The organism is Burkholderia sp. BCC1644, assembly GCF_902833225.1.
GTDB lineage: Bacteria > Pseudomonadota > Gammaproteobacteria > Burkholderiales > Burkholderiaceae > Burkholderia.
On the sequence record NZ_CADFEI010000002.1, the window covers coordinates 57672 to 173014 of the forward strand.

The following is a 115343-nucleotide window of genomic DNA, read 5'->3' on the forward strand; positions in this document are numbered from 1 at the left end:
TCGCCGAGCGCGAGGAACACGCGATCCGCGCGGCGCGCCAGCTGCGCGTGACGTGGCGCCCGCATCCCGCGCTGCCGCCGCTCGACGAACCGGCCGCCGCGATCGCCGCCGCGCCGGCCAGGCGCCGCGTACTGCTCGACGAAGGCGACGTCGACGCCACACGCAAGCAGCCCGACACCATCACGCTGTCGCGCACCTACGCGTGGCCGTTCCAGATGCACGGCTCGATCGGCCCGTCCTGCGCGCTCGCCGACTACCGCGCGCCGGGCGACGGGCGAATCACCGTGTGGTCCGGCACGCAGAACCCCGTGTCGCTGCGCTGCGACCTCGCGACGCTCGTCGCGCGCGACGAAGCCGATGTCGACGTCGTGCGGATGGAAGCGGCCGGCTGCTACGGCCGCAACGGCGCGGACGACGTGTGCGGCGACGCGCTGCTGCTGTCGCGCGCGGTCGGCCGCCCGGTGCGCGTGCAGTTGTCGCGCGCGGACGAGCATCTGTGGGAACCGAAAGGCACGGGCCAGCTGATGCAGGTAACCGGCACCGTCACGCGCGACGGCCGCCTGCTCGGCTATGACTTCACGACGCGTTATCCGTCGAACGATGCGCCGCTGCTCGCGGCGCTGCTGACCGGCGCGATCGCGCCCGAGCCGCGCGTGTTCGAGATGGGCGACCGCACAGCCGTGTCGCCTTATGTGAGCCCGCATCGCCGCTTCGTCTGCGAGGATCTTGCTCCGCTCGTGCGCGCGTCCTGGCTGCGCGGCGTGTCGGCGTTGCCGAATTCGTTCGCGCACGACGCGTTCGCCGACGAATGCGCGGCGCTGACGGGCGTCGATCCGCTCGCGTTCCGGCTGCGCCATCTGCAGGACACGCGCGCGGCGGAACTGCTGCAGGCCGTGGCCGACCGCGCGGGCTGGACGCCGCGCGCACAACGTCCGCCTCGCGAACACGACGGATCGCGGCTCGTGCGCGGCCGCGGCATTGCCTATGCACGCTACGTGCACAGCCGCTTCCCCGGATTCGGCGCGGCGTGGTCGGCGTGGATCGTCGACCTGAGCGTCGACCGCGTATCGGGCGAAATCCGCATCGAACGCGTGACGGTCGGCCAGGACACGGGCACGATGATCAACCCGGATGGCGTGCGCCACCAGATCCACGGCAACGTGATCCAGGTATTGAGCCGTACGCTGAAGGAGCGCGTGCGGTTCGCGGACGGCAAGGTCGCGTCGCGCGAATGGGCCAGCTATCCGATCCTGACGTTCGCGGAGGTCCCGGACGTCGATGTGGTCTTGATGCCGAGGCAAGGCGAACCGCCGCTCGGTGCCGGCGAATCGGCCTCGGTGCCGGGCCCGGCCGCGGTTGCGAACGCGCTGTTCGATGCCACCGGCGTGCGGTTCTACGCGCCGCCGTTTACGCCCGAAACGGTGCGCGCCGCGTTACGCGAGGCCGGCCGGCTGATGCACGCCGACGAGGCCGGCGCATCCGTCACGGCGGGCGCGGCGTAAGCCGGGCCCGCGCCGCCGGCGCGTCACGCGTCGCCGTCTTCTTCCATCATCTTGCGCAGCAGGAACTGCAGCGCGACGCGCTCGCCCGGATTGAGCGCACCATACGTGCGCTCCGTCACCTGCCGCGCGAACGGCACCGTGCGGTCGATCAGCGCAAGGCCGGGCGCGGTTGCGCGCACGATCAGCTTGCGGCCGTCGTTCGGGTCGGGCAGCACCTCGATCAGCGCGCGCGCCTTCAGGCGCTCGACAACACCGCGGATCGTCGCCTGGTCGATCGCGGTCGCCTTGACGATGTCGTTCAGCGAGCACGCCTGCCGCTCCTTGACCGCGCACAGCGTCACGAACTGCGCAGCCGTGAGGTCCGAATCGGGGATCGCTTCCTGAAAGATCGACACGTGCCGCTGATACGCGCGGCGCAGCAGGTGCCCGACCTGGTCGTGAAAGTCGTAGGAATCCTTGGAAGACGCCATGAAAGTGCGGCTCCGCGCCGCGTGTAAATGAAAGACAAGCAGTGTACACCCTCAAATCGGCGCGATCGGCGGGCGAATGGCTGCGTCATTGCGGTGCATCAGGATCCGCGGTATCGCGTGCCAGTCACATCCGACGATCATCCGACGATTGCGGATCGCCTGATGACGGCGCTCGCGCAACGGCCAGCCGCGGGCGTTTGCAACGGCTGCCGCGTGCGCATGCGCGCACTGCGGCGGGCTTTCGTGCATACACTTCTTTTTTGAGCGCATACGCACGAATTTCGTGCACGCATCCGTACCGGACCGATCTTTTCAACGTTCACTCCACATCGTCAAAAACCCCTTCATAAGCGCGGCTTTTGTCGCGCAAACGCTTGCCTGAAGACGGCTGGTTTCATGCCTGTGAGATTCGGTATTTTCTAGTGTGTACGCTATTTAATTGCCGTGATATACAGACTCCAGTGCGCAGCGGAACCTCCGCTCGCGTCGATCGAGCTACCCATTCATCCGTCACACTCGAACAGGGGCAGTCCCATGTCTACCGCACACCCGAGCGCCGCCGTTTCCCCCGACGACGCGTTGCACGGCACTCTCTATCGCAAGGTCACGCTGCGCCTCATCACCCTCTTCTGCCTGTGCTACTTCGCGGCCTATCTCGACCGCATCAACATCGGTCTCGCGAAACTCCAGATGCTCGACGCGCTGAAGTTCAGCGATACCGTGTACGGCCTCGGCGCCGGCCTGTTCTTCGGCGGTTACATCCTGTTCGAAGTCCCGAGCAACCTGGTGCTGCAACGCGTCGGCGCGAAGCTGTGGATCGCGCGGATCATGATCACGTGGGGCCTGCTGTCGGGTGCGACGATGTTCGTGCATACGCCGATGCAGTTCTACGTCGTGCGCTTCCTGCTCGGCGCCGCCGAGGCCGGCTTCCTGCCGGGCGTGCTGCTGTACCTGACGCAGTGGTATCCCGATGCGCGCCGCGCGCGGATCGTCGCGCTGTTCATGGTCGGGCTGCCGCTGTCGAGCATGATCGGCAGCCCGATCTCCGGCTGGATCATGCGCGCGTTCGACGGCGCGCACGGGCTCGGCGGCTGGCAGTGGCTGTTCCTGCTCGAAGCGCTGCCGTCGGTGCTGCTCGGCTTCGCCGTGCTGCGCTGGCTGCCCAACAGCATCGAATCCGCGCAATGGCTGAACGCCGACGAGAAGCGTGCGCTGCGCGCGAATCTCGACGCCGATCCGTCCGGCAACAAGAGCCACGCGCTCGGCAAGGCGTTCACCGATCCGAAGGTGTGGGCGCTCGGCCTGATCGACCTGTGCGTGCTGCTCGGCCTGTATGCGGTGAGTTTCTGGCTGCCGACGATCCTGCGCGACACCGGCGTGAAGGACGCGTATCACATCGGCTGGCTGATGGTGATCCCGAATGCCGCCGCCGTCCTCGCCACGCTGTACTGCGGCGCAAGTTCCGATCGCGCGCGTGAGCGCCGCTGGCATATCGTCGTACCGTTCATGGTGTCGGCCGTCGCGCTGGCAGTCGCGGCTTCGTCGTCGCACGGCACGCTCGGGACGATATTGCTGTTCTCGCTGATCAATGCAGGCGCGGCCGCCGCGATGCCGGTCGTCTGGGCACTGCCTTCGACGTTCCTGAAGGGCTCGGCCGCCGCCGGCGGGATCGCGTTCGCGTGCTCGATCGCCAACCTCGGCGGGTTCGGCAGCACCTACTTCATCGGCTGGCTGCGCGACACGTTCCATTCGCAAAGCGCGGGACTGTATGGCTTTGCCGCGTGCATGGTGGTCGGCTGCGCACTCGCGCTCGCGTATCCGGCCAGGCTCGTGAACCGCTGACCCATCGCGGCGCACGCGCGACGCTGTCTTTTTTACAACCGCGCCTGCCCCGCGACTCGTCCCGCTCCCCCGCTTCGCTTCCCTTCGCACCGCTTCATCCCGCGCACGCCGCCACGCCGGCGTGCGCCCCCGCCGTCACGCATCGTCGTTCGCCGCACAGGCATATCGCTTGCGTTGTCCCCTCACCCGCCTCCCCGGCGGTCGGCATCCTTCCCGCAACCGGCGCTGCGCCCCGCGCGACCCATCGCGCGGCGGTCCCGCATCGTCAGCAGGTTCCCTGAACGAGAGGACAACATGAAATCAATACGAACGCTGGTGGCCCTGTGCTCGGTCGTTTCCGTGCTCGCGGCGTGTGGCGGCGACGGCAACGACGTCGGTACCGAACTCGGCATCTCGAAGCCGCAGGCGCGCTTCATCAACGCGGTACCGGCCGGGCCGAACCTCGACTACTACCTGAATGCGAAGATCGACCAGGCGGGCGTCGCATACAAGGGCGTGACGCGCTATCACGACGTCGACTCGGGCACGCAGAACGCCAGCTACGACGTGTCGGGCACGACGACGACCGTCGCCGCGCAATCGTTCAGCGCGGCGAACGGCCACCACTACACGACGATCGCACTGCCGAGCACGACGTCGCTGATCTCCGTGATCGACGATCCGTACGACAAGGGCCTGCTGTCGGACAAGGCACGCGTGCGCAGTTTCAACGCGTCGCCGAACGCGCAGAACGTCGACGTGTACGTCGTCCCGCCGGGCACCGACATCACGACGCAAAGCCCGACGATGGCGGGCGCGGCCTACCAGAACGCGGTGCCGGCCACGACGCAGGATTCGATCTACCTGAACGGCGGCAGCTACCAGGTGATCGTCACGACGGCCGGCAGCAAGTCGCCGATCCTCAAGACCGCGCCGGTCACCATCAACAACAACGCCGACTGGCTGCTGCTGACGATTCCGTCGGGCGGGGTCGGCGACGTGACGCCGAACGACATTCACGTGCTCGTCGCGCAGGGCAACGACGCCGATACGTCCGCGCAGGAACTCGGTCCGCAGTAGAGAGCGCCAACGGTCGCGGCGGCCGCCGCGACCTCGCCGGGCCCTCGCCGCCGGGCCGTGAATCGCTACAACGGTCCTTGCAAATCTTTCATCCGCACGGTCGCGTGCACGCGCGCCACCCGGCGCGCATGCCTGCCCGGTACGACACGCGCATAAAACGGACGGCACACCCGCACGCAGCCGGCACGCCGCCCGTCCGGTAAAGCGCCCGTCAGCCGCCGCTGGCGCCGCCCGGCGCGGAGGCCGCGCCCGGCATGCTCGCGCCGCTGTCGCCGCTGCTGCCGGCCGCGCTGCTGCTCGACGTGCCCGATGGCGCGGCCGACATGCCGCCCGTCGCGCTCGAATCGGAACTCGCCGCGCCGGCGCTGTCGTCGCTCTTCTTCTGGCAGCCTGCGCCTGCCGCCAGCCCCGCAATCAGGAGGCCGGCGAAGACGGCTCGCAATACATGACGAAAGGAAGATCGCTGCATGACACCTCCGCTGATGTCGATGTGGATAGAGCCCGCTTGCGAGCAATTTGCGTGCCGCGCCCGGTCGCTGCTGGCGGGCGTCTTCCATTCATTTTTCAAATGACGCCCAGCCGAATATTTAATTTCCCATCGCCGCGACCGCCGCCCATACTCGCGAACAAATCCGAGACATAACGTCCACGGCGGCCGGGCCGGCGTTGCGTACACACGCTGCCGGTTGCGCGCCCCGCACATGGAAGGAGACAACGGCGTGCAACTGGAAGCCACCCATCGCGCGAGCATCGTGCTCGGCGCGAACGACGCATCGCATCGAACCGATTCGGCCACGCGCGACCCCGCGCTGAGCCCGCGGCTGCACAATCCCGACCTCGCGCCGACCAAGGCCGAGGGCCGGACCTGGGGCCGCTACAGCATCTTTGCGCTGTGGACCAACGACGTGCACAACATCGCGAACTACTCGTTCGCGATCGGGCTGTTCGCGCTCGGCCTGTCGGGCTGGCAGATGCTCGCATCGCTCGCGATCGGCGCGGTGCTCGTGTACTGCTTCATGAACCTCACCGGCTACATGGGCCAGAAGACCGGCGTGCCGTTCCCGGTGATCAGCCGGATGAGCTTCGGCATCTACGGCGCGCTGCTGCCCGCGATGATCCGCGCGGTGATCGCGATCGCATGGTTCGGCATCCAGACCTATCTCGCCTCCGTCGTGCTGCGCGTGCTGCTCACGGCGATCTGGCCGGGCCTCGCCGCGTTCGACCAGAATGCGATCTTCGGGCTGTCGACGCTCGGCTGGATCACGTTCATCGCGATCTGGCTCGTGCAGATCGGCATCCTCACGTACGGGATGGAGATGGTCCGCAAGTATGAGGGGCTTGCCGGCCCGGTGATCCTCGTCACCACGCTGTCGCTCGCCGCGTGGATGTTCAGCCGCACGGGCGGCCATCTCGCGATGTCGGTCGGCAAGCCGATGACGGGCCTGAAGATGTGGACGGAGATCTTCGCGGGCGGCTCGCTGTGGCTCGCGATCTACGGCACGCTGGTGCTCAACTTCTGCGATTTCGCCCGTTCGTCGCCGAGCGCGAAGACGGTGCGCGTCGGCAACTTCTGGGGCCTGCCGGTCAACATCCTCGTGTTCGCGACGATCAGCTTCGTGCTCGCGGGCGCGCAGTTCAAGCTGAACGGCCACATCATCCACAGCCCGACGGAAATCATCGCGACGGTGCCGAACAAGCTGTTCCTCGTGCTCGGCTGCCTCGCCTTCCTGATCGTGACGGTCGCCGTGAACATCATGGCGAACTTCGTCGCACCGGCCTTCGTGCTGACGAGCCTCGCGCCGCAGCGCCTGTCGTTCCGCCGTGCGGGCCTGATCAGCGCGACGATCGCCGTGCTGATCCTGCCGTGGAACCTGTACAACAGCCCGATCGTGATCGTCTACTTCCTGTCCGGTCTCGGCGCGCTGCTCGGCCCGCTGTACGGGATCATCACGGTCGACTACTGGCTCGTGCGCAAGCAGCGCGTGAACGTGCCCGACCTCTATACCGAAGCGCCGACCGGCGCCTACTTCTACACGCGCGGCGTGAACCGCAAGGCGCTCGCGGCGCTCGTGCCGTCCGCGCTGATCTCGATCACGCTCGCCGTCGTGCCGGCCTTCAGCGCGATGACGCCGTTCTCCTGGCTGCTCGGCGCGGCCATCGCGGGCAGCGTGTACTGGTTGCTGGCCGATCGCAAACGGCACTACGAAGAACGCTCGGGCGAACACATCGCGGTCGCCTGCGCGCAACACTGAACACACGCATACGGAGTCATCGATGAGGATCCTGGTAGTCAACGTCAACACGACCGAGTCGATCACCGACGCGATCGCCGCGCAGGCGCAGGCCGCCGCGTCGCCCGGCACGGAGATCGTCGGGCTGACGCCGCGCTTCGGTGCGGAGTCGGTCGAAGGCAACTTCGAGAGCTATCTCGCGGCGATCGCCGTGATGGATCGCGTGCTGAGCTACGACGAACCGTACGACGCGGTGATCCAGGCCGGCTACGGCGAACACGGCCGCGAAGGGCTGCAGGAACTGCTGACGGTGCCCGTCGTCGACATCACCGAAGCAGCCGCGAGCATCGCGATGCTGCTCGGCCATCGCTACTCGGTCGTCACGACGCTCGACCGCACGGTGCCGCTGATCGAGGATCGCCTGAAGCTCGCCGGGCTCGATGCGCGCTGCGCGTCGGTGCGTGCCAGCGGCCTCGCGGTGCTCGAGCTCGAAGAGAACCCGGCCCGCGCGATCGAATCGATCGTCGGCCAGGCGCAGCGCGCGGTGAAGGACGATCACGCGGAAGTGATCTGTCTCGGCTGCGGCGGGATGGCCGGCCTCGACCGGCAGATCGAGGAATGCACGGGCGTCCCGGTCGTCGACGGCGTGTCGGCCGCAGTCGCGCTCGCCGAGTCGCTGGTGCGGCTGAAGCTGAAGACGTCGAAGGTCCGCACGTACGCCCCGCCGCGCCCGAAGCGGATCGTCGGCTGGCCGGGAACCTTCGCAAAATGATGACGGGCCGCCGGCCGGCAGTCGCGTTGCGCACGGCCACGGTGCCGCCGGGAGGCGTATCGGCATGCGGGACCCGCTAGACCCGACCGACCTGCCGCGCGACGCGGCCGACGCCACGGGCGCGCTCGACGTGCTCGATGCGCGGCTGATGCGCATCCTGCTCGTGCTGCTGACCGAGCGCACCGTGTCGCGTGCGGCCGTGCGCCTGAACATGTCGCAGCCGGCGACGAGCGCCGCGCTCAAGCGGCTGCGCACGCTGCTCGGCGATCCGCTGCTGGTGCGCAGCCGCTACGGGATGGTGCCGACCGAGTTCGGCGCGCGGCTGATCGAACCGCTGCGCAACGCGCTGCGCGTGATCGACTTCATCCGCATGCAGCAGCCGACGTTCGACGCGCGCACGTCGGTACGCACTTACCGGATCGGCTGCCCCGACTACCTGAACGTGCTGTTCGTGCCGAAGCTCGTCGCGCTGTTCCGCGAACGCGCGCCGAACGCCCAGCTCGTCTTCCATCCGCTCGGCGACGGTTTCGACGACGAGCGCGCGCTGGCCGACGGCGAGCTCGACGTCGTGATCGACAACCGCCCCGCACGCCAGTCGCGCTTCCGGCAGGACGACCTGTTCGACGACCGCGTCGTGTGCCTGATGCGCGCGACGCATCCGCTCGCGCGACGCGGCGCGATGACGGCCGCCGATTTCGCGGCGGTGCCGCAGCTGTGCCCGACGCCGTCGTGGCTCGAAGCGTCCGGCGCGATCGACCGGCAGCTCGAACGCGTGGGCCTGCAGCGGCAGATCGTCGTCACGCTGCCGCACTTCGAACTCGCCGCGCATGCGCTCGTGCGCACCGACATGATCCTCACGACCACGTACCGGCTCGCGCGGCACTATGCGAAGCTGCTGCCGCTCGCCGCGATCGCGCTGCCGACCGAACCGCCGGATATCGTGTACCGGATGACGTGGAACGAATCGGGAGCGTGTGTCGATGGCGTGCGCTGGCTGCGCGGCTTGATCGCGGAAGCGACACGTGCGTGGCTCGATGCCGAGGCGATGCTGCCGGCGGTTGCTGCGGTTGCCGCGGTCGCTGTCGGCACGGATGCGGACGCGCTGACGACCGCGCCGGCCGTCTCGGATACGCCTGAACCCACCCGCCGCACGCGCCGCAAGCAGGCGACGCATTGCCGCGCATCGCACCCTGCTCGTGTCGCGCATGCGGCTCGCATTCACCGTATCGCGACAAAGCCGCATTGACCGGTTCCAAGCCGGGCCGGCACGATGTGCGCGACTGCCGCAGATCGGACCGATCCTGCCTACCTGCCCTGCACCGCACCGTGGGAATGACGTCTCGAACCGTTGCCGACGCGCATCGCCGATGCCCGTAGCTGCGTTATCGAGGAAAACCGCATGAAGAAGGCACTCATCGCGCCGGCCGTTCCGGTCGCGCTGCTCGCGAGCAGCGGCGCATTCGCCTGCAATCAGGACTGCGCAACGCGCGGTTCACGACGCACCGATCGATCGCGACGCGCTGAAGGGATGAAAGTAAAGCACCGACGCGGCTTGCCGCATCAGACATGCCGCGCGAGCGCGAGCAGCACCGACAACGACACGATCGAGCCGAGCGTCGACAGCAGGATCGTGCGCGACGTCACCTGCGCTTCGCGTCCGTAGAATTCCGCCAGCATGTACGGCCCGGTGCCGGTCGGCAACGCGGCGAGCACGACCGCGATCTGCGCGAGCACAGGCGGCATCGCGAACACGCGCACGCCGAGCCACCACGCGAGCGCCGGCTGCACGAACAGCTTGACCGCCGTCAGCGCGACGCTGCCGCGCGGTGCCGGACCGTTCGTGTCGCGCTTCTCGGCGAGAAACAGCCCGAGGCTGACGAGCGCACACGGGCTCGCGGCCGCGCCGAGCAGCTTCAGGAACGTTTCGACCGGCGCGGCGAGCGTCACCTGCGCAGCCGACACGCAGACCCCGGCCAGCGGCGCGACGATCAGCGGGTTGCGCAGCAGTGCGCCGGCCACCTTCCACATCAGCTTCAGCGGCGCGCGGTCGCGCTGCAGCCCGATCTCGATCAGCACGATCGCACCGGCGAACAGCACGCATGCGACGAGGATGGTCGCGATCGTGGTCGGCGTGAGGCTGTCGGTGCCGAACGCGAGCAGGCATAGCGGAAAGCCGAGATAGCCGGTGTTCGGATACGACGCGGCGATCGCGTCGATACTCGCATCGGCGAGCCCGCGCCCGGAGAACAGGCGCCACGCAAGCACGCCGGCGAACACGAGCGCGCAGGTCAGCGCGAACGTCGCCACGAAGGCAGGCTGGTATAGCTGGTGCCACGATGCATGCGCCATGATCTGGAACAGCAGCGCGGGCAGCGCGAGCCACACGACGAAGCGGTTGAGTTCCGACGCGGCCGCCGGCCCGAGTACGCCGCGCCGGCGGCACAGGAACCCTGCCGCGATCAGCCCGAACACGGGCAACAGAATCTCGATCGTCGATGACATCTTGAATACGCTGCATGAAACCGGAACGCGCAAGCTTAATGGTTCCGTGTGCGCGCGTCCAACACGCGGCACATGTGCCCCCATTCGTCACACGCCGTCCCGCATCGGTTGCGTAAGCAACTTGTATGCAACGACGGCCGCGCCGAGCGCCAGCACGCCGCTCACCGTCAGTGCGTCGGCGAACCCGCTCGCGAATGCGACGGGCGCCGCCCGTGCGAGTACGCCGGCGGCCGACGGCGGCACGCGGCCGAGCGCCTGCGCCAGATCGCCGGCCAGCAGGCTCGACATGAACGGCGCATCGGCGAACGCGCGCAGGCCGGGCGCGGCGGACAACAGCGCGTCGAGCCGCGCGTGCGTGCTCGCCGCCAGCACCGCGCCGAGCACGCCGACGGCCGTCACGATCGCCGAGAAGCGCGTCGTCGTGCTGATGCCCGACGCCATGCCCGTGCGGTCCGGCGGGACGCACGCCATGATCGCCTTCTGCGTGTCGCCGTTCATGATGCCGGCGCCGCAACCCGTCACGAACATGCCGATCGCAACGAGCCGGTAATCGCCGCTGGCCGTCAGCGCCGCGGTGACGAGATTGCCCGCGCCGATCAACACGAGCCCGCCCGCCAGCACGCCGCCCGACGACACGCGCGCCGCGAGCGCCGCGCCGAGCGACGGGCCGGCGACCATCGCGAACGCGAACGGCAGCATCCCGAGCCCCGCGTCGACCGCCGACATCCCGAACGCGTTCTGCAGGTACAGCGGCAGGAACGTCATCATCACCTGCGCGCACGCCGCATAGCCGAACATCGCGAGCACCGCGCCGACGAAGCGCGGCCTGCGGAACAGCGCGAGATCGATCATCGGCCGCGCCTGCCAGCGCTCCGCGCCGATGAACGCGGCCAGCAGCGCAACGGCAAGCGCGAGCCGGCCAAGCGTCGCGACCGACAGCCAGCCATGCGCCGGCGCGCCGATCAGCGCCGCGATCGCACACGCGAGCGCCGCGCCGAACAGCAGGCTGCCGGCCGCATCCACGCGTTTCGCATGCGGATCCCTCGACTCGTCGATCGCGACGCGCGCGCCGGCCGCCAGCAGCACGCACACCGGCAGGTTCAGCAGGAACACCCAGCGCCACCCGATCCATTGCGTGATCGCGCCGCCGACGAGTGGCGCGATCGCCGTCGCGACGCCCATGCACATGCCCCAGATCGCCCATGCGCGCGCCCGGTCGCGCCCTTCCGGAAAACGGTTCGCGATCACCGCGAGCGCAGCCGTCAACAGCAGTGCGGCGCCACCGCCCTTCACAGCGCGCGCGGTGATCAGCCAGCCGGCGGACGGCGCGACGCCGCAGCCGAGCGACGCGAGAAAGAAGAGCGCGAGCCCCGCGAAGAGCATCCGCTTGCGCCCGAAGCGATCGGCGAGCCCGCCGGCCGGCAGCAGGCACGCGGCGAACGCGGTCATGTATGCGCTCACGACCCATTCGATGTCGGCGAAACTCGCATGAAAACTGCGCGCGATGCTCGGCAGCGATACGGCGACGACGTTCGTGTCGAGCACGATCAGCGAACAGGTCGCGGACGCGACCGCAAGCGTCGCGGCGGCCGGCAGGCGCGCCCCCGCACGCGAGGCGGCGGCCGCGGCCGGCCGCGACGCCGGTGAAGACTGGGACATCGGCAACTCCGGAACAGGATGGACAAGCCGTATGCTAGGCTTGCCCGGTATTGCCTGTCATTGATACTCCTGCGCTGTTTCATTAACGAAAATTGCAATCATGGACCGGCTCGAATTCCGTCATGTGCGCGCGTTCCTGAGCGTCGCGCAGCACCTGCATTTCGCCCGCGCGGCCGAAGCGCTCGACATGGCGCCGCCTGCGCTCACGCGGCAGATCCAGGAAGCCGAACGCGTGCTCGGCGTGCGGCTCTTTCACCGGTCGCGCCGCGCGGTCGCGCTGAGCGCGGCTGGCGAGGCCTATCTCGCCGAAGCAAGCGCCGCGTTCGAACACCTGCAGCGCGGCCGCGAACTCGCCGCGCTGGCCGAGCGCGGCGAACTCGGCCGGATCGAGATCGGCTACGTATCGTCCGCCGTCTATTCGGGCACGCTGCAGCGCACGGTCGGCGCGTTCCGTGCCGCGCACCCGCGCATCGAGCTGAACCTGCGCGAAGTGCCGATGGACGACGTCGCGAACCAGCTCGACGCGGGCCGGCTCGACCTCGCGTACGTGCGCCCGCCGCTGCCGCTGCCCGGCGGCCTGCGGGTCGTCACGCTGCAGCGCGACGTGTTCGTCGCGGCCGTGCCGGCCGATTCGCGCTATGCGGAAACGGCAACCCTGCGCGCGGCCGACCTCGCCGACGCGCGCTTCGCGGTGCCGGAACAGGAGCGCGGCACGCTCGAAGTCGCGCGCCGCGGCCGTTTTGCGCCGCTGATCGCCGCGCGGCCGGGCGGCTTGCTCGCGGTGCTCGCCTGCGTGTCCGTGAACGGCTGGGTCGCGGTGATTCCCGATGCGCTCGCCGGTTGCGTGTCGCTGCCGGGCGTCGTCTACCGGCCGCTCGCCGGCAAGCCGATCGTGTCGGAACTGGCGCTCGCGCACCGGCGCTTCGAAAAGGCGCCGGCCGTACGCGCGTTCCTGCGTACGGTCGTGCCGGCCGCGGCCAACACCGCCTGAGAACGGCACCCGCGCGCGTCGACGCCGGCTCGCCCGGCCGTCTTCGCGCGAATATGCATTGCACGATTCGATGTTTGTCGGCCGGAAACCGATTCCGTAACCTGCCCGGCAGCCGCGCCGCACGGGTGCGGGTCACCCGGGACATACCGCCGATGAATCCTTCTTCCACCGCAGCGCGCCGCCGCGTGCTGCAGCGCCTTGCCGCCCTCGCCGCCGCCCCGCTCGCCGGCGCCGCCGCACTGCCCGCCCAAGCGGCCGGATCCGACCTGTCAGGCGTCACGCTCGTGCTCGGCGACCAGGCCGGCGGCCTGCGCGCGCTGGCCGAAGCCGCGCGCGTGCTCGACGGCACACCCTACCGGTTCCGCTGGGCCAATTTCCAGGGCGCCGCGCCGCTGTTCGAGGCCCAGCGCGCGGGCGCGATCGATCTCGCGCCGGCCGGCGACCTGCCCGTGCTGACGGCCGCGCTCGGCGATCCGTCGCTGCGGATCGTCGCGACGCGCGTCGGCTCGCCGGCGTCGCTCGGCATCGTCGTGCAGCCCGATTCGCCGGTCCGTACCGTCGCCGACCTGAAAGGGCAAACCGTCGTCGTGTCGTCCGCGCGCGGCAGCATCTCGCAATACCAGCTGTACGGCGCGCTGCGCGAGCACGGCCTTGCGCCGCGCGACGTCGACGTGCGCTTCGTGCTGCCCGTCGACGCGTTCGCCGCGTTCGAAGCGAAACGGATCGCCATCTGGGCGACGTTCGACCCGTACTACGGGCATGCGGTGCGACGCGGCGCGCGCATCGTCCGGGACGGCAGCGGGATCAATTCCGGGCTCGCGTTCCTCACGTCGCCGATCGAGACGCTGAACGACGGCGCGAAACGCGCGGCGCTCGCGGACGTCCTTGCGCGGCTCGCCCGCGCGGGACAATGGGCGCTGGCGCACCCGGCCGACTACGCGAACGTCTATGCGTCGCTCACGCGCCTGCCGCCCGACGCGGCGACCGACATCGCGCACCGGGCCGCGCTCGCGCAGCGCAGCCTCAGCGGCGCCGACATCGACGTGCTGCAGCGCGTGGCCGACCGCGCGGCGGCGGACGCGATCCTGCCGCGCCGCGTCGACGTCGCGTCGATCGCGATCCGGAACGTGTCTGCCTGAGCGATGACGCGCGTGGCTGCGTTCAGCGTGGCCGCGACATGTCGAGATCCGGCACGTCGTCACCGAACGTCGATGCCACGAGCGTGCGCATCGCGGCAATCAGCAGCGTCGGCCCCGACTGGTTGAACGTGCAACGCTCACCCGCAGCCGGCACGGCCCGGTGCAGCACCGCGCGCCATTCGCAGCGCCCGCCGTCGCGCTCGAACGCGGCGAACGGCAGCCGCTCGACGATCGGGCCGCCGTCCGTCCACGATGTCGACGGCGCGAACGGAACCGGCACACCGCCCGCCGCACGAATCGACGTACACCCGGACGCATCGGCACGCGGGGCGTCGTGGCCCTCCGCGACCGCGACCCAGTAATCCAGCGGCGCACCTGTCAGATCCTGGACTTGCATGACCCTCTCCGTCACCGTCGTCGTTGAATCGATATGCTAACTGTTGCGCGCGCGGCCGTTGCAGTTCGCGATGGCGCCGCAGCGGCCGGGTAGATCACGGGAATTTCTCCCGCGAGCACCCCCGCGCACGCTGTCACCGCCGCGCCATTCGCGTGTTCAGCGATCTGCCCGCTTGCCGGTCGCGACGCACGTTCCTCCAACGCCCCCCCGAGCCGATAGCCGCGCACCGGGTCGCGCTCGCACAGCGCGACATCGCCGGCACCGCCGCATCCGCATCAATTCATGCTACGAATCCCCGATTCCTGCCTACAATGATCAGAACGCCCGTCGTCCGGCCTGCAGCGGACGACAACCTGATCCATACGGTGCAGCACCGGCCGGATCTCTCGGGGGACGTATGTCCGCGCACGCCAGAAAGCCACTGGTATCGCTCGTCGTGCCGTTCCACGACGAGGACGAAGCAATCGACGCATTCTTTGCAGCAACGCTGCCCATCCTCGAATCGGTCGATACGGTGCGCTTCGAGATCGTCTGCATCAACGACGGCAGCCGCGACGACACGCTGGGCAGGCTGATCGACATCGCGGCCGGCGACCCGCGCATACGCATCGTCGATCTCACCCGGCGCTTCGGCAAGGAAGCCGCACTCACCGCCGGCATCGACGAGGCCGCCGGCACCGCCGTGATCCTGATCGACGCCGACCTGCAGGACCCGCCCGCGCTGATCCCCGCAATGATCGAACGCTGGCTCGCCGGCGCCGAGGTCGTCGCCGCGAAGCGCACCGACCGCAGGTGCGATCCGCTGATGCAGCGCATGGCCGCCGCGCTCTACTACCGCGTGCACAACCGCCTCTCCGAAGTCGCAATGCCCGAGAACGTCGGCGATTTCCGGCTGATGGACCGCCAGGTCGTCGACGCGCTGCGTGCGCTGCCCGAGCGGCGGCGCTTCATGAAGGGCCTGTTCGCGTGGGTCGGTTTTCGCACCGAGATCATCGAATACACGCGGGCTGCGCGCAGCGGCGGCCGCTCGAAATTCTCCGGATGGCGGCGCTGGAACTTCGCACTCGAAGGCATCACGAGCTTCAGCACCGTGCCCTTGCGCGTATGGACCTACATCGGCCTCGCGTTCGCCGCCCTCTCGTTCATCTACGGCGCCTTCATCGTCTTGCGCACGCTGCTGTTCGGCAACCCCGTGCACGGCTACGCGTCGCTCATCTCCGTGATGCTGTTCGTCGGCGGCATCCAGCTGATCGGCATCGGCGTGATCGGCGAATACCTCGGCCGCATCTATCACGAGTCGAAGCAGCGCCCGGTCTATCTCGTGCGGCGCCGGTACCGCGCCCAGCGGGACGAAGCCGCGCATCCGGTGTCGACGCTGCTGCAGTTCCCGCTCAAGCGCACGCACGCGGCCCGCCGCCGGACGCCACTACCCGCGGCGGCCGCCGGCCACGGTGCGCGAAAAGCCTCCGTCAAGTAACCGGGCACCCGCCGCATGGATATCCCCCGGCAATCGGTGCGATCGGCAGCCCCGCCCGTCCGCGCATGGCTGACACCCCGGCGCGTCGTTGCATACAGCGCGGTCGCGCTTGCGTGCTACGTGCTGTTCCTCGCGATCTGGGTATCCGTCGTACGTCATGCGCCCGCCACCGCCCCGTCGCGCCCGGGCGCCGACTACGCGGTGTTCTGGTCGGCGTCGTACGTGATGCTGCACGGCTCGCCGTGGCAAGCGTACGATGTGCCGACCTTCTCGCGGCTGGCGACGGACCTGTTCCCGCAGTTCCGCCACACCGACTTCATCGCGTGGCTGTACCCGCCCACCAACCTGCTGCTCGTGACGCCCCTCGCGCTGCTGCCCTTTGCGATCGGCTATCCGTTGTTCGTCGTGTTCGGTGCCGTCGTGTTCGGATGCGCCGCGTCGCGCGTATCGGGCCTCGGCGCGATCCCCGGCGCAGCGCGCGCCGGCGGATTCGCGCTGGTCGCCGCCCCGTGCGTGTTCGTCACCGGAATGTTCGGGCAAAACGCGTTCCTCACAGCGTCGTGCGCGGCGCTGGCCGTCTGCTGGGCGGACCGGCGGCCGATGTGGGCCGGCCTCTGCATCGGCCTGTTGTCGGCCAAGCCCCAGATGGCGCTGCTGTTCCCGTTCGTGCTGGTCGCCACGCGCGCATGGCGCACGATCGCGTGGGCCGCGCTCGCCACCACTGCGTTCGCCGCGTTGAGCGTCCTGATCTGCGGCGTCGAGTCTCTGCATCGGTTCGTCGCCGGCACGGCGCTCGCGCGCGCGCTCCTCCTCGAGCAAGGCGTCGTGTTCTGGCTTGCGTCGCCGGCGCCGTTCGCCGCCTTCCGCCTCGCGGGCCTGCCGCCCGGCATCGCGTATGCCGCGCAAGCGTGCATCGCGGCGCTGGCGATCGCAGCCGCCTGCATCGCATGGACGCGCTCGCGCGACATCCGCCTGCGCGCGGCCGTGCTGGCAGTCGCGACGCTCGCGGCAAACCCGTACGTGTGGCACTACGAGCTCGCCTGGCTCGGCATCGCGATCGCGTGCATGCTGGCGACCGGCTGGCAGGACGGCTGGCAGGACGGCTGGCTGCGCGGCGAGCAGGCCGCCATCGCGCTCATGTGGCTGCTGCCGATCGTCGAATACCTGAACCCGTGGCTGCAATGGCCGCAGATCGGCCCGGCCGTGACGCTGTTCGCACTCCTCGTGCTGCTGCGGCGCGCCGGCCCGCGCGCTCACAACGCGAGCCGCGGCGGCACGTAGATGCCGTAGTAGGGCCCAACGCCGGTCCCGACGCCCGTCATCTTCACGCCGGCGACAAAGTGGCCCTGGATGTACTTGTACGTGCCGCCGAGGGACACGTCGATATGGAACGGCGCGAACGCGACGATCGGCACGGTGGTGCTGGTCGCGGTCTGCGTGACGACCGGCAGCACTACCGTCGTGCCGGCCGGCACCGACGTATAGAGCGTTGCCTTCACGCCGGTCGCGAGATTGATGCTGTCGCCGATGTTGAGCGCCGTCGGGTTGCCGGTCACCATCAGGTTGCCCATCGTCGTCGTGTCGGTCGCAGTCGACTGGAACGACGTCCACTGCCCGCCCATGCAGAGCAGGCCGTAGACCTGGCCGTTCGTGATCGAGAACTCGAACGGCTGGCCGGTCAGCGGATTGATCAGCGGCTGGTTGGTCGCAGCGTTCCAGTACAGGTTGTACACGCACTGGTCGATCGCGACCGGAAACAGCGCGCCGGGCGCCACCCCGCCCGGCGCCGCCAGCACCGCCACCGCGGTCGCACTGCCGGATGCGCCGGGAATCCCCAGCAGCCCGCCGAGCAGCAGCGGAATCGAGCCGCCGTTCACGCCGGGGGCGCGCGACACGGTGACCTGCACCGCCGGCACGTCGTACGTGCCGGGCGTGATGGTCGTCGGCTGCATGGACGCGGGGCTGCGCGTGACGTTCCAGTATCCGGTGGTCACCGTACCGGTCGACAGCGTCGCGCCGGCGGCCGAGTTCTGCGCGACCACGCCGTTCGCCGCCGGCGCGGCCTGCGACCAGTTCACCGCGCCGCCGCTCGACGACATCATCGCATCGGCCCCCGCGATCGCGGCCGCGTCGGCCGCGTTCTGCAACTGGTTGTTCACCGTGACCACCCACGCGATGTCGATCGCCAGCGCGCCGAACGACAGCAGCGGAATCAGGAACAGCAGGAAGAACAGCGCGACCGAACCGCGCTGCGGCGCGGGGCCGGCGGAGTGCGGGGCGGCCATGTCATTCATAGAGCATCACCGACGTCGCCGAGACCGTCACCGGGCCCGTGAGCGCGCTGAACGCGGACCCCAGCACCAGCCCCGAATACGTGTAGGTCACGGTCACCGTCAGCGCGGTGCCCGACGTCGTGCCGTTCGCCTGCGTCACGGTCACCGCCGGGGTCGTCGCGGTGCCGCCGGTGATCAGGCTGTTCTGCATGGCGTTCTGCGCGATGCCGGCGATCTGCGTCGTGGTCAGCATCGGCACGCGCAGCACGATGCCGGCCCGCGCCGCCTCGCGGCTCGCATTCGTGATGACGGCCTTGTCGCACAGGATCAGGCTCGTGTCGATGATGCCGATCAGCACCATCAGCAGGAACGGCAGCATCAGCACGAATTCGAGGGACACGACGCCGCGCGCGTGGCGGGCGCCCGTCGCCCCGCGTGTCATTTTGCAGCCCCCGCGCCCGTCGGGGCGACGCCCGGCTCCAGCGCCGCGCCGGACAGCGGCGCCGCGCCGCCGGCGCCTCCGCGCGACGCAAGCCGCGCGCGCACTGCCTGGTAGAAGCGCAGGTTGTCGGCCACCGCCGACGCGGGCAAATCCGCGGACAGCAGCTTCTTCGCCGAATCGGTGTTGCCGAGCACGCCGTACGCGAACGCGAGATTCTGGCGCGCCTGCCACGGCGCGGACGGCAGCCCGGCGACGTCGAGCAGCACGTTCACGCCCTCGCGCGGCCGGTTGCTCAGCACGAGCGACAGCCCGAGATCGACGCGCAGCCCCTGCGCGTCCGGGTGCGCACGCAGCGCGTCGCGATACACGACCTGCGCATCGGCATGCCGCCCCTGCAGGTCGAGCACGGTGCCGAGCCCTTCCGCCGCGAGCGGATGATTCGGCTGCGCGGCCAGCAGGTCGCGATAGCGCTGCGCGGCTTCGTCGAGACGCCGCTGCCGCAACGCGACGCGCGCGAGCCCGAGCTGCGGGCCGAGCTCCGCGGGCGCCTGCCGATGCGCTTCGTCGTAGAGGATCCGCGCGCGCTCGAGGTCGCCCGCGCGGTAGTTGACGTCGCCGAGCCCCAGGCGCGCCGCGAGCGAATCGGGATGCTTCGCGAGCACCTTCTCGTACAGCGTCGACGCGAGTTCGACGTTGCCGCCGGCCAGCGCGCTGTCCGCGATGCGCAACTCGGCTTGCGGATCGTCGCTCTTGTGCGACAGCACCGGCCGCGTCTGGATGCCCGGCGCGCCGCAGCCGCCGGCCAGCACCGGCAGCACGGCCGCGAGCGCGAGCGCACGTACGACGGATCGTGTCATCTGAATACCTCGAGCAGGCGAATCGCCGCCGGGCCTGCCGCGATCAGGCACACCGTCGGCAGGATGAACAGCATCATCGGCAGCGTGATCTTCGGCGCAAGCTTCGCGGCCCGCTCCTCGAGCGCGACGATCTGCTCGGTGCGCTCGGTGCGCGACAGGGTTCGCAGCGCCTGCGTGATCGGCGTGCCGAACCGCTGCGACTGCGTGAGCGTCGTCGCGAGCGAGCGCGCCGACGTGAAATCGACGCGCGCCGCGAAATGCGCGAGCGTCGCGGACACGTCGCCGCTCAGCGTGAGCTCGTCCGCGCACACCGTCAGTTCGTCGGCGAGCGGCGGGCAGATGCGCGACAGTTCGTGCGCGACGCGCCGGATGCCCGACGCGAGGCTGTTGCCGGCCATCGTGCAGATCACCAGCAGATCGAGCGCGTCCGGAAAGCACGCGGCGATGATCCGCCGCCGCCGCCGGACGATCGCGCCGAGCACGTATTCAGGCACGATCACGCCGACCACGAACGCGGCGACCATCGCCAGCGCCCGGATCACGAAGTATTCGCCGAAGCGCGGAATCAGCGGGCTGAACGCGATCGCGCCGCACGCGAACAGCACGCCGCAGCTCAGCTTGATCCCGATCATCGACGACACCGCGCGACGCTCGCGAAAGCCCGCGCGCGACAGCTGCAGGCCGAGCTTCACGCGCTGCATCGGGTCGAGTACCGGCAGCCGTTCGCCCAGTTGCGCGAGCCGGCGCGTGAGGTCCACGCGGACGCCGCCCGGCTGCAGCCACCGCGCGACCGGCGCCGGCGGATGCTGCCCGGCAGCCTGCCGCACGCGCGCGGCGATCCGCTGGCGGGTGCCGCCGCCGGGCGTGGCGAGCGCCACCGCGACACAGGCGAGCAACAACAGCAGTTCGAAGCCGCGGGCGGCCAGTATCGACATCGTCATCGCGCGGTATCCAGTTTCGAGATCTTGCGGATCACCAACAGGCCGACCGTCAGCAACCCGGCCGCGATCGTCAGCATCGTGTGCCCCGCGTGCGTCGTGAACAGCAGCATCACGTAGTCGCGGTTCACGAGGAACAGCGCGCCGAGCATCACGAACGGCACCGCCGAAATGATGTTCGTCGTGATGCGCCCTTCGGCGGTCAGCGCGCGGGTCTTCAGGCGGATGTCGCGGCGCGTGCGGATGATGCTCGACAGCTCGTCGAGCGTCTCGCCGAGGCTGCCGCCGGTCTCGCGCTGCAGCAGCAGGTAGACGGTGAAGAACGAGAAGTCCGCGATCATCAGCCGGTCCGCCGACTGCGTCAGCACGTCCTTGAGATCCGCGCCGACGCGCAGGCTGTCGCCCATCGAGCGGAACGTCGCACGCACCGGCTCGGCCGCGCCGTCGCCGACCATGCTGATCGCCTGCGTGACCGGAATGCCCGCGCGCACGGCCCGCACGATCACGTCGATCGCGTCGGGGAACGCTTCGAGAAACCGGATCCGGAAGCGTTCGATCAGCGCGCGGTAGCTGGCGCGCATCGCGACCAGCGGCAAGCCGGCATAGATCAGCGGACGCAGGAAGCCCGGCGGCCCGATCAGCTTCACCGCGACGATCGCCACGATCGCGCCGGCGATCGTGCTCGCGACGACGAGCCTCACCCCGCCCTTGCCGCCGACCGCGCGCACCCGCGTCACGCGGCGTTGCAGCCATGCGCGCAGGCGGCCTTGCCGGCGCTCGAGGTTGAACAGCGCGACGCCGGGCGTGGCGGACGCGTGAGCGTCGCGCCCCGCGAGCGACGGCGACAGCCGGCGCATCCGGGCGCGAATGCGCTGGGCCGGGGTATGGCTCGCGCGATCGAACAGCGACGACAGCACGAGCCCGAGCGCGAGGATCATCACGAACGCGCCCGCGGCGAACAGGTCGGCGGCCCTCATTGCCGGAAGACCTCGGCGAGCGCATCCTCGACGCCGTAATACGCGGCGCGGGCCGCGAATCCCGGCCGCAATGGCGATGCGTCGAACACCCCCTTCACCGAGTCGCGCGTCGTGTCGCCTTCCTGGCGGAACACGAACAGGTCCTGCGTGATGACGACCTCGCCTTCCATCCCGACGATCTCGGTGATCCGCGTGACGCGCCGCACGCCGTCGCGCATCCGCTCGATCTGCACGAACAGGTGCACGGCGCTCGCGATCTGGCGCCGGATCGACAGGAGCTGCAGGTTTGCGTTCGCCATCATGACCATGCTTTCGAGCCGGCTGATCGCATCGCGCGGCGAATTCGCGTGAATCGTCGTCATCGAGCCGTCGTGCCCCGTGTTCATTGCCTGCAGCACGTCGAACGCCTCGGGGCCGCGGATCTCGCCGAGGATGATGCGGTCGGGCCGCATCCGCAATGCGTTGCGCACGAGATCGCGCTGCGAGATCCCGCCGAGCCCCTCGGTATTCTCCGGCCGCGTTTCGAGGCTGACGACGTGCGGCTGCAGCAACTGCAGCTCGGCCGCATCCTCGATCGTCACGATCCGTTCATGCTGCTCGATGTGCTGCGACAGCGCGTTGAGCAGCGTCGTCTTGCCCGAGCCGGTGCCGCCCGAGATCACGATGTTCAGCCGGCACGCGCACGCAACCTTCAGCACCTGCAGCATCGGATGCGAGATGTTGCCCTGCTGCGCCATCCGCGCGAGCGTGATGTCGCGCTTCGCGAACTTGCGGATCGAGATCGACGGGCCGCGCATCGCGATCGGCGGCAGCACGACGTTCACGCGGCTGCCGTCGGCGAGTCGCGCATCGACCATCGGGCTGCTCTCGTCGACGCGCCGCCCCACCGCCGCCGCGATCCGCTGCGCGACGCTCGCCACGTGCGCGTCGTCGCGGAACTTCAGCGACGTCAGCTCGAGCCGGCCCGCGCGTTCGACGTAGACCTGATCGGGCCCGTTGACGAGGATGTCGGTGACCGTGTCGTCTGCAAGCAGCGGCTCGATCGGCCCGACGCCGAACATGTCGTTCAGGATCGCGTCGACGATCAGCACCTGCTCGCCGGCCGTGATCTTCAGGCGCTCGCGCTCGACCGTGTGCGCGGCCACTTGCTCGATGCCCGCGCGCACCTCGTCGCGCGTCTTCATCAGCGCCGCCGACATGTTCATCGACGCGAACACCGCGCCGCGGATCGCGTCGAATTTGCTCGACCGGATCAGCGCCTCGTGGGTATCGGCGGCCACGGGCGCACGGGCCGGCGCGGGCGCCGGTGCCGGCGTGGACACGGGCGCCTGCGCATCCGCCGGATCCCGTGCGGGCTCGCGCGCCACGGCGGGCGTCGCGGCCGGTAAGGGATCCGCCGGCGGCCGGTTGCGGGTACCGAACGTCACGATCGCTTCCTCCACTTGGCGAGCCGCGCATACCAAGGCTCGGCGACGACCGTCGGCTCGCCGGTGATGCCGTTCGCGAGCTGCCGGATCTGGTCCACGAAGCCATGCCGCTTCGCGCCTTCGATCGGCTCGCCGAGGTTCTCGGCGACGGCGAGCGTCTGCGGCTCGTGCGGCAGTTCGTGCAGCGGCGCGCCGCCGAACACCTCCTCGAAATCGACCGGCTCGACGCGGCCCGCGACGGGCGCGAGCGGGTTGTTCAGCACCATCGACAGCAGTCGCTCGCCGGGCAGTTCCCGCACGAAGCGCACGAGCCGAGCGGCCTCGTACGCGGCGTGCACCGAGCGGTCGACCACGACATGGACGAGATCGGACGCCACCAGCGCATCCTCGAACAGCCTGCCGGCGCCGCTCCCGACGTCGAACAGCACGTAGTGGAAACGGTCCTTCAGCATGTCGACCAGCCGGGCGACGGCCTCGTCGCCCAGCGGGGCGTCGGCGCCGTACGCCAGCTCGGCGGACAGGACGTGCAACCGGTCGCCCTTCGTGACGAACATGCGCTCGAACAGCGCGTCGTCGGGACGCTGCCCCATGTTCAGCAATTCGATCAGCCCGTTGTTGCTGGTCAGCCCGAACATCGAGTTCGCGCCGCCGCCATGCAGGTTCAGGTCGACGTAGGCCACGCGGCGGCGCTTCTCGCCCGCCAGGAAGCGCGCGAGGCTCACCGTGATCGTGGTCGCGCCGACGCCGCCGCGAGCGCCGACGAAGCTGACGACCTTGCCGGTGCGCGCCTGGACGACCGATTCCGTCGCCGTCAGCGCACGCCGCATCAACTCGACGGTCAACGGCTTGACGATGTAGTCCTGCACACCGATGCCGAGCAGGTTGCGAAACAGCCCGACGTCGTTCTGCGTACCGATCGCGATGACGCGCACCGACGGATCGCACACGTCGGCGAGCCGCATCAGGTCCGACACCGGCAGCACCGAATCCGACACGTCGATGACGAGCTGGCGCGGCGAACGCTCGTACTGCTGCAGCAGCCGGATCGCATCGTCGCACGTGCCCGGCTGCAGGTGGGTGCGCGTGATCGACAGCTCCTGCGTGACGCGGCGTATCACGTCCTCGCTGCCCGCATCGGCTACGACCGCGACGAGATCGGCCGCTCCGGCGGACGCGGTGCGCCTGGCGTTCTGGCGGTCGAGGAGGTTCATGGGCGGCATCGTGATGGCATCCGGGTCTTCAATGGCCGGGCGAGCCGGTCGTCTGCGTCTTGCCGGGCGTCGGCTGCTTCACGCGATCCTCGACGTAGCGGCGCACCGCGTCGGCCGCCGTCTGCGCGTCCGCGCCGCCGTACGGCACGGGCGCGACGAGATCCTCCGGCCGCGCGAGCATCGCCGCGAGGTTCGAGTAGGTCGCGCAGCCGAACGGCACGCCGGGCCGCGCGAACCCCGCGTCGACGAGATGCGACGGCTGCATCAACGTCGCGCAATCGGGCGGCACCGCGCGCGTGCCGTCGAAGCCGATCGTCCGCGCATCGGGCAGGTTGACCGGCGGCGGCGCCGACAGGCAGCCCGCGAGCATCAGCGGCAGCAGTGCGGCAACGGTCGATCGGGTTCGCATGCGCGCGCCTCCGGTTCAGTAGACGAAGCCCGCGGCGCCGACGAGGCGCGGCGTATCGCCCGACAGCAGGTCGAGCCCCAGGTTGCGCTGCACCGCGAACTCCAGGTCGCTGCTCGGCTTCGCGACCGTGTCGATCGCCTGCTCGAGCTGGCCGGGCCCCGTCGGCTGCACGATGTACGGCGTGACGATGACGACCACTTCGGTCTTGCTGTCCTGGAAGTTCTTCGACGAGAACAGCCGGCCGATGATCGGCAACCGGCCGAGCCCCGGAATCTGCGACACGGTGTCAGCCGTCTGGCTCTGCAACAGCCCGCCGATCGCGAAACTCTGCCCGCTCGACAGCTCGACCGTCGTCTCGACGCGCCGCACCGTGAGCCCCGGCACCTTGACGCCACCGGTCGTCACGCTGTTGTTCGCATCGACCTCGCTCACTTCCGGCCGCACCTTCAGGCTGATCCGGTTGTCGGCAAGCACGGTCGGCGTGAAATCGAGCGACACGCCGAACGGCTTGAACTCGACCGTGATCGCGCCGGTCGAGGAACCGGCCTGCGCGACCGGGATCGGAATCTCGCCGCCCGCGAGGAAACTCGCGGTCTCGCCGGACATCGCGGTGAGGTTCGGTTCGGCGAGCATCGTGATCAGGCCCTCCTGGTCGAGCGCGTCGAGCACCACGTCGATCGACCAGCGCCCCGCGCGGAATCCGCCGAGCACCGAGAACGCGCCCGTCGGCGACAGGTTGAACAGGCTTGTCGTCGGGTCGAACAGCGTGCGGCCGTTGAACAGCCCGCCGACGAAGTTGCCGGCGCCGCCCAGCGAGCTCCAGTTGATGCCGAGCTGCTGCGTGATGTTGCGGCTCACCTCGGTCACCCGCACGCGCAGGTTCACCTGGATCGGGCGCGACAGCGTGAGGCGGTTGACGATCTTTTCCTTGTCGTGCAGGTACGGCGTGAGCGACTGCATCACGGCGTCCGCATCGGCCGCGCTCGGCACCTTGCCCGACACCATCAGCGAGCCCGGCGCGCCGGACACCGCCAGCTTCAGTTGCGGAAAGCGGCTGTCGAGCACACCCTGCAGCGACGCGGTGTCGACCTGCACGATCACCGTCTTGCGCAGGATCGGGCGATGGTTGGCGCCGAGCGCGATCAGCGTGGTCGTGCCCGCCTTCTTGCCGAACACGAACACGGTACGCGGCGACGGCACCTGGATGTCCGCGATGGCCGGATCGGCGACGAACATCGCGGTCGCGGGCTCGGGCAGCGACAGCAGTTCCCCCTTGCCGGTCGCGATCGACAGCGCCGCGCCCGCGTCCGGCGCCCGCGCGACCTGTGCGGGTACGCCCCCGGACGCGACGCCGCAGGCCAGGCCCAGGAAAGCGATCCAACGAACCATGCGCACCATGCGTGTTCCCGTCAAATGCCGGCCGCCGGGCGGCCGGCCCGAATCGTCAATCCGTCACTGCGCCACCGCTCCCGGCGGCGCAATCGCCTCCGCCGCGACATTGGCGCCGCCCGGTGTCGCGGGCATCGCCGGCCACGCCGGCAGCCCGGACGGCAGCGGCGGCAGGCCCGGCGTGCCGGTCCCGCCGCCACGCGATCCGTCGTCGACCGACGAACCGCGATAGATCACGACCGCATTGTTCCGCCACGTCGGCCGCGCGCCCGTATCCGGCCCGGCGGACGGCCCGCGTGCGGCCTCGCGAGCCGCGCGCGACACGTCGCCGGCCCACACGGGCTGCGTATCGGGCTCGGAATCGGGCTCGTGTGCGTCGCCGCCTGCCGGCTGCCGCCGGTCGCTCGTCGCGAAACTGCGCAGCGCGAGCGACAGCGAGCCGAGGCGTGTCGCCACCAGCACGACCTGCGCGGTGCGCGGCGCGACCTCGAGCGTGACCGTGCGCGCCCGCGCCGGCGCGTCCGGTGCGCTCGCGGGCCCCTTCGCGCGCTGGAATTCGGAACCGACCGCGAGCACGCGCGCACGCCGCACGACCGTCTCCGCTTCGAACGTGCCGGGCGACGTTGCCGAGCCGCCGATCTGCTGCGTCAGCAGCACGTCGACGAAGTCGCCCGGCTGGATCAACCCCGCATTGCCCGACACGTCGTCGACCGGCACCGAGATCGCGCGCATGCCGGGTTGCAGCGCGGCCGCGAGAAAATCCGGCGCGCCGGCCGGAATCACGTTCTCGACGCGAATCGGCGCGCCCGCGCCGACGGGGTTGCGCAGCAGCGCGCCCTTCAGGTCCGCGCCCGGCTGCGACTCGACGAACGCGCCGGCCGGCACCTGCGTGCGCGGCATGCGTTTCCACGCCAGATCGTTGTCGCGCAGCAGCAGCCCTTCCGGCAGGTCGGCGGCGGCGACCCGCACGCTCGCCTGGTCCGTCTCGGCGTGTGCCGACGGCGTCGACGCGGCGACGTACAGTTCGCGCAGGATGAACGCACCGATGCCGGCGGCAACGACGAGCACGGCCAGTCTCAGCGGTTTGGGCATGGCGGCGTGCGTCCCCCCGGCTAGGTCAGTGAAACCGTGTGTGGAAACGACGCCCAAACGGCCAGCGTGCCGCCGAGCGCGAGCGCGACGCCGTACGGCACGCCGCGCGCGCCGACCGCGCGAACCGGCGCGGCGCGCCACGGCCGCGACGCCAGCCACGCGACGCCACACAGGACACCGCCCGCGCCGACACTCGTCAGCACCGGAAACACCCATGCCGGGCCGGCCCACAGGCATACCGCCGCCGCCAGCTTCACGTCGCCTCCGCCGATCCAGCCCGCATGGCGCATGCCGCCGAACAGCAGCAGCATCGCCGCGCCGGTCGCGACATGCCCGGCCAACGGCGCGAGCCCGTCGCGCGCGAGCGCCGCCGCGACGAAATACAGCGCCGAGAACGCCAGCACCGCGCGATTGGACAAGCGCCGGTCGCGCAGATCCTGCGCGGCGAGCGAGGCCAGCAAGAGCGTGGCCACCGACTGCACGAGAATGAGCATGGGAGAGCCGTCCGTCGACACGCCCCGGCCGGATACGTTCTACCGCTGCGGATCCCTGTGTTCGTCGGCGGCGCGCGGGTTCAGGGGATCAGATCAGGCTCGTCACCTTGTTGATCAGCGTCGTGAACACGCTCGGCAAGCCGCCGGTAGTGCTGCTGAGGATCACGCCGACCGCCGCCAGCGCGACCACGACGATGCCGGCCAGCACTGCATATTCGAGCGAGCTGACGCCGCGCTCGTCACGCAGCAGGGACTTGACGTATTGCAGCATGGCAACCTCCGTGTAACGGGGTCGGTGACCGACCGTTGAACGCAAAGACGCTCCGTTGCTCCGGTGTTTGCGCAGGACATTCGCCCATTGCGCTGCATGCGGACGCCCCTGGCACTGGGTCGTTCGCATCCCCCGGAATTCTCTCGATCCCCACTACGCACGGCGTGCAACGCTGACTTCGATCGTTGCCTGCCTGCATCGCCGGTGCGGTCGTCCCCGCACGATGCAACTGCGCTGATTTGTCTAGGGTATAGACAATTTTTCAGGCGAATTCAAATTATTTGGCGTCGGAATGCATTTATGGATTTCACCCTGCACCCGTGAAACCCATACCGTTTATTTGCAGTCGTTTTTTCTCGCGGCATTGCGTATCGTTCTCGTATCGGAACGGGCATGACGACTGTTTCGGCGCATGATTTACCGACCTGCAGCCGAACCGTTTCCATTCGATTTATCGGCATGCGGGAACGATCCGCATGCGTGCGTCCCGCCACGCCCGGCGTGCCATCCCGGCAAAAATGACGGGCTCGTCTCACATTCCACCCGCTTGCCCGCCGCCGTCTTTCGCGCCGATTCGGCAAGCGCTCGCCGCGCGAATCCATGCGCGTCGCCCTCGCTTTTTTCCAATCCGGAATTGACTGATTCAGCATTCGTCTTCAATCGAAATGATTGGAATCCTGAATGACTTTCCAATGCATGTGAATGCGGTTCTCGTCCGCAAAGAACGGAACGCCCGGTGCGGCAACCCGCAAAGCGGCGATAAGCATAGTTCAAATCGTTTCTTGTCCACCCCCATCGCCTCATCGAGAATGATTCGACGGACCGACACCCGTCGCCGCCCCTCCACCGTACTCCTGACCGATCGATTCATGCTTCCACTGCGCCTGCTGCGATCGCTGCTGATCGCGTCCCTCATTACGTTGCCGGCCGCCGCCGCGCATGCCGACAAGCCTGCCACCATCCGCATCGGCGTCGCCCAGCAAGGTGCCGGCGATCCGCCGACCTTCGGCGGATCGAGCGCCGCCACCGTGCAGTTGCAGCAGCTGGTCGAAAAGGAATTCGCCGCCGACGGCATCAAGGTGCAGTGGCTGTTCTTCAAGGGTGCGGGGCCGGCCGTCAACGAGGCGATCGCCAACAAGGCGCTCGACTTCGCGTACCAGGGCGACCTGCCTGCCGTGCTCGCCCGTTCGAACGGGATCAAGACGCGCCTGCTGCTCGCCGCCAGCGTGCGCTCGGGGATCAAGATCGCGGTGCCGCCCGACTCGACGATCCGTTCGATCAAGGACCTGAAAGAGCGCCGCGTGTCGATCTTCCGCGGGACCAACCTGCAACTCGTCGCCGACAACGCGCTCGCGAAGAACGGCCTCGGCGAACGCGACCTGCGCGTGATCAACCTCGACTCCGCCAGCTCGCTCGCCGCGCTCGCGTCGAAAGGCATCGATGCGTCGGTCGGCGACTACCAGTTGTACAAGCTGCGCGATGCGGGGCTCGCCAGGATCATCTACGAATCGCAGAACGACGGCCCGCAGTTGACGCGGCAGACCCACCTGCTCGTACTCGACGATTTCGAGCGCGCGCACCCGGACATCGTGCAGCGCGTCGTCACCGCGTACGTGAAAGGCGCGCAATGGTCGTCCGACGAGGCGAACCGCGATGCGCTGTTCAAGCTGTGGGCGAAGAGCGGCGTGCCGTATGCATCGTGGCAGGCCGACTATGCGAACCAGCGCCTGAAGGACCGGCTGTCCCCGCTGATCGACCCGTTCGTCGTCGCACGCTACAAGGCCGTCGCGCAGGACGCGCTGAACCTGAAGCTGATCCGGCAGCCGGTCGACGTTGACGGCTGGTTCGAGCCGAAGTATCTCGACAACGCGCTGCGCACGCTGAAGCTCGAACACTACTGGCAGCGTTACGACGCGGCCGGCAAGCCCCTCTCCTGACCCGGACCTGCGCCGATGAGCGACACCGCGTTTTCGATTCCGTCGTCCGAGCGTCATGCGCTCGCCACGCCGACACGCCGCGCGGCAGTCGTGACGCGGCTCGCGTGGCAGCTCGCACCATGGGCGCTGCCCGCACTGCTGTTCGCGCTGTGGACGGTCGGCAGCGCGCGCGGCTGGATCGCGCCGCAGATCCTGCCGCCGCCCGAACGCGTGTACGAATCGCTCGCGGACCTCGCGACGAGCGGCGATCTCGTGCGCCACACGCTGATCAGCCTGCAACGCGTGATGGTCGGCTTTGCGGCCGGCACGCTGCTAGGATTTTCAATCGGCGTCGCGCTCGGCCTGTCGCGCACGCTGGAAGCCTATGTCCTGCCGAGCTTCAACGCGCTCGTGCAGATTCCGGTGCTCGGCTGGCTGCCGTTCCTGCTGCTGCTCGTCGGCGTCGGCGAACCGCTGAAATACCTGCTGATCGCGCATGCGGCACTCGTCCCCGTCACGCTGAGCACGTTGCAGGGATTCCGCCAGACGCCGCCCGCGCTCGACGAAGTCGCACGCGTGTTCGGCTATACGCGCCGGCAACGCATCGTCCATGTCGTGCTGCCGGCCGCGATCCCGACGCTCGCGACCGGCGTACGGCTCGCCTTCACGAAATCGTGGCTCGCGCTCGTCGTCGTCGAGCTGGTCGCGTCGTCCGAAGGGCTCGGCTACCTGATCGTGTACGGGCGGCAACTGTTCCAGCTCGACCTCGTGATGGCGGCCGTGGTCGTGGTCGGCGCGGTCGGCCTGCTGATCAACCGGCTGCTCGACGCGCTCGAGGCACGCCTGCGCCGCGGCGTACCGTCCGCGTTTCGCGGCTGAGCCGGTCCGCCCAATCGAAGGAGATTCACCCGTGCCGGATTCCGCCCCGCCCGCACTCACGCCGGAAGCCCCGCCGCCGCCCGCCCGCCGCCTGCACGTACCCGACTGGCGCGGCTTCGTGCTTCCGGTCGTTGCGTTCGCACTCTGGTGGGCGATCGCGTCCGCGCATCTCGTGAAAAGCGGGTTGCTCGTCGGCCCGTCCGACGTGCTGCGCACCGCATGGGCGCAGGCCACGAGCGGCGCGCTCGGCCGCGCGTTGTCCGCGTCGCTCGCGCGCGAAGCGTGCGGCTTCGCGATCGGCGCGACGGGCGGCCTGCTGCTCGGCGCCGCGCTCGGGCTGTCGCGCGTCGCCGCGCGAATGGTCGGTCCGAGCTTCGACACGTTCAAGCAGATCTCGCTGTTTGCATGGATTCCGCTGATTTCCGTGTGGTTCGGCCTCGGCGACGCCGCCAAGGTCGTATTCCTGTCGCTCGCCGCGCTGCTGCCCGTCGCCGCGCACACCTGCGACGGCATTCACGCGGTGCCGCGGACGTATGTCGACGTCGCCCGCGCGCTGCGCTACTCGCGACTCCAGCTCATTCGCCACGTGATCCTGCCGGCCGCGCTGCCGTCGATCTTCACCGGCCTGTATCTCGGCCTGATCTATTCGTGGCTTGCAACGCTCGGCGCCGAATACCTGCTGGTCGCAGGCAGCGGCATCGGCAACACGCTGATCGACGGCAGCGAGCAGTTCCGGATGGATCTCGTGCTGTTCGGGATCATCGTCGTCGGCGTGACCGGCTGGGCACTGAACGCGATCGCACGTGCGATCGAGCGCAAGGTGCTGGCCCGTCGCGGCGACCTGCCGCGCTGATCGTCCGTCCCTCATCCACTGCACCCTTCATCGCCCCGCCATGACGACGCTCGCCTCCGATTCGCTCGACATCCTCCATGTGAGCAAGCACTACGCGCAACGCGGCGCGACGCTCGCCGTGCTCGACGACGTATCGCTTCACGTACGCGCCGGCGAATTCGTCACGATCGTCGGCGCGAGCGGCTGCGGCAAATCGACCCTGCTGCGGCTGGTTGCCGGGCTCGACACCGACTATGCCGGCGAGATCCGTGCCGGCGGCGAACGCGTACGCGATACGTCGCTGCAACGCGGGATCGTCTTCCAGGATCACCGGCTGTTCCCGTGGCTGACCGTCGAACAGAACATCGCCGCCGCGCTGCGCAACGCGCCGCTCGACACCGCCGCGAAGCGGCGCGCGGTCGCGGATCACATCGCGCTCGTCGGGTTGAACGGCTTCGAGCATGCCTTTCCGAACCAGTTGTCGGGCGGGATGGCCCAGCGCGTCGCGATCGCACGTGGCCTCGTGAACCGCCCGCGCGTACTGCTGCTCGACGAGCCGTTCGGCGCGCTCGACGCGCAGACGCGTGCGCGGATGCAGAACGAACTGCTGCGCATCTGGGAACAGGAGCGCATCACGATGATGCTCGTCACGCACGACGTCGACGAAGCCGTCTATCTCGGCGACCGCGTCGTCACGATGGCGCCGCGCCCGGGCCGCATCGAGCGCATCGTCGATGTCGCGCTGCCGCGGCCGCGCCGGCGCGATTCGCCGGAATTCGCGCGGTTGCGCAACACGGTGCTCGCCGATTTCGACGACAGCGAACCACCGCGCAACGGCGGCACGGACGGCAAGCGCGTCGATACGCCGCGCCCGCACCCGATCGGCGAATGGCGGCTCGCATGGTAGCGGCGTCGCGCGGCCGGATTGCTCTGCATCACGTATCGTTCATCGCAGCGGGAACGCTAAGGTTGTGACGATTCATCGGTTCCGGTTCAGCGCAGTCCCTGCTTGAATGGAGACTCGACCGATCCGACTCCAGGAGATTCACGATGTCCGAAGTCCAGCACGCCGCACAACCGTCTTCGCATGCTTCGCACGCCGCGCCGCGCACGGCCGCCGTTCCGCTTCAGCTTCGCCAGGTCGCCGGCCGGATCGGCGCCGAAATCGCCGGTGTCAGGCTGACGGCCACGCTCGACGACGCGACGTTCGACGCGGTCCATGCCGCGCTGCTGCGCCACAAGGTGCTGTTCTTCCGTGGCCAGCACCATCTCGACGACACCGCACAAGAAGCGTTCGCACGCCGCTTCGGCGAGACGGTCGCCCACCCGACCGTGCCGTCCGTCGACGGCAGCGCCCATCTGCTCGAACTCGATTCCGCGCACGGCGCGCGCGCCAATTCGTGGCACACCGACGTGACGTTCGTCGATGCATACCCGAAGATCTCGATCCTGCGCGCGCTCGTGATTCCGCCGTTCGGCGGCGATACCGTGTGGGCCAATACGGCCGCCGCCTACGCGCATCTCCCCGATCCGCTGCGCGCACTCGCCGACACGCTGTGGGCGCTGCACACCAACGCCTACGACTACGCGTCGACGCATGTGCATGCCGACGACACGCAACTGAAGCGCTACCGCGAAGTGTTCACGTCGACCGTCTATGAAACCGAGCATCCGGTCGTGCGCGTGCATCCGGAAACCGGCGAGCGTACGCTCGTGCTCGGCCACTTCGTGCAGCGGCTCAAGGGGCTGTCGTCGCAGGATTCCGCGCACCTGCTGCAGGTCTTCCACGAGCATGTGACGCGTCTCGAGAACACCGTGCGCTGGAACTGGCAGGAAGGCGACGTCGCGATCTGGGACAACCGCGCGACGCAGCACTACGCGATCAACGACTACGGCGATGCGCGCCGCGTCGTGCGCCGCGCGACCGTTCACGGCGACGTGCCGGTCGGCATCGACGGCCGCCAGAGCGTCGTGCTGAAAGGGCCGGGCGCAACGCTGCAGTAACGCCCGTATCACGCGGCGGCGTCATGTCCTGCGCGCCGCCGCGCCACCCCTTGCCAAAGATTCGATCATGAGCGTCCCGTCACCGCACCGACACTTGCACGCGCAACGATGTCGGCCCTCCGCCCCGTTCACTTCCGCCAGGAGCGTCGCATGAGCGCCCTACTCGAACCCGCCGCCCAGCCGGTCGACGTGATTCCGCTGTCCGCCCATATCGGTGCGGAAATCCGCGGCGTCGACCTCACGCAACCGTTGACCACGCCGCAGATCGCGGCGATCCGCGCCGCGCTGCTGAGATGGCGCGTCATCTTCTTCCGCGAACAGTTCCTCACGCACGAGCAGCATGTCGCGTTCTCCGCGCAGTTCGGCGAACCGACGGTCGGCCACCCGGTGTTCGGGCATGTCGACGGCCATCCGGCCGTCTACTCGATCGCGAAGCACCGCAAGGCGACCCGCTTCGAAGGGGAACCGGTGCGCCGGCCGTGGACCGGCTGGCACACCGACGTGACGGCCGCCGTGAATCCGCCGTGGGCGTCGATCCTGCGCGGCGTGACGATCCCGCCGTACGGCGGCGACACGCACTGGACGAATCTCGTGCGGGCCTACGAGACGCTGTCCGCTCCGCTGCGCGGCTTCGTCGACGGCTTGCGCGGCCTCCACCGCTTCACGCCGCCGGCTGGTGCGCGCGCGACCGGCGCGTTCGACGAGGCCGTCGAACGCCGCCCGCTCGTGACCGAGCATCCGCTCGTGCGCGTGCATCCGGAGACGGGCGAACGCGCGCTGTATGTGAGCCCGAGCTTCCTGAAATCGATCGTCGGGCTGACGCCGCGCGAGAGCCAGGCGCTGCTCGAACTCCTGTGGGAGCACGTGACGCGGCCGGAATTCACGATCCGCTTCAAGTGGGAACCGCGCAGCATCGCGTTCTGGGACAACCGTGCGACCGCGCATCTTGCACCGGTCGACATCTTCGATCTCGACTTCGACCGCCAGCTCTACCGCACGACGCTGACCGGCGATGTGCCGGTCGGCCCCGACGGCCGGCCGTCGGTTGCGCTCGAAGGCTCGCCGGTCGAAACGGCCGCGGCCGTCGCGCTGAACTGACCCGGCCGATTCAACCGACCACTGCCGACACCGGCGCGCACGAGCGCGCCGGCCGCTTCCCGATCAATCGAGCCACACGCCGTCGAACCGGTGCCCGCCGAGCGGCGAGAACGTCAGCCCGTGGACACGCCTGGAGATCGGCAGCGACACGATCGACGTCGCGATCGGCGTGAACGGCACCTGGTCCTTGAACACGACTTGCGCCTGCTCGTACAGCGACGTGCGCTTGGCGACATCCGCGTTCGAGCGTGCCGCGCTGACGAGTCGTTCGAAATCCTGATTGCACCACTTCGCGAGGTTGCTGCCGTGCACCGCGTCGCAGCCGAGCAGCGTGCCGAGCCAGTTGTCGGGGTCGCCGTTGTCGCCCGACCAGCCGTACAGGATCGCGTCATGCTGGCCATCGTGCTTCGCGCGGCGGTTGTATTCGCCCCACTCGTAGCTGACGATCTTCGCGCGCACGCCGATCTTCGCCCAGTCCTGCTGGATCAGCTGCGCCATCAACTGCGCATTCGGGTTGTACGGACGCTGCACCGGCATCGCCCACAGCGTCAGGTCGAAGCCGTTCGGGAACCCGGCCTGCGCGAGCAGCGCCTTCGCAGCGGCCGGATCGCGCGGCGCGTCCTTCAGGCGCGGGTTGTACGACCATTGCGCGGGCGGCATCGGGTTCGTCGCGATCTTCGCGTCGCCGTTGAACACGGTCTTCACGATCGCCGTCTTGTCGATCGCGATGTCGAGCGCGCGCCGCACGTCGACGCGATCGAGCGGCGCATGCTGCGTGTTGTACGCGACGAAGCCGACGTTGAACCCCATCCCCGAGAACAGCGACAGCTTCGGATCGCGCCGCACCGTCTCGAGATCGGCCGGGCGCGGGAACACCGATACCTGGCACTCGCCGGCCACCAGCTTCTGCAGGCGCGCGGCCGGATCGGGCGTGATCGCGAACACGAGGCGCGCGAGCTTCACGTCGTCCGGCTTCCAGTAGTCGGGATTCGCGTCGTAGCGGATCAGCGCGTCCTTCTGGTACGTGCGCAGCAGGAACGGCCCCGTGCCGACCGGGAACTGGTTGATGTCGGACTCGCGATGCCGCGCGGCAAGCTGCGACGCATATTCGGCCGACAGCACCGATGCGAACGCCATCGCCAGGTTGCGCACGAACACGACGTCGGGCGTCTTCAGCACGAAGCGCACCGTGTAGTCGTCGATCTTCTCGATACGCTCGACGTTGCGGTCGAAGCCGAGATCGCTGAAATACGGGAAGCTGACCGGGTACGCCTTGCGGAACGGATCGTCCGGATCGAGCATGCGGCGGAACGTGAACACGACGTCGTCGGCCTGGAACGGCCGCGTCGGCTTGAACCAGGCAGTCGTCTGGAATTTCACGCCACGCCGCAAATGGAAGGTGATCGTGCGCTGGTCGGGCGATACGTCCCAGCTCGTCGCGAGCGACGGTTCGAGATCGAGCGTACCGCGCTTGAACTGCACGAGCCCGTTGTAGATGGTGTACGTGCTCGCATCGAAATCCGTGCTCGTCGTGTGCTGGCCCGGATCGAAACCGGCCGGGCTGCCTTCGGTGCAGTACACGAGCGTCTTGCCGGCCGGCGCGGCAAGCGCCGGTGTCGCCGCGCCGGCGAACAGCAGCGACGCGGCGATGCAGCGAAGCGCGACGGCGGCACGCGGTACGCCGCGCGTACGACGCGCGGCTGACGAAACGTAAGCGTTCTTCATGGTGGCGGAGAGAAAGGATGGCTGTCATGCGAATGACGACGGCCGATCTTCGCGCGCATCGCGCCGATCGCTTACCAATTAATTCGGCGTTGCTTATCGTCGCCGATGCATCCCGCTGCCCGTGCATGAAAACGTCCACGCGAGCGCCGGCGCACGATCCGGCAGCCGTTCGCGCCGCCGCCTTCAGGCCCCCTGCAGACTTTCCCGAATCGGCGCATCGTATCGGCTGGCAAACGCCGGCGCCGGCGCGCCGGGATCCGCCCGGCGCCGCAGCGCCGTCGAGTCATGGAGGACCCACGATGTCGATCAGTCCCGATACGCCCTCTCGCCCCGTGAAATCGCCGGGCCCCGACCATCCGATCACGATCGAACCGCATCCGCGGCGCGTGGTGGTGAAGGTGGCCGGCAAGGTCGTCGCCGATACGCGCCATGCGCTGGCGCTGCGCGAGGCCAGCTATCCGGCCGTGCTCTACCTGCCGCGCGAAGACGCCGACATGTCGCTGCTGCAACGCACGGATCACGCGACCTACTGCCCGTACAAGGGCGACTGCGCGTACTACTCGATCCCGGCCGGCGGCGAACGCGCAACCAACGCGGTATGGACCTACGAGCATCCGTATCCGGCCGTCGAAGCGATTCGCGGGCACCTCGCGTTCTATCCGGATCGCGTCGACTCGATCGAGGAAAGCCCGGCCGGCACCGATTGAGCACCGCCGTGCCGCTGATTTGCATATACGCAATCGTTGGTTGGCCACCGGCCGGCGCGGCCGTATCGTCCTGAATCCGGCGCGGGCCGGCCGGTGGCGTGCATCGCCCGCATCCGGCCCTGCCTTGCGCCGGCCGCGCCGTCCACGCGCGCGACCCGTGAACCCGCACGCAGGATGACCCGATGACCGACACACCGCACGCAGACGCTGAAACGACACCGGCAAACCCGCGCCGCCGCCAATGGCTGCACGGCGCAGCCGCCGGTCTGGCCGGGCTCGCGCTCGGGCCGCTCGCGGCCGGCCCCGCCCGGGCCGACGACACGGGCACGCGGCTGCGCATCGGCTTCCAGAAGTACGGCAACTTCGTCGTGCTCAAGGCACGCGGCACGCTCGAGAAGCGTCTCGCGAACCAGGGCGTCACCGTGCAGTGGCTCGAATTCCCCGCCGGTCCGCAACTGCTCGAAGGGCTGAACGCCGGCGCGATCGACGTCGGCACGGTCGGCGAAACGCCGCCGATCTTCGCGCAGGCCGGCGGCGTCGATTTCGTCTATATCGGCAACGAGCCGCCCGCGCCGCAGGGCGAGGCGATCATCGTGCTGCCCGATTCGCCGATCCGCACCGTCGCGCAACTGCGCGGCAAGAAGGTGGCGTTCAACAAGGGCTCGAACGTCCACTTCCTGCTCGTGAAGGCACTCGAACGCGCGGGCCTGACGTATGCGGACATCCAGCCGATCTACCTGACGCCCGCCGACGCGCGCGCCGCGTTCGTGCAGCGCAGTATCGATGCGTGGGTGATCTGGGATCCGTATTTCGCCGCCGCCGAGCGGCAGCTCGGCGCGCGCGTGGTCGCGAACGGCGACGGGCTGGTGCGCAACACGCAGTACTACCTCGCCGCGCGCAAGTATGCGGCCGCCCACCCGCAGGTGCTGCGCACGCTGCTCGACGAAGTCGACGCGGTCGACCGCTGGGCGCGCGATCACGTTCCCGAGGTCGCCACGCAACTGTCGCCGCTCGTCGGCCTCGACGCGCCGACGCTCGAAGTCGCGCTCAAGCGCGCCGGCTACGGCGTGCAGCCTATCACCGATGCGACGGTCGCGTATCAGCAGAACATCGCCGACACGTTCAGCACGCTGAAGCTGATTCCCGGCAAGCTGTCGGTCGCCAGCGCGCGCTGACGCGTTACCGCGCGAGCGCGGCGCCGATGCGCCGCCATTCGTCGTAGTCGGTGACGAGGCCCGCGCCATCGATCGCGATATCGGCCGCATACGTGCCGCTCTCGTAGCGATAGCGGTGCGGCGCCGTGCGGGTATAGCGCTGTTCGCCACGCATGAAGTCGAAATCCGGAAACCGCAGCCACGCGGTGCGGATCACGGCCGATTCGCCGACGGCGAGCGCGAGCCGCCGGATCGGCAGCGTATTGGTCGACGGGCTGAAACCGAGGTCGATATCGGTCGCGCCCGCGAGCGCCGGCGCATCGACACCGTCGACCGTCCATAGGCCTGCATCGCAGGCGATGTCCCACTGCTGCTGCGACGTGCCGACCCAACGTGTCACGCGTGCCGAGCGCGTGAGCCAGTCGGCGCCGCATGCAATCGCGTAGTCGACGCGAAACGGCGCGCCGTCGATCGCACCCGACACCGAGCCCGACAGGTCGATGCCCGAGTGCGATTCGACGAGCCGGCACCATTCGCACGCCTGCCACGTCTGCACGATCTGCCATGCGACACAGTGCGTGCGCACGGCTTCGTCCTGCTGCGTCATGTCGTCTCCTGTCGGTCGCGCGGAAGCCGATTGTCGCTCATCGTGCCGATGAACACACGCGGCTTCGCCGGCCGCTATTCCGGGAGCAGGCTGCGCAAACGCACGCTGCGTCATCGCCGCGAACCGGACGCGGCCATGCCCGGCGCGAGCACCCCGCGCGCTACCTGCCGACGTGCGCTGCGCACAGGCTTGCCGCACACGGCGGCGTTCAAAAGAGATCGATGAGAACGCAACGAACCATGCCGTGCGTCAACCAGGCGCTGTCGAAACGGACAGATCGCGGCGAAGGTTACGGCGCGTCAGGGTTTGGCGGTAGGTTGTCGAGCCGATAGCCAATATCGGCACGATGCACATCCCTCGCGGAATGGCGCTTTAGTACCATCTTTCGATTGAAAAACGGATCGACATGCGAAATATTTTCCGGCTGGTTGTGAATACGTTGTATTTACCGGAAGATTCTTCGCATGCGGCGCGCATTACACGCCATCCGGGAATGAATCATGGAATTTCGGTGTGGATTATAAGCCGATTCTAATCAGACAAGAGGCGCGATTTCATGGATTTGTTGGCGACGATGCGGATCTACGTCAGGGTCGTAGAGCGCGGGACGATGTCCGGCGCGGCCCGGGATCTCGACATGGGCCAGCCGGCCGTCAGCGAGCGCATCGACAAGCTCGAGAAATTTCTCGGCACCCGGCTGCTGATGCGCAGTGCGCGCACGCTCAACTGCACGGAAGAAGGCCGGATCTTCTACGCGCGCAGCAAGGAGTTGCTCGAAGCGGCGGAAGACACGATTGCCGCGGTATCGAAAACGGAAAACACGCTCGTCGGCACGATCCGGCTCGCGGCGCCGCAATGCTTCGGCGAGGTCGTGATGCCGCACGCGCTGATGCAGATCCGCGCGGCCTACCCGCGGCTGCACATCGACCTGGTGCTGAACGACAACATCGTCGATCCGGTCACGGAAGGCGTCGACATTTCGATGCGTCTCGGCCAGCTCGGCGACGGCGGGTTCGTCGCGCATCCGATCGGTGAAGTCGGCCGCGTGCTCGTGGCCGCGCCGTCGTATCTCGACCGGTTCGGCCCGATCGAAACGAAGGCCGACCTCGCGAGCCATCCGTTCATCCGCGTGAAAGGCATCTTCGCGAACGAGCAGCTGCCGCTGCAGGATGAAGACAAGACCGTGGAATACGCGCGGATCCAGACGGTGATGACGACGAGCCACTGGCGCCCGATGTACGACACGATCGTGGCCGGCGGCGGCATCGGCGTGGTCCAGTTGCCGGCCTGCATCACCGCATTCCAGCAGGGGAAGCTCGTCGAGATCCTGCCGCGCCATACGATCCCCGACTACGCGCTCAATGCGCTCGTGCAGGCGCAACGGCCGCTGCCGCCACGCGTGCGCGCAGTCGTCGACCTGCTGAAGAAGGAGGTCCCGCTGCTGCTGACGAAACGTCGCCGGTAGCCGTCACCGGCCACCGGCGGCGGCCGTCACGCCTGCAGCGACTTGCCCGGCTCCTTCACGTGCGCGTCGACTTCCATCTGGTAGAAACGCGCGCTGACGAAGCCGAACAGCGTCCAGCCCAGGAACACGCACAGGCCGCCGAGCATCAGCGCCTGCTCGCCCGAGCTGAACAGCGCATAGAAGCTGTACGCGGTGGCGACCATCGCGATCACGTTCGTCAGCAGCGCCTTGGCCGGCGGCACCTTTGCAACCTTCTGGATGGTGATCAGCGCGGCCATCGACATCACGTAGGGCACGAGGTTCGTGACGACCGCGAGATCGACGATCTTCTGGAACTGGCTGCTCAGTTCCGGGCTGATCGTCATCAGCGCCAGCGCGACCTGCGCGACGAGCAGGATCACCATGCCGACGATCGGCGTGCCGGTGCGCGTCGCTTTCGCGAACACCGGCAGGAAGTAGCCGACATCCGCCGAGCTCTTGAACACCTGCGCGACCGTGAACTGCCAGCCGAGCAGCGAGCCGATGCACGCGATCACCATCAGCGCGGTGACGATCGTGCCGACGGTCGGCGTGAACATCGTCGCGAATGCAATGCCGAACGGCGCGTTCGACTTCGCGAGGATCGCGTTGGGCACGATGCCCGCGATCACGTTGGTCGACACGATGTAGAAGATCGCCGATGCGATCGTGCCGCCGAGCACGGCGATCGGCACGTTGCGCTCGGGATTCTCGACGGCATCCGAGTTCGCGCATGCCGACTCGAGGCCGAGGAACGCCCACAGCGTCACCGCGATCGAGCCGCCGACGGCCGGCCCGAACGGCAGGTTGTTCGGGTTCCAGGCCGCGCCCCAGGTCGCGCCGCTGAACCAGAACCAGCCGATCAGCGACACGACGACGACCGGGACGATCACGCCCCACACGGTCACCGCGCCGATCCGGCCGGTGATGCGCGAGCCGCCGAAGTTCGCGACCGTCGTGAGCACGAGCAGGAAGATGGTCCACATCCCCGTCTGCAGCGGCGACAGCGTTGCGTCGAACAGCACGGTGCCGTAGCCGACCGCCGTGACGCCGATCGCGACGTTGGCGATCACGAGCGACAGCCCGTACGTGTAGTTCGCCATGTAGTTGCCGGCCTTGCCGAACGCGTATTCCGCGTAGCCGCCCATCCCGCCCGGCTTGCGGCTCAGCATCCCGCAGCGCGCGAATGCGTAGGCCAGCGCGAGCGAGCCGCCGGCCGTGACGATCCACGACAGCAGCGAGATCGTGCCGACCTGCGCAAGCTTCGACGGCAGCAGGATGATGCCGGAGCCCATCATGTTGACCGCCGTGAGGATGGTCAGCTGCCAGACATTCATCCGGTTCTTCGGCGCGGCCGCCGGGGCCGCGTCGGTCATGCGCGCTGCGTTTTCCATGATGTCGATCCTTCGATGTGAGGCCGCCGCGCGGCCGGTCGCTCGTTCGTCCGTTCAGGCGCTCACGCCGTCAGGCAGTACACGCGATACGTGCCGTCCTCGACTTCCACGCCGTGCGTGTCGTGCGCAAAACCCGGGAAACGCCGGTCGTACGCTTCGAGCGCCTTCAGGTAGCCGAGCACCGGGCCGCCGGCCGGCCCCGCGTTCTCGCCCGGCATCAAGAGCGGAATGCCCGGCGGATACGGCACGACGCCGGTGGCGACCGTCCGCCCGGCCAGTTCTTCGAGCGTGACCTGCTCGACGCGGCCCTGCACGAGATGCTCGTACGCGCGCACCGGGCTCATCTCCGGCGTCGGCAGGATCGAGAACGCCTCCGACATCAGCCGCGTCGTGCCGAGTTGCTCCATCGCCGCGAACATCGTGTCGGCCAGGTCCTTCAGCCCCATGCCCGCATACCGTGAACCGTGCTCCTTCGCGAGCGACGGAATCGCCAGGTCGAGCGGCAGGTTCGCGTCATAGTCGCGCTTGAAGTCGCACAGCGCGCTGACCAGCGAGCCCCACTTGCCCTTCGTGATGCCGATCGAGAACAGGAACAGGATCGTGAAGTCGGTCGTCTTCTCGACGACGATCCCGCGCGCATCGAGATACGCGGTCACGACGCTCGCCGGGATGCCGACCGGCATCAGGCCGCCGGCCGGTGCGACGCCCGGCGTGACGATCGACACCTTGATCGGATCGAGCATGCAGTAGCCGTCTTCGATATTGCCGAAGCCGTGCCATTGCGCGCCGGGGCGCAGCACCCAGCATGCGGGGTCGCTCGCAAGCAGCTCGGGCGGCGCATCGTGGAACGGCAGCGTGCGGCCCGTGCGCGCCTCGAGCACGGTATCGGGTTGCCAGCATTCGAAGAACCAGTCGCCCTTCGCGCCGAATTCGCTGTTCATCCGCGCGATCATCTGGCGGAACGCGACGGCCTCCTCGATCGATTCGTGCGTCAGCGCGGCGCCGCCGGGGCCGTCCATCATCGCCGCGGCGACGTCGTTCGACGCGATGATCGCGTAGTTCGGCGACGTCGATGCGTGCATCATGAACGTTTCGTTAAACTGACCATGCGGAATCGGGCTGCGGCCGTCGCGCACGTGGATATACGAGGCCTGCGACAGCGCGGTCAGCAGCTTGTGCGTCGACTGCGTCGCGAACACCGTGGGGCGATCCGCGTGATGGTCGCGCGGGTCGCCGTGCATCGCATGGCGGTCGCGGTAGATCGGATTGAAACGCGCGTAGCCGTACCAGGCTTCGTCGAAGTGCAGCCGGTCGACGCTCGCGCCGAGCAGTTCTTCCACGCGCGTGACGTTGTAGCAGAGGCCGTCGTACGTCGAGTTCGTGATGATCGCGTGCTTCGGCTGGCGATCGGCCAGCCCGGCCGCGAGCGGGTTCGACGAGATCGCTTCGCGAATCGCCGTCTGCGTGAGGCGCTCGGAGGCGATCGGCCCGATGATCCCGTAGCGGTTGCGTGTCGGCACGAGGTAGGTCGGGATCGCGCCCGACATCGTCATCGCGTGCTCGGCCGACTTGTGGCAGTTGCGGTCGCACAGCGCGATCTGGTCGCGGCTCACGCTCGCCATCAGGATGATGCGGTTCGACGTCGACGAGCCGTTCGTCACGTGATAGGTGCGATGCGCGCCGAACACGCGCGCCGCGTAGCGTTCGCTTTCGCCGATCGGGCCCGAGTGATCGAGCAGCGAGCCGAGTTCGCCGACCGAGATCGACAGGTCCGAGCGGAACAGCGATTCGCCGAAGTATTCGAAGAACGCGCGGCCAACCGGCGATTTCAGAAAGCCCGTGCCGCCCGTATGTCCGGGCGTGTGCCACGAGTATTCATAAACGCGGGAGAACTTCGCGAGCGCGCCGAACATCGGCGGCAGCACGGTCGAGCGATAGCGTTCGATCGCCGCATGGATGCGCCCGCCGATGAAGTCGGCCGTATCCTCGAGCAGCCACACGAAATCGTCGACCTGCCCCATCACCGCGGACGGCACCGACGACGCGACGCTGCGGTCGGCCAGCAGGAAGATCGGCACGTTGGCGTTGCGCTGCCTGACCGCGTCGACCACGGCCTCGGACGGCCCGTGGCCGTCCACGCCGAGATCCCAGTCGAGCAGCACGCACTGGATCGACGGATCGGAACGGATCAGCATGATCGCATCGTCGGCGGAGGTCGCCGTGAGCACGTCGATGTCGCGTTGCACGAGCTCCGCGCTCAGCGTACGGACCGCACGCCCGGTCGCCGTTTCCTGAGCGATCTCGTCATCGACCAGCAGTGCGCGCATGCCGAGACGACGAATGCCACCGGCTGAAGTATTCATGATGTTGCCCTCGCGGTTCCGATGCTTCGATTGTTGTGTTGTTCATCTCACGAGCACGCGGACAGCAGGCCACGGTCCACGGCGTGAGACGCTCGCAATTCCGGTTTGATTCGCCATTCAATTCGCTGCCGACTATGCCATAGACGACTTTCAATGAAAAGCAGACGATTCGGTGAAGCCGTCGGTCGCTTTCAAAGCTGATTTCATGATTTGATCATTTTTATGTGCACCGCAGCATTTAAATTCGAGATAACTTGATCATCCTCATCCTGCAATGACATTGTCATTTCCAATCGATTGAATTCACCGGGTTTTGTTGCTAGGATCGGCTGCGCCGTGCGCTGACCGGCGCCTGCTGCACCCCGCCGCGCAAGGCCAGCTGGCGCGACGCGCATTCGGCATTCAGCATTCGCGGGAGCATTTGAATCGGCTGCGGTGCATGCCGGATCACGCATGGATTGCGTACCGGCACGAATACCGCTCCCGCTTCCGCACATTTACGGGAGAGTTCGCGTGAGCCTGTTGAAAATCGCAGTCGAGCCGGCGCTGATCGGCGCCTTCCTCACCACGCACGAACAGGTCGATGTATTCCAGACCGATTTCACGAATATCGCGGCAATCGTCGTCGGAATTGAATCGGCACAAAAGGTGCTGAAAACCGTTGAAAAAACCGGGTTCGCGATTCCGTTCTTCGTCGCGGTCGAACCCGACCAGGAAGTGCCGCCGTCGGTCCTGCCGAGCGCGAGCGGCGTGATCCAGCTCCGGCACGGCGGCCGCCACTACTACGGCCGGCAGATTTCCGCCGCGGCCGACATCTACAGCGAGAACCTGCTGCCGCCGTTCTTCAAGGTCATGCGCGAATACGTGCAGCGCGGCTACGTCGAGTTCGACTGCCCGGGCCACCAGGGCGGCCAGTTCTTCTCGAATCACCCGCTCGGCCGCATGTTCTTCGACTTCTTCGGCGAAACCATCTTTCGCGCGGACCTCTGCAACGCGGACGTCCGGCTCGGCGACCTGCTGATCCACGAAGGCCCCGCGCTGGAAGCGCAGCGCAACGCCGCGCGGATCTACAACGCGGACAAGACCTGGTTCGTGCTGAACGGCACGTCGACGTCGAACAAGGTCGTCACGAGCGCGCTGCTCGCGCCCGACGATCTCGTGCTGTTCGACCGCAACAACCACAAGTCGGTACACCTCGGCGCGCTCGTGCTGTCCGGCGCGCGGCCGGTCTACCTCGAAACCGCGCGCAACGCGTGGGGCCTCATCGGCGGCGTCGACAGCGCGGCGCTCGACGAAGCACGCATTCGCGACGCGATCCGCGACGTCGCACCCGAGCGCGCCGACCAGCCGCGCCCGTTCCGGCTCGCGGTGATCCAGCTCGGCACCTACGACGGCACGATCTACAACGCGCGCGAGATCGTCGACCGCATCGGCCATCTGTGCGACTACATCCTGTTCGATTCGGCGTGGGTCGGCTACGAGCAGTTCATCCCGATGATGCAGGACTGCTCGCCGCTGATGCTGACGCTCGGCCCCGACGATCCCGGCATCTTCGTCACGCAGTCGGTGCACAAGCAGCAGGCCGGCTTCTCGCAAACATCGCAGATCCACAAGAAGGACAGCCACATCGAAGGCCAGAAGCGCTTCTGCGATCACCGGCGCTTCAACAACGCGTACATGATCCATGCGTCGACGAGCCCGTTCTACCCGATGTTCGCGGCGCTCGACGTCAACGCGCAGATGCATGCGGGCCCGGCCGGCAGGCGCCTGTGGCGCGACTGCGTCGCACACGGCGTCGATGCGCGCAAGCTGCTGATGAAGACCTGCCGCCAGATCCGCCCGTTCGTTCCGCAGCAGATCGACGGCCGCCCGTGGGCCGACTACCCGACCGAGCAGATCGTCGACGACCTGCGCTTCTTCCGCTTCCACCCGGCCGACACCTGGCACGGCTTCGAAGGTTATGCGGACGACCAGTATTTCGTCGACCCGTGCAAGCTGCTGCTGACGACGCCCGGCATCGATCGCGACACGCACGAGTACGCGCCGTTCGGCGCACCGGCGCCGATCCTCGCGCGCTACCTGCGCGAGCACGGCGTCGTGCCCGAGAAAGCCGACCTGTACACGATCCTGTTCCTGCTCACGCCGTCGGAAAGCTTCGGCAAGCTGCAGCATCTGGTCGCGCACCTCGCGCAGTTCGAGCGCCATCTCGACCAGGACACGCCGCTGCGCGAAGCGATTCCGTCGCTGTGCGAAGCCTATCCGGAGCTGTACGGCACCATGCGCCTGCGGCAGCTGTGCCAGCGCATGCACGACTTCTACCGCAGCCATGACATGAAGCACCTGCAGAAGCAGATGTTCCGGCGTGCGCAGTTCCCGAAGCAGGTAATGCAGCCGCAGGCCGCGAATGCCGAGCTGATCCGCAACAACGTCGAGCTCGTCACGCTCGACCGCATCGAAGGCCGGATCGCAACCGAAGGCGCGCTCCCCTATCCTCCCGGCATCTTCTGCGTGGTGCCCGGCGAAGCCTGGGGCGGCCCGGCGCTCGACTACTTCCGTGCGCTGGAGGCCGGGATCAACGCGCTGCCGGGCTTCGAGCCGGAGATCCAGGGCGTGTACCTTGAAACGAAACCGGACGGCACGAAGCAGGCGTCGGCGTACGTGGTGGCGGCCGGCGTCGACGCATCACGCGCCTGATCCTGACGGGCGGCAGCGCGCCGCCCTTCTTCGCGACTGCCGCACGGCGCGGGCGCCGGCGCCCAGCATCGACCCTTGCGCCCCGCCTGACCGTGCGGTACCGTCCTTCTTTCCGGGATAACCGAAGCCTCGCCTCGAAACCCATCCGTCGATTCGATCCGATGCGGCCCCGCCCCTGCCCGGCGCTGTCGTGTCGACCGTACAGGAGGGGTTTGCGATGGACGTTCGCGTGTACCTGCTGGCCGCCGCCGTGTTCCTGGCCGGCGTCGCCGAAAACATCTGCGTCGGCATCCTGCCGGCGATCTCTGCCGGCCTTCACGTGTCGATTGCGGCCGCCGGCCAGCTCACCACCATCTTCTCCGCCGTATTCGCACTGGCCGCGCTCGTTGCGGCCGCCTGCGTCGCGCGCGTCGAGCGGCGCACCGCGCTGCTCGCGGCACTCGGCGCATTCGCGGCCGCGAACCTGCTTGCCGCCGCGAGCCCTGGTTATGCGAGCCTGTTCGCCGCGCGCGTGCTGATGGCCGCGAGCTGCGCGACGCTGATCCTCGTCGCGACACGGTTCGCGGCCGAACTCGCCCCCGCGTCGCAACGCGGCCGCGCGATCGGTATCGTGTTCATGGGGATCAGCGCGTCGCTCGTGCTCGGCGTGCCGATCGGGATGCGGATCGCCGAATGGGCCGGCTGGCGCGCGGTGTTCGTGTCGATCGCCGTGCCTGCCCTGCCGCTCGGGATCTGGCTCGCCCGCCGGCTGCCACGCATGGCGCCGGCGTCGGCCGGGATGCCGGCCGGGTCTTCGTATCGTGCCGTGCTGTCACGGCCGCGGCTGCTGGCCGCGCAGCTCGTGTCCATCGCAATGATCGGCGGGCATTTCACGCTGTTCGCGTATCTCACGCCCTATCTGCAGGCCGTGCTGTCGCCCGGCGCGGCGGCACTCGAAGGGCTGTACGTCGCGTTCGGGATCGCCGGCGTGACCGGTGCGTGGCTCGGCGGACTGTTCTCGGACCGGCTCGGCGCGTCACGCGCGCTGTGCGCATGCCCGGCCGCGTTTCTCGTCGCGATGGCCGTGCTGCCGGCGGCCGGCGCATCGCCGCTCGCGTTCGTGCCCGCGATGATGCTGTGGGGCGGCATCAGCTGGTCGATCTCGCCGATCGTGCAGAACTACCTGATCCACGCCGCGCCGCCGCTGGCCGATGCAAGCGTCGGCATCAACGTATCGGCCATGCATGCGGGTGTCGCGCTGGGGTCGGCGCTCGGCGGTGTGCTCGTCGGGCGCGACGCACTGCTCGTCACGCCGTGGGCCGGATGCATGCTCGTGACCGTCGCGCTGGCCTGCGCATGCGTCGCGGCGTGTCCTGCCCGACAGGCCGTGCGGACCTCTTGAATCACGGCAGGCAGCGCGATGCGCGCGCCCGCCGCATCACCACGCCTGCCGGTAAATCTCCAGCGCGTCGGCCTCCGTCACCTCGCGCGGATTGTTCACGAGCAGGCGCGTCTGCAACATCGCATCCGACGCCATCCGCGCCAGATCGCTTTCGCCAATGCCGACTTCGCGCAGTGTGCGCGGAATACCCGTCGCGACGATCAGCCGGTCGATTTCGGCGATCAGCGCGTGCGTGCGCGCTTCGTCGCTGCCCGTCGCCGACGGCGCGACGATCGCCGCAAGTTCCGCATACAGCGGCGCGGCGGCCGGCGCATTGAAGCGCAGCACGTGCGGCAGCACCAGCGCATTCGACAGCCCGTGCGGCACGTGGAAAATGCCGCCGACCGGATAGGCCAGCGCATGCACGGCCGCGACCGGCGCATTCGCGAACGCCTGCCCCGCGAACATCGCGCCGACCAGCATCGCCTCGCGCGCATGCCGGTTCCGGCCGTCGTCACACGCTGCCAGCAGGTTGCGAGACAGCAGCGTGAGCGCGTGTGTCGCCAGCATGTCGGACACCGGATTCTTCAACCGCGCGGACGTATACGCCTCGATCGCATGCACCATTGCGTCGATGCCCGTCGCGGCCGTCGCCGCACGCGGCAGGCCGAGCGTGAGTTCCGCGTCGAGGATCGCGACGTCCGCGAACAGGGTCGGCGACACGACGCCCATCTTGCGCGCCTCGCCGACCGTCACGATCGACACGGCCGTCACCTCGGACCCCGTGCCGGCCGTCGTCGGCATCTGCACGAGCGGCAGCCGCGCGCTCGTGACCTTGTCGACGCCGTACATGTCGGCCAGCGCCTGCTGTCGCGGCGCGAGCACCGCGATCAGCTTCGCGACGTCCATCGACGACCCGCCGCCCAGGCCGAGCACGATCTCGGCATCGGCCGCGACGGCGCGCTCGGTCGCTTCGAGCACCACGTGCTCGGGCGGATCGGCGATCACGTCGTCGATCACGGTCACCTGCCAGCCGTGCGCGGCGAGGCTCTCCAGCGCGGGCGCGAGCACGCCGCTGCGATGCAGGAACGCGTCGGTGACGACGCACAGCCGCACGAGCGCCGGAAAGCGTTCGCGCAACAATGCGCCGAGCCGGCGCGCGACGCCGAATTCGACGATCTGCGTCGGAACGGTACGGAATTGAAACGGGTTCATCGGGTGCCTCCCGGTGGCGTCGCCGTGCCGGTGTCCGGCTGCACCATGTAGCGCGACACGTCGCGGCGATCGAGCAACGGAATGATCGCGCCGATCCCGATCCGCTGGAAATGCGGCGTTTCCCGATGCGCGTCGAGGCCGTCCGCGTCGCGGTAGCGCTCGAGAATCACGATGTGGTCGGGATTCTCCGGCGAGCGGAAATACGCGTAGTCGAGATTCTTCGGCTCGGCGCGCGTCGCCGGCGCGAGTTCCGCGAGCAGTTCGATTACGCGGTCGCCGTTGCCGGGCGCTGCGAAGTAATGCGCGATGACCTGCAGGTAAGGTTCGTTCATGATGCGCTCCATGTTCGACGCAAACCCGTCACGCCGACGGGTCGAAATTCCACCATGCGCTGTCGCTCGTCGACACCGCGACCGCCCCGTGCCGCCTCGCGCTGCGGACGTCGTCCGCGTTGCCGACGAAGCCGGACGCGACGATCGGCGGCAGCGCCTGCCGGTCCGCTTCGCTCAGGTGCGCGAGCATCGGCGCCGGCATCAGCTGCACGAGGTTCGGATCGCTCTGCTCGATCGCCTTCACGCTGCGCGGCCACGTCGAGCGATCGGTCACGAACACCTTCTGCATCGTGATCAGCCCCGCGCGGTTCGCGCGCTGGATCGTCGCGACGCGCGTCGACACGACGCTCGCGACGCCGATATCCGCCAGATACTCGACGCCGCCCTTGTCCTGGGACAGCCCGTCGCAACTGTCGATGTTGACGATCACGAACTTGCCGGCCCGGGCGAGCGCCGCGACTACCGCCTGCAGCCGGCGCAGGTCGACGTTCGCGACGATGCCGACCTCGGCCTCGCTGTCGATGAAGCTGTCGGCCTGCTCGACGCCATACAGCGTGGCGATGACGGGATGACGGGCGAGACGCGCGCCCAGCGACTTGTCCATGACGTTTACCGGTCGACGTGCGGGCCGGTCTCGTCGCCGAGACCGAGCTTGCCGGGGTTGAGGATGTGCTTCGGATCGAGCGCGCGCTTCACCGTCTGCAGCACCGGGAATGCCGTGCCCAGCGAATCGCGCATGTACGGCGAACGCAGCAGCCCGACGCCGTGGTGATGACTCAACGCCGCATTGTATTGGATCAGCACCGCGTTTGCCGCGTCCCATGCGGCACGGTACCAGGCGGCCCGCTCGGCCACCGCGACGTCGCCGCGCAGCGAGAAATACAGGCACGCGCCGTCCGCATACGCATGCGACTGGTGGGCGGATCCGGCCAGCGTGCCCGGCACGGCCTGCAGCGCGGCCACCACGTCGCGATAGATCGCCGCGAGATCGCGCCAGCGGCCGCACATCTCCAGCGTGTCGGCGACGAAACCCGGGCTGCGCTTGAAGCCTTCCGCGCTCTTGCCGGTCAGGTAGCGCGTATCGAGCCACTTCTCGAAGATCGCGTCGCCGTCGAGCTTGCGCCCGCCTTCCTCGCCGACGCGTTCGCTGATCGCCATCACCGCGTCGACCATCTCGCGCGCGCCTTCGTCGGCGATCAGCAGCACGTTCGTGTCGGGCAGACCGAACTGCACGCCGCTCTCGAGTGCGTCGTAGAGCCGCAGCGCCGCCGGGTTCGCGCCGCGCTGCAGGATTTCGCGACACGCGTCGAGGCCTGCCGCGAAGGTATCGAAACCGTACGCGATCGCGCGGCCGTAATCGGGCAGCCGATGCAGCTTCAGGCGCGCACGCACGATGATGCCGAGCGTCCCTTCGCTGCCGATGAACAGTTGCTGCAGATCGGGGCCGACCGCCGCGCGCGAATAGCCGCCGAGCGTGACGAGACTGCCGTCCGCGAGCACCACGTCCATCCCGAACACCATGTCCTCGATCTTGCCGTAGCGGGTCGACAGCTGCCCCGCGCCGCGGCACGCGATCCAGCCGCCCACCGTGCTGATCCCGAACGACGACGGCCAGTGCCCCATCGTCAGCCCGTGCTCGCGCTGCAGCGTTTCCTCGAACACGTCGCCGAACATCCCGGCTTCGACGTCGACGATCTGGCTCTCGGCATCGACACCGATCAACCGGTTCAGCCCGCACACGTCAAGGACGATGCCGCCGCGCACCGGCAGCGCCGCGCCCGTCACGTTGCTGCGGCCGGCGGACGCCGTCACCGGAATCGTCGCCGCGTGCGCGATGCGCATCACGGCCTGCACCTGCTCGACCGTCGACACGCGCACGACGACCGCATTCGGCGTCGCGGGCCGGCCGGCGGTTTCCGCGACCATCGACGCGGCCCACCAGTCGCGCGTCCACGCGACGACGTCGGCCGGCTGCGCGAGCACCTCGTCGGCCACCGCGCGCAGCGCATCGACCTGCTGCGGCGATACCGCAACCGGCGCGCGCTGCATGCCGGCCTCGGCCGGTGCGCCGCCGGCGGCGGGCAAGTTCAGCGAATAAGGGGGTGGCGTATGCGCGCCGACGACGTAGTTGCCGCGGTTGTAGCCGCGCTTGATGGCTTCCTTGCTGATCATCCGTGTTCTCCCATGAGGATGGCTTTTTCGAGTGCGACGGCGGCGACGTAGTCGCGCACCTGGCTGGCGACGGCTGCCTCGGACAAGCCGAGCTCCGCCTGAAGAATCGCGCCGACGCGCGGCGCCGCGCGTGCGGACGCATCGCGCGCCATCAGCCGCGCGCGGGTGCGGCGCGACAATACGTCGTCGATGCTGCGCGCGAATTCGTGGCGCACCGCATAGAGCACTTCCGCTTCGCTGTACGGCAGCCCTTCGACGATCGGCGCGAGCAGCGACGGCGTCGCGTCGGCGAGATCGCCGACGAAGCGCGCCTCGGTGCCGTAGCGTTCGCCGAGATGCGCGGCGAGCCCGCCCGATGCAACGATCGCCTGCGGGTCGTAGCCGGCCGCGCCGAGCAGGTACGCGGATTTCGTGCGGCAGCGCGTGCGGCGGCCGAGCAGCTTGCCTACCGTATCGATGGTCTGCTCGGCCATGTGCCGCGACGTCGTCAGCTTGCCGCCGACGATCGTCACGAGCCCGTCGGGCGCGACGTGAATCTCGTGATTGCGCTTCATCTCGATCGTCTTGCCGCCCGGCGGCCCGACCAGCGGCCGGCATCCGGCGATGCTGCCGACCACGTCGGCCGCGTTCAGGTCGACCTTCAACGCGGAGCGCGCGCCTTCCAGCAGGAAATCGAGTTCCTGCCGCGTGCAATGCACGTCGTCGAGATCGCCGTCGTAGTCCTCGTCGGTCGTGCCGAGATACGACACGTTGCCCCAGCGCGTGATCGTCGCGCGGCGGTTGCGGCCCGGCACGGGGATCGTCACCGTGCAGTCGTTGCGGATCTTCAGCCACGGGATCGCGACATGCACGCCCTTCGCGGGCCGTACCTGCAACGCGGCCGCATCGCCCTTGCGCGCGCCGGTCCAGTCGCGCAGCCATACGCCGGTCGCCATCACGACCACGCGCGCCCGCACGCGCCGCTCACGGCCGTCGGCATGCACGATCGCGCCGTCGACCTTGCCATGGCCGTCACGCGTCAGCTCGACCACGCGCGCGTGGTTTGCGACCGTCGCGCCGTGAAATGCGGCCGTGCGCACGAGGTTCAGCGTCAGGCGCGCATCGTCGACGCGCGCGTCGAAATACAGGAAGCCGCCCGTCAGGTAGGTTTCGTTGAAGGTCGGGCAATGCGACAGTACTTCGGCCTTCGTCAGCTTCTGGTGCAGGATGCCCTCGCGCCAGCCGCCGGCGATGTCGTAGGTCCACAGCAGGCTTTCGAAGGCTTTCGCGAGGCGCTTGTCGAACACGCCTTCGCGCTCCATGACCGGGAACAGGAACGGCAAGCGCTGCACGAGATGGCGCGCGTTGCGCCGCAATCGCTGCCGCTCGAGCAGCGAATGGCGCACGAGCCCGAGATTGCCTTGCTCGATGTAGCGCAGCCCGCCGTGCACCATCTTCGACGATTTCGACGACGTGCCCGACGCGAAGTCGCTCTTCTCGACGAGTGCGACGCGCAGCCCGCGCAAGCTCGCATCGAACGCCGCGTAGGCGCCCGTCACGCCCCCGCCGACGATCAGCACGTCGAAGGTATCCGCTTCGAGTCGCGCCAGATGCTCGTCGCGGTTCACGCGCAGCGGCTCGGTGCCGGTCATCCCGGCACGGTCCGTCCGTGGTTTTCTGGATGGCAAAAACATCATGCTGGTCGTTCTCCGTACTTACGCGTGAGCAAAATCGGCCGCGTGCGCGAGCTCGGACGCGATCCGCGCATGCCAGGCCGCACGCCGGCGCTGCCGGCTGTCCGCATCGATCGAAGGTTCGAATACGGCGTCGGTGACGAGCGTCGCGCGGGCCGCGTCGAGCGAATCCCACATCAGCCCCGACGCTCCCGCGAGGAATGCCGCGCCGCGCAGGCTCGCCCGGTCGCCTTCGCGTATCCGGCGCACCGGCACGCCGCTCACGTCGGCCTGGATCTGCAGCAGCGTGTCGCTGCCCGCGAGGCCGCCACCGACGATCAGCTCGGACACCTCGGCCCGCGCGACGGCCTGGTTGGCCTCCATGCACGACGCGACCGAATGCGCGATGCCTTCGAGCACCGCGTATGCCACCTCGGCCTGCGTCGTCGCGATCGAGATGCCCGACAGCAACGCGCGCGCATTCGGCTCCATCCGCGGCACGCGCAGGCCGGTGAGCGCCGGCACGAACGTCACGCCGCGCGCCGACTGCACGGTGCCCGCAAGTGCGCTGATCTGCGCGGGATCGTCGAACCAGCGCAACTTTTCGCAGACCCAGCGCAACGCCGATCCCGTCGTCGCGACGAATGTTTCGAGCGAGTAATGCGACACGCCGCCGTGCCGCCGCGCGGTCATCGCCAGCGTGCCGTCGTGCGCATGACCGGGTTGCGCGTGCGATCCAGCGTCGGGGCGCACCGTCCCCGTCAGCAGGTCGACGAAGCTGCCGGTGCCATGCACGCACATCGCCTGGCCGCGCTCGACGCAGCCGAGGCCGATTGCGCCCGCGAACTGGTCGCCCGCGCACGCAAGGATCGGCACGTCGATACCGAGCACGTCCTCGCGCGTGCGACCGAACGTGTCGGCGTCTTCGCGCAGCGCGGGCAGCAATTCGCGTGGAAAGCCCAGCGTGTCGAGCCACGGGTCGAAATAGCGATGTTCGCCGAGCAGGTAGGCACTGGCGGAGGTCGCATTGGTCGGCGTCGTCACGCACTCGCGCGCATCGGACAGATGCCACATCAGCCACGTATCGATCGTGCCGAACGCGAGCCGGCCCGCGCGATGTGCGTCGGCCACCGCCTGCGACGTACGCATCTGATGCACGGCCCACAGGTACGGCGAGCGCACGCCCGCCGGCCGGCCGACCTGCGCCACGAGCACGCGGTCCCAGTCGGCCGCGAGGCCATCGAGCTCGGCCGCATGACGCGTGTCCTGCCAGACCATCGCGGGCACGAGCGCGCGCCCGGTCCGCGTGTCCCACAGCACGGCGGTCGCACGCTGCGTCGCGAGCGCCAGCGCGACGATGCGCACACCCTGCTCATGCGCATGGGCGAGCGTCGCGCGGCAGACTGCCAGCGTCTTGTCGAGAATCGTGTTCGCGTCCTGTTCGACGACGCCGGGCCGCGGGCTCTCGACCGACAGCGGCAGGTATTCAAGGCACGATACGTGTCCGCTCGCGTCGACGAGCGCGGCGCGCGTGCCGGACGTGCCTTCGTCGATCGCGAGAATGGCGTTTCGGGTTTCGGTCATCGCTGCGTTTTCTCGATGGCGGGTTTCAGGAAGGCCGACTCGGTGCGCGCGTCCTCGCCGAAGTGCGGCGCGTCGGGTTCGTTGTCGGGATTGATCGTCGTACGCGTCGGATCCCAGCGGATCGCGAAGCAGATCGCGCTTGCGATGCACGGCACGATCGCCAGGATCAGGAACGTGTGTTCGAGGCCGTAGCGCGCGCGAAACAGCGGAAAGACCAGCAGGCCGAGCGCCGCGCCGATCGAGCCGAGCGCGCCGACGATGCCGTTCGCGCCCGCGCGCAGTTCGCCGCGAAACGACAGCGACGACAGGCTCTTGCCGTTCGCGCCGGGGCCGGCCGAGTGGAACAGGATGAACAGCGATGGCACGACCACCGACAGCCACAGCGGCATGCGCGCATGGAACAGCCCGAGCACGACCAGCATCGCGCAAACCGCCGCGAAGCCGATCGCCGACGCGCGGCGCAGGCCGACACGGCGGCCGACCGCCGACGACGAGAAACCGCCGACGATCCCGAACAGGTTGAACACGAGCGCGCCGAGCGTCGCGTAGACGAAGTCCTTGCCGAACAGCGCCGCGCTGATCAGCGGCAGATACCAGCCGATCGCGAAATATTCGATCGACTGGCCGATCTGCACGGTCGCAGCGAGGATCGTGCGCGGCAGGTAGACGCCGCGAAAGATCAGCAGCACGTTCGCGAGGCCGCGCGTGGCCGGATTGACGATGGGGGTGCGTTCGTGCGCGGGCGCGGCGACGAAGGCCTGCCCGTAGATCCGCGTCATCGCGCGCGCCGCGTCGTCGAGCCTTTCCTTGCGCGCGAGCCAGATCGGGCTTTCGACGAGGAACGCGCATTGCAGCGCCAGGATGGCGACGCCGAACACCGCGGTGGCCGCCACCGAGTAACGCCAGATCGAATCGCCGACCTGCCACGCATGGAACGCCAGCGCGAGCAGCAGGTTCAGGCAGACGGCCGTGTACCACATGCCCTGCCAGGTATTGAGCCGGCTCTTCAGGCGGCCCGGCGTGAACTCCGCGAGCATCGCCATCGCGATCGCGAAGTCGATTCCGTACGCCATCCCGACGAAGAAGCGGCCGGCGAGAATCGCGTTGAAATCCGGTGCGAACACCACCAGCAGCGCTCCGATCACCGACAGCAGCTTCGCGGCGATCAGCGGCCGCACACGGCCCCACCGGTCGGCCATCCAGCCGCCGATCGGGTTGAACGCGATCGCGACCCACGATGCGAACGACGTCATCCATGCGACCTGCGCGGCCGACAGATGCAATTCGTGCGTCATCGGCCCGAGGCCGGCGCTCAATGCGGAGTTGGAAAATGCGTCGAGAAACAGCCCGCCGAGCGACAACCACCAGACGAGCCCCGCCCGGCCCGCAATACCGGGGCGCGCGTCGAGAAAGGAGATGACGTCTTCAATGCCATGAAGCTTGACAGCGATCGTTTGCACAATCGGCCTCCGTATATTTTTTCTGTAAGAGGCTCGACATTGCAGATGCGATCGACGCATGGAGAGACCATCTTACAGATAGTCTCTTATCTAGATCTGCCAGCGCAATTTACGGTGGGCAGCGCGCCTGTGTCAAGCGCGGTCGGTTGTGCATTGCAGCGAGCGGCGCATCATCGCGCCGCTCGATAGTTGTGTCCGCAACGTCGTTCGCAAGCGGGCGACGCACCGCGGACCACGCGTTTACCACGGCACGGTCCGCCCCAGATAGTCGAGGTATTCGAGCCCTGGCCGCGTCCGCTTCGCGAGCAGCACGTCGACGAGGCCCGGCACACTCTCGTCGATGGTCAGGCGCGCATCGGGCCCGCCGAGCTCGGTGCGAACCCAGCCGGGCGCCATCAGCGCCAGCGCACGACGCGTATCGGCCTGACGCGCCGCGAAGCTGCGCATGAACTGGTTCAGCGCGGCCTTGCTGCCGCGATACACCTCGCGCATCCCGCTGACGTTGTTCGCGACGCTGCCCTGCCCCGACGACATCGCGCCGATCAGGCCGTCCGCGGTCACGAGATCCTGCAGCGTCTCGATCACGCGCATCGGCGCCAGTGCATTCGTGATCATCACGCGCACGAATTCGTCGGTCGTCACTTCGCCGATCGTTTCATTCGGATCGTTGGTCGTCCCGGCATTCACGAACAGCATGTCGAAGCGCCTGCCCGACAGTCGCTCGCGCAACGCGGCCAGTTGCGCCGGCTCGCAGATGTCGAGCGTCTCGATGTCGAGCCGGCCGTCGTACCGGCTCGCGAGGTCGTGCAGCTTCGTGCGGCCCGATCCTTCGCGCACGGTACCCGTCACATTCCAGCCCTTTGCCAGGAAAGTCTCCGCCATCGCGAGCCCAAGGCCGCGCGAGGCCGCGACGAGCAGGATCGTGGGTGCGTTTCGATTCGATTCAGTCGATTGCATGGTGTCAGCCTTTGCCGGGTTGCGTGATGGGCCCACTATAGGCATCCATCACGGCAGGCGCCAGACGCACCCGATGCAATCCATAGTTGCACTCAACGCCATGTCAGTCGCGCAAAAGCGTATCCTGCCCTCATGGAAGACATCGACCTGAACCTCGTCACGGCGCTCGATGCGTTGCTGTCGGAAAACAGCGTGACCGGCGCCGCGCGCCGGCTCGGCCTGAGCACGTCCGCGATGAGCCGTACGCTCACGCGGCTGCGGAGCGCCACGGGCGATCAACTGCTCGTACGCGCCGGGCGCAAGCTCGTGCCGACGCCGCACGCGGCCGCGTTGCGCGATCGCGTGCATGCGATCGCAAGCGACGCACGCGCCGTGCTGCGGCCGGCGACGGCCGACGTCGACATGGCGACGCTCGCAGCGACGTTCACCATTCGGGCGGCCGCATCATTCATGGAAATGCTGTCCGGCCCGGTGGTCGCCGCGCTCGGCGAAGTCGCGCCGCACGTGCGTATCCGCTTCGTACCGAAGCCCGACCGCGATCCGCAAGCACTGCGCGACGGCACGGTCGACCTGGAAATCGGCAAGCGCGGCGACGACGCGCCGGAACTGCACACGCGCATGCTCTTTCACGACTGGCACGTCGCGGTGGCACGCGCGGGGCACCCGCTGTTCGCGTCGGCCAGGATCACGCCGGCACGCTACGCAGCCTGCCGTCACGTCATCTCGGCCCAGCTCGGCGATTTCAGCGGGCCGGCCGATGATTCGACCGATCGACCCGGCTCGGGCCAGCCCGTGCATGTCGTGGTCCCCGGCTACCCCGACGCGATGCGCGTTGCCGCCAGCACCGACCTGATCGCGCTGGTGCCGCGCTCGAGCCTCGGCAACGCTTTCTCGCCCGGGCTCACCGAAGCCCTCGGGCTGTGCAGCTTCGACATCCCGGTTCGCCTGCCCGCGATCCTCGTGTCCGCACTATGGCATCCGCGCATGCACGGCGACCCGGTGCATCGCCGTCTGCGCGACGCGGTCATTGCGGTCTGCCAGCGTGCGTATCCGGATTCCCGCCCGCCGCGTGCAACGGCACGCGGCACCGGCACACGCAAGGCCGGCTGACGCGCGGCTCAGACCAGCCGGCCGCCGCCGTCGACGTGCAGGATTTCGCCGTTCATGAAACCATTGCCCAGCAGGAACGCGATCGCCTCGCCCACTTCGTCCGCGCGGCCGACGCGCCCGCCCGGCAACGCCGATGCGGCCCCCGCGAGGATCGCGTCGCGCGCTTCCGGACCGAACGTGTCGTAAAGCGGCGTCTCGACGAAACCGGGCGCGACGACGTTCACGCGAATCGGCTTCAGCTCCAGTGCGAGTGACTGCGCCAGCGCCTCGACGCCGCGCACGGCGGCGGCAATGACGGACGTGCCATGCGCGGCCGGCCGATCCGACAGTTGCCCGCCGGTCAGCACGATCGAGCCGGTCGCGGGCAGCAGCGGCAGCGCGCCCCGGATCGCATACACCGGCCCGGCGATGCGCTCGTGCAGCGCGGCAAGCAGATGATCGGGATCGGTCTCGTTCAGCTTGCCTGCAATGAACTGGCCGGCCGTGACGACCAGGTGATCCACGCGCGTCATCGCGTCGAATACGGCCTGCACCGCGTGCCGGTCCGCGATGTCGGCCACGGCGATGCCTGCGCCGCCGATCGCTTGCGCAGCGGCTTCGAGCCTTGCGCGGGTCCGCCCGACCAGCGTGACGCTGGCGCCCCGCGCCTTCGCGGCGTTCGCAGCCGAAAGACCGATTCCCGAGCTCCCGCCGAAAATCACGACGTGCGCGCCGTCCAGTGTCGAAAATTGCGTTGCCTCGTTCATGTCGACTCCTCATCAAGGATTGAAGGTTCGCGAACGTTAGGTCATTCTCGATTGCACCGGAACGTGGGAGACTTGCATAAGGTTCATGCCATAAAGGAATGAGATGGATGCATTGCGCTCCATGCGCGTGTTCGTCCGCGCGATCGAGCTGGGTAATTTCTCGGCGGTCGCGCGCGAGGAAGGCACCGGCCAGCCGACGATCAGCAAGATCGTCGCCGCGTTCGAACAGGAGCTGGGCGTGCGCCTACTCGAACGCTCGACGACGAGCCTCGCGCCGACCGACGAAGGCCGCCGGTTCTACGACCGCTGCAAGCGCGTGCTCGATGAATACGAAAGCGCGGTGGCCGAGGTGCGTGGGCAAACGCTGCGCCCGGCCGGCAAGCTGGTCGTCAATGCGCCGCTCGGGCTCGGCGAGCTGAGGCTGAATGCGCTCGTGCTCGAATTCCTCGCCGCGTGGCCGGAAATCGACGTCGAACTGCACCTGACCGATCGCGTGATCGATCTGGTCGAGGAAGGTGTCGACGTCGCGATTCGCCTCGGCCACGTCCTGCCGCCCGATGCCGTCGCGCGCCACATCGCATCGTCGCCGCGCCTGCTGGTGGCCACGCCCGGGTATGTCGCGCAGGCGCCGGCACTCCGCCGCCCGGAAGACCTCGCGAAGCACGCGTATGTCGGGTACGCCCGCACGGACATCATCGGGAGCGAACTGCAATTTGCCCGCGGCGACGAAACGGTCACCGTTCCGGTACACGGCCGGTATCGCGTCAACAGCTCGATCGCGTTGCGGGAGTGCTTCCTGGCCGGGCAAGCGGTCGGCAGCGCGCCGGCGTGGCTCGTCCAGGACCTGATCGACGGCGGACAGCTCGTCCGGCTGCTGCCGAAGTGGGACATGGTGCCGCCGCACGCGCTGCATCTCGTCTACGCGTCGCGCCGCCATCTGCCGCTCAGGACCCGCACGTTCCTGCAATTCATGACGCAACGCATTCCCGAACTGCCCGGGTTCCGCGCGACCGCGACGCCATCCGCGATAACCACGCGGCCAACCCGCTGACCGCCGGCATCGATCCATCCCTTTTTCCCGACCGACCGAATCCCCGCTATTGCGGCGCGCGACGGCGGCGCCGGCGGGCCCTTCGGCTAAAATGCCGCACTTTCCACCTTGTCCGGCCCGCTCGCCATGCAACCCGCCTCCTCCGCCCAACCCGCCGCCCACGGCGCCGACGCCGCAGCATCGGCCCGCGACCTCGTCTACGGCCCGAACGACCGGCCGGCGCCGATGGTCGCCTTCGTCGCCGCGCTGCAGCACCTGCTGGCGATCATCGTGCCGATCGTCACGCCCGGCCTGCTGATCTGCCAGGCGCTCGGCGTGTCCAGCCGCGATACGACCCTGATCGTGTCGATGTCGCTGGTGATTTCCGGCATCGCCACCTTCGTCCAGTGCAAGCGCTTCGGCCCGCTGGGTGCCGGCCTGCTGATCGTCCAGGGCACCAGCTTCAACTTCGTCGGCCCGCTGATCGCCGGCGGCAGCCTGATGGTCAAGCAAGGCACGCCGGTCGAGACCGTGATGGCCGCGATCTTCGGCGTCGTGATCGCCGGGTCGTTCGTCGAGATGGGCGTGTCGCGCATCCTGCCGTTCGTGAAGCGCCTGATCACGCCGCTCGTCACCGGCATCGTCGTGCTGCTGATCGGCCTCACGCTGATCAAGGTCGGCCTCATCAGCATGGGCGGCGGCTACGGCGCGATGGCCAAGGGCACGTTCGCGAGCGCGGAGAACCTCACGCTGTCGGGGCTCGTGCTCGGCACGATCATCCTGCTGAACCGCGTGCCGGTCGTCTGGGTGCGCAGCACCGCGCTCGTCATCGCGCTCGTGATCGGCTACCTCGCGGCCGCGTTCCTCGGCCGCCTCGACTTCACCGGCATGCATCAGGCCGCGCTGTTCCAGGTGCCGACACCGCTGCACTTCGGCATCGGCTTCTCGTGGTCGCTGTTCGTGCCGATGCTGATCATCTACCTCGTCACGTCGCTCGAGGCGATCGGCGACGTCACGGCCACCAGCAAGATCTCGAACGAGCCGGTCGAAGGGCCGGTGTGGATGCAACGCATCAAGGGCGGCGTGCTCGTCAACGGCGCAAACTCGCTGCTGGCCGGCGTGTTCAACACGTTCCCGAGCTCGGTGTTCGCACAGAACAACGGCGTGATCCAGATCACCGGCGTCGCGAGCCGCTACGTCGGCATCTGGATCGCGGGGATGCTCGTGGTGCTCGGCCTGTTCCCGGTCGTCGCCGGCGTGCTGCAGGCCGTGCCGGAGCCCGTGCTCGGCGGTGCGGCCATGGTGATGTTCGGCGCGGTCGCCGCGTCGGGCATCAACATCCTCGCGGGCGTCCAGCTCGACCGTCGCGCGCTGCTGATCATCGCGGTATCGCTGGCGCTCGGCCTCGGCGTGTCGCAGGTGCCGGACATCCTCAACAGCCTGCCGCACGCCCTGAAGAACGTGCTGGAATCGGGCGTGGCCACGGGCGGCATCTGCGCGCTCGTGATGAACTGGTTCCTGCCGGAAAAGAAGTAATCGCATGACGACGCGGCGCGCCTTAGAGGCCGCGCCGCTCGTCGCGCCGAACGGCGCCGGGCTCCCGGTGCCTGCAGCCGAAGCCGGTCACCGCACCGGCTGCGCACGCTCCCCACCCCGCGTCACGCTCAGAACCGCTCGTCCGCTATCGCCGGCATCACCAGTTCGCGCACGAACGCGGCATCGGACAACCGCAGCAACGTACGCACCACGGCCACCACGTCGTGAACCGGCACCAGCCCGCCCTCGCCGCGCGCCGCGGCCTCCTCGAGCGGAACCGACAATGCATCGTCGGTATTCAGGTTGCCGAGCTGCAGGCACGTGACAGCCAGCCGGCTGCTTCTGAATCCCTCGCGCAACGCATCGGCCACGCCGTTCAGCGCGAACTTCGACGCGCCGAACGCGACCTCCGGCCGCCCGCTCTGCCGAAGCGCGGACGTGGAACCAGTCAGGATGACCTGCGGTTTGGCCGATTGCAGCAAGCGCGGCACCAGACGCTTGAGCAGCAGCAGCGTGGCCGTGAGGTTGACGTTCACCAGACTGACGATCGCATCGTCCGGCTCGTCCAGGAATGCATAGCCGTCCGTGAAGGCCGCCGTCTCCCAGATCCCCACGTTGCAGATCAGCACGTCGAACGTGGCCGGCGCGGCTTGCGCAATGTGCGCGGCAGCTTCGGCAGGCGAGGCCATGTCGGCTTCGATCCATTGCAGCTCGACGCCTGGCGGCAACGCCAGCGCATCCGGACGCAGGCGCGATACGCCGATGACGGTGTCGCCGGCACCGCACACGCCTTCGGCAAGTGCTCGGCCCAGCCCTCTGCTGGCGCCGATAATCATGATCTTCATGGCGGGTTTCCCGATGGTCGTCGCGAACCGTGCTTCCGGCGCTCGCGCTGGATGGCTCCGCGTCGGCTTCCGTGCGAGGCGTACTCATGGAAGAACCGCGTGCGGACAGTCCGGCGATCGTAACGTGTCGCGGCGAGCGGCGCGGCATGGCCCTCGACATCGCAAGGGCGTTCCGTCCGGTGGCGATCAAACGTCAAACCCGGTCAGGCCGCCTTGGCCGATCGATTTGTGCTGGTTAGAATCACGAAATGCCCCAAATCCTCGCCCCCGACACAGCCCCCGAAACCAGCGCCGTCCCGGTCAAGGAACGCGCGACCGTCGTCTGCTATCGCGATGAGCAGGTGTTGCTCGTCGCGCGCGCGGCGTCGCGCTGGGCCCTTCCCGGCGGCACGATCAAGCGCGGGGAAATGCCGCTCGAAGCCGCGCATCGCGAGTTGTGCGAAGAAACCGGCATGACCGGCCAGGATCTGACGTACTCGATGCAGTTCACCGGGCTCGCAAAGGTCCATCACGTGTTCTTTGCGGAAGTCGGTCCGGACCAGACGCCGCAAGCGAACAACGAGATCGAGAAATGCAAGTGGTTTCCGATCGACAGTGTCGACGGGTTGCGCGCGAGTATTCCGACGAAGCGAATCGTCGAACTCGTCTACAACCACGAAATCCGCAAGGCGTAGCGCACGCACGAGCCGTCACCGGCTCGCGTCGATCTGCGTGGATCAGCGGCGCGCGAACGCTCAGTGCGTGCGCTGTCTTCGCAATTCGCGCGTGGAATAAACGACGAGGAAGATGCCGAGCATTGCGGCGCCGGACGCCATGAACTCGTTGGCGCTTCCCGAGCTGTGCAGCAACGCCGGGAAAACGCCGAGACTCAATCCCGCACCAGCGAGAAGCAATCCTGCTGCCACGCCCCAGATCGGTCCGGTGGACCTGTCGATTTTATTTTTCATACAGCACCCGTCTACAGTCATGACCTGGTCGGTGCCGGCAAACAGCACCGCGTCTACCGCCAGTGTTTTCACTATAGCCGGAAAATAATTCACTGCGTCCTCGGGCATTTACCGATCAAGTTTTACCGGTCACGACCGCCCGACCGGGAAAATCGTGCCCCGTTCAGCCCCGGATTCGACGAACGATCCGCACGCCGCCCGGCCACCGCGCCTGGCGACCTTCCGATCCGTATCCGGTCGCGTCACGACGACCGGAACATGCATCGCTCGCGGCGCCCGGCCCCCGGCGCAAGCCAGGCGACCGCCGCCTCCGGCCCGCGTCCCGCACCCGGGCGCCGATCGATTTCACGCCACTGCGCCAGGTGTAATCACGTGTAATTGCACCGCCCCCCCAAACTGCCTAATTTCCACCTGTACATTCGGCGCGCCGATACGGGAAGGCCGAGCGCCCCGAAGGATCCGCGAGCGTTTCACCTCAAACCGGCGCATGTCCGGCGTAGCGCAGTTCGGCAAACCGGCACTTTGACCGGGCTACCGGTCCAGGGCGGGATTCGGGCGACACCGCGCGGAATCCCCGTCGGACTCGACATGAAACACCACACGTTCTCAACTGGAGATGGAAATGATCAATATTCAGGACTCCCGAGTCATCAAGTACGACAACGACAAGAAGAGCGTCACCGTCTATCGCGATTACTCGAATTCGAATCTCTGGTACATCGTGCCGAAACCCCAGCTGGCCACCCAGACCGTCGACGGCATCACGCTCCCGGCGTTCTCGTTGACCGAGTTCAGGACGAACAGCGGCTCGGCCGGCACGGTGACGTTCACGGCCGAGCTCGTGATCGACCAGGAGGCCTACCAGGCCGTGAAGAACGTCCTGGGCCAGGGTATCGAGTTCGGTCAGTTCGTGTGGAACGACGCCCAGGCCTTCCTGACGCTGACACTCCCGTCCGGGACGCCCGATACGCAGCTCAACGTCACGCCGTCCAATTTCGGCAGCAACGCGGCGACGTTCATCATCGACCTGAAGACCGCCGCCGACGTCAAGGCGATTCGCGACATCTTCGACTCGGGCGTCGGCCTGTCGACCTGGTCGATCCAGTACGTCGCCACGACGCTGAGCCAGTTGCCGGCCGTCAAGGCCACCGTGACCTACGACTGCTCGATCGCCGCCAGTTACCAGAAGACCGTCCACATCGACCGCAACGTCTGGGGCAGCGAGACCGGCCGGCGGACCACGATCCGCGAATACATGCAGAAGTCCGATTCCGGCAAGGTCGACCTCGAGTGGAAGGTCCAGCCGTCCGACGAGTTCCGGCAACGCGTCCACGACTGGGCGTTCACGACGCTCGAGGGGCTGGTCCAGGCCGCCGCCGACGATGTCGCGCGCCGCCTCGGCGCAAGTGCGGCCGACGATTTCAGCATCAACTCCATCGGCTCGTTCCAGCGCATCTATCAGGAAAACGAGGTGATCGACTGGACGATCATGCCGCAGGGCTTCCTGCCGACCTTCGACAAGACCGTCTGGAGCCGGCTGGACAAGACGGTCGACAACCGCACGCTGGATGTAGGCGTGACGATGTCGGCCGACCTGAAGACCGCGGGCATCAGGAAGGTCACCGTGACCATCGACTATCCGGGCAAGGGTCAGCCGGAATCCAACGCATTCACCGTCGGCACGGCCAATATCTGGCATTACGAATCCAATGGCTTCTTCGGCCCGGACAAGCAGTTCGTCTCGGAATACACGTACTGGTACCAGGTCGAGCCCGAAAACGGCGATGCCTTCACGTCGCCGAAATTCAAGAGCAGCAGCGATCAGCTCCAGATCTCCAACACCAACCTCGGCTACCAGCAAGCCGAGTTCATCTGCTCGAACATTCCATTCGCATCGGAAAAGCCGGGCAACACCGTCGACTTCGTGCTGATCGACTTCACGTACCTGCCGACCGCCGACTCCAAGCTGTTCGTCGATCAACGCAAGATCACCAAGAACGTGCAGGCCGTGCAGTTCCGCAGCCACAGCTATCAGCCGAGCGGCGCGAACTACAGCTACGCGGTCACCTACGTGCTGACGAACGGCGACGTCATCGTCAACCAGCCGCAGTCGGTGTACCCGGTGGTGAACAGCCAGACCCTGACCGTCTACAGCATGATCGGCCCGGCCGACTTCACGGTCACCGTCATGAACGACACGATCCCGGGGGGCAGTATCGCGCTGCCGGCGATCACCGGCGTCATGCTGACGACCGACTACACCGACCAGCCGGACAGCCCGGATCACCAGACGCACAAGTTCCACGAACTGAGGATCGAGGACTACTACACCGACACGTGGGAATACCAGGCCGTCAAGCGCAGCACCTCGACCGTCCAGGTCGACGGCACGGTCTATTACCGCGACGAGAACAACACGCGCAAATCCGTGGCGGTCCGCAAGGTGCGCTACGGCAACACGCCGTCGTTCGCACTGGACGTGTTCCCGGTCCAGCTGCCCTTCACGGTGACCTTCGATCCGTCGCTGGTCGACTGGAAGGCGTACGTCCAGGTCGAAGTCCAGATGTATCGTGTGTCGAAGTCGGGCAAGACCGACATCGACTCGTGCATCTTCAAGCCCACGACCCTGTCGAACGGCACCACGATCTTGCCGTCGCCCTACTACTACACGTTCGCGCGTGAAGTCGATGCGTCGACGGAATTCCACTACGCGACAACCTACTTCGAAACCGGGACCAACCGCGGCGTCGAGGGCCCGCAGGGCAATTACGAGAACAATACGCTGGTGCTGCCCCACGACGCCAAGGGCGGGAAGCAGCCGGTCCATTCGGTCAGGCTGCCGGCAAGCGACGTCGCGACCCGCGACCTCGACGAGACCGACAAGGCCGACGAGACCGACCTGGTCTGATCGCCCCTCCGACCAATCCAGGCGCGCGACCATGACAACCCTCACCTACACCGTCAAGCTGGCGACCGAATCCGCCCCGGCATCGCCTCCCGCCCCCCGGCGGGCCACGCTGCTGCTCGAGTTCAAGGATCCGGTGCACGGCGCCTACCAGCAATCGACGCTCGTCCTCGACGCCGACACGCGACAGCGCACGTGGCAGATCGACGTCGCCGCGGCCGACACGGGGCAGGCGTTCTACGCCTCGGTGCTCGATTTCGAGGCCAGCGAACAGGTCGCGCGCGCCCCGGTCGCCTTCGTCGGCACCGAGGCCACGATCGGCGGCGCCGCCGAGCCCGTCTCCGTCGTGGCGCTGCTCGACGCACTCGACTGGGCCGCCGTGTCGTCGGTACTGGTCACCGCCGGCGGGCAGTCCCACACCTTCTCCCGCGAGCGGCCGTATGCGTGGTACTTCGCGCTGCCCAGCCCGGGCATCGTCGAATGGACCGCCGACTACGCGATGATGGACGGCACCAAGCGATCCGGCGCGGGTGTGGCCACGCAGGGCGTCGCCGTCATTCCCGCGCCGCCGGCCGACGTCCGCTTCTCGATCGACGCCGGCGAGGTCGACGCGTTCGCGGTGGCCGCCGTCGCATTGCGCGTGACCGGCTACGACGGCGTGGTCAGGACTGCAGAACTCGGCAAGACGCACCCGAGCGTGACGCTTTCGCTGCCGTTCGCGCCGCCGGGACAGGCGTGGTTCGTCTACGACTGGACGGTCACCTATACCGACGGCACGCCTGCGTGGACCGCGCCGGCCCGCGCGAGCGACGGCGCGCGGGCGATCGTGCTCGGCGATTTCGGCCGGATCCTGCTGGCCAGCGACGAAATCGACTTCGACGTGGTCGAGACGGTGACGCTGACCTGGCATTACGACAACCAGCCCAAGACCGCCCAGCTGTCCCGCGCGCAGCGGTCGGTCCTGCTGCGCCCCGGCCAGGACTACGATCGCGCGCGGCCGCTGGTGGCCGGCCTGACCTACGTGCTGTCCAGCGGATCGACGAACCTCGAGGGCGAAGCGGTGCCCCAGGGCCGCTTCGAGGTGCCCTATCCGCTCAGCACGCGGCTCGTGCGCATCTTTGCACCGGGCATGCTGACCACGCCGCCGCTCTACAGCGCGATGCGGCTCACGTCGGTCCAGACGCTCGAACTGGGATCCGGCTGGCAGCTCCAGACCGGCCTGCCGCAGATCAACCTCACTCCGAGCGCGCCGACCTGGGAAACGCGCGTCGCCGCGGTCGACCCCGAGCGGGTCGTGCTGAGTTTCGCGGGGACGGCAACGCCCGACGGCGGCGGCAGGCCGAAGCCGATCGTGCCGACCCGATCGCCGTTCGAGATGACGCCCGCGGGGCCGGAGATCGCGCTCGCGACGGTCCAGGTATCGGCCCAGTCCGTCTCCTGGGAGCGCTACGCCCGCGTGGAAGCGACCTTGTGGACCGGCAGCGATGCGGAACGGGGAAACGAGCAAACCGTCTCCTTCGACCGCAACAGCGCCGATGCGTGGTGGGCCTACCTGCCGCCGTCGGGCACCTACGGCCCGTCGTTCCGGTGGTCGGCGACCTACTATCCGGCCGACGGCTCGTCGCCGCAGCACAAGGCGCCGACGTCCAGCGACAACCCGCGTCTGTCGCTGCCGCCGACCGTCTCCTGACCGCGGCCTTCACGCACGGACGCCCACCATGCCCATGGCCGAACTCCACCCGGCAGTGCAGCGCGCGCTGGCGCTGGCGTCCTCGCACGGGACGCCCGCATGCCAGCCCGCGGCGCCCGCGCCGGACACCGCGTTGCGTCACCTGCTGCGCGACCGTTCGCCGGCGGAACCCACCGCCTGGAACGACAGCAAACTGGGGCGCAGCGGTTTTCCGGTGGAAATCTCCATCGCGTTCGGCCGCCCGGAACTGCGCTACACCGTCGAGCCCGCCGGCCCCGACATTCCGCCCGCGCGCCGCTTGAGCCGCGCGGGCGCCGCCATCGCCGCGCTGTCGGACGAGTCGATCGAACCCGCGGACCTCGCGGCGCTCGCGTCGTTCCAGGACAACGCGGCGCTCGCCTACGGCGCATGGATCGGCGGCCGGCACGGCGACGGCAAGCCCCGCTTCAAGCTCTACGCGGAGGTGCCCGAGCGCGGCGCCGAACACGCGCTGGCCTGGGGCGCCCGCCATCTCGGCGACCTGTCGGGCATCGTCCGGCGCGGCGCGTGGCCCGTCATGGCCGGCTGGCAACCCGCGGGCCGGCGGGCCGAGCTCTACCTCCGCACGCGCCGCCTGTTCCGCGCGGACGTGCCGCTGCTGATGGCGGCGGCGCGACTCGAGCACCGCGCCGACGAAGTGCTCGGCCTGCTGCAGGATGCCTGCTGCAGCGCGATCGAGGCCGCGCTGCCGGCGGCCGACTTCGGCGTCAGCATCGGCGCCGGCCCGGATGGCGCGTCGACGTTCACGCTGTATGCGGTCGCCAACGACCTGTTCGGCGGCGACGGACGCATCCGCGAAACGGTACTGCGCGTCGCCGGCTCCCGCGGATGGGACACGCACTTCTATCGCGCGCTCAGCGAACCGCTTGCGGGTGCGAGCGGCTTCGTGACCCGGCACGGGATGTTCGGCATCGTCGTGGCGTCGGACCAGCCGGCGACCGTGGCCATCGGACTGACGCCGGACCATCCCGAGACATCGTCATGAGCGCCGCGCTGCCCGCCCGCGCGACCGGCGCACCGGTCGATGCGCTCGACGCGCTCGATGCGCTCCTCGACGCCCAGGCGGTAAGCGGGGCGTTCCCGTCGCGCGTGACCGTCGGCGACCGGCGCTACACGGACGAGAACGCCTTCGTCACGGCTTTGGTCCTCGACGCGCTGTCGCGCCTGCCGGCCGGGACGGCCGATCGCGCGATCGCCCGCGGCCTCGACTTCATCGAAAGCTGCGCATCGGCCACCTGCCCGGGCGCGTTCCATTTCTACCCGCCCGGCCGGATGCCGTCCTGGCTCGGCGCCGACCTGCCCGCGGACGCCGACGACACCGCGCTCGCGCTGACGCTGCTCGTCCACTTCGGGCGACGCACCGCGGCCCAGGCCGTCGACGCGCTGGACCGTGCGCTGCATCCGTGGCGGCTGCACTACCGCCCGGAGTCCGTCGATCCGTGGGTGGCGCAGGGGGCATGCCGGACCTGGCTCGACCGCCGTGCGGTCCCCAATCCGGTGGATGCATGCGTGAACGCGAACGTCGCGACGGCGCTGACCGCGCTCGGCGGCGCCGGCCACGCCGCCTGCCGGGCGGCGCGCGACACCGTGCTGGACGCCATCGCGTTCGTCGCGGCGAACCCCGCGCATCGCGCACGGCTGACCGCCTTTTACCCCGACCTGTGGGAACTGGTGCACGCGCTGCGCCGCGGCGCGCGGCACGGGGTCGCCGGCTTTGCGCACGCGGCCGCGCAGCTGGCCGGGATGCTCGCCCCCCACGCCGGCGCGCAAGCCACGGTCTTCTCGTCCACCGACCTGCGCTGGCTCTGGACAGCGCCCCTGTTGCAAACGGCGCGCACGCTCACGCGCGGCACGCCCTAGCCGTCACCACCCACCCTTTCACTGGAGAGATCCCATGCCTGGCGTCCATACCGTCCCGCCGTCGCTGTCCGCTTCGCTCTACGGCAACGCACCCGATCCGAAATCGGGCCTGCAGGTCAGCACCCGTCTGATGGAAAGCTACGAGATCATCCGCCCGGTCACCGGCGCGAGCGACATCTCGACGTTCCTCAATTCCGCCGGGCGCCTCGATATCTATTCGTCCGGCACCGCGCAGAAGGTCTACCGGATCCGCGCGGACAACCAGTCGGACACCGGCTGGACCGAAGCCGACCTGGGCGTCACCGCGAGCCAGATCAGCCCGTACCTCGCGCGCAGCAGCGATTACGACAACCCCAACCTCCTCGGCATCGCCGCCAACGGCAAGCTGACGCTGAGTCAATGGAAGGACGGCCGCTACGCGCAGGCCGACTGCCAGCCCGCCGGCGCGAAACGCCCGCTCAAGCAGATGCTGTCGACCCGGAATTTCGGCAACGTCTACGTCAACGTCGTGCTCGACAACGACGAAGTCGGCAGCAGCTACCTGAGGCCGGACGGGACCTGGGGATCGACCGAGTGGGTACCGGTCCGCAAGAGCCAGGACAGCCCGGACAACGCCACGGTCAAGCGCATCGCGATGTGCGCGAACGATCCGGTGCAGCAGTCGCTGTTCGCCATCGGCCCGGACAACGCCGTGCTGTTCGCGCAGAGCGACTTCCGCTTCTCCTACTTCACGACGCTCGGCTACAAGAAGGCGATCGACCTCGCCGTCGTGAGCGACCAGGAGAAACGCCTGAACATCTTCATCGTCGATACCGACTTCGGCATCTGGCAAAAGCGCGAGAAGAAGTACAGCACGTCGGGCATCCAGTTCGACGACTGGGTGCTGGTCAGCAACGCGGCCCCGGTCACGGGCCTGCGGGCCGTGATCAACGCGGGCGGCCTGCTCGAAGTCTTCGCGATCGGCAAGGATCAGCGGCTCTACCATACGCGGCAGATCAGCAGCGGGCTCAACAAGGTGAGCTGGTCGAGCCTGTTCGAACTCGGCAACCCGGTGCCCAACACGAAATTCACCGTCGGCCGCAACGCCGCCGGTTACTCGGAAGCGTATTCCGTGTCGTCGGACAGCAAGCTGTATCGCTTCTGGCAGGACCCGAAGACGACCCAGTGGACCAACGAGGAAATCCGCCTGCAGGGCTCGGGCGAGATGACGTCGGTGCCGACCCATGCCACCGAGATCACGGTGCTGGACGACGCCGGGCAGCTCGCCGTCAACGCCCGGGTGCAAATCGATGCCGCGTCGATGGTGCCGCTGCGCATCAACGGCCTGTACTACCAGGCCAACCCGGACTACACGATCCCGGTGCTGTCGGGCGGCGGCGGCAAGGTGGTGATCGAGCGCTTCACCAACAGCCTCGCGAGCCCCAGCTACCACGTCCGCACGCAGTTCATGCAGCCGGGCGAAGGCGTCACCGTGGAGCCGAACGGCGCGCTGCAGGAGAAGATGCACGCGGTCGACACCGATGCCGTCTGGAACGCGAAGACCGCCTCCGGCGCCTACCTGCTGGCCGGCGATCTCCGGACCCGCGAAAACGCCGAGAACGTGGCGAAGATCATGCGCCAGTCGATGTCGTTCGGCATGCCGGCGAATGCGGCGGCCCGGAGCCTGCGCTACCTCGGCGCCAACCGCTCGCTCGTCGGGCTGCGGCATACGACGCGCGGCACGGCCGATCCGTTCGCGCTCGTGCCGGAAGACGTGCCGGCCCAGCACTGGCGGGTGTCGTTCACCGATACCGGCGTGCGCTACGACGACCTGAGCGCCGACCAGGCCGGCGCCTACCTGCTGCGTTCCCGCGCGCTCGCGTCGTCCGGCGATGAAACCCTGGCGAACGCCGGCTTCCTCGGCATCGACTGGGGCGACATCTGGAACGCGATCAAGAACGGCGTCGGCCGCATCGTCGACGGCCTGAAGGAATTCGTCGTGACGACCATCGTCGATCCCGTCACGCGCCTCGTCAACGAGATCAAGGTCGTCTTCAATTTCCTCATCGATGGCGTCACGTACCTGATCGACAAGACCATCAAACTGTTCCAGCAGGCGTTCGACATCGTCGAGGGCATCTGGAACAAGCTCAAGGTGTTCTTCAAGGAACTGTACGAGTGGCTGGCGTTCTTCTTCGCATGGGGCGACATCAAGCGCTCGGCGGAGGCGACCCGCCATACGTTCGACGCGACCTTCGACTATCTGCTGCTGGCGGTCGATGCCGTGAAAGGCCAGGTGGCGGCTGGCTTCGACCACCTGCAGACGGAGATCGACAAGGCCGTCAACACGTTCCTCGCGCAACTCGACCCGAAGCTCGGGATCGGCCAGTACGCGGACGACGTCGATCGCCCCGACCCGCGCATCGGCGAGTCGACCAGCCACAACGTGCTGCTCAACGCGTTTTCGGACAACTACAAATCGACGCGCGTGCTGGCCCGGGGCGACGCGCCGGCCCTCGCCGCCGACCCGCTCCAGGGCCTGTGCGAAAAACTGAAGGAAGTCGCCGACAACTTCGAGTTCGGCCAGGGCAAGAACGCGTTCCACGACGCCGCCACCTACTTCGAGCAGATCGGCCGCACGCCCGATCGCGTGCTCGACCTGCTGTTCGCCGGCACGGTCAAGGTGATGGAAGCCGTCACCCAGTTTGCGCTGAGCGCGGCCAAGGGCCTGGTCCTGACGATTCTCGACCTGGTCGCCGACGTGATCGGCGCGGTCAAGGACTTGTTCGACACGGAGTGGGAAATCCCGTTCGTGTCGCAGCTTTACAAGCTGATCACCGGCTCGTCGCTGAGCTTCAAGGTGCGCGACCTGTTCTCGTACGTCGTCGCCATCCCCGCCACGTTGCTGTACAAGCTGGTGAAGCATGAAGCGCCGTTCCCCGACGCCGCGAGCGTCACCCGCTTCAAGTCGTCGTTCACCGCGCAGTGGCTCGCCGAGCAAAGCGGGATCGCGCCGAAGTCCGACGTTTCGCTGATGGTCAGCGCCGAGCAGAAATCGGCCATCGCGATCTTCTTCGGCGTATCGGCATCGGTCTGCATCTTTGCCGCGACGATTCTCGACACCATCGAGATCGCGCTGCAGACCGAGGAGGTCGAGGTCGAGGCGATCAGCACCGGCTCGCTGTTCATGGGCTTCGGCTCCGCCTTCTTCAGCGTGCCGTGGATGATCGCGAGCGATGCGGGCGGCTTCTCGTGCAATGACGGCAAGGGGCTCAACAACCTGCTGTGGCTGTTGAACACCGTCGTCGGATATGGCCGGGCCGCGGCGCTCAAGATCGCCGGCAAGAAATACAAGATCCCTGCGGAAGTGGATCAGGTCACGGTCAACCTGTGGGGCTGCGCGCGGCTGGCCCTGACGATCGTGTGGGCCGTGAAGAGCGGCGAGGAGCTGGACGGCGTCGAGGCGGCGGAGGCGTTCGTCGACACGATCACCGGCCAGGTGTTCCGCTTCCTCGGCGTCAAGGCGGTGGTCACCGCGACCGAGGGCATCTCGCTTCTCGCGCTGCTCGTGATCGTCAGCCTGGGCGGCATGACGACGACCGCGCTGCATCTGGCCGCGTCGCTGAAGTCCGACGAGGCCGTCGCGAAGCGCCTGCCCGCCCAGGCGCTGGCGTAACGCCGGTCGGTCGTCGCGGCACGCGCCGGCATTGCGGCAGCAGCGCGCGGCAGCACTCGGCCAAGCCGGCCGAGGCTGCCACGCGGCTGCGGTCGATGCGGTGCCCGGCCGTCCTGCAGCCGTCCTGCCGCGGCGATCGACGCGTCAGAGAAACAGCAGCGCCTCGTTCAACTCCGTCTCGCGGCGCGGCTGCTCACGCCACCCTAGTCGAACGGGAACCGAATAGAGCCGTTGTGCGCCGAAGCGCGGCCAGAAATGGCACAACCCCGGCGCGATCACCTGCACGACGGACAGGCCGAGGTCGGGCCGCGTCTTGTCGACGACGAGCACGTCCATGCCGGCCGCCGCGATGCGTCCGACACCCTGCGCGATCGCAGCCGGCAGCGACGCGGCGCCGACCGGTTGCCACGTCGAGCGGGTCGTGCGGGGCAGATCGGCGGCCGGATACAGGAATCCGGTGTCCGCCAGCTTGTCGCGATCCCACGGGTGCGGGGCATCCGCGGCGACATCGAGCAACTGGTTGACTTCGGTCAGCGCCCGCTGCACGGCGATGGCGCCGTCCGGATGGCAGCCGAAGCCGATCGAGAAGCGCCCGTCCTGCGGATTTTCCGCCAGCGCGGCCACGGTCGGCACGCCGAGGTCGGTAGTGATGTCGAGCGCCCACAAACGCCATCCGAACGTCGCGTATTCGCGTACGAGCGCATCGAAATACGGATCGTCGAAACTCGACAGTTCGATACCGGGGCGCGCGATCCGGTTGTACCACCAGATCGCGACCGCATCGCGCTCGATCAATTCGAGCATGCCTTGCAGGATCGCCTCGTCGACGCTCGATCCCGCCGCGCAGCCGTTGGGGTTGTGCACGCAGGCGGCAGGCGCCCGCGCGCTGTCCGGCGTTTCCGCATAGCAGTAGCTCAGCGGCACGAGGTGGCGCCGGCCGGTCACGAGCGACCAGGCCGGCGTCCAGTCGATGACGTCGCGCGTCGTGAAGCGCGGCGGCACCTGTTTTCGAACATCGCCGGTCAACGTGTTGATCGCCTCGCGCGCGTCGAATTGCCGTTCGCTGAACTGCTGGAGGTCGTTCACGTGGATCGGGGCGGCGTCGCATGCGGGATCGGCGAGCAGGCTGTCGATGCTTCCCGCAAGCGCCGCCTCGTCCCCCTGATACACGCTGCTGAATCGCTCGAGCGCCTCGCACAGCGCGCTCGCGCGGGCCTGATCGTCGGTGCGGCCCTTGCCGGAGCAGATCCTGTCGAAGCGGTTGCTGCCCGGTACGGCCGCCGGGCACACGAGAAAGCCCGACGCATAGACCTTGCGCAGACCCGCATGCCGCTTCGGCATCGGGTGCAGGTAAGCGATCGCGCCGCTGACCGGCGAGACGAGATGGGCATGACGTGCGAACACCTGTTGCGCATCGGCGGTGCGGTAGCCGCCGTCGGCACGCGCCAGCGGTTCGTGAGCGGCGAGACGCGGCGCGCGCGCCGCCTGTTCGCGCATCCATTCGGGATTGCCGCAGCACGGGCATTGCGGACGCTTCAGCACGCGGTGTCGCTCGGCGGCCAGCGTGTCGATGCGCTGCGCAAGGATATGGGTCTGCGCCCGATCCGACGCCGCAGGGTTGACCGCGACCTGCTCGACCGTCGCCGCCACGAGCGCCGCCGCCGCCGCGGCCGAGGCACGCGACGCAGCCTGCGGCAGACGCACCGCGTCGCTGCCGTGATGGCGCGCAAGCAGTGCTTCGACCGGCCGGTTGATGCGAATCCAGTAGCGCACGCATTCGATGCACGGCGCGTCGGCGAGCGCGTCGCCGCCGGCCAGCAACGGCCCGATCAGCGTCTGCACGCCGCCCGTCGTCACGACGAGCAACGCCCCGCCGCGCGCCGCGACGCGGGCGGCGCACGCGGCGAGATCGTCGCGATCGTGCGTATCGGCGATCGCGACGGTCAGCCCGGCCTCCGTCACGACGTCGATGCCGGCCGCGTCGAGCGCGCGCCTGAGCGCCGTATCGTCGGCGCCGAACCGCTCGATCGCGACACGCAATTGCGCGACGTGCGCGCAGGCCGCGTCGCCATCGAGCCCGGCACGTTCGAAGAAGCCGCGCGCCGTATCGTCGTCGTGCGGCAGATCCGCGCGCACGTACCCGCGACGCACCAGTTGATCGAGACGCGCGAGCACGTCCCATTCGCCGAACGCACCGGCAAGCGCCGTCACGATTTCCGCGATTGTCATCCGCGCCCGCAGGCACGCCGCGATCTGCACGAAGATCGCGCCGGACAGCATCACGCGCTTGAATTCATCGACGACGAACAGGGTCTCGGGCCCGGCATCGAGCACGAGCAAATGCGGTTTGAAGCGCAACACGCGCGAAAGGTCATCGAGCATCGTGGGGTTCCATGCGGCGGGTAAACGGACGTCGCGCGGCCCCGGGGCCGCGCGACGGTGCAGGCGCGACCGCGCCGCGTCAGCAGCAGGTGAACAGGTAACTCGGCCCGGCGTCGCAGTAGGCCGCGAGCGCAACGGCCTCCTCGTCCAGGTTCAACGGTTGCTCCGGTATGCCGACCGTCATCACGTTGCGCGGCAGGTGCCAGCTCCCGCCACCGTTACCGTGGTTCTTCCAGCCATGATCGCCGGATGTCTTGACGACCTCGATGTCGACGATCCACGGGCACTGGTAACCGAAGTATTTCGCGAGCGTCTCCAGCGGCCTCTCCAGCAGCTCGTCCTTGAATTCCGGGTTCCGCCACGAGAGCGCGATCGCGCGCAGATAGACCTTCTGGAATTCCAGCATCGATTCGAGCGTCGGATTCGCGTTGTTGTTTGCCATGTCGGTTTCCCCGCGGTCATTCCATGATGGTGATGTGGTTCGCGTTGTAGGCGGCCAGCGCCTGCGCGAATTGCGCCTTGTCCGCCGGCGCGGGCGGCAGGTACAGCGTGAGCTTGTTTCTCCGGCCGGCCGTCCAGTCGCCATTGACGGTCGGCGTCCACTCGGACGATTTCGGCTGCACCTTCAAGTCGAGCCGGAACGGAAAGTGATAGTCGAAATGCTCGCGCAGCGCCTCGACCGGGTCGGCCTCGAGCTCGTCGAGAAACGCCGGCGAATGCCACGCCAGCGCGATTGCCCGGATGACGGTTGCGCGGTATTCGAGAAACTGCTCGTACGTCGGTAATCGAAGATCCTTGCTCATCTCTCTGTTCTCCTGATTGACGGATGGAACCACCTACGGCAACGACTGCAACAGCGCGGCAGCGAGCCTGGCGATGCGGCCCATGCCCGCCGTTGTTGCAATTTCGACTGCACGCCGGCACGCGTCCAGCGCGGCCACGCCGCCGCATCGCGGATCGGCCAGGCGCAAGTACTCGCATTTCTTCATCAGCAGTTGCGCTTCGTAATAGCGCTCCCCGGTCGACTCGCACCACGCGAGGCATTCCTCGATCCGGGCAAGCGCGGCGCCGTGCTCGCCTCGCGCGGCATCCAGCTCCGCCAGCAGTGACGCGTAGTAGGTCAGGCCGAGCAGTCCGCCCGACTGCCGCTGCGCATCGAGATGCTCGACGACACCGGCGCGATCCCCGTGCGCCCACGCGCGAATGATCGCCGCGTAGTGCCCGACCGCGCGCAGCCGGTGAATCTCCGACAGGCGCAGAATCGCTTCCGACAGCGCGAGCGCCGCGTCGCGATCGCCCGCGAGCTGGTACGTGCGCGCGAGGTACATCATCGTGACGCCGAGCGTCGGCAAATGATCGAGGCAGGTTGCGCAATACACCGCGTCATGCGCCATCGCGAGCGCGGCCCGCGGATCGTCGTCCATGCACCAGCGCACGCTCGCAAGCGACGCCATCGTCCACGCACGCGTATCGAGCCCGAGGATGCGCCGATGGTTCGCATCGCGCCGCACGTCGTAGCCCGCCAGCACCGCGTCGAACGCGGCGCGGGCGCGCGCATAGTGGCCGTCGACCCACAGGCTCATGCCGCGCATCGCGTCCGCCGCGACCTGAACGCCGGCATCGCCGCGCTCGGTCGCGAGCGCGTCGAGCCGCAAGCCGATCCCGCGCACGGTGGGACGGTCTCCCGCGACGTGGTAGTAGGTCGACAAGGTCCATAGCGCGCTGGTCTCGAGCTCCGGGTCGTCGAGCGTCTGCACCTGCTTCAGCAGCTGCTCCGCATGCTCGCGCACCTGCGGGTCCGCCCAGCCGAACCGTGCCATCGTCGCGTGCGTCAACGTCGTGCGGATGCGCGCGCTGTCGAGTTCGCGCTGTGCGTAGTCGGCGTTGCCGAGCCATTCGAATACGGCTTGCCCGTAGCGGATCGCGTCGTCGTACCGCGCACCCTCGAGCGCGCGGCGCGCCGCATCGATGCCGTGCGCGATCGCATCGGCCAGGGCGCCCGCGCGCGCGAAGTGCCCGGCGACACCGAACGTGTGCGCACCGGCGCCCCGATCGGCTTCCGCGATCAGCGCGCGGCCGACACGCGCATGGTTGCCGCGCCGCACGGCGGGCGGCATCGATTCATAGGCCGCGTCGCGGATCAACGCATGGCGGAACGCATAGAACACACGATCGCGCCGGTGCTGCGCGTACACGATCCGCTCTTCGAGCAGCAGCCGCAGATGTCCGTCGAGCGTGGCCCGATCGTGCGGCGACGCGTCGGCGAGCAGTTGCGCATCCACCTCGAGCCCGATGGTCGCGGCGAGCTGCGCGGTGTCGCGCGCGTCGTCGATCCGGTCGAACGCGAGACCGAGCATGCCGCCGAGACTCAGCGGAAGCGGAAAGGGATCCGTGGCCCGCTGCCCCGCGAGCGAACCGTCCGCGCCGTTCGTCGTCAGCTCGCGCGCGACGGCCTCGATGAACAACGGGATGCCCGCCGTGCGACGGGCAAGCTGGTCGAGCCAGGCAGGATCCGGCGCGCCCGGCCCCAGGTACGCCGACATCAGGCACTGCGCGTCGTCGCGCGGCAGGCGGCGCAGCACCAGGCGCTCGGTCGCGCCGCGCCAGCGCCCAAGCTTGTCGGGGCGTGACGTGTATACGACGGCGAGTGCGGCCGCGCGGGGCGAGCGCTGCAGGTACGCGAGAAAATCCTCGGTCGAGCGGTCGATCCACTGGACGTCCTCGACGACGAGCAGCAACGGCACGCCGTTGCCGAGCGACACGATCAATTGCTCGAGGACGTCGAACAGCGCGTGCCGTTCACGTGCGCTCGACCACAGGAACCCCTTCGCGTCGCAGGGCAGCCCCAGCCAGGTCGCGAGCGCGGCACGGGCCACCGCATGATCGCACTCGAGCGGCGCGATCATCGTTTCGATCGCCTCGAGCGCACCGCCGGCCGGACTGTCGGCGTCGATTTGCCAGTGCGCGCCGATGAACCGCAGGATCGGAAACAGCGCATGATTCTCGCGTTCCGGCAGGCACCCGCAATGCGCGAACGCGTGGCCCTGGCTCCGCACGGCCTCGCACAGCTCGTGCACGAGCCGCGACTTGCCGATTCCCGCTTCGCCGACGACGAGCCGCGGCACGCCGTGCGGCGCAGGCTCGCCGCGCATCGCGCGACGATATCGTGCGAGCGTCTCCTGCCAGGCGCGCAACAGCGCGTCGAGTTCGCGCGCGCGGCCGACCATCGGTGCCCGCACGCCGGTGTCGAGCGAATCGAACGGCGTATCGGCGCGCCGTTCGCCGAACAATTCATGCACCGGTTGCGGCAGGAGGCCCGCGCGCGCCAGCCGCAACGCGGTCGGCCGATGGTCGGCATGCCGTTCGAGCGCGAGCCGCGCATCGTCGCTGATCAGGATCTGGCCGGGTCCGGCCAGCCTCAGCAATCGTGACGCCGCGGCGGGCGTCGATACGCCCGACATGTGCGATACGTGCGCGAGCACCTGCCCGACGTGAATCGCGGCGGCCACTTCGACGCGCCAGCCGTCGCCGGCGCCGATGCCGCCGGCCGCCGCCGGCACCGGCAACCGCGCGCGCTCGGCCACCCGCACCATGTCGAGCGCCGCGCGCGCCGCGCGCCGGGCGGGCCGGTCGATGTCGCCCTGCAGCCCGAAATGGAACAGCAGCGTGTCGCCGAGCCGCCCGCCCGCGTGCGCGCCATAACCGACGGCGATGTCGGCGCACTTTGTCAGCCATTGCTCCTGGTAGCCGTCGAGCAGGTCACCATGATCGGTTCCCGCGTGGCGTTGCCTGCCCTCCCCGGCAATCGCCACGCAACAGCACAGCGTGGTGACCTGCCGGTACTCGCCGGCCGCCGCGATCGTATCGCCGCGCGGCGCGAGCGGGTGCGGACGCATCTGCCGGCTTGCACGGCTCGTACGGCTGGCGTCGAACTGGCCGACGAGCGCCGCGAAGTTCAGCGCGCGGAACTGCTCCGCCAGTTCGTCGGCCGACGCGGCGCGCTGCTCCGGATTCTTGTTCAACGCGCGCCGCAGCACCGAGCCGAGCGGATGCGACGCGATCGACGGCGGGAGCGCGACATCCACCGGGCTGAGCTGCTGATAGAGAATGTCGGCCACGCTCGTGCCGTGCATGACGACATCGCCCGTCAGGCATTCGATCACGACCAGGCCCCATGCATAGAGGTCGCTTCTCGGCGTCGGCGGTTCGTTGCGCAATTGCTCGGGTGCGCAATAGGACGGCGAGCCAAGCACCTCGGTCGCCAGCGTCGCGGTCTCGCGCGTGATGTCTTCCGCGCCGGGCAGCAATGCGCCGATGCCGAAATCGAGGAGCTTCGCGTGCGGCCCGTCATCGGCCATCGCGATCACGATGTTCTGCGGTTTCAGGTCCCGATGCACGATGCCGCGCCGATGCGCGGCCGCGAGCGCATCGAGCACTTCCGTCATCAGGCGCCCGGTGTCGACGGCCGACAGCGGCCCCTCCGCCGCGAGCCGGTCGCGCACGGTCCGGCCCTGCACCAGCTCGAATACCGCGAACAGCCGACCGTCCGGCGCTTCCCCCTGGTCCAGCAGCGCCACGATGTTCGGGTGCCGCAGCGCTTCGCACAGGCTCGTCTCGCGCCGGAAGCGCGCACGCTGGTGCGCGCGCTGCGCCACGGTCCGCGCGGCATCGTCGCGCATCAGCTTGATCGCGACCGCTTGGCCCGTCTCTGCGCAGGTCGCGCGAAACACCACGCCGTTGCCGCCTTCGCCGAGCAGCGGGCCGAGCCGGTAGTGCCGCCTGCCGGCAAGCTCGGCGAAAGGTGCGACGGGCTGCCGCGATTCGGGCATTCCCGGCACGACGGGCGTGCGGGACACGGTCGGCAACATGGCCTGTTCTCCCGCGTTCACGACAAATGAACGACCGGGCCCGTCGCGGGACGATGCGCGCCGAGCCGCAGCACGACGCCCGGCACGGACTGGCATTCGAGATGCTCGCCGCGCATGATGCGGAACGGAATATCGCCGAAGCGGACGCTGCCGCGCCGCCGCTCGACGAGCTGGCTTGCGTCGAGCCCCGGCAACGCCGCGAACTGGCTCCGCGCGCGGTGAATCTGCACGTTGACATGGGACGTATCGATACCGAGCATGTGCGCCAGCCGGCCGAGGTCGATCCAGCCTTGCGAGGCGGCGTCGTAGCCGGCCTGCATGTCGGCCGAGCGGGCGCGCGCAAGCGTGACGAGGCTGTAGTGATGCGCTCGTTCGCCGAGATCGACCACGCCGCCGCGCACGTGCAGCAGCATGCGCACGTGCTCTTCGTTGCGGCTGACGAAGAATTCGAGCAGTTGCGCCGGCACGGCAGGATCGGCGGGGGCGGCGAGCATCATCGTCGAGCCGTGGCTCACGAGCGTCACGCGCCACGTGCAATCGCCGGTCGACACTTCATCGCCGTCATGGAGCGCGCGCGCCGGCAACGTGTCGTCGCACAGCCATTCGCCGGCCGCCGACCGGACGATCGTGACCGGCTGCGCGGCACGGGCAGGCAGGATCTGGCGCGGCGCAAGCACGATCGGCGGCGCGGCGCCGCGTATCGGCCACAGCGTATCGGCCGGATCGTCGAGCGCATCGACGCGCCACGGCGCGATCCCGGCCCGGCCGAACCGGATCACGTCGCCCGGTTGCAGCACCGCGTGTTCGCCGTCGCGCAACGGCATGCCCGATACCGACGTGCCGTTGCTGCTGTGATCGTGCAGTTCCCACAGCCCGCCGCTCCAGCGGACATGGGCGTGGACCCGCGACACCGATGCATCCCGGATGACCGTGTCGCAGCGGGCGGCATCGCGGCCGAACACGTGATACGCGCGCAGCAGGCACGCTTCCCCGGAAGAATCGTTCTTGAGTATCGCCATGACCGCCCCGTGTCGGATTCACCCGGATCGATGGAGTGATGCATCGACGCTGCCGGGCAAGCGATTGATTCACCAATTGCGAACGATGTCGCCTGTTCGCCGCCTCACCACTTTTTTTGTCATCTTTCCGTCAAACCGCTGCTCATCCGGAACGTGTCATTTACGTTAGTTGAATTATCGACCGCTTTGTTTTTTTAAGGCCGGGCAACGTGATGAAAATCCTGCCAAATAAAACCCCGCACAGCAACTGGAATAATCAGTTCGCGATTTCGGATTGTGACGCCTTACATTTTCGACAGATTTCCGGAGAAATTAAGGGTCGAACAGCGTGGCATGAGGCAGCTGCCATCCCCTTTGCTCCAGGCCTGACAACGCGTGAGATGGATTTGTAAACCCCGTGTCACAAAACCAACCCGATCGCGATGAGATCAAAATCATTTTGATCATTTCCGAAAATCGCACAATCATCACCAGCGTTTTGATTGCAATATTCTTCACTTATTCAATTATCAACGCATGCCGTTTTGGTGCAGGAGTCATCGGTCAGGATGATGCGATCCAGATAATTTTCCGTGCCGCATAACCGGGGCATCGATTTAACGCGCACGAAAGATAATCCTGCTTTCCAGACCGGGCCCACGACAATTCACCTCTCCATTACTTCGGGATACGAATCGGAAAAATTCTGTGGACCCGCCACGGGAGGGATGGATTTTCCTCGTTCGTGGCAAGCGACGCCTGCCCCGTCTTGCCGTCGCAGCTTGATGCCCGAAACGCGACGTACCAACGAGGAAGGTTCAAGACGGACGGATCAAGGCGCGAAGAAGCCAGGTCACCTTGACGCCCGGCTTCGCGACAGGCGGCACGGCATCGCTTCGAAAGGGATCGACGGGGGAATTGACCTCGGCACGGCGGCCGGCACGCTCGCACCCGGGATGACCGCATCGACCGATGTGAGACGCGCTACGCGATACGCCGTGCGACGCGCACCAGTCGAATCGCCGGGAACCCGAGTGGCGGAAGGCAGCCAGAGTCGAACTGACCCGGGAGTGTCTGACACCCCCAACCGGGTTTGAAGCCCGGCCGTACCACCGGATACGAATGCCTTCCGTGGGGAAAAGAACCAAAGAACAACGAGCGCCTACGCCTGAATACCCACCCAACCGCTGTCAGGCCGCAGGTAGTGAAGATCGCGGTGGAAGCGAGTATACCCAACCCGATCGAAGAACTCGAGAATCTGGATCGCGCGCTTGCGGCCGAGCCCCGTCGCATCGCGGAATGTCGCGGCATCGAGCCCGCCGCCGCGCGACGGCGCGAGATGCGCGACCAGCTCCGCCAGCTCGCGTGCGACGTCCGCGTGATAGAACAGGTCGCGTACGACCTGGTGCACGTCGCCGCGCCGCGCGAGCTTGCGCAACAACGCGCGCACCGCGTCCTCCGCCGCGCCCGTGTCGCGGGCCAGGTCGCGCACCCACGGCGGGTCGAAGCGCCCCGCATGAATCAGCGGCAGCAGTTGCTGCGCGAGTGCTTCCTCGCGCGGTTCCAGGCTCACCGAATGCGACGGCAGATGCAGCCACGGCCCGCTGCGCGCGACTTCGCCGCCGGCCACCAGCGCATCGACGAGCGCACGCCACAGCGCATCGCCAACGAGCGGCGCGGCCATCCGGCGCAGGCGTGCTGCGTCGAGCCCCTGCTCGTCGGGCATGCGTTCGTGATACGTGCGCAGCGTGTCGATCGCCCGCGCCTGCAGCGCACGCCAGTGCGCATGCGAAATCACCTCGCCGTCGTTCGACGCGGCGTCGCGCTGCCCGATCGCCAGCGCGTCGTCCGGCAACGCCAGCGCATTCGGCGCGAATCCCGTCAGATGCGTAAGCGTCGAACGCGGAATGCCGAGCGGCGCCTGCGCGAGCAGCGCATCGAGACGCCCTTCGTCGAGCCATTCGGCCAGTGCATCGAGCCATGCGCGGCGCGCGGGCGTCCGGCGCTTGCGGGCCGGCCCGAACGGATCGAGCACGCGGCCGCCGCCGACGGTGCGGGTCGCCTGCGGATTGCGGACGATGAACCGGTCGCCCGGCAGCGCGAACACCGGTTCGTCGAACACCAGTTGCACACGCATCCGCTGGCCGGCCGCAAGCGTGTCGCCATCGAGCAGCGCGACATGCGCGACGCGATGCAGCGTGCCGAGATGCACGTGCAGCGGCGCCCAGTGCGTCAGCGTCAGCCCGGCATCCGCGAGCAGCGTCAGCTCGACGTCGAGACGCGGCGACGTGGCGACGAGCCGCGCATCGGCGACGGTATCGCCGCGCTCGACGTCGGCCTTGTCGACGCCGGCCAGATTCAGCGCGCAACGTTCGCCCGCCCGGCCGGCCTCGACCGGCCGGTTCTGCGCATGGATGCTGCGCACCCGCGCCGCGGCGCCGGACCGCACGATCGCGAGCGTGTCGCCCGTCGCGACGCGGCCCGCGAACGCGGTGCCCGTCACGACCGTACCCTGCCCCGCAAGCGTGAACACGCGATCGACCGCGAGCCGGAACAGGCCGTCGTCGCGGCGCGCACGCCACGCGATCGCCGCGTCGGCCAGGTGACGCTTCAACGCGGCGACACCGGGATCGTCCGTTGCGGTTGCCCGCGTTTCGAAGATCGGCACGCCGGCCAGCGTCGAGTCGTGCAGCCACGTAGCGATCTCGTCGCGCACCTCGGCGACGCGCGCGGCATCGACGCGATCGCATTTGGTCAGCGCGACGGCGCCATGCGTGACGCCGAGCAATTGCAGGATCGCGAGATGCTCGCGCGTCTGGGGCATCACGCCGTCATCGGCGGCAATCACGAGCAGCGCGAAGTCGATTCCGCATGCGCCCGCCGCCATCGTATGAATCAGCTTCTCGTGTCCCGGCACGTCGATCAGGCCGAGCACGTCGCCGTTGTCGAGCGGCGTATAGGCGTAACCGAGTTCGATCGAAATGCCGCGCGCCTTCTCTTCCTTCAGGCGGTCGGTATCGACGCCCGTCAGCGCACGCGTCAGTGTCGTCTTGCCGTGGTCGATGTGCCCCGCGGTCCCGACGATCATGCAGCGGGCCCCGCCAGCACCGCGCAGTGTGCGACGAGCGCCGCTTCGTCAGCGGCTTCGAGGCAGCGCAGGTCGAGCCGCAACGCGTTGTCGGCGATACGGCCGATCACCGGGCGCGGCCATTCGCGCAGACGCTTCTCCAGTTGCGCAAGCGCGCGGCCGCTGCGCTTGCCGTCCGCCGTGCACACGACGAGCCCGGCGCTCGGCAGTTGGTCGACCGGCAGCGCGCCGCTGCCGATCTGGCTGAACATCGGCTCGACCGTCACGTCGAAATCGCTGCCGAGCGCCCGCTGCAGCGCCGGACGCACGCGTTCGGCGGCCTCCGCGATCTCGCGCTGCGGCCGCGTCAGCAGGCGCAGCGTCGTGAGCCGGTCGCGCAGGAATTCGGGTGACTGGTACAGACGCAACACGGGTTCGAGCGCCGCGAGCGTCAGCTTGCCGACGCGCAGCGCGCGCTTGAGCGGATGTTTCTTGATCTTCGCGATCAGCGCGCGATCGCCGACGATCAGGCCGGCCTGCGGCCCGCCGAGCAGCTTGTCGCCGCTGAACGTGACAACGTTTGCTCCGGCGGCGACGGTTTCCTGCACGGTCGTCTCGTGCGGCAGGCCCCATAATGACAGGTCGGCAAGCGTGCCGCTGCCGAGATCGACGGCAACCGGCACGCCGTGCTCGCGCGCGAGCGGCGCGAGTTCGGCGAGCGTCGCCTCCTTCGTGAAGCCGCTGATCGCGTAGTTGCTGCAATGCACCTTCATCAGCAGCGCCGTGCGCGGGCCGATCGCGTCCGCGTAGTCGCGCAGGTGCGTGCGGTTGGTCGTGCCGACTTCACGCAGCTTCGCACCGGCGCGGCTCATGATGTCGGGAATGCGGAATGCGCCGCCGATTTCGACCAGCTCGCCGCGCGACACGACGACTTCCCGCTTCGTCGCGAGCGCCGACAGCGTCAGCAGCACGGCCGCCGCATTGTTGTTGACGACGGTCGCGGCCTCCGCGCCCGTCAGTTCGCACAGCAGAGCGTCGATCAGGTCGTCGCGATCGCCGCGGCGGCCCGTGGCGAGATCGAATTCGAGGTTGACGGGCTGCGTGAGCGCGTCGACCACCGCACGCACCGCGTCGTCGGGCAACAGCGCGCGCCCGAGGTTCGTGTGCAGCACGGTGCCGGTCAGGTTGAACACGGCACGCACGGCGCCCGTGCTCTGCGCGGCCAGCGTGCGCGCGATGGCGGCGGCGATGCGCGGCTCGTCGAGCGGTTCCGCCGCGGCCGGATCGTGCTGCGCGGCGGTACGCCAGCGCTCCAGTTCGGCGCGCACGGCATTGAGCACGCGCGTGCGGCCATAGTCCGCGATGAGCGGTTGCAACGGCGCCGACGACAACACGCGCTCGACGGACGGCACGCGCGCCAGCACCGCATTCAATTCATTCACACCCGGTTCGGTCACGTAGTTGTGGCTCCAGTCTCATGCTTCGCAGTCGGCCGGCGCCGGCGCTCGCGCACCGCCCCGGCCTCGTGCCGTCAGTCCGCTTCCCGCGCGACGTCCGGCCACAGCAGCGGGTTCGGCGAACTGCGCTGGTAGCCGGCTTCGTTCATCAGCAGGTCGAGCGTGAGACTCGCGAGATCGTCCGCGAGCGGCTCGAACTCGTAGTCCTTGTCCTGATAGCCGATCTTGCGATAGGTCTTGCACTCGTCACACGATTCGGCCTTGACGGCTTCGCTGCCGCCTTCGATCCCGTGATAGGCGATGCCCTTCGTCGAATCGCAGTGCGAGCACTTCGTGCGCACCATGTGCCATTCGGTCGTGCACAGCCCGCATTGCAGGAAACGGTAGCCCTGGTACTGGCCGCCGACCCGCACGACACTCGCGACCGGATGCGTGCCGCACACGGGGCACAGCCCCGGCTGGTCGAGATACGGGACGTCGGCCGGCGCCACGCAGCTGGCGAGATCCGTCCAGACGACCTGCAGCGCGGCCATCAGGAACGGCGCGGTGGCCGGGTCGACTTCGGCGAAGCGCAGCGCGAGGATCGCGTCGGCCTGCGCGTCGAGTTCGGCGGGCGCCATCAGGCGCAGCCGGTCGAGCAGCTTCGCGAGCTGCGGGTTGACGAGCCCGGCGCCTTCGACGCGGTCGAGCAGTTCGTACAGCACGGCACGCCATTGCGGGTTGCGCTCGCCGTCGAGCGCCGGCACGAGCGGCATCGAATGCTGCTGCGCAAGCGCGATCGCTTCCTTCGACGGCAGCGGCAGTTCGAGCGTTTGCAGCGTCGCGTGCTGCGCATCGGCGACGGTGGCCATCAGCCGCAGGTAGCCGCTGATCGGGTTCAGGTCGGCCAGCTTGCGCAGCCGCGCGGCGCGCGCCGAGAACGCGGTGGCGCGCTCCGGCAGGCGAAAGCGCGGAATGGCCGAATGATCGAGTGTCGAGATCTCGGTCGGTTCGAGAATGCGTTGTGTCACAGAAATGTCTTCCAAGGGGTCTGTTTGCGCATGGAACGCGCATGCGTTGCCACGAGAACGGCCGCTCGCGAGGCGCGCGACGCCGCGAATACTGACGTATTCGCAAGGAGCGCAACGCAGCGAGCGGCCGTTCTCGTGGCAACCCCAAATTTTAAAAATACATGCCACGGGAATGCCCGAAATCGCCCGCATGGCGGCGTCGCTCGTCGCTTGTTTGGCTCGGCCAAACGGCGCTCCTCACTTCTTGCCCTGCGAGCGATTTCGGGCATTCGCATGCGCGTTCCATGCGCAAACAGACCCCAAACAAGCGCCGACGGATCGGCGCTCTTCGGGCGGTTCCGAGGGTGGCGGAGCGACGCGCCGCAAGCGGCGTGCCGCTCCGGTGCGTTATTTCACGCTTTCACGGAACCACTTAGGGTGATGCTTGCGGGCCCAGCCCAGCGTGACGGTGCCACGCACCATCGCGCCGATCGAGCCCTTCACCCACAACGCCGCGTAAATGTGCACGATGATGCTCGCGATCAGCACGAAGGCCGCCACGGCATGCACGACAGCGGCCGCGCGGATCACCCCGATCGGGAAGTAGAACGAGAAGTAGCGCCGCCAGATCACGACTCCCGACAGCAGGAGCAGCAGCAGGCACGCCACCAGCGTAAAGAATAGCAGCTTCTGCCCGGCGTTATAGCGCCCGACAGGCGGCAGCTTGTCTTCCTGGTTGGTCAGCACGTCGCCGATCTGCTTCAGCCACTGGCGATCGTCCGCGTCGAGCGCGTTGTGGTGCCAGAAGCGCACCACGAGGATCGCGAACGACACGAACATCACGAGGCCGACGAACGGATGCAGGATCCGCGTCCACTGGCCGCCGCCGAACAGCGCGGTCAGCCAGAACATCGACGGGTGGAACAGCGCGAGCCCGGACAGCGCGAGCAGCACGAACGTGATCGCGGTGATCCAGTGATTCGTGCGCTCGTTCGCCGAGTAGCGGACGATCAGGTTGGGGTCGTCGTGGTTCATTTCGCGTCCTCCTTGATGCGTCGCGCCTCGTCGCGCGCGGCCGATTCCTCTGCGTCGCTCACCTCGTTCGGGCCAACCCGGACATAGTGGAAGAACCCGGCAAGCGCGGTCAGCGCGATGCCGGCAACCGCGAGCGGCTTCGCGATGCCCTTCCACAGCTTCACCATCGGGCTGATCGACGGGTTGTCGGGCAGCCCGTGGTACAGCGAGGGTTTGTCGGCGTGGTGCAGCACGTACATCACGTGCGTGCCGCCGACGCCCTGCGGGTCGTACAGCCCCGCATGCTCGAAGCCGCGCTCCTTCAGGTCCTCGATCCGCTCGGCCGCGTGCTGCTTCATGTCCTCCTTGGTGCCGAACACGATCGCGCCCGTCGGGCAGGTCTTCACGCAGGCCGGTTCCTGGCCGACCGCGACGCGGTCGGAGCAGAGCGTGCACTTGTACGCGCGATGATCCTTCTTCGAGATCCGCGGAACGTTGAACGGGCAACCGGTCACGCAATAGCCGCAACCGATGCAGTTCTCCTCGTGGAAATCGACGATCCCGTTGTTGTACTGCACGATCGCGCCCGGCGACGGACACGCCTTCAGGCAGCCCGGATCCTCGCAGTGCATGCAGCCGTCCTTGCGGATCAGCCACTCGAGGTCGCCCGCCGGGTTCTCGTATTCGGAGAACCGCATGACCGTCCACGAATGCTCGGTCAGGTCGGCCGGGTTGTCGTATACGCCGACGTTGGTGCCGACCTCGTCACGCAGGTCGTTCCACTCCATGCATGCCGTCTGGCATGCCTTGCAGCCGATGCACTTCGATACGTCGATCAGCTTCGCGACGCTCCCGGTCACCGGTTCGCGCACCGTGGGCGGTGGCGTCGTGGTGGCCGAGACGCGCTTGATATCCAGCGATTGCAATGCCATCTCTTTCCCCTTACGCCTTTTCGACCTTCACCAGGAACGACTTGAATTCCGGTGTATAGGAGTTGCCGTCGCCCACGGACGGAGTCAGGGTATTGGCGAGATAGCCGGGCTTCGTCAGACCCTTGAAGCCCCAGTGCAACGGGACGCCGACCGTCTGGACCTTCTTGCCGTCGACCGTCAGCGGCTTGATCCGCTTCGTGACGAGAGCGACCGCGATGATGTAGCCGCGCTTGGACGACACCTTCACGCGCTCGCCATGCGCGACGCCGACTTCCTTCGCGAGGTCTTCGCCGATCTCGACGAATTGCTCGGGCTGGATGATCGAGTTCAGCCGCGCATGCTTGGTCCAGTAATGGAAGTGCTCGGTCAGCCGGTACGTCGTCGCGGCGTGCGGGAACTCCGATGCCTGACCGAACGACGCGCGATCGTCCGGGAACACGCGGGCGGCCGGGTTGTTCAGCGCCAGCGGGTTGTTCGGGTGCAGCGGGTTCGTGCCGATCGGTGTTTCGAACGGCTCGTAGTGCTCGGGGAACGGACCTTCGTTCATCCCCGCGCGCGCGAAGAAGCGCGCGACACCTTCCGGATTCATGATGAACGGCCCCATCCCGTTCTCGGGCGCTTCGTCCGCCTTGAAGTCGGGGATGTCGGCACCCTTCCACGCGCTGCCGTTCCAGCCGATCAGCTTGCGGGTCGGGTCGAACGGCTTGCCGGCGACGTCGCACGATGCACGGTTGTACAGGATCCGCCGGTTCGCCGGCCACGCCCACGCCCAGTTCAGCGTCTGGCCGATGCCGGTCGGGTCGGAGTTGTCGCGCCGTCCCATCTGGTTACCGGCCTGCGTCCATGCGCCGCAGAAGATCCAGCAGCCGCTCGCGGTCGTGCCGTCGTCCTTCAGCTGCGCGAACGCGGCGAGTTGCTCGCCCTTCTTCACGAGCGCCTTGGCCGGATCCTTCGGATCAGGCAGGTCGGCGAGCGCCTTTCCGTTGAACTCCATTGCAAGCTCTTCGGGCGTCGGGCTTTCCGGGTTCGAGTACGGCCAGGTCAGGTTGACGATCGGATCCGGATACTTGCCGCCGTCCTTCTGGTACATCTTGCGCATGCGCAGGAACAGCCCCGACATGATCTCGAGGTCGCTCTTCGCCTCGCCCGGCGGCTCCGCGCCCTTCCAGTGCCACTGCAGCACGCGGCTCGAACTCACGAGCGAGCCGTTTTCCTCCGCGAAGCAGGTGGTCGGCAGACGGAACACCTCGGTCTGGATCTTCGACGCATCGACGTCGTTGTAGTCGCCGTGATGCTTCCAGAATTCGGACGTCTCGGTCGCGAGCGGATCCATGATCACGAGCCACTTCAGCTTCGCGAGGCCCGCCGCCGTCTTCAGCTTCGACGGCGCCGCCGCGAGCGGGTTGAAGCCCTGGCAGATGTAGCCGTTCATCTTGCCGGCATTCATCAGCTCGATCGCCTGCAGCAGGTCGTACTGCTTGTCCAGCTTCGGCAGGTAGTCGTAGGCCCAGTTGTTCTCGGCGGTCGCGGCATCACCCCACCACGACTTCATGAAGCTGACGTGGAAGGCCTTGTAGTTCTTCCAGTAGCTCAACTGGTTCGGCCGCAGCGGCAGTTGCACGCGCTTCTTGATGTAGCCGTCGAAATCCTGCTCGGACTGCATCGGCAGCGTCATGTAGCCCGGCAGCAGGTTCGACATCAGCCCGAGGTCGGTCAACCCCTGGATGTTCGAGTGCCCGCGCAGCGCGTTCATCCCGCCGCCGGCGATGCCGATGTTGCCGAGCAGCAGCTGCACCATCGCGCCGGTGCGGATGATCTGCGCGCCGATCGAGTGGTGGGTCCAGCCGAGCGCGTACAGCACCGTGCCGGCGCGGCCGGGAACGGCCGTGGTCGCGAGCATCTCGCACACCTTCAGGAATTTCTCCTTCGGCGTGCCGCAGACCTGCTGGACCATGTCCGCCGTATAGCGCGCGTAGTGCTGCTTCAGCAGGTTGTACACGCAACGCGGATGCTGCAGCGTCGGGTCGACCTTCACGAAGCCGTCGTCGCCGCGCTCGTAGTCCCAGCTCGATTTGTCGGGGTACGCGTGCTTCTCCGCGTCATAGCCGGAATAGATGCCGTCGTTGAACGCGAAATCCTCGCGCACGATGAACGAGAAGTCCGTGTAGTTCTTCACGTACTCGTGCTGGATCTTGTCGTTCGTCAGCAGATAGTTGATGACGCCGCCCAGGAAGACGATGTCGGTACCGGTGCGGATCGGCGCGTAGTAATCGGCCACCGAGGCCGTACGCGTAAAGCGCGGGTCGACGACGATCAGCCGCGCCTTGCGGTGCGCCTTCGCCTCCGTTACCCACTTGAAACCGCACGGATGGGCCTCGGCTGCATTGCCGCCCATCACGAGAATCACGTCCGCGTTCTTGATGTCGACCCAATGGTTCGTCATCGCTCCACGGCCAAACGTCGGGGCAAGACCTGCCACCGTCGGGCCATGTCAGACACGCGCCTGATTGTCGAATGCGAGCATCCCGAGACTGCGGATGGTCTTGTGCGTCAGGTAGCCGACCTCGTTGCTGCCCGCCGATGCGGCCAGCATGCCGGTCGTCAGCCAGCGGTTGACCTTCGCACCGTCTTCAGCCGTCTCGACGAAGTTCGCGTCGCGGTCGGCCTTCATCAGCTTCGCGATGCGGTCGAGCGCGTCGTTCCACGAGATCGGTTCCCACTTGTCCGAGCCGGGCGCGCGATACTCGGGGTGCGTCAGGCGGTTCGGGCTGTGGATGAAGTCGATCAGGCTCGCGCCCTTCGGGCACAGCGTGCCGCGATTGACGGGATGGTCGGGATCGCCCTCGATGTGGATGATGCTCGGCTGGGCGTTTTTCGCGCCGTCGCCGAGGCTGTACATCAGGATGCCGCAACCCACTGAACAGTAAGGACAGGTGTTGCGCGTTTCGACTGTGCGCGCCAGCTTGTACTGTCGGACTTCGGCGAGCGCTTCGGACGGAGAGAAGCCCATCAGGGCTAGACTCGATCCGGCAAGCGACGTAGCCGTCACCTTCAGGAACTGGCGCCGGGACATTTGTAGCATGGCTGGTCTCGGCGTTATTGTGGGGGTGGGGAAACTGAAAGGAATTATAGACAGTTCGCGCAACTATGTTCGAATCCTCGGATCAATACTGAATTGTCTGATTACCAACGATGATCCGCGTTCCGCGCGCAACCGAACCGTCATGAAACGACAGATCACTTCCGAAGCAACCCGCCTTGCCCAGCAACAGGCCAACTGGGCCCTCAACGCGTTCAAGCGTTTCTCGTCCGACCGCTGCTCCGCGATGGCCGCGGGCATCGCGTTTTTCTCCGCGTTCTCGCTCGCGCCGATGCTCGTGATGGTGATCGCGGTGGCCGGCTGGTTCTACGGCGACGATGCCGCGCGCGGCCAGGTATTCGAGCAGGCGCACCAGCTGATCGGCGACGACGCGGCGGCCAGCATCCAGACGATCGTGCAGAACGCGCACCGCGCGGGCGAGCGCGGCGGCCTGGCCACCCTGATCTCGTTCGCCGCGCTCGCCATCGGCGCGTCGGCCACGTTCGCGTCGCTCAGCGCCGCGCTCAGCGTGATCTGGCCGGCTACCGAGAACCGCTGGTCGAGCATGCTCGGGCTCGTGCGCGTGCGGCTGATCTCGTTCGGGCTCGTGCTCGGCGTCGCGTTCCTGCTGATCGTATCGCTCGTGCTCGACACCGCGATCACGTTCGTCGGCACCTGGCTGCTCGGCAATTCGCCGTATGTGATCGTCACGAACCTCGTGCAGTTCTTCGTCGGCATCGCCGTGCTCGCGGCTGCGTTCGCGTCGTTGATGAAGTTCCTGCCCGATGCGCGCGTCGCGTGGCGCGACGCCGCGGTCGGCGGCGTCGTGTCCGCGATCCTGTTCTCCGGCGGCAAGAAGCTGTTCGCGCTGTACCTCGCGCACGCGGGCACGGCCAGCGCATTCGGCGCGGCCGGATCGTTCGCGGTCCTGCTGATGTGGCTGTACTTCTCCGCGATCGTGCTGCTGCTCGGCGCGGAATTCGCGGCGGCGCGCGGCAACGCGCATCAGCCGGCAGGCGCCGCGCCGGCTGCGTCCGCCCAGCCACGACCCGGCCCCGGCAACGACCGCATGCGCGGCGACTGATTTTCCCTGCCGCAAGCCCCCGGCACACCCGCCCGCCCCTTTGCAACCATGCTGTCCGCCGCGTATTTGCGCGGCGTTGACACGCACCTTGCGTGCCCGCACGGACATTGTCGCAACGGCAAACGTTTGCACACCCCCGTTTCCATGACGGAACCCGGCGAAACCGGCAACCTGCCGTCCGGCGCATCAACTTTTGAAATAATCGCGGCGCAGCAAATGTCAACTATTTCAAAAACAGGAACAGTCGTTGATGTGCTTGATATATATAGACTTTTTCACGCTGTTACCTTTTCGAGACACTTTATTTTTTAAGCTTTCTTGCGTCTATGGCACTGAGCTATTCTCCAATCCGCAACAAATAACGATGAATCACTTGCGTGGAGAAACTCAACGATGAAGAAACTCGCTCTCTCGACCCTCTCGCTCGCCCTGCTGGGCGCCGCTGGTGCTGCCCATGCTCAATCGAGCGTGACGCTGTACGGCGTGATCGACACGTCGATCGCTTGGGTGCACGGCAATGACGGCCAGTCCAACAACTCGGTCCAAATGCTGTCGGGCAACCTGCAAGGTAGCCGCTTCGGCCTGAAGGGTGCAGAAGACCTCGGCGGTGGCCTGAAGGCGATCTTCCAGTTGGAAAACGGTTTTGATCCGGGCACCGGCAAGCTGAACCAGGGTGGTCGCATGTTCGGCCGTCAGGCATTCGTCGGCCTCGAAAGCAGCCAGTACGGCACGCTGACGCTCGGCCGCCAGTACGACCCGCTGGTCGACCTGGTCCAGGCAGTCACGGCTGACAACTACTTCGGCAGCACGTTCGCCACGCCGGGTGACGTCGACAACAACGACAACAGCCTGCGCGTCAGCAACGCAATCAAGTACACGTCGCCGGTGATCGCTGGCTTCCAGGCTGAAGGCATGTACGCCCTCGGCGGCGTCGCAGGCAAGACGGGCGCAGGCCAGACGTGGTCGGTCGCAGCTGCCTACAACAACGGCCCGGTCGGCGTTGCGGCAGGCTACTTCTACGCGAACAACCCGTCGCCGACGACCGCCGGCCTCCGTTCGGGCTGGGGTTCGACGACGTCGGACAACATCGTCGACGGCCCGATCAACTCGGGTTACGTGACGGCGAAGTCGATCGCGATCGCACAGGTTGCAGGTCAGTACGTGATCGGCCCGGTCACGGTCGGCCTCGGCTACAGCAACGCGCAATACAAGCCGGACGCATCGTCGGGCTTCGGTTCGACCGAGAAGTACAACACGGGCCGCGGCTTCGTGACGTACCAGGTCACGGCACCGCTGCTGCTGGGTCTCGGCTACTCGTACACGAAGTCGAGCGGCGACACGACCGCGAAGTACCACCAGGTTTCGCTGGGCGCGGACTACTCGCTGTCGAAGCGCACGGACGTCTACCTGGTCGGCGCATACCAGCACGCCAGCGGCACGCAGCTCGTCGACGGCGTTCAACAGAACGCGCAAGCTTCGATCGGCTCGTACGGCTTCGCCGGCAAGAGCTCGGCCGAAATGGTCGCGCTCGGCCTGCGTCACAAGTTCTAAGAAGTACGTTTCCGGCGTGCATGGCGTCTCCGACGCCTTGCCGCCGACCTGGAAAGCCAGTCCCGGTTTCGGCCGCGACTGGCTTTTTTTTCGTCCGTCTCCCGCGTGCCGGCGGCGCCTGCACGGGCCGGCACCCCGAACCCAAGCCCGATGCATGCCGACCGCACGGCAGCGGCGCCTGGCGGCTGCAAAGCGCCGGGAACACCGTTTGCGGATAGCCGCGCAGGTCGCCATCCGTTAGCCGAGCGACTAGTATCCCCACTGCCGGCCCCGCTCGTCCGGTGCGATGGCGATGTGCCGCGGCGTGTCGATTTCGGCAACCGTCGTCCGTCGTATCGATGGCGGCCCGGGTTCGCACGTCGCCCCATTCACACAGGAGATGCGTCATGACGATTCAGAAGATCACGCCTTTTCTCTGGTATTCGACGGAAGCCGAAGAAGCAGCGGCCTTCTACGCAGGCATCTTTCCGGATTCGCGCGTCGTGCGCGTCACGGCGGTGCCCGGCACCGACGGCACGCGAATGGTCGAATTCGAGCTGTTCGGCCAGCCGTTCTTCGCGATGAGCCACCCGCGCACGGAGACGTTCAATCATGCGATCTCGCTGCTGGTCAGTTGCGCCAGCCAGGCGGAACTCGACCGCTACTGGAACGCGCTGCTCGACAACGGCGGCACGGCCGACGCCTGCGGATGGCTGAGGGACCGCTATGGCGTGTCGTGGCAGATCGTTCCGGAAGCGCTCATCCCGATGATGACCGACCGCGACCCGGTCAAGGCGGCGCGCGTGGCCGCGGCGATGATGCAGATGGTCAAGTTCGACGACGCCGCACTGAAGGCCGCCTTCGCGGGCACGGCGGGCTGACGACGCACGTCGCGCTGCGCATGCATGACCGCGCGCCGATCACGCGCCCGGTATCCGCCGCTACGCCCGCAGCATCGATTCGACGGTTCGCCGCGCGTAGCCGATGAAGGCGGCGAGCGGCTCGCCGGACAGGATTGCCGCGCCCGCGTCGCCATCCAGATAGGCGTCGCGCGCGGCTGCCACCACCGGCCGATGCGCGTGAGGCAGACGCGCCAGCACCCATGCCGCGGCGACGTCCTTGGGTGCAATCGTGCCGGTCGCGGCGCTGTACCAGATGCGCGCGAGCGCGAGCACCACGTTGCACTCGTCGCCGCGCCAGTCCGGTTCGGCGTTCCATTGCGCAACGGTCGCGAGCAGCGCGACGACGAAATCGCGCGCGGGCACCGGCTCGAACAGCGCGGACGCAGGCAGCCCGAACAACGCGATGCTGTGCTGCCGCGCCTTCGTCAACAGGATGGCCAGATCGTGATCGACGAGCGGCGGTTCGACGATGCCCACCTCGAGATCGCGGCGCAGCCACTCGCCGAACTGCAGTTCGCGCCGCGCCGGATGACGCCACGGCATCACGTCGCCGTGCGCGACGACGGTGATCTCCAGTGCGCGCATGCCGCCTGCACCACCCGGCGGCGCCGACACGGCGAGCAGATCGCGCATCAACGCATGCCGCACCGCTTCGTCGGGTCGCGCCGTCACCGTCACCAGCAAGTCGATGTCGCTGCGCGGTTTCAATCCGCCGTCGAGCGCCGATCCGAACAGGTGGATGGCTTCCAGCGTCGCGCCGAAATGCCGCTCGATTGCAGTGCGTGCGGCAGCGACCTGTACGGCGATTTCGTCCGGGATGAATTCAGTCACGACGGCGGGCCTTGCGATGAACAGGCAACGGGCGTCGCGGGCGCGACGCGTGCGCCGGGCTGCGGCGGAACCGCGTCCCGCGCAACTGCGGTTTGCAGTTCACCGTTCGGCATCGCGCATGGACGGCATGCGATGCGTTGCACCTCGCGCGTCGTGCTGCCCAGCGTCGCCGCACTGCCGCTTCGCTGCCGCGCGATTTGCGCGGCGCAATAAAAATCCCCGCACGCTTTCGCGTACGGGGATCGCAGGACTCCGCAACGGCTGCCGACATGTATTCGGCAGTCGTTGCGCGGCATTACGCTGCCGCGTCCTTCAGCTTCTTCAGCGCACGTGCCTTCACGCGCACGCTGGCCGGCTTCGCCGGGAACCAACGCTCTTCGCCCGAGAACGGATCCTTGCCGAAGCGCTTCTTCTTCGCCGGCACGACTTGTGCCGTGATCTTCAGCAGACCCGGCAGCGTGAATTCGCCTGCGCCCTTCTTGTGGACCGAGCCCAGCACGACGTTCTCGAGTGCGGCGAGCACTGCCTTGACCGCCTTCACTTCGACAGCTGCGCGCTCAGCGATGTGCGTTGCGAGCGATGCCTTCGTGAACTTGTCCTTCAGCGGCGTCGGAGCAGCCGGTGCTGCCTTCGCGACAGCCTTCTTGGCCACTACTTTCTTCGCGGGCGCAGCCTTTTTTGCAGCCACTTTCTTGGTGGCCGGTGCGGCAGCCTTCTTGGCCACCTTTTTTGCGGAAGTCGCCATGTTTCTCCTACCAGGTGTGGTCGTTGGATACACGAAGCGTGCAACGCGCGCGCTTCAACGCCGGATTCTACAAGCGCCTTGACGCTTCGTGCAGTACTTTTATGCGTTTTCGCGGGGTTTCCCGCAGGTTTTGTTGCGCGCGACCGACTTCATCGGCGCTTGAGGGTCTGTTTACGCATGGAACGTACATGCGTTGCCACGAGAACGGCCGCTCGCAAGGCGCGCGACGCAGCGAATACTGGACGTATTCGCAAGGAGCGCAACGCAGCGAGCGGCCGTTCTCGTGGCAACCCCAAATTTTAAAAATACATTCCACGGGAATGCCCGAAATCGCGCGCATGGCGGCGTCGCTCGTCGCTTGTTTGGCTCGGCCAAACGGCGCTCCTCACTCCTTGCCCTGCGCGCGATTTCGGGCATTCGCATGTGCGTTCCATGCGTAAACAGACCCTCACATCGAAAAACGCCTTTACGTACGCGTCCAAACGAGCCCGAACGCGAATTACGTTCGATATTTGCGCACCTATACTGGGCTCGCTCAATGCCCGGATGCCTCCATGCGCGAAGCCAGATACGTCAAAGGACTCGACGGCCTGCGAGCCCTCGCCGTCATCCTCGTTTTCCTGTCCCACAAGGGCCACGTCCTTGCCGTCGACGTCGGCAAGCTTGGTGTGTGGACGTTTTTCCTCATCAGCGGATTCCTGATCGTCGGCGAACTGCATCGCAACCGCCAGGCCGTCGAGTGCGGCACCATGACGCGCCGCCACGCGTTCGCGCTGTTCCTCGCGAAGCGCGCGCTGCGGATCTTTCCCGTGTACTACCTGCTGCTCGCCGCGCTCGCGATCGCGCACGCGCTGTTCTACCAGCGCGGCGTCAACCTCGGGCTCGCGTGGCATGCGGTGTTCCTGTCGAACTACTGGATCGGCGTCGTAAAGGACGGCTGGCCGGGCTCCACGTCGCACTTCTGGAGCCTCGCGGTTGAACAGCAGTTCTATCTGATCGCACCGCTCGCGCTGCTCGCGGTGCCTGCCGCACGACACGTCGCGCTCGGCATCGCGGCCGTCGCGCTGTGCGCGATCGCGCATCTCGCGCTCTACCTGTCCGATGCATCGCCGGTACTGATCTACGCGTTTTCCCCGTGGAATTTCGCACTGATCGCGCTCGGCGGCGTCGGCGCGATGGCGCTCGCCGATCGCGGTGCGGCCGCCGTGCGACGCGTTCCGCCCGGCTGGCTCGGCGCGGCAGGCGTCGTGTTCTTCCTCGCGCTGCCTGCGTGCACGACGCTGCCCGACGCGGTCGCGGGGCTCGCGGATCTCGGCCTGTCCGCGTCGCTCGGCGCACTGATGCTGTGGATCGTCAGCGAACCCGAGCATCCGGTCGTCGCGCTGCTCGACTGGGGCCCGCTCGTCTATCTCGGCACGATCAGCTACGGCTTCTACCTGTTCCACAACCTGATTCCGACGCGCTTCGGCATGCTGCCCGCATCCTTCGCGCATGTGCCGATGCCGGAATTCGTCGGCGAAGCGCTGCCCGAGATGCTGCAATTCGCGCTCGCCGTCCTGCTTGCGCACCTGTCCTGGCGCTATCTCGAAAAGCGGCTGCTCGACTTCAAGAAACCGATCGCCACGATGCTCGCCCGGCACTTCGCCACGCAGCCGAGCACGTCGTCGCCGCGCTGAGCGTCACGCAGACGCGCACCCGACCCAAAGGAAAGGCGACACGCTCTTCGCGCTGCCCGGCGAGCGGCGCGACTGCATCGCGCGACGCCGGCGGGCCCGGCGCCGGCACGCACGCCAACGTACATCAACGCACGTCACGCCAACGAAACCGCCGATGCACTCGCCCCGGCCAGCGCTTCGGCACCGGTTTCACGCGCAACACGCCGCCTCACCCGGCACCCCGCCCAACGCTCGAATCCGGCGCGAAACAGCGGCTGCGCGCACCACGATCGCGCACGCGCGGATGCAAAAAAGCCCCGGCGCCTGAGCGGCCGGGGCCAACGGAACAACCACCACCTGAAACAACGGAGCGCGCAGCTGCTTATGCGACGGCAGCCAGCGCGGGCAGGCAGGTACGCAGGTATGCCTCGAACTCGCGGCTCACTTCCGGATGCTGGAGCGCGAGCTCGACGGTTGCCTTGAGATAGCCGATCTTGCTGCCGCAGTCGAAGCGCGTGCCGAAGTAGCGATACGCGAGCACCTGCTCGTTCGCGAGCAGCGACTGGACCGCATCGGTCAGCTGCAGTTCGCCACCAGCGCCCGGCTTGAGCTTGCGCAGATGATCGAAGATCGTCGGCATGAACACGTAGCGGCCGACCACGCCGAGATTCGACGGCGCATCTTCGGGCGCCGGCTTCTCGATGATGCCCGACAGCTTGATGACGTCCTCTTCCCATTCGCGGCCTTCGACGACGCCGTACGAGCGGCTGTCCTCGCGCGCGATCGTCTCGACGCCGATCACCGAGCTGTGATAGTGGTCGAACACGTCGACGAGCTGCTTGAGCACCGGCTGCTCGCCGTGCAGCAAGTCGTCGGCGAGGATCACCGCGAACGGCTCGCCGTGCACGAGCTTCTCCGCGCACAGCACCGCATGGCCGAGGCCGAGCGCTTCCGGCTGGCGCACGTAGAAGCAGTTGACGTTGCTCGGCTTGATGCCGCGCACGAGTTCCAGCAGCTTTTCCTTGCCGCGCGCCTCGAGTTCGGCCTCGATCTCGTACGACTTGTCGAAGTGATCCTCGATCGCACGCTTGCTGCGCCCGGTGACGAAGATCATCTCGGTGATACCGGCGTTGATCGCTTCCTCGACCGCGTACTGAATCAGCGGCTTGTCGACGACGGGCAACATCTCCTTCGGGCTCGCCTTCGTTGCCGGGAGGAACCGCGTGCCGAGACCGGCAACGGGGAACACGGCCTTGGTGACTTTCAACATGTTCGCATCCTGATTGCGTTGACTGCGCCGCGTCGACCAGCGACCCGGCGCGATTGTGTTCCGAACGGCATATCGAGAATCGACGGTACTGCCAATTCCACTCCGCTCATTATCGATATGGACGATTGCCCAATGATTCCGAAAAAAATATAATCCCTTCCATTCGGTCGATATTGCCGGACCGAGTGCCGAGGCAGAAACAAATTACCGATTTTCCGGATACAAATTCTTACGATTCGAATTCCTCGATATAGGGCACGCCGCCCCGTTCGAGACCCGGGCGAATCGGTTCGTTCTTCAGCGCCTCGCGGTACGCCGACAGCACGGCCATGACCAGCAGTACTGCAGCGCTCGCGATCCAATGCATGTCCATCTTGCCGCTCCTTGCATCAATCAACTGGAGCTTCAAACTATCAGAAAAAAATCGGTAAATAATTGACGCGCCCGCGGAACCGCTTTCAGACCGGAATAAACCCATCATGTGGAATACCGTTATTTCCGGGTGAGATTTTTTTATTCATTGATCGAATTCTTGCGCATTACGATTGGATGAAACATCCCCTCCATCCGTCGCAAGGAATCGAATCGCATGCAAGCTTTCAGCGGATCGTCTCTGACCGCGCCGCCCGTCGCCGATCACAAGGAACACGTGATCGACGCGATGCGCGGCTTCGCGGCGCTGCTCGTCGCCTATTTCCACTGCCGGCAGGTCGTCTGGGTCGGCATGCAGAGCTTCCATCAGGCTTACGGTCATGCGCTGAACCCGAGCGTGATCGCCGGCTACCTGACCTTCCCGTTCGCGTGGGGCTCCGCCGGCGTGCCGATCTTCTTCGTGATCAGCGGCTACTGCATCCACCGCAACGCGGCGCTCAAGCTCGCGGCCAATCCCGCGTACCGGCTCGACGCGCCGAACTTCTGGGTGCGCCGGTTCGCGCGCATCTACCCGGTGCTGCTCGCCGCGCTGCTGTTCACGCTCGCGCTCGACTCGGTCAGCCTGCAGATCGAGCCCGTCAGCCACAAGATCCGCGACGTCGGCATCGTCGCGTTCCTCGTGAACCTGTTCTCGCTGCAAGGCATGGCCGGCTACACGTACGGGTCGAACGGCGCGCTGTGGACGCTGTCGCTCGAGGTGCAGTTCTACGCGATCTACCCGCTGCTGTTCGCGCTGCGCCGGCGCATCGGCATGCCGGCCGTCGTGGCCGCGATCGCGCTCGTCAACGTCGCGTCGGCGTGGCTGCTCGAGCGGCACGACCTGCAGTTCTTCACGTCGTACTGGCTGTCCTGGACGATCGGCGCGTGGATCGCCGACGTGCGTGCGCAGCAGGCGCGCGGCGCGGCCGCCCCCGTGCCGTCGCGTGCGTGGTACGTCGCGGCCGCCGTGCTGCTGGCCGCCGGCTGCGGCGCGTTCCATTTCGGCCAGTACGGTGCATTCCAGCTGTGGTCGGCCGGCTTCGCGTGCTTCCTGTACCGTGCGCTCGCCCGCCCGCCGCGCCCGACGCCGCCGCTGCGCGTGCTGAGCTGGTTCGGCGACTTCAGCTACTCGCTGTACCTCGTCCACCTGCCGCTGTTCGTCTGCCTCGGCTCGGTGCTGTTCCACTCCGAACTGCAACTGTCGATCTGGCCGTCGCTCGCGTTCATGGCCGCCGCGATCCCCGTCGCGTACCTGTTCTACCGGATGTTCGAACGGCCGGCGATGATGTGGTCGGCCAGCTTCAAGCCGGCGCGCCCGGCTCGCGTCGTCGCGCCGGCGCCCGAACGGGCCGTCTGACGCGATCGGCAGGGTGTCGAAGCCCCCGTGCGGTGTTGGCCGTGCGGGGGCTTTTTCATGGCCTGCACGCGGTTGCATGCCGGGTTGCGCGGGGATGCGCAGCCCGCTGCCGTCCGACGGCGCTACGGCCCGCGTGGGCCGCCTCCGGCCGGTTTCCGCCATGTGGCTGCCCCGGCGCGGGTTGTCGCTTCACGATCGCCATCGAAACGCGACCGGTCGATCTCGCACCGCACACCTCGCACCGCACACACCGCCCGCACCGCGCGAACCGCCCTGCCTGCCATTCGCCCGACAAACCAGGCACCCTGAAAAGCAAAGCCCCCACGCGGCGCTTCGCCGCGTGAGGGCTCGTTTCCCGCCGGCGCACGCCGGCGACGGCTACTGCTTCCTGGCCTTCGCGGCCTTCGCCGTATCCGAGAGGATCTTCTCGACGCGCTCCACATAGGTCTCGGTGCCGAACCGTCGCACCGCCGTCGCGCGCCCGCTCGCGACGAGCCGCTCGCGCAGCGCACCGTCGCGCTTCAGCGCATCCAGCGCGTTGGCCAGCGCGGTCGCATCGCCCGGCTCGCAGAGCAGCCCGTTGTCGCCGTCCTCGATGATCTCGACGACGCCGCCCGCGCGGGCCGCAACGACCGGCCGGCGCGCGAGCATCCCTTCGACGATCACGCGCCCGAACGGCTCCGGCGTGATCGACGTATGCGCGACGACGTCGACCGCCGTCATGCAGGCGGCCACGTCGCGCTGGAACCCGAGGAAATGCACGCGGTCGTCCATCCCGTGTCGCGCGACGTACTCGTGCAGCTGCGCCGCGTATTCGTCCTCGCCGAACAGCGGCGCGCCGACCAGCACCACGTGCATGTCGGGATGCCGTGCAGCCGCCTCCAGCAGCACGTGCTGCCCCTTCCAGCGTGCGAGACGGCTGAACGAACCGACGAGCCACGCGTGCTCGGGCAACCCGAGGCGCGCGCGCAGCGCGGCCTGGCTGACGCCTTCCAGCGCATCGAACGGCTCGGCCGAAATGCCGTTGAACACGACGTCGACGTGCTGCGGCGTGAAGCCCGTCAGCGTACGGAACGCCTGCGCGGATGCGTCGGAGTTCGCGATCACGCGCGTGACGCCAAACCGCGCGCAGTACTTGATCGCGAGCAACTGCTTGCTGCCGAAATGGTCGGTGCTGACGATGTCGCGCAGATGCCAGACCACCGGCTTGCGCGCGAGCCGCCCGGCCAGCGCGGCGACCACCATCGCGCGCTGCGTGTTCGCGTAGATCACTTCGGCACGGCGTGCGCGGCGCGCGACATCGCGCACCAGCCGCACGAGCTGCTTCACCGCGCCGAGCGACACGCCGCCCTGCTTGCGCACACCCGCCAGCGCGCCCTGGTCGACCACGTCGACGCGCGCGCCGATCTCGTCGAGCGCCGCGCGGAACGGGCCGTCGTCGAACAGCAGCACGTCGGCGTTCGCGCGCATGTGCTTCATGATCTCGAGCAGCGACAGCTCGGCGCCGCCGAGCACACCGCTCTGGTCGAGCACGAGCGTCGCGGGACCGCGCGCGGCCGGCATCGGCGCGATCGCCGTGCCGCGCTGCGCGGTCGAGCCGGGCAGCGCGGCCTCTACATAATCGAGGAAGCGCCGCCGGAACGTATCGGCGGAAAACCGCTCCGCGTTCGTACGGCAGGCAGTCGGCGTGAAGCGCTGCGGCGCGCGTTCGAAATCGTCGACGGCTGCGACGATCGCGTGCGGCGTCTGTTCGTCGAAGAACAGCCCGGTCGGGTTCAGGTCCGATTGCGGGTCGAGCACGGTTTCGAGCGCACCGCCCTTGCCGTAGGCGATCACCGGCGTGCCGCAGGCCTGCGCCTCGACGACCGAGATCCCGAAATCCTCCTCGGCCGCGAACACGAACGCCTTCGCGCGTCGCATCCGGTCGTGCAGCACCGCGAACGGCTGATAGCCCATGATCTCGACGTTCGGGCCGGCCTTCGCGCGGATCTTCTGCATCTCGGGGCCGTCGCCGATCACGACGAGCTTGCGCTCGGGCGTCTTCGAGAACGCCTCGACGATCAGGTCGATCTTCTTGTACGGCACCATCCGCGACGCGGTCAGGTAGAAATCGTCCTTCTCGGCGTTCAGCGAAAACGCGTCGACGTCGACCGGCGGGAAGATCACCGCCGCGTCGCGGTGGTAGACCTTCTTGATGCGCCGCGCGATGAACGCGGAGTTCGCGACGAAACCGTCCACCGCGTTCGCGGTGCGCGTGTCCCAGTTGCGGATGTAGTGCAGGATCATCCGCGCGAGCAGCGATTTCGGCCCGCGCGTGAGGTTCGACTGTTCCAGATACTGGTGCTGCAGATCCCACGCATAGCGGATCGGCGAATGCACGTAGCTGATGTGCACCTGGTCCGGCCCCGTCAGCACGCCCTTCGCGACCGCATGGCTGCTCGAGATCACGAGGTCGTACTCGGACACGTCGAGCTGCTCGATCGCGAGCGGCATCAGTGGCAGGTAACTGCGGTACTTGGTACGCGCGAACGGCAGCTTCTGGATGAACGACGTCGTCACCGGCTTGCCGCGCACGAACGCGCGGTCGTCGAGGAAATCGACGAGGCTGAACAGGTCGGCGTCGGGAAAGCACGCGACGATCTGCTCGAGCACGCGCTCGGCACCGGCATAGGTGACGAGCCAGTCGTGGACGATCGCCACGCGCAGCGCGCGCGACGGCTGCCGCGCGCTGGCGCGCCCGGCCGGTACGGGCCGGCGCAGCGCGGCGAGATCGCCGGCTTCGGCCGCGGCGGCATCGGCCGTGGCGAGATTCAATACGGCGTGTTCCGCCAGATCGCGATTCATATGGTTTTCCTCGCATTGAGACGGACAAACAGGTCGCGCACGAGTGCGCGCAGCCCCGGCGTCATCGTGAACGACCACGCGACGTTCAGTACGAGCACGATCGCGCACATGCCGATCGACTCGCCGAGCCCCGGCCATGCCTGCGCCAGGAACAGGCTCGCCAGCAGGAACGCGAGGTGCGCGAGCATGTCGAGCACGATCGCGCGCATCCGGATCGCCGACAGGTACAGCAGCACGCCGTAGTCGACGAACGCGCGCGCCGCGACGACCACCGCCGCGCCGACCAGTCCGAAGTGATGGATGCCGAACCACAGGCCGCCGACGAAGAACGGCATCTGGACGAGCCCGGCAAACGCCGCGCGGGCCGGATTGACCTGCGACTGGATCAGGATCCGCGTGACGCTCGCCTGCCCGACGAGCCACACGCTGATCACCAGCACGCGGCCGACCGGCGCCGAATGCGCGGCGAGATCCGGGCCGACCCACAGCGTGAGGAACGGCGCGAGCGCGAAGATCGCGACGATGCCGACCGGCGTGAACACGCCGTTCAGGAATTCGAGCGACTGGCGCGCGAGCGTGTCCGCGTGGTCGCGGCCCACTGCCGACAGGCGCGGGAACAGCGTGCGCACGAGCGCGTTCGGCAGCATGTTCAGGCGCGTGACGAGGTTCTGCGGCACCGTGTAGTAGGTCACGAACTTCGCCCCCATGCCGGCGCCGAGCATCACGCGGTCGAGCGTGTCGGCGATCATGCTCGTGGTGCTCGCGATCAGCATCCAGCCGCCGAAGTTGAACAGCCCTTTCGCGGTGCCCCACTGCGGCGGATCGATGCGCCGGATCCCGAGCACCTTGATGCTGGCGTGGCCGAGCATCACCGCCGCGATCAGGCGCGCGACGACGGCCGCGGCAAGCACCGTCTGCAGGTTCGGCGCGATCCACCATGCGGCGGCGAGCGGCAGCAACTGGAACAGGAACGTGCCGATCGTCTGGTTCGTGTTGAACACGCCGAACCGCTCGGCGCCGTTGATCGCGCCGGCGAACACCCACGACACGTTCGCGAGCGGAATCGCGAGCGCGAGCCACGGCAGCGCGAGATACACCTCGTGCTGCATCGCCGCCGAGACCTTCGTGAAATACGCGGTGTAGATGAACGCGCCGAAATAGATCAGCAGCCCGCCCACGATGCCGGTGCCGAGGTTCAGCCAGAACGCGCTCCAGAACACGCGTGCGCTTTCGTCGGCGTTGCCGCTCGCGAGCGCCTTCGAGATGTGGTTCTGCGCGGCCATGCTCATCCCGAGATCGAGGATCCCGAAATAGCCGATCAGCGTCCACACGAGGCTGACGACGCCATAGCGCTCGACGCCGAGCGCGTGGATATAGGCGGGCACCGTCACCAGCGACACGAAGGTCGGCAGGATCAGCCCGACGAAGTTGATCGAAACGTTCTTGAGTATGCCTTTGTCCATGCTTCTGCCTTGAGTGACGTCGTCCGTCACGGTTTCCAGCGATACATCAGCACCTTGCCGCGCGCGTCTTCCTCGACGAACACGAGGTATTCGCCGTTCTCGCGCCGGAATACGCTGATGCCGAACGGCACGTCGACCCAGCCGGATGCCTTGCCGACCTCGGTGCCCGGGCTCATCACGCCCACTTCCTTGCCGGTGTCCTTGTCGTACACGTGGATCTTGCCGACCGGCTCCACGGTGAAGATGTAGCGGCCCTCGACCGTGATCCCGATCAGGTCGAAGATCGGCTTCGCATCGAGCTTCCACGGCAGCGCCACCTGGTAGCGCACGACCGGCGAGCCCGTCGACCACTTGTCGAAGCGGATCAGCACACGTCCCACTTCCTTGTTGATGCCCGGCTGCGGCGGCGCGTCGGCCGTGTAGCCGGTCACGTACAGCGTGTCGGTCTGCGGCTCGTAGATCGCGCGGCGCAGCTGCGTGAACGGCTGCGGCATCGGGTAGGTCGTGACCTTGTCGTACGAGTAGATCGGGTTGCCGGCCTTGTCGACGCCGCCATACTGGAAGCGGTGGATGCCACGCACGTCGCTCGTGCGCCAGATGTCGCCCTTGGTGTCGACCCACCAGCCCCAGCCGCCCGCCTTCGCCTTGCCGGTCGTGTTGATCTCGGCCTCGTCGGCATCGATCCGGCCGTTGCCGTTCGCGTCGCGCCACAGCCAGTCGCCGCCCGGCGGCTTGTTCGGCACCTTGTCGACCGGCCGCGCACGGCCCGCGATCAGGCCCGACGGAATCGCGACCTCGCCGTCGCGCTTCGCGTCGAAGCGGTAGATCTTCAGGTGATCGGCGTACATGTCGGTCAGGTACAGGAACGTGCGGCCGTCCAGGCGACGCGCGATCGGCATGCCCGGCCACTGGTCGGTATGGAACACCGGGTCGTCCGGATACTTGAAGCGGTTCGACAGGAAGCCGACGTATTTCCAGTCCTGGCCCGGCGGCTTCGACAGGTCGAGCTCGAAGCGCTTGTTGCCCGTGTACACGCTGTTCGGCCGCGCGGGGTCGAGCCACGCGCCGTCGACGAACAGCAGCCCCTGCACCTGCCAGCGCGGCTTGCCGTCCGGCGTGTAGCTTTCGAGCACCGCGCCGAGCCCGGCGCCGATCGTGTCGTGGCGCGGCCCGATGCCGTTCATCGACACATAGATGTTGCCCGCGCGGTCGACGCCGACGCCCGTCAGCCCGTTGAAGCGCTGCGGCCCCGGCCGCCCCGGCACGGGGCCCGCGAAGATGCCGCCGCGCTCGCCGAACGTGCCCGACTGCGCATAGCCCTTGCCGCCTTTCGAGAAAATCAGGATCTGCTGGCGCGGCCCGTTGTCCGCGACGAGCACGCGCCCTTTCGCGTCGACCGCCACATCCACCGCGTCGGTGCCTTCCGGCAGCGCGGGCGCGTCGTCGAGCTTGCGGCCGTCGGCCCGCACGTGCACGAGATGCGCGGGCCCGCTCAGCGTATCGGTCAGCAGCCACAGCGTGCCGTCACCCGCGAGCGCGATGCGGCCCGGCTCGTGCGCGCTCCACGTTCCCTTCTGCTGCATCGTCTCGGCGTCGTAGACATCCACGACGTCGCGCGACGGATTCGTCGCGAACAGCGTCTTGTCGTCGGCCGCGAGGCCGCCCACTTCCGCCTTCGCCTCGCCCACTTCCGAGCGCGCGGGGGCCGGCACCTCGTTCATCATCATGAAGCTCGCGGCCATCCGCGCGCGGCCGGCATCGGCGCGCCCGCCCGGTGCGACCTGCGGCGACGCGCGAAACGGCGCGGGCTGCTTCATGTCGCCGATCGTGCGCCGCGAGATGCCGAACCACTGCTTGCCCTTGTCCGGCCAGATGCCCGGCGACTGCAGGTGACCGCGCTCGTTGCCGACCCCGATCGCGACATACGCGTACTTGCTGTTCACGGCGATCGCGTTGCCGCCGAGATTGCCCCAACCGTGCGTGCCGCCGGCGAAACCGAGCATCTTCCCGTCCTGGTAGACGCTCGCCTCGGCGCCGCTCTCGTCCCACGGCGCGTTCGTATACACCTTGCCTTCAGGCGTCACCGCAATCGCGCGGATGTCGATCTGCGTCCAGCTGCCGTCTCCATAGCCGAACGTGTTGCCGATCCACGACGTCGTCGCGGGCAACACCGTTTCGGCCGGCGCGGCGCTCGTCAGCAGCGCCGCGCCTAGCGTCATGCCTACCAGAATCAGACGTCGCAATGCGCTTCTCCAGACTTGATGCAACAGCGACCGGCGTCGCCGCGGACTGCCGCCGGCGCGCCCTGTCGCTTAATGGGTTTCAAACGTCGCGATGCAGGTTACAAGCAAAAATAATCACAAGAAATTTGGAAATATTTGGGGATGTTTCTGCCTGAAATATCGAACCGGAGCAGGCATAAAATCGCATCGGAAAACGGCAATAACGACCGCATCTCGCTCGGCATCGCGTAGAAAATGCCGCTCCGCACCGCCTGTCGCGGCTGTCCGGGCGTCAACCTTTCATTTCGCGACCGGAATAATCGGCATTTGAATGTTTTCCGTCAGATAAATGACGCGCGTTTTTTTGCCGATTTCTTTTCCCTAGAATCGATTTCGACTCGATATTTCATTTAAAGGCATGCATTACGTTCACGCATCGGATGTGCGACACGCCGCGGCCCCCGCCACGCGTCGCGAAGGAGCGGCGCGATGACGGGCATCTCGCGCCCCGCTGACCTGACCCCGCCGCAACACGGCCGCATCGTGCAACTCGACGGGCTGCGCGCGATCGCGGTGGGCGCCGTGTTCCTGCAGCACGCGCTGAAAGCGCCGCTGTGGATGGGCGTCGACCTGTTCTTCGTGCTGAGCGGCCTGCTGATCACCGGCATCCTGCTCGATCGCAAGGCGCGCGGGCAGTCGTACTTCAGCCACTTCTATGCGCGCCGCGTGCGCCGCATCCTGCCGCCGTACGTGCTGCTGCTGGTGGTGTCGACGATCCTGTTCGGCGCGAGCTGGCTGCCGCACTGGCCGTGGTTTGCGTTTTTCTCGACCAACATCGGGCTGTCGCTCGGCAGCATCGGCCACGACAGCCTGAACGTGCTGTGGTCGCTCGCGGTCGAGGAGCAGTTTTATATCTTCTGGCCGTTCGTCGTGCTGTGGTGCTCGGAGCGTGCGCTGCTGTGGGTCGCCGCCGCGCTGGTCGTGGCAGCCCCCGTGCTGCGCGCGATCGCGACGCCGTGGTTCGACTCGTTCTGGCCGATCTACTACCTGACGCCGTTCCGGATGGACCTGCTCGCGGCCGGCGCACTGCTCGCGATCGTGCTGCGCCGCGACCGGCGCGCGCTGGAGCCGTTCTACCCGCTCGCGATCGTCGGCGCGCTCGTGTCGCTCGCGATCCTCGGCTGGCTGCACCTGTCGTTCCCGCGCTTCCGCGCCGCCAACACGCCGCTGTCGAATGCGGCGCTCTACAGCATCTCGCTGCTGCTGTGCACGTCGATCGTCGTGATCGCGCTGCGCGGCCGCGGCCTCGTGCAACGCGTGCTGACCAACCCGATGCTCGTCTACGTCGGCACCGTCAGCTACACCGTGTACCTGATCCACCTGAGCGTGCTGTACGCGCTCTGGCCGCTGCACCTGAACCGCTTCGTCACGGCCGCGCTCGCGCTGGCGATCACGCTCGCCTACGCGACCCTGAGCTGGTACGGCTTCGAACGGCGCCTGACGCGCGGCCCCGCACGCCGCGCGCTGCCGGCTGCCGCCGGCACGACCGCCTGAATTTCACCATCCATCGTTTCTACCAGGACAACGCCATGAGCCAAACTCGTAAAAAGGCCATCATCACCGGGATTTCGGGTCAAGACGGTGCGTACCTGACCAAGCTGCTGCTCGACAAGGGCTACGAGGTCACCGGCACCTACCGCCGCACCAGCTCGGTGAATTTCTGGCGCATCGCCGAGCTCGGCGTCGACACGCACCCGAACCTCACGCTCGTCGAACACGACCTGACCGACGCCGGCTCGAGCCTGCGCCTGCTCGAACGCACGCAGCCCGACGAGTTGTACAACCTCGCCGCGCAAAGCTTCGTCGGCGTGTCGTTCGACCAGCCGGCGACGACCGCCGAAGTGACCGGCATCGGCCCGCTGAACCTGCTCGAGGCGATCCGTGTCGTGAGCCCGAAGACGCGCTTCTACCAGGCATCGACGTCGGAGATGTTCGGCAAGGTGCAGGCGATTCCGCAGACCGAAACGACCGCCTTCTATCCGCGCAGCCCGTACGGTGTCGCGAAGCTGTACGCGCACTGGATGACCGTGAACTACCGCGAGTCGTACGGCCTGTTCGGCAGCAGCGGCATCCTGTTCAACCATGAGTCGCCGCTGCGCGGCCGCGAGTTCGTCACACGCAAGATCACCGACACGATCGCGAAGATCAAGCTCGGCAAGGCGACACGCCTCGAGCTCGGCAACCTCGATGCGAAGCGCGACTGGGGCTTTGCACTCGAATACGTCGAAGGCATGTGGCGCATGCTGCAGGCCGACGAGCCCGACACCTACGTGCTGGCGACCAACCGTACCGAGACCGTGCGCGACTTCGTGCGGATGGCGTTCGCGGCGGCCGGCTACCAGATCGAATGGACCGGCAAGGGCGAGCAGGAACGCGGCCTCGACGCGGCGACCGGCAACGTGCTCGTCCAGGTGAACCCGAAGTTCTACCGCCCTGCCGAGGTCGACCTGCTGATCGGCTGCGCGGACAAGGCCAAAGCCAAGCTGGGCTGGGTACCGGAGACGACGCTCGAACAACTTTGCCAGATGATGGTCGAAGCGGATTTGACGCGGAATCAACACCATGACACGTTCTGAAGCCGGACGCCCGTCGCGCCGTGCGTTCGTCACGGGCCTGACGGGCTTCACGGGCCGCTACATGGCCGAACGCCTGCAGGCGGCCGGCTATGAAGTCTGGGGCACGGTCGCGCCCGGCGCGCCGCACCCCGACGATCCGGCGTTCGAGCACTGCACGCTGCTGCCCGTCGACCTGCTGGACGCCGATGCAATGCGCGCCGCCGCGTCCGACGCACGGCCCGATGCGGTCGTGCATCTCGCCGCGCGCGCCCATGTCGCACAGGATGAGCCGTCGCAAACCTATGCGGTCAACATCGCCGGCACGCGCAACCTGCTGGCCGCACTCGCGGGCCTCGACCACCGCCCTTCGGCGGTGCTGCTGGCAAGCAGTGCGAACATCTACGGCAATTCGACGGCCGGCGTGCTCGACGAAACCGTCGCGCCGGCCCCGGCGAACGACTACGCGGTCAGCAAGCTCGCGATGGAATATGCGGCGAAGCTGTGGGCCGACCGGCTGCCGATCGTGATCGCGCGGCCGTTCAACTACACGGGTGTCGGCCAGAGCGACGCGTACCTGCTGCCGAAGCTCGTCGCGCACTACGCGCGCAATGCGCCGCGGATCTCGCTCGGCAACCTCGACGTGAGCCGCGATTTCTCCGACGTGCGCGACGTGACGGCCGCCTATCTGAAGCTGGTTGAAGCCGCGCCGGCCGGCGAGACGTTCAACGTGTGCTCGGAGCGCGCGTATTCGCTGAAGGAGGTGCTGGCGATGCTGTCGCGCATCGCCGGTTACGTGATCGACGTGACGATCGATCCGCGTTTCGTGCGGCACAACGAGGTGAAGAGCCTCTCCGGGTCACGCGACAAGCTGCGGCGCACGGTGGGCGAGCTTCCCGTCACGCCGCTCGACGAAACGCTGCGATGGATGGTGGATGCGATGCGCAACGACACGCACCCTGACTGATCTCGCACCGGCCAGGCCGCGCGACTTCATCGACACGAAAAAGAAGGGCCGTTCGCGCAAGCGAACGGCCCTTCTTCCATCTTCACGTCACATCACGTCACGACATGCGTGACATGCCGCGCTCAGCCTTCCAGCCCGCGCGCGAGGTCCTTGCGCAGGTCGCCCGCATCCTCCAGGCCGACCGACAGGCGGATCAGCCCTTCGGTGATCCCCGCTGCCGCACGCGCTTCCGGCGTGATGCGGCCGTGCGTGGTGGTCGCCGGATGCGTAATGGTCGTACGCGTGTCGCCGAGGTTGCCGGTGATCGAGATCAGCTTCGTGTTGTCGATCACGCGCCATGCATTCGCGCGCTGCTGTTCGGGCGTGTCGCCCTTCAGCTCGAACGACAGGATCGCCCCGCCCGCCTTCTGCTGACGCTTCGCGAGTTCGTGCTGCGGGTGCGATTCCAGCCCCGGATGAAACACGCGCGCGACGGCCGGGTGCGAATCGAGCCAGCGCGCGATCTCCAGCGCGTTCGCCGATTGCTTCTCGACGCGCAGCGACAGCGTCTCCATCCCCTTCAGCAGTACCCAAGCGTTGAACGCCGACAGCGTCGGGCCCGCGCTGCGCACGAACGGGAACACCTTGCCCATGATGAATTCCTTCGAGCCGACCAGCGCACCGCCGAGCACGCGGCCCTGGCCGTCGAGGAATTTCGTCGCCGAATGCATCACGACATCCGCGCCGAGCTTCAGCGGCTGCTGCAGCACCGGGCTGCAGAAGCAGTTGTCGACGACGAACAGCGCGTTCGCGGCCTTCGCGATCTTGCCGATCGCCTCGATGTCGGCGAGTTCGGTCAGCGGGTTCGACGGCGTCTCGAGGAAGAACATCTTCGTTTCCGGTCGCACGGCTTCCTGCCATGCGTTCAGGTCGGTCGGGTCGACGAAGGTCGTCGTGATCCCGAACTTGCTGAAGATCTGCGAGAACATCCCGAGCGTCGAGCCGAACAGGCTGCGCGAGCTGACGAGGTGGTCGCCCGCCTGCAGCGCGGACATCACGACCGACATGATCGCGGCCATCCCCGATGCCGTCGCGATACAGGCCTCGCCGCCCTCGAGCGCCGCGAGACGCTCCTGGAACATGGTGACGGTCGGGTTCGTGAAGCGCGAATAGGTGAAGTAGTCTTCCGAATTCGCGAAGCGCTCGGCCGCGTCGGCCGCGCTCTGGAAGCAGAAGCTCGACGTGAGGAACAGCGCTTCCGAGTGCTCGTTGAAGTCGCTGCGCAGCGTGCCTGCGCGCACGGCAAGCGTGTCGAAGTTGAGGGAGTCGTCCATGTTCCGTTTTCCGTATCCGATGGCCGCGCGCGTCGCGCAGGCCAGATCAAAACCAGGGCAAAAAAAACAAAAAGCCCGCTATGCGTCTGCATCAGCGGGCTTAGGTGCGGTACGACAGCGATCGACTCGGGCCGGTTGCCACCGGCCTTCGCTTTAGCTGTTTTGGGAAGTCGCCCCGCGTCCGCAAGCTGATATCAAATCGACGCAAGGCCACATCCTATCACGCCTCGCCGGAAGCGTGCGCCGGTGTCACTCGACCGACAGTTGCAGGTTCATCTGCGAACGCTCGGTGTCGCCAGCCGTATCGCGATCGGCCTGCGACGCCGGCGCGAGACGCGCGCGCTCGATCGCATCGAGATACTCGGGCGTCACGTCGCCGGTGATGTAGTTGCCGTCGAAGCACGATGCCTCGAAGCGCTCGAGCTTCGGATTGATGTCGCGCACCGCGCGGCGCAGGTCGTCGACGTCCTGGTAGATCAGGTGGTCGGCACCGATCATCTTCGCGACTTCTTCGTCGGTGCGGCCGTGTGCGACGAGCTCGCCGCGCGTCGGCATGTCGATGCCGTACACGTTCGGGAACTTCACGGGCGGTGCCGCCGACGCGAAGATCACCGACTTCGCGCCCGCATCGCGCGCCATCTGCACGATTTCATGCGAGGTCGTGCCGCGCACGATCGAGTCGTCGACGATCAGCACGTTCTTGTCCTTGAACTCGATGCTCATCGCGTTGAGCTTCTGGCGCACCGACTTCTTGCGCACGGCCTGCCCCGGCATGATGAACGTACGGCCGACGTAGCGGTTCTTGAAGAAGCCCTCGCGATACTCGACGCCGAGCTTCGCGGCGACCTGCATCGCGGCCGGGCGCGACGAATCGGGAATCGGCATCACGACGTCGATCGGCACGTTCGGCAGCTCGCGCTTGATCTTCTCGGCGAGATAGTCGCCCATGCGCAGGCGCACGTTGTAGACCGGCACGCCGTCGAGGCACGAATCCGGACGCGCGAGGTACACGTATTCGAACATGCACGGATTCAGCGTCGGCTGCTCCGCGCACTGCTGGCTGTGGAAGTTGCCGGCCGGATCGATGAAGATCGCTTCACCCGGCTGCACGTCGCGCACGAATTCGAAACCGATGCCTTCGACGGCCACCGACTCCGACGCGACCATCCACTCGGTGCCGTGTTCCGTTTCGAGCTTGCCGATGCACAGCGGGCGGATGCCGAACGGGTCGCGGAACGCGAGCAGGCCGTAGCCGGCGATCAGCGACACGATCGCATACGAGCCCTGCAGGCGGCGATGCACGCCCGAGACGGCCTTGAACACCGAGGCGGGATCGAGCTCGAGGCCCGTGGTCGACAGTTGCAGCTCGTGCGCGAACACGTTGAGCAGCACTTCGCTGTCGGAATTGGTGTTGATGTGCCGGCGATCGATCCGGAACATCTCGTCCTTCAGTTGCTGCCAGTTCGTCAGGTTGCCGTTGTGTGCAAGGATGATCCCGAACGGCGCGTTCACGTAGAACGGTTGCGCTTCGGCCTCGCTCGATGCCGAACCGGCCGTCGGGTAGCGCACCTGGCCGATG

At 67.7% G+C, this 115343-nt stretch carries 92 protein-coding genes and 1 tRNA gene (2 of these 93 cut by a window edge); 40 read left to right on the forward strand and 53 right to left on the reverse strand.

The features are described 5' to 3' along the window. Positions 1–1502, forward strand: the 3' portion of a protein-coding gene (locus tag HWX87_RS03630; protein WP_176045837.1) for a molybdopterin cofactor-binding domain-containing protein. The gene continues 784 nt to the left of window position 1, outside the view; 1502 of the gene's 2286 nt are visible here — the last part of the coding sequence; the start codon falls outside the window, past its left edge; its stop codon occupies positions 1500–1502. Positions 1503–1525: 23 nt separating this feature from the next. Here HWX87_RS03630 and HWX87_RS03635 read toward each other — a convergent pair whose 3' ends face one another. Then, positions 1526–1972, reverse strand: coding sequence for a MarR family winged helix-turn-helix transcriptional regulator (locus HWX87_RS03635; RefSeq protein WP_176045838.1), 447 nt, complete (start codon positions 1970–1972; stop codon positions 1526–1528). A 534-nt stretch (positions 1973–2506) separates the two neighbouring features. Between HWX87_RS03635 and HWX87_RS03640 the strand changes: the two genes are divergently transcribed. The 6 genes from HWX87_RS03640 to HWX87_RS03665 all read left to right on the forward strand — a co-directional run bounded on the left by HWX87_RS03640 (position 2507) and on the right by HWX87_RS03665 (position 9122). Then, positions 2507–3814, forward strand: coding sequence for an MFS transporter (locus HWX87_RS03640; protein ID WP_176045839.1), 1308 nt, complete (start codon positions 2507–2509; stop codon positions 3812–3814). A gap of 294 nt (positions 3815–4108) precedes the next feature. Continuing rightward, entirely contained in the window at positions 4109–4873 is a 765-nt protein-coding gene (locus tag HWX87_RS03645; protein ID WP_176045840.1) for a DUF4397 domain-containing protein, read from the forward strand. Positions 4874–5127: 254 nt separating this feature from the next. Then, positions 5128–5322, forward strand: a complete 195-nt coding sequence (locus tag HWX87_RS03650; RefSeq protein ID WP_176045841.1) for a hypothetical protein — start codon at positions 5128–5130, stop codon at positions 5320–5322. A 252-nt stretch (positions 5323–5574) separates the two neighbouring features. Then, positions 5575–7125 (forward strand): NCS1 family nucleobase:cation symporter-1, encoded by a 1551-nt coding sequence (locus tag HWX87_RS03655; protein WP_176045842.1) that lies wholly within the window; start codon positions 5575–5577, stop codon positions 7123–7125. 22 nt (positions 7126–7147) lie between these two features. Then, positions 7148–7876 carry an aspartate/glutamate racemase family protein gene (locus tag HWX87_RS03660; RefSeq protein WP_042978255.1) on the forward strand — a complete coding sequence of 243 codons (729 nt, stop codon included), beginning with the start codon at positions 7148–7150 and terminating at the stop codon, positions 7874–7876. Positions 7877–7940: 64 nt separating this feature from the next. Continuing rightward, positions 7941–9122 (forward strand): LysR family transcriptional regulator, encoded by a 1182-nt coding sequence (locus HWX87_RS03665; protein ID WP_176045843.1) that lies wholly within the window; start codon positions 7941–7943, stop codon positions 9120–9122. A gap of 314 nt (positions 9123–9436) precedes the next feature. Here HWX87_RS03665 and HWX87_RS03670 read toward each other — a convergent pair whose 3' ends face one another. Together HWX87_RS03670 and HWX87_RS03675 are read right to left on the reverse strand one after the other, a co-directional pair. Further along, positions 9437–10378 carry an AEC family transporter gene (locus HWX87_RS03670; protein WP_176045844.1) on the reverse strand — a complete coding sequence of 314 codons (942 nt, stop codon included), beginning with the start codon at positions 10376–10378 and terminating at the stop codon, positions 9437–9439. Positions 10379–10465: 87 nt separating this feature from the next. Continuing rightward, positions 10466–12037, reverse strand: coding sequence for an MFS transporter (locus tag HWX87_RS03675; RefSeq protein ID WP_176045845.1), 1572 nt, complete (start codon positions 12035–12037; stop codon positions 10466–10468). A 100-nt stretch (positions 12038–12137) separates the two neighbouring features. On the opposite strand from HWX87_RS03675, the gene HWX87_RS03680 reads away from it, so the two are divergent. Both HWX87_RS03680 and HWX87_RS03685 read left to right on the forward strand, forming a co-directional pair. After that, positions 12138–13028 carry a LysR family transcriptional regulator gene (locus tag HWX87_RS03680; protein ID WP_176045846.1) on the forward strand — a complete coding sequence of 297 codons (891 nt, stop codon included), beginning with the start codon at positions 12138–12140 and terminating at the stop codon, positions 13026–13028. A 152-nt stretch (positions 13029–13180) separates the two neighbouring features. Further along, the gene (locus tag HWX87_RS03685; RefSeq protein WP_176045847.1) at positions 13181–14167 is read left to right on the forward strand and encodes an ABC transporter substrate-binding protein; all 987 of its coding nucleotides are present in this window, start codon (positions 13181–13183) and stop codon (positions 14165–14167) included. 22 nt (positions 14168–14189) lie between these two features. Here HWX87_RS03685 and HWX87_RS03690 read toward each other — a convergent pair whose 3' ends face one another. Further along, positions 14190–14564: a phage protein NinX family protein gene (locus HWX87_RS03690; protein ID WP_176045848.1), complete on the reverse strand. Its 375-nt coding sequence runs from the start codon at positions 14562–14564 to the stop codon at positions 14190–14192. Between the two features lie 397 nt (positions 14565–14961). Here HWX87_RS03690 and HWX87_RS03695 point away from each other — a divergent pair, with 397 nt between their 5' ends. Together HWX87_RS03695 and HWX87_RS03700 are read left to right on the forward strand one after the other, a co-directional pair. Next, positions 14962–16041 (forward strand): glycosyltransferase family 2 protein, encoded by a 1080-nt coding sequence (locus tag HWX87_RS03695; RefSeq protein WP_176046333.1) that lies wholly within the window; start codon positions 14962–14964, stop codon positions 16039–16041. A 15-nt stretch (positions 16042–16056) separates the two neighbouring features. Continuing rightward, complete coding sequence (locus HWX87_RS03700) at positions 16057–17322, forward strand: glycosyltransferase family 87 protein (protein WP_176045849.1); 1266 nt, start codon at positions 16057–16059, stop codon at positions 17320–17322. On the opposite strand, the gene HWX87_RS03705 is transcribed toward HWX87_RS03700, so the two are convergent. From HWX87_RS03705 to HWX87_RS03760, 12 genes are all read right to left on the reverse strand, one after another. Next, entirely contained in the window at positions 17295–18335 is a 1041-nt protein-coding gene (locus tag HWX87_RS03705; RefSeq protein WP_176045850.1) for a TadG family pilus assembly protein, read from the reverse strand. The genes HWX87_RS03700 and HWX87_RS03705 overlap by 28 nt on opposite strands. Beyond that, positions 18328–18756, reverse strand: a complete 429-nt coding sequence (locus HWX87_RS03710; RefSeq protein WP_176045851.1) for a TadE/TadG family type IV pilus assembly protein — start codon at positions 18754–18756, stop codon at positions 18328–18330. Before HWX87_RS03710 ends, HWX87_RS03705 begins: the two co-directional genes overlap by 8 nt. Then, positions 18753–19613, reverse strand: a complete 861-nt coding sequence (locus tag HWX87_RS03715) for a tetratricopeptide repeat protein (RefSeq protein WP_176045852.1) — start codon at positions 19611–19613, stop codon at positions 18753–18755. Before HWX87_RS03715 ends, HWX87_RS03710 begins: the two co-directional genes overlap by 4 nt. Further along, positions 19610–20554: a type II secretion system F family protein gene (locus HWX87_RS03720; RefSeq protein WP_176045853.1), complete on the reverse strand. Its 945-nt coding sequence runs from the start codon at positions 20552–20554 to the stop codon at positions 19610–19612. The genes HWX87_RS03715 and HWX87_RS03720 overlap by 4 nt, the downstream gene beginning before the upstream one ends. Next, positions 20551–21528: a type II secretion system F family protein gene (locus HWX87_RS03725; protein WP_176045854.1), complete on the reverse strand. Its 978-nt coding sequence runs from the start codon at positions 21526–21528 to the stop codon at positions 20551–20553. Before HWX87_RS03725 ends, HWX87_RS03720 begins: the two co-directional genes overlap by 4 nt. Then, the gene (locus HWX87_RS03730) at positions 21525–22955 is read right to left on the reverse strand and encodes a CpaF family protein (protein WP_176045855.1); all 1431 of its coding nucleotides are present in this window, start codon (positions 22953–22955) and stop codon (positions 21525–21527) included. The genes HWX87_RS03725 and HWX87_RS03730 overlap by 4 nt, the downstream gene beginning before the upstream one ends. Beyond that, complete coding sequence (locus HWX87_RS03735) at positions 22952–24175, reverse strand: AAA family ATPase (RefSeq protein WP_176045856.1); 1224 nt, start codon at positions 24173–24175, stop codon at positions 22952–22954. Before HWX87_RS03735 ends, HWX87_RS03730 begins: the two co-directional genes overlap by 4 nt. 19 nt (positions 24176–24194) lie before the next feature. After that, entirely contained in the window at positions 24195–24575 is a 381-nt protein-coding gene (locus HWX87_RS03740) for a CpaD family pilus assembly lipoprotein (RefSeq protein ID WP_176045857.1), read from the reverse strand. Between the two features lie 15 nt (positions 24576–24590). Beyond that, on the reverse strand, positions 24591–25973 hold the full coding sequence (locus tag HWX87_RS03745) for a type II and III secretion system protein family protein (protein ID WP_176045858.1): 1383 nt from the start codon (positions 25971–25973) through the stop codon (positions 24591–24593). A 54-nt stretch (positions 25974–26027) separates the two neighbouring features. Then, on the reverse strand, positions 26028–27056 hold the full coding sequence (gene cpaB / locus HWX87_RS03750) for a Flp pilus assembly protein CpaB (RefSeq protein WP_176045859.1): 1029 nt from the start codon (positions 27054–27056) through the stop codon (positions 26028–26030). A gap of 20 nt (positions 27057–27076) precedes the next feature. Further along, a complete protein-coding gene (locus HWX87_RS03755) occupies positions 27077–27550 on the reverse strand; it encodes a prepilin peptidase (RefSeq protein ID WP_176045860.1) in 474 nt (157 codons plus the stop codon). An 88-nt stretch (positions 27551–27638) separates the two neighbouring features. Beyond that, positions 27639–27821: a Flp family type IVb pilin gene (locus tag HWX87_RS03760; protein ID WP_059529847.1), complete on the reverse strand. Its 183-nt coding sequence runs from the start codon at positions 27819–27821 to the stop codon at positions 27639–27641. Positions 27822–28690: 869 nt separating this feature from the next. Between HWX87_RS03760 and HWX87_RS03765 the strand changes: the two genes are divergently transcribed. From HWX87_RS03765 to HWX87_RS03790, 6 genes are all read left to right on the forward strand, one after another. Continuing rightward, on the forward strand, positions 28691–29758 hold the full coding sequence (locus tag HWX87_RS03765; RefSeq protein ID WP_176045861.1) for an ABC transporter substrate-binding protein: 1068 nt from the start codon (positions 28691–28693) through the stop codon (positions 29756–29758). Positions 29759–29773: 15 nt separating this feature from the next. Further along, complete coding sequence (locus tag HWX87_RS03770) at positions 29774–30616, forward strand: ABC transporter permease (RefSeq protein ID WP_176045862.1); 843 nt, start codon at positions 29774–29776, stop codon at positions 30614–30616. A gap of 31 nt (positions 30617–30647) precedes the next feature. After that, positions 30648–31469, forward strand: a complete 822-nt coding sequence (locus tag HWX87_RS03775) for an ABC transporter permease (RefSeq protein WP_176045863.1) — start codon at positions 30648–30650, stop codon at positions 31467–31469. 40 nt (positions 31470–31509) lie between these two features. Continuing rightward, positions 31510–32355, forward strand: coding sequence for an ABC transporter ATP-binding protein (locus HWX87_RS03780; RefSeq protein ID WP_176045864.1), 846 nt, complete (start codon positions 31510–31512; stop codon positions 32353–32355). 143 nt (positions 32356–32498) lie between these two features. Beyond that, on the forward strand, positions 32499–33452 hold the full coding sequence (locus tag HWX87_RS03785) for a TauD/TfdA family dioxygenase (RefSeq protein WP_176045865.1): 954 nt from the start codon (positions 32499–32501) through the stop codon (positions 33450–33452). Positions 33453–33602: 150 nt separating this feature from the next. Next, entirely contained in the window at positions 33603–34550 is a 948-nt protein-coding gene (locus HWX87_RS03790; RefSeq protein WP_176045866.1) for a TauD/TfdA family dioxygenase, read from the forward strand. A gap of 63 nt (positions 34551–34613) precedes the next feature. Here HWX87_RS03790 and HWX87_RS03795 read toward each other — a convergent pair whose 3' ends face one another. Next, positions 34614–36275 carry an ABC transporter substrate-binding protein gene (locus tag HWX87_RS03795; RefSeq protein WP_176045867.1) on the reverse strand — a complete coding sequence of 554 codons (1662 nt, stop codon included), beginning with the start codon at positions 36273–36275 and terminating at the stop codon, positions 34614–34616. Positions 36276–36574: 299 nt separating this feature from the next. Here HWX87_RS03795 and HWX87_RS03800 point away from each other — a divergent pair, with 299 nt between their 5' ends. Together HWX87_RS03800 and HWX87_RS03805 are read left to right on the forward strand one after the other, a co-directional pair. After that, complete coding sequence (locus HWX87_RS03800; RefSeq protein ID WP_176045868.1) at positions 36575–36982, forward strand: DUF427 domain-containing protein; 408 nt, start codon at positions 36575–36577, stop codon at positions 36980–36982. 182 nt (positions 36983–37164) lie between these two features. Continuing rightward, positions 37165–38157: a sulfonate ABC transporter substrate-binding protein gene (locus HWX87_RS03805; protein ID WP_176045869.1), complete on the forward strand. Its 993-nt coding sequence runs from the start codon at positions 37165–37167 to the stop codon at positions 38155–38157. 4 nt (positions 38158–38161) lie between these two features. Here the strand turns inward: HWX87_RS03805 and HWX87_RS03810 are convergent, their stop codons facing one another. Next, a complete protein-coding gene (locus tag HWX87_RS03810; RefSeq protein WP_176045870.1) occupies positions 38162–38743 on the reverse strand; it encodes a putative glycolipid-binding domain-containing protein in 582 nt (193 codons plus the stop codon). Between the two features lie 556 nt (positions 38744–39299). Here HWX87_RS03810 and HWX87_RS03815 point away from each other — a divergent pair. After that, positions 39300–40208: a LysR family transcriptional regulator gene (locus tag HWX87_RS03815; protein WP_176045871.1), complete on the forward strand. Its 909-nt coding sequence runs from the start codon at positions 39300–39302 to the stop codon at positions 40206–40208. A 26-nt stretch (positions 40209–40234) separates the two neighbouring features. Here the strand turns inward: HWX87_RS03815 and potE are convergent, their stop codons facing one another. The 3 genes from potE to HWX87_RS03830 form a co-directional block, all read right to left on the reverse strand. Continuing rightward, a complete protein-coding gene (gene potE, locus HWX87_RS03820) occupies positions 40235–41620 on the reverse strand; it encodes a putrescine-ornithine antiporter (RefSeq protein ID WP_176045872.1) in 1386 nt (461 codons plus the stop codon). A gap of 62 nt (positions 41621–41682) precedes the next feature. Continuing rightward, complete coding sequence (locus HWX87_RS03825; protein ID WP_176045873.1) at positions 41683–43983, reverse strand: Orn/Lys/Arg decarboxylase N-terminal domain-containing protein; 2301 nt, start codon at positions 43981–43983, stop codon at positions 41683–41685. A gap of 203 nt (positions 43984–44186) precedes the next feature. After that, on the reverse strand, positions 44187–44438 hold the full coding sequence (locus HWX87_RS03830) for a hypothetical protein (RefSeq protein ID WP_244137591.1): 252 nt from the start codon (positions 44436–44438) through the stop codon (positions 44187–44189). A gap of 58 nt (positions 44439–44496) precedes the next feature. On the opposite strand from HWX87_RS03830, the gene HWX87_RS03835 reads away from it, so the two are divergent. Further along, positions 44497–46677: an ornithine decarboxylase gene (locus tag HWX87_RS03835; RefSeq protein ID WP_176045874.1), complete on the forward strand. Its 2181-nt coding sequence runs from the start codon at positions 44497–44499 to the stop codon at positions 46675–46677. Positions 46678–46894: 217 nt separating this feature from the next. Further along, positions 46895–48058 carry an MFS transporter gene (locus HWX87_RS03840; protein ID WP_176045875.1) on the forward strand — a complete coding sequence of 388 codons (1164 nt, stop codon included), beginning with the start codon at positions 46895–46897 and terminating at the stop codon, positions 48056–48058. 36 nt (positions 48059–48094) lie between these two features. Here HWX87_RS03840 and HWX87_RS03845 read toward each other — a convergent pair whose 3' ends face one another. The 8 genes from HWX87_RS03845 to HWX87_RS03880 all read right to left on the reverse strand — a co-directional run bounded on the left by HWX87_RS03845 (position 48095) and on the right by HWX87_RS03880 (position 57409). Beyond that, entirely contained in the window at positions 48095–49252 is a 1158-nt protein-coding gene (locus HWX87_RS03845) for an iron-containing alcohol dehydrogenase (protein WP_176045876.1), read from the reverse strand. Next, a complete protein-coding gene (locus HWX87_RS03850) occupies positions 49249–49584 on the reverse strand; it encodes a putative quinol monooxygenase (protein WP_124450101.1) in 336 nt (111 codons plus the stop codon). Before HWX87_RS03850 ends, HWX87_RS03845 begins: the two co-directional genes overlap by 4 nt. Positions 49585–49612: 28 nt before the next feature. Continuing rightward, on the reverse strand, positions 49613–50188 hold the full coding sequence (locus tag HWX87_RS03855) for a glycerol-3-phosphate responsive antiterminator (RefSeq protein WP_176045877.1): 576 nt from the start codon (positions 50186–50188) through the stop codon (positions 49613–49615). 5 nt (positions 50189–50193) lie between these two features. After that, complete coding sequence (locus HWX87_RS03860) at positions 50194–51756, reverse strand: FAD-binding oxidoreductase (RefSeq protein ID WP_176045878.1); 1563 nt, start codon at positions 51754–51756, stop codon at positions 50194–50196. Next, positions 51753–53432: a glycerol-3-phosphate dehydrogenase/oxidase gene (locus tag HWX87_RS03865; protein WP_176045879.1), complete on the reverse strand. Its 1680-nt coding sequence runs from the start codon at positions 53430–53432 to the stop codon at positions 51753–51755. The genes HWX87_RS03860 and HWX87_RS03865 overlap by 4 nt, the downstream gene beginning before the upstream one ends. Positions 53433–53450: 18 nt before the next feature. Then, complete coding sequence (locus HWX87_RS03870; RefSeq protein ID WP_176045880.1) at positions 53451–54992, reverse strand: FGGY family carbohydrate kinase; 1542 nt, start codon at positions 54990–54992, stop codon at positions 53451–53453. After that, positions 54989–56452: an MFS transporter gene (locus HWX87_RS03875; RefSeq protein ID WP_176045881.1), complete on the reverse strand. Its 1464-nt coding sequence runs from the start codon at positions 56450–56452 to the stop codon at positions 54989–54991. The genes HWX87_RS03870 and HWX87_RS03875 overlap by 4 nt, the downstream gene beginning before the upstream one ends. 240 nt (positions 56453–56692) lie before the next feature. Continuing rightward, a complete protein-coding gene (locus HWX87_RS03880) occupies positions 56693–57409 on the reverse strand; it encodes an SDR family oxidoreductase (RefSeq protein ID WP_176045882.1) in 717 nt (238 codons plus the stop codon). A gap of 132 nt (positions 57410–57541) precedes the next feature. On the opposite strand from HWX87_RS03880, the gene HWX87_RS03885 reads away from it, so the two are divergent. After that, the gene (locus HWX87_RS03885) at positions 57542–58519 is read left to right on the forward strand and encodes a LysR family transcriptional regulator (protein WP_176045883.1); all 978 of its coding nucleotides are present in this window, start codon (positions 57542–57544) and stop codon (positions 58517–58519) included. An 8-nt stretch (positions 58520–58527) separates the two neighbouring features. Here HWX87_RS03885 and HWX87_RS03890 read toward each other — a convergent pair whose 3' ends face one another. Beyond that, entirely contained in the window at positions 58528–59265 is a 738-nt protein-coding gene (locus HWX87_RS03890; RefSeq protein WP_176045884.1) for an SDR family oxidoreductase, read from the reverse strand. A gap of 103 nt (positions 59266–59368) precedes the next feature. Between HWX87_RS03890 and HWX87_RS03895 the strand changes: the two genes are divergently transcribed. Next, a complete protein-coding gene (locus HWX87_RS03895; protein ID WP_176045885.1) occupies positions 59369–60316 on the forward strand; it encodes a LysR family transcriptional regulator in 948 nt (315 codons plus the stop codon). A 126-nt stretch (positions 60317–60442) separates the two neighbouring features. Further along, positions 60443–61831: a nucleobase:cation symporter-2 family protein gene (locus tag HWX87_RS03900; RefSeq protein ID WP_176045886.1), complete on the forward strand. Its 1389-nt coding sequence runs from the start codon at positions 60443–60445 to the stop codon at positions 61829–61831. A gap of 128 nt (positions 61832–61959) precedes the next feature. Here HWX87_RS03900 and HWX87_RS03905 read toward each other — a convergent pair whose 3' ends face one another. After that, positions 61960–62667: an SDR family oxidoreductase gene (locus HWX87_RS03905; RefSeq protein ID WP_244137592.1), complete on the reverse strand. Its 708-nt coding sequence runs from the start codon at positions 62665–62667 to the stop codon at positions 61960–61962. Positions 62668–62924: 257 nt separating this feature from the next. On the opposite strand from HWX87_RS03905, the gene HWX87_RS03910 reads away from it, so the two are divergent. Next, positions 62925–63350: an NUDIX hydrolase gene (locus tag HWX87_RS03910; protein ID WP_176045888.1), complete on the forward strand. Its 426-nt coding sequence runs from the start codon at positions 62925–62927 to the stop codon at positions 63348–63350. Positions 63351–63410: 60 nt separating this feature from the next. Here the strand turns inward: HWX87_RS03910 and HWX87_RS03915 are convergent, their stop codons facing one another. Then, entirely contained in the window at positions 63411–63623 is a 213-nt protein-coding gene (locus HWX87_RS03915; protein WP_176046334.1) for a hypothetical protein, read from the reverse strand. Positions 63624–64245: 622 nt separating this feature from the next. Between HWX87_RS03915 and HWX87_RS03920 the strand changes: the two genes are divergently transcribed. From HWX87_RS03920 to HWX87_RS03940, 5 genes are read left to right on the forward strand one after another with little or no spacing between them, the layout of a single operon-like run. Further along, positions 64246–66531 (forward strand): hypothetical protein, encoded by a 2286-nt coding sequence (locus HWX87_RS03920; RefSeq protein WP_176045889.1) that lies wholly within the window; start codon positions 64246–64248, stop codon positions 66529–66531. A 31-nt stretch (positions 66532–66562) separates the two neighbouring features. Further along, entirely contained in the window at positions 66563–68218 is a 1656-nt protein-coding gene (locus tag HWX87_RS03925) for a hypothetical protein (RefSeq protein ID WP_176045890.1), read from the forward strand. A gap of 28 nt (positions 68219–68246) precedes the next feature. Further along, the gene (locus HWX87_RS03930; RefSeq protein ID WP_176045891.1) at positions 68247–69242 is read left to right on the forward strand and encodes a hypothetical protein; all 996 of its coding nucleotides are present in this window, start codon (positions 68247–68249) and stop codon (positions 69240–69242) included. Next, positions 69239–70117 (forward strand): hypothetical protein, encoded by an 879-nt coding sequence (locus tag HWX87_RS03935; RefSeq protein ID WP_176045892.1) that lies wholly within the window; start codon positions 69239–69241, stop codon positions 70115–70117. The genes HWX87_RS03930 and HWX87_RS03935 overlap by 4 nt, the downstream gene beginning before the upstream one ends. A 34-nt stretch (positions 70118–70151) precedes the next feature. Continuing rightward, positions 70152–73772, forward strand: a complete 3621-nt coding sequence (locus tag HWX87_RS03940; protein WP_176045893.1) for a hypothetical protein — start codon at positions 70152–70154, stop codon at positions 73770–73772. 144 nt (positions 73773–73916) lie between these two features. On the opposite strand, the gene HWX87_RS03945 is transcribed toward HWX87_RS03940, so the two are convergent. From HWX87_RS03945 to HWX87_RS03965, 5 genes are all read right to left on the reverse strand, one after another. Next, on the reverse strand, positions 73917–76154 hold the full coding sequence (locus tag HWX87_RS03945; RefSeq protein ID WP_176045894.1) for a TOMM precursor leader peptide-binding protein: 2238 nt from the start codon (positions 76152–76154) through the stop codon (positions 73917–73919). A 79-nt stretch (positions 76155–76233) separates the two neighbouring features. Further along, the gene (locus tag HWX87_RS03950; RefSeq protein WP_107937989.1) at positions 76234–76596 is read right to left on the reverse strand and encodes a BMA_0021/BMA_0022 family TOMM bacteriocin; all 363 of its coding nucleotides are present in this window, start codon (positions 76594–76596) and stop codon (positions 76234–76236) included. Between the two features lie 16 nt (positions 76597–76612). Continuing rightward, a complete protein-coding gene (locus HWX87_RS03955) occupies positions 76613–76957 on the reverse strand; it encodes a BMA_0021/BMA_0022 family TOMM bacteriocin (protein ID WP_107937988.1) in 345 nt (114 codons plus the stop codon). 33 nt (positions 76958–76990) lie between these two features. Then, positions 76991–81022, reverse strand: coding sequence for a TOMM system kinase/cyclase fusion protein (locus HWX87_RS03960; RefSeq protein ID WP_176045895.1), 4032 nt, complete (start codon positions 81020–81022; stop codon positions 76991–76993). Between the two features lie 17 nt (positions 81023–81039). Then, positions 81040–82041, reverse strand: a complete 1002-nt coding sequence (locus HWX87_RS03965) for an FHA domain-containing protein (RefSeq protein WP_176045896.1) — start codon at positions 82039–82041, stop codon at positions 81040–81042. Between the two features lie 397 nt (positions 82042–82438). On the opposite strand from HWX87_RS03965, the gene HWX87_RS03970 reads away from it, so the two are divergent. Next, a complete protein-coding gene (locus tag HWX87_RS03970; protein WP_176045897.1) occupies positions 82439–82624 on the forward strand; it encodes a hypothetical protein in 186 nt (61 codons plus the stop codon). Positions 82625–83055: 431 nt separating this feature from the next. Here the strand turns inward: HWX87_RS03970 and HWX87_RS03975 are convergent. From HWX87_RS03975 to fdnG, 7 genes are all read right to left on the reverse strand, one after another. After that, a tRNA-Sec gene (locus tag HWX87_RS03975) sits at positions 83056–83151 on the reverse strand. Between the two features lie 31 nt (positions 83152–83182). Further along, positions 83183–85108, reverse strand: coding sequence for a selenocysteine-specific translation elongation factor (gene selB, locus HWX87_RS03980; protein ID WP_176045898.1), 1926 nt, complete (start codon positions 85106–85108; stop codon positions 83183–83185). Further along, complete coding sequence (gene selA / locus HWX87_RS03985; RefSeq protein WP_176045899.1) at positions 85105–86544, reverse strand: L-seryl-tRNA(Sec) selenium transferase; 1440 nt, start codon at positions 86542–86544, stop codon at positions 85105–85107. Before selA ends, selB begins: the two co-directional genes overlap by 4 nt. Before the next feature lie 74 nt (positions 86545–86618). Beyond that, positions 86619–87554: a formate dehydrogenase accessory protein FdhE gene (fdhE, locus tag HWX87_RS03990; protein ID WP_176045900.1), complete on the reverse strand. Its 936-nt coding sequence runs from the start codon at positions 87552–87554 to the stop codon at positions 86619–86621. 387 nt (positions 87555–87941) lie between these two features. Beyond that, a complete protein-coding gene (locus HWX87_RS03995; RefSeq protein ID WP_011355693.1) occupies positions 87942–88568 on the reverse strand; it encodes a formate dehydrogenase subunit gamma in 627 nt (208 codons plus the stop codon). Next, positions 88565–89479, reverse strand: a complete 915-nt coding sequence (gene fdxH / locus HWX87_RS04000) for a formate dehydrogenase subunit beta (RefSeq protein ID WP_059237213.1) — start codon at positions 89477–89479, stop codon at positions 88565–88567. Before fdxH ends, HWX87_RS03995 begins: the two co-directional genes overlap by 4 nt. Positions 89480–89489: 10 nt before the next feature. Beyond that, positions 89490–92561: a formate dehydrogenase-N subunit alpha gene (fdnG, locus tag HWX87_RS04005; protein WP_176045901.1), complete on the reverse strand. Its 3072-nt coding sequence runs from the start codon at positions 92559–92561 to the stop codon at positions 89490–89492. 142 nt (positions 92562–92703) lie between these two features. On the opposite strand from fdnG, the gene HWX87_RS04010 reads away from it, so the two are divergent. The 3 genes from HWX87_RS04010 to HWX87_RS04020 all read left to right on the forward strand — a co-directional run bounded on the left by HWX87_RS04010 (position 92704) and on the right by HWX87_RS04020 (position 96053). After that, entirely contained in the window at positions 92704–93642 is a 939-nt protein-coding gene (locus tag HWX87_RS04010; protein WP_176045902.1) for a YihY/virulence factor BrkB family protein, read from the forward strand. A gap of 393 nt (positions 93643–94035) precedes the next feature. Continuing rightward, on the forward strand, positions 94036–95193 hold the full coding sequence (locus HWX87_RS04015) for a porin (protein ID WP_176045903.1): 1158 nt from the start codon (positions 94036–94038) through the stop codon (positions 95191–95193). Between the two features lie 386 nt (positions 95194–95579). Then, positions 95580–96053, forward strand: a complete 474-nt coding sequence (locus HWX87_RS04020; protein ID WP_176045904.1) for a VOC family protein — start codon at positions 95580–95582, stop codon at positions 96051–96053. 60 nt (positions 96054–96113) lie between these two features. On the opposite strand, the gene HWX87_RS04025 is transcribed toward HWX87_RS04020, so the two are convergent. Together HWX87_RS04025 and HWX87_RS04030 are read right to left on the reverse strand one after the other, a co-directional pair. Then, positions 96114–96905 carry an AadA family aminoglycoside 3''-O-nucleotidyltransferase gene (locus HWX87_RS04025; RefSeq protein WP_176045905.1) on the reverse strand — a complete coding sequence of 264 codons (792 nt, stop codon included), beginning with the start codon at positions 96903–96905 and terminating at the stop codon, positions 96114–96116. 295 nt (positions 96906–97200) lie between these two features. Beyond that, the gene (locus HWX87_RS04030) at positions 97201–97650 is read right to left on the reverse strand and encodes an HU family DNA-binding protein (protein WP_034185832.1); all 450 of its coding nucleotides are present in this window, start codon (positions 97648–97650) and stop codon (positions 97201–97203) included. A gap of 554 nt (positions 97651–98204) precedes the next feature. Between HWX87_RS04030 and HWX87_RS04035 the strand changes: the two genes are divergently transcribed. Next, a complete protein-coding gene (locus HWX87_RS04035) occupies positions 98205–99326 on the forward strand; it encodes an acyltransferase (RefSeq protein ID WP_176045906.1) in 1122 nt (373 codons plus the stop codon). A gap of 361 nt (positions 99327–99687) precedes the next feature. Here the strand turns inward: HWX87_RS04035 and galU are convergent, their stop codons facing one another. Continuing rightward, the gene (gene galU, locus HWX87_RS04040; protein WP_034185830.1) at positions 99688–100575 is read right to left on the reverse strand and encodes a UTP--glucose-1-phosphate uridylyltransferase GalU; all 888 of its coding nucleotides are present in this window, start codon (positions 100573–100575) and stop codon (positions 99688–99690) included. Between the two features lie 229 nt (positions 100576–100804). Further along, positions 100805–100948 carry a hypothetical protein gene (locus tag HWX87_RS04045; protein ID WP_006479318.1) on the reverse strand — a complete coding sequence of 48 codons (144 nt, stop codon included), beginning with the start codon at positions 100946–100948 and terminating at the stop codon, positions 100805–100807. Between the two features lie 216 nt (positions 100949–101164). Between HWX87_RS04045 and HWX87_RS04050 the strand changes: the two genes are divergently transcribed. Next, positions 101165–102343 (forward strand): acyltransferase, encoded by a 1179-nt coding sequence (locus HWX87_RS04050; protein ID WP_176045907.1) that lies wholly within the window; start codon positions 101165–101167, stop codon positions 102341–102343. 378 nt (positions 102344–102721) lie between these two features. On the opposite strand, the gene HWX87_RS04055 is transcribed toward HWX87_RS04050, so the two are convergent. The 3 genes from HWX87_RS04055 to HWX87_RS04065 are packed head-to-tail and all read right to left on the reverse strand — an operon-like array spanning position 102722 to position 108869. Next, positions 102722–105187, reverse strand: coding sequence for a glycosyltransferase family 4 protein (locus HWX87_RS04055; protein ID WP_176045908.1), 2466 nt, complete (start codon positions 105185–105187; stop codon positions 102722–102724). Next, complete coding sequence (locus HWX87_RS04060) at positions 105184–106650, reverse strand: flippase (RefSeq protein ID WP_176045909.1); 1467 nt, start codon at positions 106648–106650, stop codon at positions 105184–105186. Before HWX87_RS04060 ends, HWX87_RS04055 begins: the two co-directional genes overlap by 4 nt. Positions 106651–106676: 26 nt before the next feature. Beyond that, the gene (locus tag HWX87_RS04065; protein ID WP_176046335.1) at positions 106677–108869 is read right to left on the reverse strand and encodes a hypothetical protein; all 2193 of its coding nucleotides are present in this window, start codon (positions 108867–108869) and stop codon (positions 106677–106679) included. Between the two features lie 492 nt (positions 108870–109361). Here HWX87_RS04065 and HWX87_RS04070 point away from each other — a divergent pair, with 492 nt between their 5' ends. From HWX87_RS04070 to HWX87_RS04080, 3 genes are read left to right on the forward strand one after another with little or no spacing between them, the layout of a single operon-like run. After that, positions 109362–110426: an acyltransferase gene (locus tag HWX87_RS04070; RefSeq protein WP_176045910.1), complete on the forward strand. Its 1065-nt coding sequence runs from the start codon at positions 109362–109364 to the stop codon at positions 110424–110426. Positions 110427–110461: 35 nt separating this feature from the next. Further along, complete coding sequence (gmd, locus tag HWX87_RS04075; protein WP_176045911.1) at positions 110462–111508, forward strand: GDP-mannose 4,6-dehydratase; 1047 nt, start codon at positions 110462–110464, stop codon at positions 111506–111508. Next, positions 111495–112451: an NAD-dependent epimerase/dehydratase family protein gene (locus tag HWX87_RS04080; RefSeq protein WP_176045912.1), complete on the forward strand. Its 957-nt coding sequence runs from the start codon at positions 111495–111497 to the stop codon at positions 112449–112451. The genes gmd and HWX87_RS04080 overlap by 14 nt, the downstream gene beginning before the upstream one ends. Before the next feature lie 122 nt (positions 112452–112573). Here the strand turns inward: HWX87_RS04080 and HWX87_RS04085 are convergent, their stop codons facing one another. Next, positions 112574–113764: an O-succinylhomoserine sulfhydrylase gene (locus tag HWX87_RS04085; protein ID WP_176045913.1), complete on the reverse strand. Its 1191-nt coding sequence runs from the start codon at positions 113762–113764 to the stop codon at positions 112574–112576. Between the two features lie 249 nt (positions 113765–114013). Then, positions 114014–115343: the 3' portion of an amidophosphoribosyltransferase gene (gene purF / locus HWX87_RS04090; RefSeq protein WP_166953638.1), read on the reverse strand. Its footprint extends 203 nt past the window's final position; 1330 of the gene's 1533 nt are visible here — the last part of the coding sequence; the start codon falls outside the window, past its right edge — the gene reads right to left on this strand; it ends in the stop codon at positions 114014–114016.

What these genes read in the sequence shown, in the direction of transcription:
- HWX87_RS04050 (WP_176045907.1), top strand. Translation starts at nt 101,165, where the DNA reads ATGCAAGCTTTCAGCGGATCGTCTCTGACCGCGCCGCCCGTCGCCGAT.
- HWX87_RS03900 (WP_176045886.1), top strand. Translation starts at nt 60,443, where the DNA reads ATGCAACCCGCCTCCTCCGCCCAACCCGCCGCCCACGGCGCCGACGCC.
- HWX87_RS03645 (WP_176045840.1), top strand. Translation starts at nt 4,109, where the DNA reads ATGAAATCAATACGAACGCTGGTGGCCCTGTGCTCGGTCGTTTCCGTG.
- HWX87_RS04060 (WP_176045909.1), bottom strand. Translation starts at nt 106,650, where the DNA reads ATGGACAAAGGCATACTCAAGAACGTTTCGATCAACTTCGTCGGGCTG.
- HWX87_RS03700 (WP_176045849.1), top strand. Translation starts at nt 16,057, where the DNA reads ATGGATATCCCCCGGCAATCGGTGCGATCGGCAGCCCCGCCCGTCCGC.
- HWX87_RS04015 (WP_176045903.1), top strand. Translation starts at nt 94,036, where the DNA reads ATGAAGAAACTCGCTCTCTCGACCCTCTCGCTCGCCCTGCTGGGCGCC.
- HWX87_RS03655 (WP_176045842.1), top strand. Translation starts at nt 5,575, where the DNA reads ATGGAAGGAGACAACGGCGTGCAACTGGAAGCCACCCATCGCGCGAGC.
- HWX87_RS03880 (WP_176045882.1), bottom strand. Translation starts at nt 57,409, where the DNA reads ATGCAATCGACTGAATCGAATCGAAACGCACCCACGATCCTGCTCGTC.
- fdxH (WP_059237213.1), bottom strand. Translation starts at nt 89,479, where the DNA reads ATGGCATTGCAATCGCTGGATATCAAGCGCGTCTCGGCCACCACGACG.
- HWX87_RS03840 (WP_176045875.1), top strand. Translation starts at nt 46,895, where the DNA reads ATGGACGTTCGCGTGTACCTGCTGGCCGCCGCCGTGTTCCTGGCCGGC.
- HWX87_RS04020 (WP_176045904.1), top strand. Translation starts at nt 95,580, where the DNA reads ATGACGATTCAGAAGATCACGCCTTTTCTCTGGTATTCGACGGAAGCC.
- HWX87_RS03950 (WP_107937989.1), bottom strand. Translation starts at nt 76,596, where the DNA reads ATGGCAAACAACAACGCGAATCCGACGCTCGAATCGATGCTGGAATTC.
- HWX87_RS03995 (WP_011355693.1), bottom strand. Translation starts at nt 88,568, where the DNA reads ATGAACCACGACGACCCCAACCTGATCGTCCGCTACTCGGCGAACGAG.
- HWX87_RS03815 (WP_176045871.1), top strand. Translation starts at nt 39,300, where the DNA reads ATGGATTTGTTGGCGACGATGCGGATCTACGTCAGGGTCGTAGAGCGC.
- HWX87_RS03890 (WP_176045884.1), bottom strand. Translation starts at nt 59,265, where the DNA reads ATGAACGAGGCAACGCAATTTTCGACACTGGACGGCGCGCACGTCGTG.
- HWX87_RS03710 (WP_176045851.1), bottom strand. Translation starts at nt 18,756, where the DNA reads ATGACACGCGGGGCGACGGGCGCCCGCCACGCGCGCGGCGTCGTGTCC.
- HWX87_RS03660 (WP_042978255.1), top strand. Translation starts at nt 7,148, where the DNA reads ATGAGGATCCTGGTAGTCAACGTCAACACGACCGAGTCGATCACCGAC.
- HWX87_RS03665 (WP_176045843.1), top strand. Translation starts at nt 7,941, where the DNA reads ATGCGGGACCCGCTAGACCCGACCGACCTGCCGCGCGACGCGGCCGAC.
- HWX87_RS04010 (WP_176045902.1), top strand. Translation starts at nt 92,704, where the DNA reads ATGAAACGACAGATCACTTCCGAAGCAACCCGCCTTGCCCAGCAACAG.
- HWX87_RS03830 (WP_244137591.1), bottom strand. Translation starts at nt 44,438, where the DNA reads ATGCGTGATCCGGCATGCACCGCAGCCGATTCAAATGCTCCCGCGAAT.
- HWX87_RS03905 (WP_244137592.1), bottom strand. Translation starts at nt 62,667, where the DNA reads ATGATTATCGGCGCCAGCAGAGGGCTGGGCCGAGCACTTGCCGAAGGC.
- HWX87_RS03715 (WP_176045852.1), bottom strand. Translation starts at nt 19,613, where the DNA reads ATGACACGATCCGTCGTACGTGCGCTCGCGCTCGCGGCCGTGCTGCCG.
- HWX87_RS03695 (WP_176046333.1), top strand. Translation starts at nt 14,962, where the DNA reads ATGTCCGCGCACGCCAGAAAGCCACTGGTATCGCTCGTCGTGCCGTTC.
- HWX87_RS03765 (WP_176045861.1), top strand. Translation starts at nt 28,691, where the DNA reads ATGCTTCCACTGCGCCTGCTGCGATCGCTGCTGATCGCGTCCCTCATT.
- HWX87_RS03915 (WP_176046334.1), bottom strand. Translation starts at nt 63,623, where the DNA reads ATGAAAAATAAAATCGACAGGTCCACCGGACCGATCTGGGGCGTGGCA.
- HWX87_RS03910 (WP_176045888.1), top strand. Translation starts at nt 62,925, where the DNA reads ATGCCCCAAATCCTCGCCCCCGACACAGCCCCCGAAACCAGCGCCGTC.
- selB (WP_176045898.1), bottom strand. Translation starts at nt 85,108, where the DNA reads ATGATCGTCGGGACCGCGGGGCACATCGACCACGGCAAGACGACACTG.
- HWX87_RS03650 (WP_176045841.1), top strand. Translation starts at nt 5,128, where the DNA reads ATGCTCGCGCCGCTGTCGCCGCTGCTGCCGGCCGCGCTGCTGCTCGAC.
- HWX87_RS03785 (WP_176045865.1), top strand. Translation starts at nt 32,499, where the DNA reads ATGTCCGAAGTCCAGCACGCCGCACAACCGTCTTCGCATGCTTCGCAC.
- HWX87_RS03805 (WP_176045869.1), top strand. Translation starts at nt 37,165, where the DNA reads ATGACCGACACACCGCACGCAGACGCTGAAACGACACCGGCAAACCCG.
- HWX87_RS03920 (WP_176045889.1), top strand. Translation starts at nt 64,246, where the DNA reads ATGATCAATATTCAGGACTCCCGAGTCATCAAGTACGACAACGACAAG.
- HWX87_RS03725 (WP_176045854.1), bottom strand. Translation starts at nt 21,528, where the DNA reads ATGAGGGCCGCCGACCTGTTCGCCGCGGGCGCGTTCGTGATGATCCTC.
- HWX87_RS03935 (WP_176045892.1), top strand. Translation starts at nt 69,239, where the DNA reads ATGAGCGCCGCGCTGCCCGCCCGCGCGACCGGCGCACCGGTCGATGCG.
- HWX87_RS03675 (WP_176045845.1), bottom strand. Translation starts at nt 12,037, where the DNA reads ATGTCCCAGTCTTCACCGGCGTCGCGGCCGGCCGCGGCCGCCGCCTCG.
- potE (WP_176045872.1), bottom strand. Translation starts at nt 41,620, where the DNA reads ATGGAAAACGCAGCGCGCATGACCGACGCGGCCCCGGCGGCCGCGCCG.
- HWX87_RS03955 (WP_107937988.1), bottom strand. Translation starts at nt 76,957, where the DNA reads ATGAGCAAGGATCTTCGATTACCGACGTACGAGCAGTTTCTCGAATAC.
- HWX87_RS04030 (WP_034185832.1), bottom strand. Translation starts at nt 97,650, where the DNA reads ATGGCGACTTCCGCAAAAAAGGTGGCCAAGAAGGCTGCCGCACCGGCC.
- HWX87_RS03965 (WP_176045896.1), bottom strand. Translation starts at nt 82,041, where the DNA reads ATGGCGATACTCAAGAACGATTCTTCCGGGGAAGCGTGCCTGCTGCGC.
- HWX87_RS03855 (WP_176045877.1), bottom strand. Translation starts at nt 50,188, where the DNA reads ATGGACAAGTCGCTGGGCGCGCGTCTCGCCCGTCATCCCGTCATCGCC.
- HWX87_RS03895 (WP_176045885.1), top strand. Translation starts at nt 59,369, where the DNA reads ATGGATGCATTGCGCTCCATGCGCGTGTTCGTCCGCGCGATCGAGCTG.
- HWX87_RS03960 (WP_176045895.1), bottom strand. Translation starts at nt 81,022, where the DNA reads ATGTTGCCGACCGTGTCCCGCACGCCCGTCGTGCCGGGAATGCCCGAA.
- HWX87_RS03705 (WP_176045850.1), bottom strand. Translation starts at nt 18,335, where the DNA reads ATGAATGACATGGCCGCCCCGCACTCCGCCGGCCCCGCGCCGCAGCGC.
- gmd (WP_176045911.1), top strand. Translation starts at nt 110,462, where the DNA reads ATGAGCCAAACTCGTAAAAAGGCCATCATCACCGGGATTTCGGGTCAA.
- HWX87_RS03925 (WP_176045890.1), top strand. Translation starts at nt 66,563, where the DNA reads ATGACAACCCTCACCTACACCGTCAAGCTGGCGACCGAATCCGCCCCG.
- HWX87_RS03635 (WP_176045838.1), bottom strand. Translation starts at nt 1,972, where the DNA reads ATGGCGTCTTCCAAGGATTCCTACGACTTTCACGACCAGGTCGGGCAC.
- HWX87_RS03780 (WP_176045864.1), top strand. Translation starts at nt 31,510, where the DNA reads ATGACGACGCTCGCCTCCGATTCGCTCGACATCCTCCATGTGAGCAAG.
- HWX87_RS03810 (WP_176045870.1), bottom strand. Translation starts at nt 38,743, where the DNA reads ATGACGCAGCAGGACGAAGCCGTGCGCACGCACTGTGTCGCATGGCAG.
- HWX87_RS03640 (WP_176045839.1), top strand. Translation starts at nt 2,507, where the DNA reads ATGTCTACCGCACACCCGAGCGCCGCCGTTTCCCCCGACGACGCGTTG.
- HWX87_RS03845 (WP_176045876.1), bottom strand. Translation starts at nt 49,252, where the DNA reads ATGAACCCGTTTCAATTCCGTACCGTTCCGACGCAGATCGTCGAATTC.
- HWX87_RS03670 (WP_176045844.1), bottom strand. Translation starts at nt 10,378, where the DNA reads ATGTCATCGACGATCGAGATTCTGTTGCCCGTGTTCGGGCTGATCGCG.
- HWX87_RS04070 (WP_176045910.1), top strand. Translation starts at nt 109,362, where the DNA reads ATGACGGGCATCTCGCGCCCCGCTGACCTGACCCCGCCGCAACACGGC.
- HWX87_RS03760 (WP_059529847.1), bottom strand. Translation starts at nt 27,821, where the DNA reads ATGCTGCAATACGTCAAGTCCCTGCTGCGTGACGAGCGCGGCGTCAGC.
- HWX87_RS03745 (WP_176045858.1), bottom strand. Translation starts at nt 25,973, where the DNA reads ATGGTGCGCATGGTTCGTTGGATCGCTTTCCTGGGCCTGGCCTGCGGC.
- HWX87_RS03885 (WP_176045883.1), top strand. Translation starts at nt 57,542, where the DNA reads ATGGAAGACATCGACCTGAACCTCGTCACGGCGCTCGATGCGTTGCTG.
- HWX87_RS03825 (WP_176045873.1), bottom strand. Translation starts at nt 43,983, where the DNA reads ATGAATACTTCAGCCGGTGGCATTCGTCGTCTCGGCATGCGCGCACTG.
- HWX87_RS04085 (WP_176045913.1), bottom strand. Translation starts at nt 113,764, where the DNA reads ATGGACGACTCCCTCAACTTCGACACGCTTGCCGTGCGCGCAGGCACG.
- HWX87_RS03865 (WP_176045879.1), bottom strand. Translation starts at nt 53,432, where the DNA reads ATGATGTTTTTGCCATCCAGAAAACCACGGACGGACCGTGCCGGGATG.
- HWX87_RS03720 (WP_176045853.1), bottom strand. Translation starts at nt 20,554, where the DNA reads ATGACGATGTCGATACTGGCCGCCCGCGGCTTCGAACTGCTGTTGTTG.
- HWX87_RS03735 (WP_176045856.1), bottom strand. Translation starts at nt 24,175, where the DNA reads ATGCCGCCCATGAACCTCCTCGACCGCCAGAACGCCAGGCGCACCGCG.
- HWX87_RS03940 (WP_176045893.1), top strand. Translation starts at nt 70,152, where the DNA reads ATGCCTGGCGTCCATACCGTCCCGCCGTCGCTGTCCGCTTCGCTCTAC.
- HWX87_RS03860 (WP_176045878.1), bottom strand. Translation starts at nt 51,756, where the DNA reads ATGATCAGCAAGGAAGCCATCAAGCGCGGCTACAACCGCGGCAACTAC.
- HWX87_RS03800 (WP_176045868.1), top strand. Translation starts at nt 36,575, where the DNA reads ATGTCGATCAGTCCCGATACGCCCTCTCGCCCCGTGAAATCGCCGGGC.
- HWX87_RS04065 (WP_176046335.1), bottom strand. Translation starts at nt 108,869, where the DNA reads ATGACGCTAGGCGCGGCGCTGCTGACGAGCGCCGCGCCGGCCGAAACG.
- HWX87_RS04080 (WP_176045912.1), top strand. Translation starts at nt 111,495, where the DNA reads ATGACACGTTCTGAAGCCGGACGCCCGTCGCGCCGTGCGTTCGTCACG.
- HWX87_RS03685 (WP_176045847.1), top strand. Translation starts at nt 13,181, where the DNA reads ATGAATCCTTCTTCCACCGCAGCGCGCCGCCGCGTGCTGCAGCGCCTT.
- HWX87_RS03945 (WP_176045894.1), bottom strand. Translation starts at nt 76,154, where the DNA reads ATGCTCGATGACCTTTCGCGCGTGTTGCGCTTCAAACCGCATTTGCTC.
- cpaB (WP_176045859.1), bottom strand. Translation starts at nt 27,056, where the DNA reads ATGCCCAAACCGCTGAGACTGGCCGTGCTCGTCGTTGCCGCCGGCATC.
- galU (WP_034185830.1), bottom strand. Translation starts at nt 100,575, where the DNA reads ATGTTGAAAGTCACCAAGGCCGTGTTCCCCGTTGCCGGTCTCGGCACG.
- HWX87_RS03680 (WP_176045846.1), top strand. Translation starts at nt 12,138, where the DNA reads ATGGACCGGCTCGAATTCCGTCATGTGCGCGCGTTCCTGAGCGTCGCG.
- HWX87_RS04055 (WP_176045908.1), bottom strand. Translation starts at nt 105,187, where the DNA reads ATGAATCGCGATCTGGCGGAACACGCCGTATTGAATCTCGCCACGGCC.
- HWX87_RS03870 (WP_176045880.1), bottom strand. Translation starts at nt 54,992, where the DNA reads ATGACCGAAACCCGAAACGCCATTCTCGCGATCGACGAAGGCACGTCC.
- HWX87_RS03930 (WP_176045891.1), top strand. Translation starts at nt 68,247, where the DNA reads ATGCCCATGGCCGAACTCCACCCGGCAGTGCAGCGCGCGCTGGCGCTG.
- HWX87_RS03850 (WP_124450101.1), bottom strand. Translation starts at nt 49,584, where the DNA reads ATGAACGAACCTTACCTGCAGGTCATCGCGCATTACTTCGCAGCGCCC.
- HWX87_RS03755 (WP_176045860.1), bottom strand. Translation starts at nt 27,550, where the DNA reads ATGCTCATTCTCGTGCAGTCGGTGGCCACGCTCTTGCTGGCCTCGCTC.
- HWX87_RS03690 (WP_176045848.1), bottom strand. Translation starts at nt 14,564, where the DNA reads ATGCAAGTCCAGGATCTGACAGGTGCGCCGCTGGATTACTGGGTCGCG.
- HWX87_RS04045 (WP_006479318.1), bottom strand. Translation starts at nt 100,948, where the DNA reads ATGGACATGCATTGGATCGCGAGCGCTGCAGTACTGCTGGTCATGGCC.
- HWX87_RS04035 (WP_176045906.1), top strand. Translation starts at nt 98,205, where the DNA reads ATGCGCGAAGCCAGATACGTCAAAGGACTCGACGGCCTGCGAGCCCTC.
- HWX87_RS03740 (WP_176045857.1), bottom strand. Translation starts at nt 24,575, where the DNA reads ATGCGAACCCGATCGACCGTTGCCGCACTGCTGCCGCTGATGCTCGCG.
- HWX87_RS03790 (WP_176045866.1), top strand. Translation starts at nt 33,603, where the DNA reads ATGAGCGCCCTACTCGAACCCGCCGCCCAGCCGGTCGACGTGATTCCG.
- HWX87_RS03795 (WP_176045867.1), bottom strand. Translation starts at nt 36,275, where the DNA reads ATGAAGAACGCTTACGTTTCGTCAGCCGCGCGTCGTACGCGCGGCGTA.
- HWX87_RS03770 (WP_176045862.1), top strand. Translation starts at nt 29,774, where the DNA reads ATGAGCGACACCGCGTTTTCGATTCCGTCGTCCGAGCGTCATGCGCTC.